The sequence below is a fragment of the Paracoccus liaowanqingii genome (genome assembly GCF_004683865.2).
Taxonomy (GTDB): domain Bacteria; phylum Pseudomonadota; class Alphaproteobacteria; order Rhodobacterales; family Rhodobacteraceae; genus Paracoccus; species Paracoccus liaowanqingii.
The window spans coordinates 107501-222843 of sequence record NZ_CP038439.1 but is presented as its reverse complement, the minus strand read 5'-3'; the positions used below and the strand labels follow the sequence as shown (position 1 = coordinate 222843).

The 115343-nt window shown below is 67.1% G+C and carries 91 protein-coding genes, 2 tRNA genes, 2 rRNA genes, 6 pseudogenes and 3 riboswitches (2 of these 104 running past the window's edge); of the genes and pseudogenes, 63 read left to right on the top strand and 38 right to left on the bottom strand.

The window, feature by feature from the left end; all coding sequences use genetic code 11:
- Positions 1–492, bottom strand: the start of a protein-coding gene (glgB, locus tag E4191_RS01005) for a 1,4-alpha-glucan branching protein GlgB (RefSeq protein WP_135311750.1). 1692 nt of this gene lie to the left of the window's left edge; 492 of the gene's 2184 nt are visible here — the first part of the coding sequence; its start codon is at positions 490–492; the stop codon falls past the left edge of the window.
- 123 nt (positions 493–615) lie between these two features.
- Between glgB and E4191_RS01000 the strand changes: the two genes are divergently transcribed.
- On the top strand, positions 616–2220 hold the full coding sequence (locus E4191_RS01000; RefSeq protein WP_135311749.1) for an alpha-glucosidase: 1605 nt from the start codon (positions 616–618) through the stop codon (positions 2218–2220).
- A 25-nt stretch (positions 2221–2245) separates the two neighbouring features.
- On the opposite strand, the gene E4191_RS00995 is transcribed toward E4191_RS01000, so the two are convergent.
- On the bottom strand, positions 2246–2431 hold the full coding sequence (locus E4191_RS00995; RefSeq protein ID WP_135311748.1) for a hypothetical protein: 186 nt from the start codon (positions 2429–2431) through the stop codon (positions 2246–2248).
- Positions 2432–2466: 35 nt separating this feature from the next.
- Complete coding sequence (locus E4191_RS00990; RefSeq protein WP_135311747.1) at positions 2467–3420, bottom strand: LysR family transcriptional regulator; 954 nt, start codon at positions 3418–3420, stop codon at positions 2467–2469.
- Between the two features lie 125 nt (positions 3421–3545).
- Here E4191_RS00990 and E4191_RS00985 point away from each other — a divergent pair, with 125 nt between their 5' ends.
- Both E4191_RS00985 and E4191_RS00980 read left to right on the top strand, forming a co-directional pair.
- Positions 3546–4478, top strand: coding sequence for a ring-cleaving dioxygenase (locus tag E4191_RS00985; RefSeq protein ID WP_135311746.1), 933 nt, complete (start codon positions 3546–3548; stop codon positions 4476–4478).
- 24 nt (positions 4479–4502) lie between these two features.
- On the top strand, positions 4503–5063 hold the full coding sequence (locus E4191_RS00980) for an NADPH-dependent FMN reductase (RefSeq protein WP_135311745.1): 561 nt from the start codon (positions 4503–4505) through the stop codon (positions 5061–5063).
- A 156-nt stretch (positions 5064–5219) separates the two neighbouring features.
- Here E4191_RS00980 and E4191_RS00975 read toward each other — a convergent pair whose 3' ends face one another.
- On the bottom strand, positions 5220–6722 hold the full coding sequence (locus E4191_RS00975) for a VOC family protein (RefSeq protein ID WP_135311744.1): 1503 nt from the start codon (positions 6720–6722) through the stop codon (positions 5220–5222).
- Positions 6723–6875: 153 nt separating this feature from the next.
- On the opposite strand from E4191_RS00975, the gene E4191_RS00970 reads away from it, so the two are divergent.
- From E4191_RS00970 to aroQ, 4 genes are all read left to right on the top strand, one after another.
- Entirely contained in the window at positions 6876–7808 is a 933-nt protein-coding gene (locus tag E4191_RS00970; RefSeq protein ID WP_135311743.1) for a pirin family protein, read from the top strand.
- Between the two features lie 12 nt (positions 7809–7820).
- Positions 7821–8378: a DUF924 family protein gene (locus tag E4191_RS00965; RefSeq protein WP_135311742.1), complete on the top strand. Its 558-nt coding sequence runs from the start codon at positions 7821–7823 to the stop codon at positions 8376–8378.
- Positions 8379–8446: 68 nt separating this feature from the next.
- A complete protein-coding gene (locus tag E4191_RS00960; RefSeq protein WP_135311741.1) occupies positions 8447–9925 on the top strand; it encodes an asparaginase domain-containing protein in 1479 nt (492 codons plus the stop codon).
- Between the two features lie 49 nt (positions 9926–9974).
- Entirely contained in the window at positions 9975–10403 is a 429-nt protein-coding gene (gene aroQ / locus E4191_RS00955; RefSeq protein ID WP_135311740.1) for a type II 3-dehydroquinate dehydratase, read from the top strand.
- 289 nt (positions 10404–10692) lie between these two features.
- On the opposite strand, the gene E4191_RS00950 is transcribed toward aroQ, so the two are convergent.
- The 3 genes from E4191_RS00950 to cobO all read right to left on the bottom strand — a co-directional run bounded on the left by E4191_RS00950 (position 10693) and on the right by cobO (position 13641).
- A complete protein-coding gene (locus E4191_RS00950; protein WP_228461427.1) occupies positions 10693–12021 on the bottom strand; it encodes an alpha,alpha-trehalose-phosphate synthase (UDP-forming) in 1329 nt (442 codons plus the stop codon).
- A 146-nt stretch (positions 12022–12167) separates the two neighbouring features.
- Positions 12168–12899: a trehalose-phosphatase gene (otsB, locus tag E4191_RS00945; protein WP_135311738.1), complete on the bottom strand. Its 732-nt coding sequence runs from the start codon at positions 12897–12899 to the stop codon at positions 12168–12170.
- A 100-nt stretch (positions 12900–12999) separates the two neighbouring features.
- On the bottom strand, positions 13000–13641 hold the full coding sequence (gene cobO, locus E4191_RS00940; RefSeq protein WP_135311737.1) for a cob(I)yrinic acid a,c-diamide adenosyltransferase: 642 nt from the start codon (positions 13639–13641) through the stop codon (positions 13000–13002).
- 41 nt (positions 13642–13682) lie between these two features.
- Positions 13683–13894: riboswitch (cobalamin riboswitch) on the top strand.
- 118 nt (positions 13895–14012) lie between these two features.
- Between cobO and E4191_RS00935 the strand changes: the two genes are divergently transcribed.
- From E4191_RS00935 to cobJ, 7 genes and pseudogenes are all read left to right on the top strand, one after another.
- The gene (locus E4191_RS00935; protein WP_135311736.1) at positions 14013–14366 is read left to right on the top strand and encodes a DUF1636 family protein; all 354 of its coding nucleotides are present in this window, start codon (positions 14013–14015) and stop codon (positions 14364–14366) included.
- Positions 14367–14371: 5 nt separating this feature from the next.
- Positions 14372–15430, top strand: a complete 1059-nt coding sequence (cobW, locus tag E4191_RS00930) for a cobalamin biosynthesis protein CobW (protein WP_135311735.1) — start codon at positions 14372–14374, stop codon at positions 15428–15430.
- Positions 15430–18626, top strand: a pseudogene (gene cobN / locus E4191_RS00925) (cobaltochelatase subunit CobN). Before cobW ends, cobN begins: the two are co-directional and overlap by 1 nt.
- A 28-nt stretch (positions 18627–18654) precedes the next feature.
- On the top strand, positions 18655–19740 hold the full coding sequence (locus E4191_RS00920; RefSeq protein ID WP_228461425.1) for a precorrin-3B synthase: 1086 nt from the start codon (positions 18655–18657) through the stop codon (positions 19738–19740).
- Positions 19740–20369: a precorrin-8X methylmutase gene (locus tag E4191_RS00915; protein ID WP_135311734.1), complete on the top strand. Its 630-nt coding sequence runs from the start codon at positions 19740–19742 to the stop codon at positions 20367–20369. Before E4191_RS00920 ends, E4191_RS00915 begins: the two co-directional genes overlap by 1 nt.
- Before the next feature lie 5 nt (positions 20370–20374).
- Positions 20375–21118, top strand: a complete 744-nt coding sequence (locus tag E4191_RS00910) for a precorrin-2 C(20)-methyltransferase (RefSeq protein WP_135311733.1) — start codon at positions 20375–20377, stop codon at positions 21116–21118.
- Positions 21115–21849 (top strand): precorrin-3B C(17)-methyltransferase, encoded by a 735-nt coding sequence (cobJ, locus tag E4191_RS00905; RefSeq protein ID WP_135311732.1) that lies wholly within the window; start codon positions 21115–21117, stop codon positions 21847–21849. Before E4191_RS00910 ends, cobJ begins: the two co-directional genes overlap by 4 nt.
- On the opposite strand, the gene E4191_RS00900 is transcribed toward cobJ, so the two are convergent.
- The gene (locus tag E4191_RS00900) at positions 21819–22565 is read right to left on the bottom strand and encodes a cobalt-precorrin-6A reductase (RefSeq protein WP_135314257.1); all 747 of its coding nucleotides are present in this window, start codon (positions 22563–22565) and stop codon (positions 21819–21821) included. The two genes, cobJ and E4191_RS00900, sit on opposite strands and share 31 nt — an antisense overlap.
- A 1-nt stretch (position 22566) precedes the next feature.
- On the opposite strand from E4191_RS00900, the gene cbiE reads away from it, so the two are divergent.
- The 8 genes from cbiE to E4191_RS00860 all read left to right on the top strand — a co-directional run bounded on the left by cbiE (position 22567) and on the right by E4191_RS00860 (position 30252).
- A complete protein-coding gene (gene cbiE, locus E4191_RS00895; protein WP_135311731.1) occupies positions 22567–23754 on the top strand; it encodes a precorrin-6y C5,15-methyltransferase (decarboxylating) subunit CbiE in 1188 nt (395 codons plus the stop codon).
- Positions 23751–24101 (top strand): cobalamin biosynthesis protein, encoded by a 351-nt coding sequence (locus E4191_RS00890; RefSeq protein ID WP_135311730.1) that lies wholly within the window; start codon positions 23751–23753, stop codon positions 24099–24101. The genes cbiE and E4191_RS00890 overlap by 4 nt, the downstream gene beginning before the upstream one ends.
- On the top strand, positions 24098–24871 hold the full coding sequence (gene cobM, locus E4191_RS00885) for a precorrin-4 C(11)-methyltransferase (protein WP_135311729.1): 774 nt from the start codon (positions 24098–24100) through the stop codon (positions 24869–24871). Before E4191_RS00890 ends, cobM begins: the two co-directional genes overlap by 4 nt.
- Entirely contained in the window at positions 24868–26232 is a 1365-nt protein-coding gene (locus E4191_RS00880) for a cobyrinate a,c-diamide synthase (protein WP_228461424.1), read from the top strand. The genes cobM and E4191_RS00880 overlap by 4 nt, the downstream gene beginning before the upstream one ends.
- Before the next feature lie 38 nt (positions 26233–26270).
- A riboswitch (cobalamin riboswitch) is annotated at positions 26271–26491 on the top strand.
- A 36-nt stretch (positions 26492–26527) separates the two neighbouring features.
- Complete coding sequence (locus tag E4191_RS00875) at positions 26528–27193, top strand: energy-coupling factor ABC transporter permease (protein WP_135311728.1); 666 nt, start codon at positions 26528–26530, stop codon at positions 27191–27193.
- A complete protein-coding gene (gene cobF, locus E4191_RS00870; RefSeq protein WP_135311727.1) occupies positions 27190–27927 on the top strand; it encodes a precorrin-6A synthase (deacetylating) in 738 nt (245 codons plus the stop codon). Before E4191_RS00875 ends, cobF begins: the two co-directional genes overlap by 4 nt.
- A gap of 131 nt (positions 27928–28058) precedes the next feature.
- Positions 28059–28592, top strand: a complete 534-nt coding sequence (locus tag E4191_RS00865; protein WP_135311726.1) for a BrnA antitoxin family protein — start codon at positions 28059–28061, stop codon at positions 28590–28592.
- 76 nt (positions 28593–28668) lie between these two features.
- The gene (locus tag E4191_RS00860; protein WP_176562608.1) at positions 28669–30252 is read left to right on the top strand and encodes a DUF4365 domain-containing protein; all 1584 of its coding nucleotides are present in this window, start codon (positions 28669–28671) and stop codon (positions 30250–30252) included.
- Here the strand turns inward: E4191_RS00860 and carB are convergent, their stop codons facing one another.
- The 7 genes from carB to E4191_RS00825 form a co-directional block, all read right to left on the bottom strand.
- Positions 30253–33591, bottom strand: coding sequence for a carbamoyl-phosphate synthase large subunit (gene carB, locus E4191_RS00855; RefSeq protein ID WP_135311724.1), 3339 nt, complete (start codon positions 33589–33591; stop codon positions 30253–30255).
- A gap of 217 nt (positions 33592–33808) precedes the next feature.
- A complete protein-coding gene (locus tag E4191_RS00850; protein WP_176562607.1) occupies positions 33809–34582 on the bottom strand; it encodes a DUF1217 domain-containing protein in 774 nt (257 codons plus the stop codon).
- A 7-nt stretch (positions 34583–34589) separates the two neighbouring features.
- Positions 34590–34994: a flagellar biosynthesis repressor FlbT gene (locus E4191_RS00845; RefSeq protein ID WP_135311722.1), complete on the bottom strand. Its 405-nt coding sequence runs from the start codon at positions 34992–34994 to the stop codon at positions 34590–34592.
- Complete coding sequence (flaF, locus tag E4191_RS00840; RefSeq protein WP_135311721.1) at positions 34991–35344, bottom strand: flagellar biosynthesis regulator FlaF; 354 nt, start codon at positions 35342–35344, stop codon at positions 34991–34993. The genes E4191_RS00845 and flaF overlap by 4 nt, the downstream gene beginning before the upstream one ends.
- Positions 35345–35418: 74 nt before the next feature.
- Complete coding sequence (locus E4191_RS00835) at positions 35419–36315, bottom strand: flagellin N-terminal helical domain-containing protein (protein ID WP_135311720.1); 897 nt, start codon at positions 36313–36315, stop codon at positions 35419–35421.
- 165 nt (positions 36316–36480) lie between these two features.
- On the bottom strand, positions 36481–36798 hold the full coding sequence (locus tag E4191_RS00830; protein ID WP_135311719.1) for a hypothetical protein: 318 nt from the start codon (positions 36796–36798) through the stop codon (positions 36481–36483).
- The gene (locus tag E4191_RS00825; protein ID WP_135311718.1) at positions 36795–37040 is read right to left on the bottom strand and encodes a rod-binding protein; all 246 of its coding nucleotides are present in this window, start codon (positions 37038–37040) and stop codon (positions 36795–36797) included. Before E4191_RS00825 ends, E4191_RS00830 begins: the two co-directional genes overlap by 4 nt.
- A 100-nt stretch (positions 37041–37140) precedes the next feature.
- On the opposite strand from E4191_RS00825, the gene fliK reads away from it, so the two are divergent.
- Together fliK and E4191_RS00815 are read left to right on the top strand one after the other, a co-directional pair.
- A complete protein-coding gene (gene fliK / locus E4191_RS00820; protein WP_135311717.1) occupies positions 37141–38613 on the top strand; it encodes a flagellar hook-length control protein FliK in 1473 nt (490 codons plus the stop codon).
- A 9-nt stretch (positions 38614–38622) separates the two neighbouring features.
- Positions 38623–39279 carry a flagellar hook capping FlgD N-terminal domain-containing protein gene (locus tag E4191_RS00815; RefSeq protein WP_135311716.1) on the top strand — a complete coding sequence of 219 codons (657 nt, stop codon included), beginning with the start codon at positions 38623–38625 and terminating at the stop codon, positions 39277–39279.
- Positions 39280–39603: 324 nt separating this feature from the next.
- Here the strand turns inward: E4191_RS00815 and cbbR are convergent, their stop codons facing one another.
- The gene (cbbR, locus tag E4191_RS00810) at positions 39604–40539 is read right to left on the bottom strand and encodes a LysR family regulator CbbR (RefSeq protein ID WP_135314255.1); all 936 of its coding nucleotides are present in this window, start codon (positions 40537–40539) and stop codon (positions 39604–39606) included.
- Positions 40540–40636: 97 nt separating this feature from the next.
- On the opposite strand from cbbR, the gene E4191_RS00805 reads away from it, so the two are divergent.
- The 9 genes from E4191_RS00805 (at position 40637) to E4191_RS00770 (ending at position 48377) form a co-directional block, all read left to right on the top strand.
- A complete protein-coding gene (locus tag E4191_RS00805; protein WP_135311715.1) occupies positions 40637–41620 on the top strand; it encodes an FIG domain-containing protein in 984 nt (327 codons plus the stop codon).
- A 7-nt stretch (positions 41621–41627) separates the two neighbouring features.
- The gene (locus E4191_RS00800) at positions 41628–42500 is read left to right on the top strand and encodes a phosphoribulokinase (RefSeq protein ID WP_135311714.1); all 873 of its coding nucleotides are present in this window, start codon (positions 41628–41630) and stop codon (positions 42498–42500) included.
- Between the two features lie 35 nt (positions 42501–42535).
- On the top strand, positions 42536–43990 hold the full coding sequence (locus E4191_RS00795) for a form I ribulose bisphosphate carboxylase large subunit (protein ID WP_135314254.1): 1455 nt from the start codon (positions 42536–42538) through the stop codon (positions 43988–43990).
- The gene (locus E4191_RS23595; RefSeq protein ID WP_176562605.1) at positions 43987–44136 is read left to right on the top strand and encodes a hypothetical protein; all 150 of its coding nucleotides are present in this window, start codon (positions 43987–43989) and stop codon (positions 44134–44136) included. Before E4191_RS00795 ends, E4191_RS23595 begins: the two co-directional genes overlap by 4 nt.
- 55 nt (positions 44137–44191) lie before the next feature.
- Positions 44192–44611 carry a ribulose bisphosphate carboxylase small subunit gene (locus tag E4191_RS00790; protein ID WP_135311713.1) on the top strand — a complete coding sequence of 140 codons (420 nt, stop codon included), beginning with the start codon at positions 44192–44194 and terminating at the stop codon, positions 44609–44611.
- Positions 44612–44676: 65 nt separating this feature from the next.
- On the top strand, positions 44677–45621 hold the full coding sequence (cbbX, locus tag E4191_RS00785) for a CbbX protein (protein ID WP_228461422.1): 945 nt from the start codon (positions 44677–44679) through the stop codon (positions 45619–45621).
- Between the two features lie 28 nt (positions 45622–45649).
- A complete protein-coding gene (gene rpe, locus E4191_RS00780) occupies positions 45650–46330 on the top strand; it encodes a ribulose-phosphate 3-epimerase (RefSeq protein ID WP_135314253.1) in 681 nt (226 codons plus the stop codon).
- Between the two features lie 108 nt (positions 46331–46438).
- Positions 46439–47218, top strand: a complete 780-nt coding sequence (locus E4191_RS00775; RefSeq protein ID WP_135311711.1) for an SDR family oxidoreductase — start codon at positions 46439–46441, stop codon at positions 47216–47218.
- Between the two features lie 85 nt (positions 47219–47303).
- On the top strand, positions 47304–48377 hold the full coding sequence (locus E4191_RS00770; RefSeq protein WP_135311710.1) for an ABC transporter ATP-binding protein: 1074 nt from the start codon (positions 47304–47306) through the stop codon (positions 48375–48377).
- 181 nt (positions 48378–48558) lie between these two features.
- Here the strand turns inward: E4191_RS00770 and E4191_RS00765 are convergent, their stop codons facing one another.
- Positions 48559–50280: a glycosyl transferase family 90 gene (locus E4191_RS00765; RefSeq protein ID WP_135311709.1), complete on the bottom strand. Its 1722-nt coding sequence runs from the start codon at positions 50278–50280 to the stop codon at positions 48559–48561.
- A gap of 159 nt (positions 50281–50439) precedes the next feature.
- Positions 50440–50529, top strand: a riboswitch (glycine riboswitch).
- Positions 50530–50679: 150 nt separating this feature from the next.
- Here E4191_RS00765 and gcvT point away from each other — a divergent pair.
- The 6 genes from gcvT (at position 50680) to E4191_RS00740 (ending at position 57676) form a co-directional block, all read left to right on the top strand.
- A complete protein-coding gene (gene gcvT / locus E4191_RS00760) occupies positions 50680–51801 on the top strand; it encodes a glycine cleavage system aminomethyltransferase GcvT (protein WP_135311708.1) in 1122 nt (373 codons plus the stop codon).
- Positions 51802–51816: 15 nt separating this feature from the next.
- Complete coding sequence (gcvH, locus tag E4191_RS00755) at positions 51817–52173, top strand: glycine cleavage system protein GcvH (RefSeq protein WP_228461648.1); 357 nt, start codon at positions 51817–51819, stop codon at positions 52171–52173.
- 126 nt (positions 52174–52299) lie between these two features.
- Complete coding sequence (gene gcvP / locus E4191_RS00750; protein ID WP_135311706.1) at positions 52300–55140, top strand: aminomethyl-transferring glycine dehydrogenase; 2841 nt, start codon at positions 52300–52302, stop codon at positions 55138–55140.
- A gap of 144 nt (positions 55141–55284) precedes the next feature.
- Positions 55285–55644: a hypothetical protein gene (locus E4191_RS23590; protein WP_176562604.1), complete on the top strand. Its 360-nt coding sequence runs from the start codon at positions 55285–55287 to the stop codon at positions 55642–55644.
- A gap of 4 nt (positions 55645–55648) precedes the next feature.
- Positions 55649–57532: a pyrroloquinoline quinone-dependent dehydrogenase gene (locus tag E4191_RS00745; protein WP_135311705.1), complete on the top strand. Its 1884-nt coding sequence runs from the start codon at positions 55649–55651 to the stop codon at positions 57530–57532.
- A 68-nt stretch (positions 57533–57600) separates the two neighbouring features.
- Positions 57601–57676: transfer RNA gene (locus tag E4191_RS00740), tRNA-Ala, on the top strand.
- A 233-nt stretch (positions 57677–57909) separates the two neighbouring features.
- Here the strand turns inward: E4191_RS00740 and E4191_RS00735 are convergent.
- Complete coding sequence (locus E4191_RS00735; protein WP_135311704.1) at positions 57910–58464, bottom strand: recombinase family protein; 555 nt, start codon at positions 58462–58464, stop codon at positions 57910–57912.
- 1694 nt (positions 58465–60158) lie between these two features.
- Between E4191_RS00735 and E4191_RS00730 the strand changes: the two genes are divergently transcribed.
- The 4 genes from E4191_RS00730 (at position 60159) to E4191_RS00715 (ending at position 66057) form a co-directional block, all read left to right on the top strand.
- The gene (locus E4191_RS00730) at positions 60159–61409 is read left to right on the top strand and encodes a DEAD/DEAH box helicase family protein (protein ID WP_135311703.1); all 1251 of its coding nucleotides are present in this window, start codon (positions 60159–60161) and stop codon (positions 61407–61409) included.
- Between the two features lie 711 nt (positions 61410–62120).
- Positions 62121–64895: a phage tail tape measure protein gene (locus tag E4191_RS00725; RefSeq protein ID WP_135311702.1), complete on the top strand. Its 2775-nt coding sequence runs from the start codon at positions 62121–62123 to the stop codon at positions 64893–64895.
- Between the two features lie 85 nt (positions 64896–64980).
- On the top strand, positions 64981–65436 hold the full coding sequence (locus E4191_RS00720) for a hypothetical protein (protein WP_135311701.1): 456 nt from the start codon (positions 64981–64983) through the stop codon (positions 65434–65436).
- 216 nt (positions 65437–65652) lie between these two features.
- Positions 65653–66057: a hypothetical protein gene (locus tag E4191_RS00715; protein ID WP_135311700.1), complete on the top strand. Its 405-nt coding sequence runs from the start codon at positions 65653–65655 to the stop codon at positions 66055–66057.
- Positions 66058–66109: 52 nt separating this feature from the next.
- On the opposite strand, the gene E4191_RS00710 is transcribed toward E4191_RS00715, so the two are convergent.
- Entirely contained in the window at positions 66110–67426 is a 1317-nt protein-coding gene (locus E4191_RS00710) for a tyrosine-type recombinase/integrase (protein WP_135311699.1), read from the bottom strand.
- A gap of 580 nt (positions 67427–68006) precedes the next feature.
- Between E4191_RS00710 and E4191_RS00705 the strand changes: the two genes are divergently transcribed.
- The 5 genes from E4191_RS00705 to E4191_RS00685 are packed head-to-tail and all read left to right on the top strand — an operon-like array spanning position 68007 to position 81714.
- Positions 68007–69824, top strand: a complete 1818-nt coding sequence (locus tag E4191_RS00705) for a phospholipase D-like domain-containing protein (protein WP_135311698.1) — start codon at positions 68007–68009, stop codon at positions 69822–69824.
- A gap of 53 nt (positions 69825–69877) precedes the next feature.
- The gene (locus E4191_RS00700) at positions 69878–73258 is read left to right on the top strand and encodes a DUF6603 domain-containing protein (protein WP_135311697.1); all 3381 of its coding nucleotides are present in this window, start codon (positions 69878–69880) and stop codon (positions 73256–73258) included.
- A complete protein-coding gene (locus tag E4191_RS00695; protein ID WP_135311696.1) occupies positions 73255–75918 on the top strand; it encodes a hypothetical protein in 2664 nt (887 codons plus the stop codon). Before E4191_RS00700 ends, E4191_RS00695 begins: the two co-directional genes overlap by 4 nt.
- Entirely contained in the window at positions 75915–80222 is a 4308-nt protein-coding gene (locus E4191_RS00690) for a hypothetical protein (RefSeq protein WP_135311695.1), read from the top strand. The genes E4191_RS00695 and E4191_RS00690 overlap by 4 nt, the downstream gene beginning before the upstream one ends.
- A 16-nt stretch (positions 80223–80238) precedes the next feature.
- Entirely contained in the window at positions 80239–81714 is a 1476-nt protein-coding gene (locus E4191_RS00685) for a hypothetical protein (RefSeq protein ID WP_135311694.1), read from the top strand.
- On the opposite strand, the gene E4191_RS00680 is transcribed toward E4191_RS00685, so the two are convergent.
- The 4 genes from E4191_RS00680 to E4191_RS00665 form a co-directional block, all read right to left on the bottom strand.
- The gene (locus E4191_RS00680; RefSeq protein ID WP_135311693.1) at positions 81715–82098 is read right to left on the bottom strand and encodes a response regulator; all 384 of its coding nucleotides are present in this window, start codon (positions 82096–82098) and stop codon (positions 81715–81717) included.
- Positions 82099–82117: 19 nt separating this feature from the next.
- Positions 82118–83110 carry an HWE histidine kinase domain-containing protein gene (locus E4191_RS00675; RefSeq protein WP_135311692.1) on the bottom strand — a complete coding sequence of 331 codons (993 nt, stop codon included), beginning with the start codon at positions 83108–83110 and terminating at the stop codon, positions 82118–82120.
- A 65-nt stretch (positions 83111–83175) separates the two neighbouring features.
- On the bottom strand, positions 83176–83577 hold the full coding sequence (locus E4191_RS00670) for a BLUF domain-containing protein (RefSeq protein WP_176562603.1): 402 nt from the start codon (positions 83575–83577) through the stop codon (positions 83176–83178).
- Positions 83578–83713: 136 nt separating this feature from the next.
- Positions 83714–84412 (bottom strand): Crp/Fnr family transcriptional regulator, encoded by a 699-nt coding sequence (locus tag E4191_RS00665; RefSeq protein ID WP_168217564.1) that lies wholly within the window; start codon positions 84410–84412, stop codon positions 83714–83716.
- A gap of 750 nt (positions 84413–85162) precedes the next feature.
- On the opposite strand from E4191_RS00665, the gene E4191_RS00660 reads away from it, so the two are divergent.
- Entirely contained in the window at positions 85163–86386 is a 1224-nt protein-coding gene (locus E4191_RS00660) for a sensor histidine kinase (RefSeq protein ID WP_135311689.1), read from the top strand.
- A gap of 20 nt (positions 86387–86406) precedes the next feature.
- Here E4191_RS00660 and E4191_RS00655 read toward each other — a convergent pair whose 3' ends face one another.
- Positions 86407–86742, bottom strand: a complete 336-nt coding sequence (locus E4191_RS00655) for an ArsR/SmtB family transcription factor (protein ID WP_135311688.1) — start codon at positions 86740–86742, stop codon at positions 86407–86409.
- A gap of 45 nt (positions 86743–86787) precedes the next feature.
- Here E4191_RS00655 and E4191_RS00650 point away from each other — a divergent pair, with 45 nt between their 5' ends.
- From E4191_RS00650 to E4191_RS00640, 3 genes are read left to right on the top strand one after another with little or no spacing between them, the layout of a single operon-like run.
- Positions 86788–87273: a YeeE/YedE family protein gene (locus E4191_RS00650; RefSeq protein ID WP_135311687.1), complete on the top strand. Its 486-nt coding sequence runs from the start codon at positions 86788–86790 to the stop codon at positions 87271–87273.
- Complete coding sequence (locus tag E4191_RS00645) at positions 87273–87710, top strand: DUF6691 family protein (RefSeq protein WP_135311686.1); 438 nt, start codon at positions 87273–87275, stop codon at positions 87708–87710. The genes E4191_RS00650 and E4191_RS00645 overlap by 1 nt, the downstream gene beginning before the upstream one ends.
- Positions 87707–88618, top strand: coding sequence for an MBL fold metallo-hydrolase (locus E4191_RS00640; RefSeq protein WP_135311685.1), 912 nt, complete (start codon positions 87707–87709; stop codon positions 88616–88618). Before E4191_RS00645 ends, E4191_RS00640 begins: the two co-directional genes overlap by 4 nt.
- 6 nt (positions 88619–88624) lie before the next feature.
- Here the strand turns inward: E4191_RS00640 and E4191_RS00635 are convergent, their stop codons facing one another.
- The gene (locus E4191_RS00635; protein ID WP_135311684.1) at positions 88625–90349 is read right to left on the bottom strand and encodes a SulP family inorganic anion transporter; all 1725 of its coding nucleotides are present in this window, start codon (positions 90347–90349) and stop codon (positions 88625–88627) included.
- A gap of 399 nt (positions 90350–90748) precedes the next feature.
- On the opposite strand from E4191_RS00635, the gene E4191_RS00630 reads away from it, so the two are divergent.
- From E4191_RS00630 to E4191_RS00610, 5 genes are all read left to right on the top strand, one after another.
- Entirely contained in the window at positions 90749–92275 is a 1527-nt protein-coding gene (locus E4191_RS00630) for a CHAD domain-containing protein (RefSeq protein WP_176562601.1), read from the top strand.
- Position 92276: 1 nt separating this feature from the next.
- Entirely contained in the window at positions 92277–92945 is a 669-nt protein-coding gene (locus E4191_RS00625) for a ParA family protein (protein ID WP_176562600.1), read from the top strand.
- Positions 92946–93048: 103 nt separating this feature from the next.
- A complete protein-coding gene (locus tag E4191_RS00620) occupies positions 93049–93540 on the top strand; it encodes a CYTH domain-containing protein (RefSeq protein WP_135311682.1) in 492 nt (163 codons plus the stop codon).
- Complete coding sequence (locus E4191_RS00615) at positions 93537–93935, top strand: NUDIX hydrolase (RefSeq protein WP_135311681.1); 399 nt, start codon at positions 93537–93539, stop codon at positions 93933–93935. Before E4191_RS00620 ends, E4191_RS00615 begins: the two co-directional genes overlap by 4 nt.
- Before the next feature lie 249 nt (positions 93936–94184).
- The gene (locus E4191_RS00610) at positions 94185–94682 is read left to right on the top strand and encodes a CYTH domain-containing protein (RefSeq protein WP_135311680.1); all 498 of its coding nucleotides are present in this window, start codon (positions 94185–94187) and stop codon (positions 94680–94682) included.
- Positions 94683–94716: 34 nt separating this feature from the next.
- On the opposite strand, the gene E4191_RS00605 is transcribed toward E4191_RS00610, so the two are convergent.
- Entirely contained in the window at positions 94717–96039 is a 1323-nt protein-coding gene (locus E4191_RS00605; RefSeq protein ID WP_135311679.1) for a cation:proton antiporter, read from the bottom strand.
- Positions 96040–96653: 614 nt separating this feature from the next.
- Entirely contained in the window at positions 96654–100706 is a 4053-nt protein-coding gene (locus tag E4191_RS00600; RefSeq protein WP_139615461.1) for a PA14 domain-containing protein, read from the bottom strand.
- 564 nt (positions 100707–101270) lie between these two features.
- Between E4191_RS00600 and E4191_RS00595 the strand changes: the two genes are divergently transcribed.
- Positions 101271–101468 carry a hypothetical protein gene (locus E4191_RS00595; RefSeq protein WP_135311677.1) on the top strand — a complete coding sequence of 66 codons (198 nt, stop codon included), beginning with the start codon at positions 101271–101273 and terminating at the stop codon, positions 101466–101468.
- A gap of 222 nt (positions 101469–101690) precedes the next feature.
- Here the strand turns inward: E4191_RS00595 and E4191_RS00590 are convergent, their stop codons facing one another.
- On the bottom strand, positions 101691–103517 hold the full coding sequence (locus E4191_RS00590; protein WP_228461420.1) for a calcium-binding protein: 1827 nt from the start codon (positions 103515–103517) through the stop codon (positions 101691–101693).
- Positions 103518–103975: 458 nt separating this feature from the next.
- On the opposite strand from E4191_RS00590, the gene cueR reads away from it, so the two are divergent.
- From cueR to E4191_RS00570, 4 genes are all read left to right on the top strand, one after another.
- The gene (gene cueR / locus E4191_RS00585; RefSeq protein ID WP_135311676.1) at positions 103976–104428 is read left to right on the top strand and encodes a Cu(I)-responsive transcriptional regulator; all 453 of its coding nucleotides are present in this window, start codon (positions 103976–103978) and stop codon (positions 104426–104428) included.
- Entirely contained in the window at positions 104428–104883 is a 456-nt protein-coding gene (locus tag E4191_RS00580; protein ID WP_135311675.1) for a DUF411 domain-containing protein, read from the top strand. The genes cueR and E4191_RS00580 overlap by 1 nt, the downstream gene beginning before the upstream one ends.
- Before the next feature lie 2 nt (positions 104884–104885).
- Positions 104886–105647: a MauE/DoxX family redox-associated membrane protein gene (locus E4191_RS00575; RefSeq protein ID WP_135311674.1), complete on the top strand. Its 762-nt coding sequence runs from the start codon at positions 104886–104888 to the stop codon at positions 105645–105647.
- A gap of 435 nt (positions 105648–106082) precedes the next feature.
- A complete protein-coding gene (locus tag E4191_RS00570; RefSeq protein WP_176562599.1) occupies positions 106083–106991 on the top strand; it encodes a CAP domain-containing protein in 909 nt (302 codons plus the stop codon).
- A 34-nt stretch (positions 106992–107025) separates the two neighbouring features.
- On the opposite strand, the pseudogene E4191_RS00565 reads toward E4191_RS00570, so the two are convergent.
- From E4191_RS00565 to E4191_RS00545, 5 genes and pseudogenes are all read right to left on the bottom strand, one after another.
- Positions 107026–107780: pseudogene (locus tag E4191_RS00565) on the bottom strand (MFS transporter); the annotation flags it as partial.
- A 145-nt stretch (positions 107781–107925) separates the two neighbouring features.
- On the bottom strand, positions 107926–108690 hold the full coding sequence (gene istB / locus E4191_RS00560; RefSeq protein WP_135311672.1) for an IS21-like element helper ATPase IstB: 765 nt from the start codon (positions 108688–108690) through the stop codon (positions 107926–107928).
- Complete coding sequence (istA, locus tag E4191_RS00555) at positions 108687–110174, bottom strand: IS21 family transposase (RefSeq protein ID WP_176562598.1); 1488 nt, start codon at positions 110172–110174, stop codon at positions 108687–108689. Before istA ends, istB begins: the two co-directional genes overlap by 4 nt.
- Before the next feature lie 119 nt (positions 110175–110293).
- A pseudogene (locus tag E4191_RS00550) lies at positions 110294–110809 on the bottom strand (MFS transporter); the annotation flags it as partial.
- Positions 110810–110953: 144 nt separating this feature from the next.
- Positions 110954–111840, bottom strand: a pseudogene (locus E4191_RS00545) (IS3 family transposase); the annotation flags it as partial.
- Between the two features lie 167 nt (positions 111841–112007).
- On the opposite strand from E4191_RS00545, the gene E4191_RS00540 reads away from it, so the two are divergent.
- Entirely contained in the window at positions 112008–113279 is a 1272-nt protein-coding gene (locus E4191_RS00540) for an IS256 family transposase (protein WP_135311670.1), read from the top strand.
- Between the two features lie 25 nt (positions 113280–113304).
- Here the strand turns inward: E4191_RS00540 and E4191_RS00535 are convergent.
- The 5 genes and pseudogenes from E4191_RS00535 to E4191_RS00515 form a co-directional block, all read right to left on the bottom strand.
- Positions 113305–113541, bottom strand: a pseudogene (locus tag E4191_RS00535) (transposase); the annotation flags it as partial.
- A 66-nt stretch (positions 113542–113607) separates the two neighbouring features.
- Positions 113608–113760 (bottom strand): annotated as a pseudogene (locus E4191_RS00530) (IS3 family transposase); the annotation flags it as partial.
- A gap of 274 nt (positions 113761–114034) precedes the next feature.
- Positions 114035–114111 (bottom strand) — tRNA-Met (locus E4191_RS00525).
- 59 nt (positions 114112–114170) lie between these two features.
- A 5S ribosomal RNA gene (rrf, locus tag E4191_RS00520) occupies positions 114171–114285 on the bottom strand.
- Between the two features lie 117 nt (positions 114286–114402).
- A 23S ribosomal RNA gene (locus E4191_RS00515) occupies positions 114403–115343 on the bottom strand; it runs 1896 nt beyond the window's last position.

Genomic DNA, 115343 nt, shown 5'->3' with positions numbered 1-115343 from the left:
CATCGGATGGCGCCGCCCGTCCCAGGCATTGAACTGCCCCACGACCGAGACGCGGCGCGCATTGGGCGCCCAGACCGCGAAATGCGTGCCGGCGGTGCCCTCGTGCCGGACCACATGCGCGCCAAGCGCCCGCCACAGGTGGCGATGCGTGCCCTCGGCCAGCAGGTGCAGATCGACCTCGCCCAGCACCGGGCCGAAGCGATAGGGGTCGTCGAACTGCCAGTCCGCCCCGTCGCGCGACCGGGCATGCAGCCGGTAGGGCCCGGGGGGGATGCGCCCGGCGAACAGATCGCCCTCCAGCCGGGGCAGGTCGGTCCGTCCCGCCCCGGTCTCGACCGACAGGGTGGCCAGGTCGGGATGATGGACCGTCAGCCACTGCCCGTCCGCCAAGGGACGGGGGCCCAGGATCGCGAAGGGCCGGTCGCACGTCCCCCGATCGAGGGCGCGCCGGTCCTCCGGGCTGATCGCTGGCGGCTGTGTCAAAATGTCCATGCCCCCACCTTAGCCCCGTCACGGCCGGGGGCAATCCGCTGCCTGATGCCGATCCCACCTTTTTCGTCCCGGCCAACTGGGGCACGATGCGCGCGACTTCGCAGGATCCAAGGAGATGACGGAATGGCGGAATGGTGGCGGGACGCGGTGATCTATCAGATCTATCCACGCAGCTTTCAGGACAGCGACGGCGACGGGATCGGCGACCTGCCGGGCATCACCCGGCGGCTGGACCACGTGGCCGGGCTGGGGGCGGATGCGATCTGGCTGTCGCCCATCTTCACCTCGCCGCAGAAGGACATGGGCTATGATGTCGCCGACTACACCGACATCGACCCGCTGTTCGGCACCCTCTCTGATTTCGACGCGCTGGTGGCGCGCGCGCATCAGCTGGGCCTGAAGGTCATCATCGATCAGGTCATCAGCCATTCCAGCGACAGGCACCCCTGGTTCGCCGAAAGCCGCGCCGACCGCACGAACCCGCGCGCCGACTGGTATGTCTGGGCCGATCCCAAGCCCGACGGCACGCCCCCCAACAACTGGCCCTCGGTCTTCGGGGGCCCCGCATGGGAATGGGAGCCGCGCCGGCGGCAGTACTTCCTGCACAACTTCCTGGCCGAGCAGCCCGACCTGAACATGTGGAACCCGGCGGTGCAGGACGCGCTGCTGGACACGATGCGCTTCTGGCTGGACCGCGGCGTCGACGGCTTCCGGCTGGACACGGTGAACTACTACTTCCACGACGACCGGCTGCGCGACAACCCGCCCAACCCCGACTATGACGGCCCCGAGACCTTCCCGCGCCAGCGCCACACCCATTCCAAGAACCGCCCCGAGAACATCGCCTTCCTCAAGCGGATGCGGGCGCTGACCGACGAATACGACGCCCGCATGATGGTCGGAGAGATCGGAGAGCTGGGCCAGCCCGCCATCGACCTGATGGCCGAATACACCGCCGGGGACGACCTGCTGCACATGTGCTACAGCTTCGGCCTGCTCAGCGAGGAGTTCACCGCCGCGCATTTCCGCCACACGATCCAGGGGGTGCATGACCACGCGCCCGACAGCCATGCCTGCTGGTCCTTCTCGAACCACGACGTGGTGCGCCACGTGTCCCGATGGGCGGATCATGCCACCGATCCCGACGCGCTGGCCCGGCAGTCGGCGGCGATGCTGCTGTCCTTCCCCGGCACCATCTGCCTCTATCAGGGCGAGGAGCTGGGCCAGACCGAAACGACGCTCGAATATCACGAGCTGACCGACCCGCCCGCCCTGCGCTTCTGGCCCGAGGTCCGCGGCCGCGACGGCTGCCGCACGCCGATGGTCTGGGACGCGACCGAACCCCATGCCGGGTTCTCGGACAGCGTGCCGTGGCTGCCGGTCAAGGACGAGCAGTCCCTGCGCGCCGTGGCCCATCAGCAGGGCCGCAACGACAGCGTGCTGGCGGCCTATCGCGCGACGCTGGCCTTCCGCAGGAACCAGCCGGAACTGCGGTGGGGACAGACCCGGTTCCTCGACCTGCCCGAGCCGGTCCTGGCCTTCCGCCGCAGCCAGGACGGCCGGTCGCTGACCGCCGTCTTCAACCTCTCGCCCGAGCCGCTGCAGATGCAGGTCACCGGCGAGACGGCCCTGACCGGCCCCTCGCAGGCCACGCTGGACGGCGATCGCCTGTCCCTGCCCGCCAACGGCTTCGCCTGGCTCATCGGCGCGCCCGACCTGGCGGCCTGAGCCCTCCGGGGCGGCGGCCGGGGCCTCAGGGCTCCGGCCGCCGCCAGACGAACAGGGCCAGCGCCAGATAGATGCCGGCCCCCCCGAACAGAACCGCCCAGAACGGATTGCCGGTCCAGATCTCGACCGCGGCCCAGATCAGCGGCATCACCACGCACAGCACCCGCACCCAGAGCGGTCTGAAGAACGGCGTGTTCGGATCCACCAGCATCCTGTCTCCTCCGGGCCTCGGCCCTACATTGGTCCTCAAATATCCCGGGGGGTCCGGGGGGCTGGCCCCCCGGCCGTCGCGGGACGCAACACTCCCGCCTGCCACGGAGGCGCCTCGGAAAACGCCCCCGCCACGTGATCGATCAGCGCGCGCGTCTTGCGGGGCATCGGCCGGATCGGCGGCCAGACCATGCTGATCGGCAGGGGCTCCTGCGGCAGGTCGGGCAGCACCCGTACCAGCCGCCCGTCGCGCAGCGCGTCATGCACGATGAACAGCGGCAGCAGCGCCAGTCCCAGCCCGCCCAGGGCCATGTCGCGCATCGCCTCGCCGTTGTTGGCGGTGATCCGGCCGGCGCGCGGCGTGCCCGTCTCGGCGCCGAAGGGCCAGATCTCGGCCAAGCGCGCGTTCAGATAGCCGATGACCTCGTGCCGCGCCAGGTCCGCAGGCTGGCGGATCTCGCCCTGCCGCGTCAGGTAGTCGGGGCTGGCCACCAGCGCGCGGGGATCCTCGCACAGGCGCCGCGCCATCAGGCTGCTGTCCTTCAGATGCCCGATGCGCAGGCCCAGATCGAACCCCGCCCGCGCCAGGTCGGTCTGGCGGTCGTCGTAATCCAGCACGATCTCCAGCCCCGGATGGGCACGGGCGAAATCCGCGATCACCGGGCCCAGGTGACGGATGCCGAAGCTCATCGGCGCCGCGATGGCCAAGCGCCCGCGCAGCGCCGTCTGCGGCGCGGCGGCGCTTTCGGTCGCCGCCACCAGCTCGGCCAGGGCGGGGCGCAGCCGCTCGGCCAGCGACAGCGCGCTGTCGGTGGGCGCGATCCGCCCCGCATGCCGCGTGAACAGCGCCACGCCAAGCGTCGCCTCGAAATCGCTGATGCGCTTGCTGACCACCGACTTGGACAGATCCGCCCGCGCCGCCGCGCCCGAGATGCTGCCCGCATCCAGGACCGCCAGAAAGGTCTCGATATCCGTGATCGACCATGCCATCGGCGCCACCATATCGCGCCGGGCCCCGTTCGCAAGAACCGAACGCGGGGTTGCCGCCCGCGCGGGTGCCGCGAACGCCCCACCCGCGCCATATTGGTCCCAAGCACCGATGAAAGGACCCTGCCATGCAGCTGACCGGACTTCACCACCTGACCGCCATCACCGCCGATGCGCCGGGCAACAACCGCTTCTACACCCAGACCTTGGGCCTGCGCCGGGTCAAGAAGACGGTGAATCAGGACGACACCTCGGCCTATCACCTGTTCTTCGCGGACGGGGCGGGCAGCCCCGGCACCGACATCACCTTCTTCGACTGGCCCACCGCCCCCGAGCGGCGCGGCACCAACGCGATCACCCGCACCGGGCTGCGCGTGACCGAAGACAGCCTCGACTTCTGGGCCGACCGCCTGAACGGGCTGGCGGGTCGGATCACCACGCAGGACGGCCGCGCGGGCCTCGATGTCGAGGATCCCGAGGGCCAGCGCCTGCGCCTGATCGCCGCCCCCGCGCCCGCAGGCCACCCCTGGGACGGCAGCGACATCCCGGCCGAGCACCAGATCCGCGGGCTGGGGCCGATCACCATCTCGGTCCCCGATCTGGCGCCCACCGCGGCCCTGCTGACCCAGGTCATGAACATGCGCCAAGTCCGCGACTATGCCAGCCCCGACGGGCAGGGCCAGGTCCATGTCTTCGAGATGGGCGAGGGTGGTGCGGCGGCCGAACTGCATGTCGCCGTGCAGCCCGGCCTGCCGCAGGCGCGCCAGGGGGCGGGCGGGGTCCATCACGTGGCCTTCCGCGTGCCCGACACCGCCGCCCTGACCGCCTGGACCGACCGCGTGGCGGGTTTCCGCGTGCCGTCCTCGGGCGAGGTCGAGCGGTTCTACTTCCGGTCCCTTTACTTCCGCGAGCCGGGGGGCAATCTGTTCGAACTGGCGACCGACGGGCCGGGCTTCGACGTGGACGAGCCGCGCGAGACGATGGGCGAGGGCCTGTCCCTGCCGCCCTTCCTGGAAGGCCGCCGCGCACAGATCGAGGCCGGGCTGAAACCCCTGGCCTGAACCCCATCGGAAAGAGAGGGCGTCATGACCACGATCCTGGGACTTGCGGGCAGCCTGCGCCGCGCCTCGTACAATGCGGGGCTGCTGCGGGCCGTCCAGGCGATCGCGCCGCAGGGCGTCACGCTGGAGATCGGCCAGATCCGCGACGTGCCGCTCTATGACGCCGATGCCGAGGCCGCCGGGGGCATCCCCCCGGCAGTCGCGGCGCTGACCGACCAGCTGGCCCGTGCCGACGGGCTGCTGCTGGTCAGCCCCGAATACAACAGCGGCATCCCGGGCGTGATGAAGAACGTCCTCGACTGGATGTCGCGCGGCCCGGGGCAGGCGCTGTTCCAAGGCAAGCCCGTTGCGGTGATCGGCGCCTCTCCGGGCCATTTCGGCACCACGCATGCGCAATCCCACTGGCTGCCGGTGCTGCGCAGCCTGAACACCCGGCCCTGGTTCGAGGGGCGGCTGACGGTGTCGAAGGCCGGCGGCCTCTTCGACGACGAGGGCAACCTGACCGACCCCGAGACGCGCGGCAAGCTGTCGGGCTTCGTCGCCGGCTTTGCCGCCAGCCTGACCCCGAAGCCCGCTGCGCCCTGATCACGGGGACGCGACTGCCGCGTTGGAATCACACGACAAAGTGTGGCCGTCCCTCACCGAACCGTGCAGGAACCGGAGGGGCGTTTCCCGGGTTCGGATTCCGTAACCAGTCCCCGAGTATGCCCCGCCTCCGGTCCTTCCGGGGGCGGGGTCTTTTCATGCCGACAGCCACGTCTTGGCGGCGCGCGGATCGTCCTGGGACAGCTGGTGCCCGGTGGGCATCACCCGGGCATCCAGATCGGCGCCCGAGGCCGCCAGCCAGTCGTTCAGCGCCGGCGCATGGGGGCCATAGGGATCCTGCGCCCCCTGCAGGGTCAGGACCCGCACCCCCGACAGATCGGCCTCTGGCACCGGATCGAGGACCAGCATGGGCCGCATCAGGATCGCCCGCGCGATCAGCCCCGGATGCAGCGCCATCACCGCCGCCGCGAAATTCGCGCCGTTGGAATAGCCCAGCACCGTCAGCCGGGCGGGGTCCAGGTCATAGGCTGCCAGGGCCCCTGTCCAGAAGGCGGCGAAGGCCGCGGCCTCGGACCGGATGTCGTCCTGGTCGAAGCGCGTCATCGACAGGCGGCGGAAGAACCGCGCCGATCCCTCCTCCGTCGACCGGCCGCGCAGGCCCAGCAACGTCGCGCGCGGCGCGATGCCATGCGCCAGCGGCATCAGGTCCGTCTCGGACCCGCCGGTACCGTGCAGCAGCAGCAGGGTCGATCCGTCGGCATCCGCCGGGGCATGGATGCGGTGGATGAAGGGCAGGTCGCGCATGGGTCGTCTTTCCTCTCCCGGTCGGGCGAATTGCGGCAGGTGCAGCCGAAGGTCGGTATCGTCGGTCACATGGGGCGGGATCTTCAGGGCCCGGCCCAAGGCTTCGGCGGGCTCATCCACGGCCATGCCGGGGCCGTCGGTCGCCAGTTCGATCAGGATGCCCGCCGGATCGCGGACATAGAGCGAGGTGAAGTACAGCCGGTCGTGGACCGTCACCTCGGTCGCGTCCGACAGCCGGGCGGCGTGGGCCCTGATCGCCGCCACGTCCGGGACGCGCAGGGCGACATGGTCGATCACCCCAGTGCCGGGAATGCCGGGCACGAAGCCCCGCGCATGGCGGATGTCGATTGCGTCGTGGTCCGAGACCAGCCGCGTCACGCCATCCTCGACCCCGCCGGGGCGGTAGCCGAAGGGCGCCAGGAAGGCCGCCGTCGCGGGCGCGTCCTCGGACCACAGGGTGACGCCCTGCATCCGGGCGGGGGCCGCGGGCCAGCCCGCGTCCGGCGCGTCGGTGCCCACCAGCTTGACGATGATCCCGTCGGGATCCTTCAGACGCAGCACCGGGGCGCCGAATTCGCGGCTTGGCCCCTCGACCGGCACGCCCTGCTGCATGGCGCGGGTCAGCCAGTCACCGATCCGGGCGCGCGGGATGGCCAGCGCGATCTCGGCCACCTGGCCGTGGCCGGTGCGGCCCGGCGCGCCGTCCTGCCAGACGAGGAAGCTGACCAGCGATCCGGGGTTGCCCTGCGGATCGCCATAGAACAGGTGCAGCTGGCGGGCATCCTCTAACCCCGCCGTCTGCTTGACCAGCGACAGGCCCAGAAAGCCCATCCAGAAATCGACATTGGCCTGCACGTCGCGCGTGATGGCCGTCACGTGATGAAGTCCCGTCATGGCGACCTCCTTTCCCGCGCCAAGATGCGCCCGGCCCGCCCGCGGCGCCACGGGCCCGCGCACCAACCCGGTGTTCGCCGCAGCCGAACGCCATCACCCTTGCCGGGGCGCGACTTCGGGCCCACCCTTTCCTCCAGACCCAAGGAGGACCCCATGAGCTGGAACCCCGCCCTGACCCCCGGCTGCCCCGACGCCACCGGGCTGGACGCCATCGAGACGCTGATCATCCCCCGCGCCCGCGACCTGGGCGGCTTCGAGGTGCGCCGCGCCCTGCCCGCGCCCAAGCGGCAGATGGTCGGCCCCTTCATCTTCTTCGACCAGATGGGCCCGGCGGAATTCCTGACCGACCAAGGCATCGACGTGCGCCCCCATCCCCATATCGGCCTCGGTACCGTCACCTATCTGTATCGCGGCAGCTTCCAGCACCGCGACAGCACCGGCGCGGACCAGATCATCACGCCCGGCGCGCTGAACTGGATGGTGGCCGGGCGCGGCGTGACCCATTCCGAACGCAGTCCGGACTCCGTGCGCGCCGGACCCAGCAGCCTCCTGGGCATCCAGACCTGGATCGCCCTGCCGGAAACGCACGAGGAGATTGCCCCCAGCTTCGAACACCACGCCGCCACCGCCCTGCCCGAGATCCGCGACCAAGGCATCCATGCCCGCCTGCTCCTGGGCCATGCCTATGGCGAGGCGGCGCCCGCCCGGATGTATTCCGACACCTTCTATCTGGACGTCACGCTGGACCCCCGCGCCCGCTTTCCCCTGCCCACCGATCACGAGGACCGGGGGATCTACATCACCCAAGGCAGCATCCGCGTCGCCGGGCAGGACTTCCAGGCGGGGCAGATGATGGTGTTCCGCCCAGGCGACGCGATCACCGTGCAGGCGGGCGATCAGGGCGCGCGGCTGATGGCGCTTGGCGGGGCGACGCTGAACGGGCCGCGCCACATCTGGTGGAATTTCGTCGCCTCCTCGCGCGAGCGGATCGAGCAGGCGAAACAGGATTGGCGCGAGGCACGTTGGGGGATGGGTCGCTTCGACCTGCCCGCAGGCGATCGCGACGATTTCATCCCCCTTCCCTGACCGGAGACCAACATGCCCAAGACCCCCGACCTCAAGACCCCCGGCGACGTGCTGGACTTCTGGTTCTCGGAGCAGATGCAGCCGCACTGGTTCGCCAAGTCCGATGTCGTCGACAAGGACATCGCCGCCCGCTTCTCGGACACCTACGAAGAGGCCCATGCCGGGCGCCTGGACCATTGGATGGACGACAGGGACAGCGCGCTGGCGCTGGTGATCGTGCTGGACCAGTTCCCGCGCAACATCCATCGCGGCGGCCCGCGCAGCTTCGAAAGCAATGACCTGGCCCTGCGCCATGCCCGCACCGCGCTGGACAAGGGCTATGACGCGGGCCAGCCCGCCGAGCGGCGGCAGTTCCTGTACCTGCCCTTCATGCACAGCGAGGATCTGGCCGATCAGGAGCGTTCGGTCACGCTCTACGAGGCGCTCGGCAATGACAGCTCGCTGCATTTCGCGCGCGAGCATCGCGACATCGTCGCCCGCTTCGGCCGCTTTCCACACAGGAACGCGATCCTCGACCGCGACAGCTCCGCGGATGAGGCCGAGTTCCTCAAGACCCATTCGGGCTTCTGACGCGCGGCTTGGGACTGGATGCGCGCCCCCGCCCCGGCCTATAGCGGGGCCAGGCCAAGGGGAGCATCATGCGGATCTGCATCATCAATACCGGGGGGACCATCACCTGCACCGGCAGCCCGCTGGCGCCGATGCCCCCGGACCGCTTCGCGCAGGCGGTGACCGGGCTGCTGGGACCGGCCTTGGCGGCGGCCCTGCCGGGCGACATCCTGCATCTGGATGACGGGCTGCGGTTTTCCGACCACGGCCCCGGGGTGCTGGACAGCACCGACCTGCGCCCCTCGGACTGGTGCCGGATGGCGCGGCGGGTGCTGGACCTCTACGACGACCACGACGCCTTCGTGATCCTGCACGGCACCGACACGATGGACTATAGCGGCGCCGCGCTGTCGCTGCTGCTGAATGTGGTGGACAGGTTGGGCCTTCCCGTCGCCGCCCTGTCCAAGCCGGTGATCCTGACCGGGGCGCAGCTGCCTTTGTTCACCGAGACGCCGCAGGGTCTGGCGCTGAACCCCGGCGGCGACGGGCTGGCCAACCTGACCGGGGCGCTGCGGGCGGCGCGGCTGCGCCTGCCCGAGGTGGCGGTCTTCTTCGGGGGTATGCTGCTGCGCGGCAACCGGGCGCTGAAGGTCTCGACCACCCGCTTTGCCGCCTTCGACAGCCCGCACCTGCCGCCCCTGGCCGAGGTGGGCATCGCGGTCCGGCGCGGCGCGGCCCCTGCCCTGCCGGGGCCCGCCTCCGGGTCCCATGCGCTGGACGCGAGCCCGGCTCGGGCGCGGGTGCGGGCGCAGCTGGAGGCCGTCGCCGCGCGCATCGATGACCAGCGCATCGTCCAGATTCCCGCCGTGCCCGCTGATCATCGCGCCGCCGACCCGCTTCTGGCGCAGATGATCCGCGCGGCGCTGGCGGCGGGTGCCACCGGCCTGCTGCTGGAGGGCTTCGGCGAGGGCAACATCCCCGCAGGCGATGGCGCGATCGAGGCCGCCCTGCGCGCGGCAGAGGTGCCCGTCGTCATCGCCAGCCGCGCCATCGGCGGGCAGGTCGGCGCGTTCCACTATGCCGCCGGGGCCTGGATCGCGGCGACCGGGGCGCTGTCTGCGGGCGACATGACCCCGGTCGCGGCGCTGGCCAAGCTGATGATCCTGAACGCGGCGGCGGATCATCACGGATGGGACCGCGCCACCCGCGACGCGCTGATGACCCGCAGCCTGGCGGGCGAGTGCACCCCGACCGACCGCCTGCAGGGGCCGCTGCTGCCGGGCGAGGGCCTGACCGCCGCGGACGGTCCGGTGGCGCTGCTCAACGATCCCGACCGCGGGCCGTGCCTGATGCAGCAGGGCCGCGTCCTGTGGCAGGCGCCCGGGCCGGGCCTGCTGCGGATGCGCGGCGACCGGCTGGTGCTGATCGCGCCCGACGGCCATGTGGCCTGGGCCAGCGCCGCAGGCCCCGCCCCCGATGCGGTGGCGATCCTGACCGCCCATCCGCCCGCCCTGCACCTGGTCGATCCGGCGGGCCAAGTGGCGCCTGTCACCGCGCTGCCCTGCTGACAGCCGCGCGCCCATGCGCTAGCAAGGGCCGTCCAACCGGGGAACCCTGATGCCGCTGATCCATGTCCTGAACGGTCCCAACCTGAACCTGCTGGGCAAGCGCCAGCCCGAGATCTACGGGTCCGAGACGCTGGCCGATCTGGAAGCGATGTGCCGCGCCGCCGCCGCGCCCCATGACATCCGCTTCCTGCAATCGAACTGGGAGGGCCAGATCGTCGACTGGATCCACGAGGCCCGGGACGAGGCGGCGGCCATCGTCATCAACCCCGCTGCGCTGACCCATACCTCGGTCGCGGTGCTGGATGCGCTGAACGCCTTCGACGGCCCGGTGATCGAGGTGCATATCAGCCAGGTCCACAAACGCGAGGCGTTCCGGCACCATTCCTATGTGTCGATGCGGGCGGACGGGGTGATCGCGGGGTTGGGCCTGCAGGGCTATGCCGCCGCGCTGCGCCATGTCGCGACGCTGATCGGCTGATCCCGACACATCAACGAAAAGACCGCCGGGTCTGACCGCAGGGAGGAGGATGCGGCAGACCCGGCGGCTTTCCGGAAGGTCCGTGGCCGGACCGGAGGAGGACGCCACGAAGCATGGGCTTCACTGCTTCATCATGCGCCATGCCCCCCGCCCTGTCATCGGTCGATGCCGCACTGCGGCACCGGCGCCCGCATCTGCCGATGCCGCAGGCGCAAATCAGGGGTCATGCCCAGGAATTGGGCACTCCGATCACGCATCCCGCGACCAGAGTGATTCGGCGGCCTCGGGATCAGTCGCCCAAGGCGGCCAGATAGGTCCGCGACCACCACGCGATGTCATGGGTCACCACGCCCTCCAGCAGGGCGGCATGGCGGTCCTGACGTTCCGAGCGCGACATGCGCATGGCCTGCGCCATGGCCACGGCCAGATCGTGCGGATCGTGGGGATTGATGATCAGCGCCTCGGTCATCGTCTCGGCGGCGCCCGCAAAGCGCGACAGGATCAGCACGCCGGGATCCTCGGCATTCTGGGCCGCGACATATTCCTTGGCGACCAGGTTCATGCCGTCGGCCAAGGGCGTGACCAGCCCGATCCGCGCCTGCCGGTAGAGACCCGCCAGCTCGTTGCGCGGGAAGGGCCGGTGGATGAAGCGGATGGGCGTCCAGTTCAGCGTGGCGAACTGCCCGTTGATCCGCCCGGCCAGATGCTCGGTTTCTTCGCGGATGTCCTGATAGGCGTCGACCTCGCCGCGCGTGGGCGGGGCGATCTGCAAAAACGAGATCTTCTCGTGCAGGTCCGGGATCTTCTCCAGCAGCAGCTGATAGGCGCGGAAGCGCTGCGGGATGCCCTTGGAATAGTCCAGCCGGTCCACGCCGATCATCATCTGCGCGCGGGTCAGGCTGCGCATGCGGTCGCTGTCGGGGGCCTCGGCGGCCTCGGCCATGAAGGCGGCGGTGTCGATGCCGATGGGAAAGACCTGCGTGCGCACCCGGCGGCCCGACAGCCGGAACAGCTGGTCCGAGATCTGGTCCCCGTCCGCCAGCTGCCGCGCGCTTTCGGCGAAGGCGCCCAGGTCACGCTCGGTCTGGAACCCGACCAGATCGTAATGGGACAGCCAGTCGAACAGCTCGGCCGGGTTGGGCAGCGCGCCGCAATCGGCGGGGCCGGGAAAGGGGATGTGCAGGAAATGCCCGATGGGCGCGGTGACGCCAAGCGCGCGCAGCTCCATCGCCAGCGGGAAGAGGTGATAGTCCTGCACCCAGATCCGGTCGCCGGGGCGCAGATGCGGCACCAGCATCCGGGCGATCCGTGCGTTCACCCGGGCATAGCCGTCCAGATATTCCGGCTTGATCCGCATCAGGTTGGGCCGCCCGTGGCACAGCGGCCAGAGGATCGAGTTGGAATAGCCCAGATAGTATTCCTCGTGATCCTGCGGGGTCAGATCGAAGGACAGGCGCTGGAAGGCCGCGCCGGGATGGTCCTGCAGGTCGTCCGACGGATCGTCCTCGGTCTGGCCCGAGAAGCCGACCCAGACCCCGCCCGAGCTGCGCAGCGCATCCTCCAGCGCGACGACCAGCCCGCCGGAGGGGCTGTCGCCCAAGGGCAGGCGGTTCGACACGACGATCAGGCGCGAGGCGGCCTGTCCGGAGGGCTGTGTCCCGAGGGGTCCTGGTCCGGCTGATCCTCTGCGATGGTGGGTTCCCCGGATGGGGGCTGCCGGGAGGGATCGGGCCGGGACTCGGGCGGACGGGACATGGGGTCTCCTCAGGTCAGGGATGCGTCGAGCCAGTCCGCCAAGGCGGCGGGGTCCGACAGGCGGTGGCGGGCGGCGGTGGGTCCGTCGCCGACCTTGATGGCGAAGCCGCCGCGCGACTGCGCCTCGGCCATGGCGGGCTCGTCGGTGGTGTCGTCGCCCGCGAAGACGGGCACGCGGCCCGCGAAGGGCACCAGCGTCATCAGATGCGCCAGCGCGCTGTCCTTGCCGACGCCGCCCGGACGCAGCTCCATCGCCATCTTGGCGGGCTGCAGCATCAGGTGCGGGTGGCGGGCGGCCATGTCCTGCATGGTCCGTTCGACGAAGCCCTGCAGGGACGGATCGTCGCGGTAATGCAGCGCGACGCCATGGGGCTTTTCCTCGACCAGGATCGCGGGATGGGGGGCGGCCAGTGCGTGCGCCTCGGCATGGAGGGCGGCGGCATCGACGCCGACGCTGTGCAGCGTGTCGATCAGGCCGGGCGCAGGCGACAGCTCGGACCCGTGACTGCCCGCGATCATGCCGGAAAACCCGTCCAGATGCCCGCGGAGATCGGCCACGTCACGCCCCGAGATCAGCGCCAGCGCCCCGTCCTGCCGGTCCCGCAGCGCGGCCAGCCGGTCGCGCAGGGCCTGCGTCACGACGACGGCATCGGGACGCGGCGCGATCTCGACCAGGCAGCCGTCGAAATCCAGGAACAGCGCCGCCTCGGCGGGCAGCAGGGGGGGCGGGGGCAGGGTCATGTGGCGCGGCACTCCGGACTAATGGTTGAACATAAACCCGCCAGCCCGCATGCGGGTTCACGGCAATGTGCATTATTTCTGCCCCGCCCGCGCGCGGGTGTCAAAACTCGACGCCGGCCTGCGCCTTGATGCCCGACTTGAAGGGATGCTTGACCTGCGTCATCTCGGTCACCAGATCGGCGGCCTCGACCAGCGCTTCGGGAGCGCCGCGCCCGGTCAGCACGACATGGGTCATGGGGGGCTTTTCGGCCTTGAGGAAGGCCAGCACCTCGGCCACGTCCAGATAGCCGTAGCGGAAGGCGATGTTGATCTCGTCCAGCAGGACCATGCGGATGGCGGGGTCGCGGATCATCTGTTGCGCCTTGGCCCAGCCCGCCTGCGCCATGGCGATGTCGCGGGCCTTGTCCTGGGTTTCCCAGGTGAAGCCCTCGCCCATGGCATGGAACTGGCAGATCTCGGCGAAATGCGTGGTCAGCAGCGTGCGTTCGCCCGTGTCCCACGCGCCCTTGATGAACTGCACCACGCCCGAGGGCATGCCATGCGCGATGCAGCGCATGATCATGCCGAAGCCCGAGGACGACTTGCCCTTGCCCGGCCCGGTATGGACGATGATCAGCCCCTTCTCGCCGGTCTTCGTCTCCATCATGCGGTCGCGGGCGGCCTTCTTCTTGGCCATCTTCTGCGCGTGGCGGGCCAGATCCTCGGCGGTCTGGGACGGGGTGGCGGGGTCGGGCTGGGTCATGGGGCGGCCTCTGGGCGGTTGACAAATCGGGGGCGCGGGGCTTTTGGTAGGCGCGTGTTGGTTCCTGCCTTATGGCAGGCGAAGAGGGAATGCGACAGGCCGGGATCCCCCGTCCAAGCGCAGCCGCCCCCGCGACCGTGACCGGAAAGGTCGCCCGATCCACTGGCCCCCGGGGCCGGGAAGGTGGGACGACCGTTGGGGCCAGGCCCCAGGATCCGCAAGCCGGGAGACCTGCCAGCACGCAGTGATGACGGGCGAACGGGGTGTTTCGCAACCGGCAGGGCGATGGCCGGATGACCCGTGCCATTCCCCTTTCGGCCTCCCCCTGTCCCGCCCCGTGACCGAAGGCCCGAGACCGAAGGAAAGCCGTGATGCGCGCCGTCTTGCATGTCTGCACCACCTGCCGCGGGACCGACGCGGCCCCGGATGCCGAAGGCCCGCGCCCCGGCGCCAGCCTGCTGGCAGCCCTGTCCGACGCGGCCCCCGAAGGGGTCGAGATCCGCGCCGTCGAATGCCTGTCGGCCTGTTCGCAGGGCTGCTCGGTGGCCCTGTCGGCACCCGGCAAATGGTCCTATGTCTATGGCCGCCTGATGCCCGGGGATGCCGACCAGATCCTGTCGGGCGCCCGCGCCTATGCCGCGACCGCCGACGGCATCGTGCCGTGGCGCGAACGCCCCGCCATCTTCCGCAAGCAGAGCCTTGCGCGCATCCCCCCACAGGAGTGACCCCGATGACCGATCTTCCCAAAGGCGACCTGACCAAGACCCCGGTGACCGTGATCACGGGCTTTCTGGGCTCGGGCAAGACCACGCTGATCCGCCACCTGATGCAGAACCCCCAGGGGCTGCGGCTGGCCGTGCTGGTCAACGAATTCGGCACGATGGGGGTCGATGGCGACATCCTGAAGGGCTGCGCCGACGACAACTGCCCGGCCGAGAACATCATGGAGCTGTCGAACGGCTGCATCTGCTGCACGGTGGCCGACGACTTCATCCCCACGCTGGAACGCCTGATGGCGCTGCCGCAAAAGCCCGACCACATCCTGATCGAGACCTCGGGTCTGGCGCTGCCGAAACCCCTGCTGAAGGCCTTCGACTGGCCCGCGATCCGCTCGCGCATCACCGTCGACGGCGTGATCGCGCTGGCCGATGCCGAGGCGGTGGCCGCGGGCCGCTTTGCCCCCGACGTGGCGGCAGTCGATGCGCAGCGCGCCGCCGATGACAGCCTGGACCACGAGACGCCCCTGTCCGAGGTCTTCGAGGATCAGATCAGCTGTGCCGACGTGATCCTGCTGACCAAGGCCGATCTGGCCGGTGAGGCGGGCATCGCCAAAGCCCGCGCGGTGATCGAGGCCGAACTGCCCCGCAAGCTGCCCATCCTGACGGTGACCGAGGGCCAGATCGACGCCCGCCTGATCCTGGGACTGGGGGCCGCCGCCGAGGACGACATCGCCGCCCGCCCCAGCCATCATGACGGCGCCGACGATCACGAGCACGAGGATTTCGACACCGTCGTGATCGAGCTGCCCGAGATCACCGATCCCGCCGATCTGGCCGCCCGCATCGCCCGTCTGGCCGCCGAGCAGAACATCCTGCGGGTCAAGGGCCATGTGGCCGTGCAGGGCAAGCCCATGCGCCTGCTGGTGCAGGCCGTGGGCGCGCGGGTGCGCCACCAGTACGACCGCCCGTGGGGGGATCAGCCCCGTGTCTCTCGCCTCGTGGTCATCGCGGAACATGACGACGTGAACCCGGAGGCGATCCGCGCCGTCCTCGAGGGCGTACCCGCCTGATGCATGTGGTCTTCCGCGAAAAGGTCGGTCTGGACCAGACCGACACCCCCTATGATCCCGGGCAGACGCCCGGCGATCTGGTCGTGCTGTCCTTCTCGGACAGCGACCTGGGGGCCTTCGCGGCAGGCTGGAAACGCGCGGAGGGAGGGCTGCCCTCCACGCGGCTGTGCAATCTGGTGGCTTTGCGCCATCCGGTCTCGGTCGATACCTATGTCGAACAGACTCTGTCGGGCGCTAAGGGCGTCCTGATCCGACTTATCGGGGGCGAGGCCTATTGGCCCTATGGTCTGGCCTCGGTCGCCGATCTGGCGCGCAGGCGGGGTATCGCGCTGGCCGTCCTGCCCGCCGACGGGCGCGACGATGCGCGGCTGGAGGCGGTCTCCACCGTGCCGCCCTCCGTGCTGCGCGTGCTGCGGCGCCATTGCGATCAGGGCGGCGCGGTGGCAGCACAAGCGGCGCTGGCGCAGATGGCCATCGCCTCGGGTCTTCAGGCGGCGCCGGTGCCCGGCATCAAGACGCTGCCGCAGATGGGGTTCTATGATCCCGACCTTGGGGTGATCGAGACGCCGGGCGAGGCGCGCGCCTTGGTCACCTTCTATCGCAGCTGGCTGGCGGCGGCCGATGTGGCCCCCATCGATGCGCTGATCCGGGCGCTGCGGGACCGGGGCTTCGCGGCCGTGGGGGCCTTCGCGCCCTCGCTGAAGGCGCCGGGGCTGGCGGACTGGCTGCGGGGCGCCCTGCCCGCCCCGCCCGCGCTGGTGGTGAATGCCACGGGCTTCTCGGCGGGGTCCGAGGCGCCCTTCGCCCCCTTCCCCGGCCCGGTCTTCCAAGTCGCGCTCTCCACCAACCGCCGTCGCGAATGGGCGGTGGCGGAACGCGGGCTGTCGCCCTCGGACCTGGCGATGAACGTCGTGCTGCCCGAGGTGGACGGGCGCATCTTCGCGGGGCTGATCAGCTTCAAGTCGCCCGGGCGGCGCGATCCCGACCTGCAATATTCCCGCTTTGCCCATCGCGTGGATGCGGCACTTCTAGGCGCGGCGGTGGACCGCATCGCAGCCTGGGCGCGGCTGGCCCGGACCCCCGTGCCGGATCGCCGGGTGGCGCTGGTCCTGTCCACCTATCCCGGGCGCGACTGGCAGATCGCCCATGCGGTGGGCCTGGACGCCCCCGCCTCGGCCCATGCGGTGGCCGGGATGCTGGCGGATGCCGGCCATGACGTGCCCCCCGGCCCCTCGATGCCCGAGGGCACGGTCGCCTGGCCGCTGACGGACTATCGTGCCGCCCTGGCCCGCCTGCCGCAGGCCCTGCAGGACGACCTGCATGCAGCCTGGGGCCCGCCCGAGACCGATCCCGACTGCCGCGACGGCGCCCTCCACCTGCGCGTCACCCAACGTGGCAAGCTGTGGCTGGCCCTGCAGCCGGAACGCAGCCACCGCGCGGGGCGCGAGGACAGCTATCACGACCTGACCCGCACCCCGCGCCATGCCTATGTCGCGTTCTATCTGTGGCTGGCGCAGCAGGACCCCCATGCGCTGATCCACATGGGCGCGCATGGCACGCTGGAATGGCTGCCGGGCAAGGCCGTCGCGCTGTCGGGCGACTGCTGGCCTTCTGCCCTGACCGGCGCGCTGCCGGTCATCTATCCCTTCATCGTCAACGATCCGGGCGAGGCCGCGCAGGCCAAGCGCCGCATCGGCGCCGTGACGCTTGGCCATATGCCCCCCCCATGCGGGCTAGCGCCCTGCCTCCCGGCATGGCGGGGCTGGAGCGGTCCCTGGACGAATACTCCACCGCCGACGGCATGGACCCGGCGCGGCGCGACCGCCTGATCGCCACCATCCGCGACGAGGCGCGGGCCTTGGGCGTCGAGGCCGATCTGGGCATCCCCCCCGACGCCAGCGCCGCCGAGGCGATCACCCGCATCGACCGCTTCGTCTGCGACATCAAGGAAAGCCAGTATGGCGAGGGGCTGCATGTCTGGGGCCAAGGGGCCTGCGGGGCGCAGGAACGTGCGGGGCTGATGGCCGCGCTGGACGGGCGCTTCGTGGCGCCGGGGCCCTCGGGCTCGCCCAACCGGGGGCGTGCGGATGTGATGCCCACCGGGCGCAACCTCTACAGCGTCGATCCGCGCGCGGTGCCCACGCCCTCGGCCCACGCGCAAGGCGTCAAGCTGGCCGAGGAGCTGCTGCGCCGCCACCTGCAGGACCACGGCGACTGGCCGCAGGGTCTGGTCGTCGATCTGTGGGGCAGCGCCACCATGCGCACGGCGGGCGAGGAATTCGCCATGGCCCTGCACCTGGCGGGGCTGAAGCCGGTGTGGGACGAGGGCTCGGGCCGCGTCTCGGGCGTCGAGGTGGTGCCGCTGGCGCTCTTGGACCGCCCGCGCATCGACGTGACGCTGCGGGTCTCAGGCCTCTTTCGCGACGTGTTTCCGGTGCTGGCGCAGCTGTTCCAGACCGGGGCCGCGACGCTGGCCGATCGCGACGAGGCGTCCGACATGAATCCCTATGCGGCGGGGGCGCGGGTCTTCGGCCCCCAGCCCGGCCAATATGGCCTGGGCATGGGCACCGCGCCCGACCAGTTCACCGAGGCTGCGCGGGCAGCGGCAGGCGAGGCGTGGATCGCGGCCTCCAGCTGGGCCATTGGCGCCGACGGTACCGCCCGCGAGGCGCGCGCCGAGCTGGAGACGCGCCTGACCCGCGCCGACAGCTTCGTCCACGCGCAGGACCTGCCGGAAAGCGACCTGCTGCTGGCCGCCGATTATGCCGCGCATGAGGCGGGCTTTGCCGCCGCGATGGCGCGGATCGGGGCGCAGGCGCCCGCCCTCTATCATCTGGACGCCACCCAGCCCGACCGCCCCCGCGCCCGCACCCTGACCGAGGAGATCGCCCGCACCGTCCGCGCCCGCGCCGCAGACCCCGCATGGGCCGATGCGATGACCGCCCATGGCTACCGGGGGGCGGCGGAGATCGCCGCCACGCTGGACCATCTGGCAGCCTTCGCGCATCTGGCAGGGGCAGTGCCCGCGCATCTCTTCGACCTCTATCACGACGCCACGCTCGGCCGCCCCGAGATCGCGGCCTTCCTGGCCGAGGCCAACCCGCAGGCGCTGGCCGCGATGCGCGACCTGTTCCGCCGTCTCGCCGAGGCCGGGCTGTGGGTGACGCGCCGCAATTCCATCGCGGCCGCGCTATGAGCGCGGTCGGGGGACAGGTCAGGGGCTGGTGCCCCGGCGCGCTGCAGCCGATGGAGTCCGGCGATGGCTGGGTGGTGCGCATCCGCCCCCCGGCGGGCGTCTGGACGCGGCGCAGGCGGGCGCCATTGCCGACGCGGCCCTGGCCCATGGCAACGGCACCATCGAGCTGACCTGCCGCGCCAATCTGCAGCTGCGCGGCGTGACCCCCGCCACCCATGCGCCGCTGATCGCGGCCCTGCGCGCGCAGGAGCTGATCGACGCGGATGCGGCGACCGAGGCGCGGCGCAACATCATGGTCACGCCCTTTGCCGACGCCGAAACCGACGCGGTAGCACAGGCCTTGGCCGAGGCACTGGCGGGCAGCGACCTGACCTTGCCCGCGAAATTCGGCTTCGCCGTCGATCCCGGCCCGGCCCCGGTCCTGACCCGCGACCCCGCCGATCTCCGCATCGAGCGGGGCGCCCACGGCCTGATCCTGCGCGCCGAGGGGATGGACCACGGCGCCCCCTACCACGGGCCCCAGCAGGCGCTGGACCTCGCCCGCTGGTTCCTGGAACAGAGCGGCGCGCCCCAGGGCCGGGGCCGCATGGCGGCGCTGATCGCGCGCGGCGCGCGGCCCCCCGGTGCCACCCTGCCCGCGCCTGCGCCCATGGCGCAGGCCGCCCCCGGCCCCACCCCGCAGGGGATGCTGGCCGCGCTGGAATTCGGGCAGATCCCCCCCGACACGCTGCGCCATCTGGCCCGCCTTGGCCCGCTGCGCCTGACGCCGTGGCGCATGGTGCTGGTGACGGGCACCCGCAGCCTGCCCGCTTTGCCGGGGCTGATCCTGAACCCCCGCGACCCCGCCCTGCGGCTGCGCGCCTGCCCCGGCGGGCCCGCCTGCCCGCAGGGCCATGCCGCGACCCGGCCCCTGGCCCGCAGCCTGGCCGCGCTGCTGCCCGAGGGTGCGGTGCTGCATGTGTCGGGCTGCGCCAAGGGCTGCGGCTGGCCGCGCGCCGCCGACGTCACCCTGACCGCGACGCCTGCCGGGTTCGACCTGATCCGCCATGGCTGCGCCTCCGATCCCGCAGCCCTGCGCGGGCTGCACCCCACCCAATTGCCGAAAGTTCTGTGATGCCCCATACCTACGAAAAGGACGGCGCCGCGATCTATCGCCAGTCCTTCGCCATGATCCGGGCCGAAGCCGACCTGGCGCGCTTCGACGCCGACGAGGAGCCCGTCGTCGTGCGCATGATCCATGCGGCGGGGCTGGTGGGGCTGGAACGCGACGTGGCCTTCACGCCCGGCATGGCCACCGCCGCCCGCGCGGCGCTGGCCGCCGGTGCGCCGATCCTCTGCGATGCGCGCATGGTCAGCGAGGGGATCACCAAGCCCCGCCTGCCCGTCGGCAACCCGGTGATCTGCACCCTGAACGACCCCCGCGTGGCCGAGATGGCGCGCGACATGGGCAACACCCGCAGCGCCACCGCGCTGGAGCTGTGGCGCCCGCATCTGGCCGGCGCCGTGGTGGCCATCGGCAATGCGCCGACCGCGCTGTTTCATCTGCTGAACATGCTGGAGGATCCCGACTGCCCCCGCCCCGCCGCGATCATCGGCTGCCCTGTGGGCTTCGTGGGGGCTGCCGAATCCAAGGATGCGCTGATGGCGGCGCCCCCCTGCCCGTCGGTCATCGTGCGCGGGCGCCTTGGCGGATCGGCGATCACCGTGGCCGCGATCAACGCGCTTGCCAGCCGGAAGGAATGAGGGCGATGGGCCAGATCATCTGCGCGGGCCTGGGGCCGGGCGATCCCGACCTGATCTCGGTCCGGGCCGACCGGGCGATCCGGGGGGCGCGGCACGTCGCCTATTTCCGCAAGCCCGGGCGGCAGGGACAGGCGCGGCGCATCGTCGAGGGGATGCTGGCCCCCGACGCCGTCGAATACCCGATGGAATACCCCGTCACGACCGAGATCCCCTTCGACAGCCCGGCCTATAACGACCTGCTCTCGGCCTTCTACGATGACTGGGCGGACCGGCTGGCAACGCTGGCCCAGGACGGCGACGTGGTGGTGCTGTGCGAAGGGGACCCGTTCCTCTATGGCTCGTTCATGCATCTGCATGTGCGGCTGCAGGGCCGGGCCGAGGTGCAGGTGATCCCCGGCATTCCCGGCATGGTCGGCTGCTGGAACGCCAGCGGCACGCCGATGACCTGGGGCGACGACGTGCTGACCGTGCTGATGGGCACCCTGCCCGAGGCCGATCTGGCGCGCCACATGGCGGGCAGCGACGCGCTGGTCATCATGAAGACCGGGCGCCATCTGCCCCGCGTGCGCAGGGCTCTGGCGGCGGCGGGGCGGCTGGAGGATGCGCTTCTGGTCGAACGCGGCACCATGCCCGGCCAGCGCATCGCCCGTCTGGCCGATGTCACCGCCGAGGATTGCCCCTATTTTGCCATCGTGCTGGTCCATGGCCGGGGCCGCCGCCCCGTGGCCCTGCCCAAGGTCGCGGAATGACCGGCTGGATCACCGTCGCGGGCCTTGGTCCGGGGTCCGAGGCCATGGTCACGCCCGAGGTCGGCGCTGCACTGGACCAGGCGACCGACATCGTGGGCTACATCCCCTATGTCGCGCGGATCGCCGCGCGCGACGGGCTGGTGATGCACCCGTCCGACAACCGGGTCGAGCTGGACCGGGCGCGGCTGGCGCTGGATCTGGCGGCCAGCGGTCGGCGGGTGGTCATCGTCTCCTCGGGCGATCCGGGGGTCTTCGCCATGGCCTCGGCCCTCTTCGAGGCGGTGGAGGCGGCAGGCGCGGATCCCGACATCCGCATCCTGCCCGGCATCACCGCGATGCTGGCGGCGGCGGCGCGGGCGGGCGCGCCCCTGGGCCATGATTTCTGTGCCATCAACCTGTCGGACAACCTCAAGCCCTTTTCGCTGATCGAGCATCGCCTGCGCCATGCCGCCCGGGGCGATTTCGCGATGGCCTTCTACAACCCCCGCTCGGCCAGCCGGCCTCAGGGCTTTGCGCGGGTGCTGGAGGTCCTGCGCGAGGAATGCGGCCCCGAGCGGCTGATCATCTTCGCCCGCGCGGTCAGCACCCCCGACGAGGCCCTGCGCACCGTCACGCTGGCCGAGGCGCGCCCCGAGATGGCCGACATGCGGACGGTCGTGATCGTGGGCAACGCCGCGACGCGGCGGGTGGGCCGGTGGATCTATGCGCCCCGCAGCGCCGGGGCGGCGTGATGCAGCCAGTCCAGCGCCTGTTCGGGAGTGGCGACGGTGGCGCGATCGGGCAGCACGGGGCGGTCGATCATCACGACATGGATTCGCAGGTCCCGTGCGGCGGCCAGCTTGGCCCGCGCCCCCGCGCCCCCGCTGTTCTTGGCGACCAGATGGGTGATGCGATGCGCCTGCATCAGGCGGCGATCCCCCTCCACGGTGAAGGGACCGCGCGCGATCACCACCTGGGCACGCGGCAGGGGCAAGGCCTCGGGCGGATCGACCAGCCGCAGCAGCCAGCCATGCGGCAGGGGGGCAAAGGGCGCCAAGGTCTGCTTGCCGATGGCCAGAAAGACGCGCGCCGGACTCGTGGGAAGGGCCGCGACCGCGCCCGGGATATCGGGCACGCGGGTCCACAGGTCATGCGGCCCCGCCTGCCATTCCGGGCGCTGAAGGGCCAGCAGCGGCACGCCCTGCGCGGCGCAGGCCGCCTGCGCATTGCGGCTGATCTGCACGGCGAAGGGATGGGTGGCGTCGATCAAATGGGTGATCCGCTGGTCGTCCAGATAGGCCGCCAGACCCGCAGGCCCGCCAAACCCGCCGATCCGCAGCGGCAAGGGCTGCGCCACTGGCGCCACCGTGCGCCCGGCATAGGAGAAGACCGCATCAACCCCTGCCCCCGCCAGCAGCTGCGCCAGACGGCTGGCCTCGGTCGTGCCTCCCAGCAGCAGGACGCGCATCATGTCTGACCCCTGGCTGTCGATCATCGGCATGGGCGAGGATGGACCGGCAGGCTTGCCGGATGCAAGCCGCCGCGCGCTGGCCGAGGCCAAGGTCGTCTTCGGCGCACCCCGGCACCTGGCGCTGGCCGATGTGGGCGCGCGGGGGCGGCCCTGGCCGGTGCCCTTCGACCTGGCGCCGCTGCTGGCGCTGCGGGGGCAGCGGGTGGCGGCGCTGGTCTCGGGCGATCCGTTCTGGTGCGGGGCGGGCGGGTCGATCGCCGCCGTGCTGGTGGCCGACGAATGGCGGGCCTATCCGGCGCCGGGGGTGATCTCGCTGGCAGCCGCGCGCCTTGGCTGGCGACTGGAAGATTGCGTGACGCTTGGCCTGCACGCGGCCCCCTTTGCCCGGCTGCGCCCGCATCTGGCGCGCGGCTGCCGGATCATCGCGACGCTGCGCGATGGCGATGCGCCCGGCGCGCTGGCTGCTTGGCTGGTCGCGCAGGGCGCCGGGGCCGCGCGGCTGACCGTGCTGGAGCGGTTGGGCGGTCCCCTGGAACGGGTGCGGCAGGCGCGGGCCGAGGGCTTTGCAATGACCTGCGCGGCGCCGGTCGCGGTGGCCATCGACGGGGCGGACCTGCTGCGCGGCGTCGGGCTGGCCTCGGTGCCGGGCCGCCCCGAGGCCCTGTTCGCCCATGACGGCCAGATCACCAAGTCGCCCGTCCGCGCGATCACGCTGGCGGCGCTGGAACCGCGTCCGGGCGCGCTGCTGTGGGACATCGGCGGCGGGTCGGGCTCGGTCTCGGTCGAGTGGGTGCTGGCCGGGGGGCGCGCCGTCACCGTCGAGCCCCGCGCCGACCGCATCGCCCAGATCGCCGCGAATATCGACGGCTTCGGGCTAGGTGCCCGGATGACGGCGGTCCATGGCACCGCGCCCGAGGCGCTGGAGGGCTTGCCCGACGCGGATGCGGTCTTCGTCGGCGGCGGCGCCTCGGGTCCGCTGCTGGACCTGCTGTGGGACCGCCTGCGCCCCGGCGCGCGGCTGGTCGCCAATGCCGTCACGCTGGAGACGGAATCGCTGCTGGCCCATCTGCACGCCCGCCACGGCGGCCGCCTCCTGCGGCTGGACATCGCCGAGGCGCAGCCCTTGGGCCGGATGCGCGGCTGGACCGCCGCCCGGCCCATCGTGCAATGGAGCGTCACGCGATGAGGATCGCACCCTTCCGCATCGCCGGCATCGGCTGCCGCCCCGGCACCTCCATGGACCTGCTGGCCACGGCGTTGCAGGCGGCGGGCGGCGCGCAGGCGCTGGCCACGATCCCCGAGCGTGCGCCCGAAATCCGTCCGCTGGCCGCAGCGCTGGACCTGCCCTTGCATCTGGTTGCCGTGGCGGGGATCGACACGCCCACGCAGTCGCCGCGCATCCTGGCGCGCTTCCGCACCGGGTCGGTGGCCGAGGCCGCCGCCCTCGCCGCATCCCGGACCCGAGGGGGGCGGCTGATCCAGCCCCGCCGCGCCTTCGGCCCCGTCACCATCGCCATCGCAGAGGTTCCATGACCGTCCATTTCATCGGCGCAGGCCCCGGCGCGCCCGACCTGATCACCCTGCGCGGGCGCGACCTGATCGCCGCCTGCCCGGTCTGCCTCTATGCGGGCAGCCTGGTGCCCACCGCCCTGCTGGACCATTGCCCGCCCGGCGCGCGGATCGTGAACACCGCCCCCCTCAGCCTGGATGCGATCATCGACGAGATGGCCACGGCCCATGCGGCGGGCCAGGACGTGGCGCGGCTGCATTCTGGCGACCTGTCCGTCTGGTCGGCCATGGGCGAGCAGCTGCGCCGCCTGCGCGCCCGGGGCATTCCCTTCGACGTGACGCCCGGCGTGCCCGCCTTTGCCGCCGCCGCCGCCGCGTTGCAGGCCGAGCTGACCCTGCCCGGCATCGCGCAATCGGTGGTGCTGACCCGCACGCCGGGCCGCGCCTCGACCATGCCCGAACGCGAGACGCTGGAACGGTTCGCCGCCACCGGCGCGACGCTGGCGATCCACCTGTCGATCCATGCGCTGGACCGGGTGGTCGCGGACCTGACCCCGCATTACGGCGCCGACTGCCCGGTGGCCGTGGTCTGGCGGGCCAGCTGGCCCGACCAGCGGATCATCCGCACGACCCTGGCCCGCGCCCAAGGTGACGCGCAGGGCATCGACCGCACCGCGCTGATCCTTGTGGGGCCCGCGCTGGCCGCCCAAGGGTTCGAGGACAGCCGTCTTTACGCCGCCGATTACGACCGTCGCTATCGCCCGGTGGGCGCCGATCCGAGGTTTCCCGAATGACCATGACCGCCCCGAACCCGATGACCCCGACCCCGATGACGCCGGGCCTGATGATCTCGGCCCCCGCTTCCGGGACAGGCAAGACCATGCTGATGCTGGGCCTGCTGACCGCGCTGCGCCGGCAGGGACTGGCGGTGCAGCCCTTCAAGTCGGGACCGGACTATATCGACCCGGGCTTTCACGGGGCGGCCTCGGGGCGGGCCAGCTTCAACCTGGATGCCTGGGCGATGGCGCCGGGGCGGATCGCGGCGCATGTCCTGGGCCAGCCCGCGGCGGATCTGGTGCTGGCCGAGGGCTCGATGGGCCTCTTCGACGGGGTGGCCCTGCCCGGCGAGACGGGCATCGGCTCCAGCGCCGAGATCGCGCAGATGATGGGCTGGCCCGTGGTGCTGATCCTGGACGTGGGCGGGCAGGCGCAATCGGCGGCGGCCACGGCGCGGGGCTTTGCCACGCTGCGCCCCGACCTGCCCTTTGCGGGCGTGGTGCTGAACCGCATCGCCTCGCCCCGCCACGAGGCGCTGATCCGCGAGGGCATGGCCGAGGCGGGGCTGCGCGTGCTGGGCGCCCTGCCCCGGCAGGGCAACATCACCCTGCCCGAGCGCCATCTGGGCCTGGTGCAGGCCGAAGAGACCCAAGGCCTGCAGGCGATCCTGGATCAGGCGGGCGATTTCGTCGCGGCACATTGCGATCTGGAGGCGATCGTGGCGGCGGCGGCCTGCCGCGCCCTGCCCGCATCCGCGCCCCCGCTGCCCCTGACCCCGCCCGGCGGCCGGATCGCGCTGGCCCGCGACGCGGCGTTCAGCTTCGTCTATCCGCATGTGATCGAGGCGTGGCGGCGGGCGGGGGCCACGATCCTGCCCTTCTCGCCGCTGGCCGACGACGGGCCCGACGACAGCGCCGACTGCTGCTGGCTGCCGGGCGGATACCCGGAACTGCACGCCCCCCGGTTGGCGGCGGCCACCGGCTTTCGGGACGCCATGCAGCGCTTTGCCGACGCACGCCCGGTGCATGGCGAATGCGGCGGCTACATGACGCTTGGGGCGGGTCTGGTGGATGCCCAAGGGGTGCGCCACCGGATGCTGGGGCTGCTGGGGCTGGAGACCAGCTATGCCAAGCGCCGCATGCATCTGGGCTATCGCCGGGCCACGCCGCTGGCCGCGGTGCCGGGCCTGGGGGCGCAGCCGATGCGCGGGCACGAGTTCCACTATGCCTCGATCCTGGCGCAGCCCGATGCGGCGCTGGCGCGGGTCACCGATGCCAATGGCGCCGAGGTGCCCGAGACCGGCAGCCACCGCGCCATGCCCGGCGGCGGGCAGGTCACCGGGACCTTCTTTCATCTGATCGCCCCGGCGACGGTCTGAGGGGCGGCAGCGGCTTGACGCAGGCCGCGACATCGCCTTTAGGTGAAGGCCTGACTGGTGCCCGTCAGACGCGATCCGCGTCGGGCTTCATCGGGAATGGGGAAGGGCGGACCCAATCGCGGCGCCCGAAGCCTCAGCCGCCCCCGCGACTGTATGCGGAGAGCGCGCGTCACCACATGCCACTGGGGCCCGCCCCGGGAAGGCCGACGCCGCGCTTTGACCCGCAAGCCAGGAAACCGGCCATCTCAGGCAACCCATCCTGCCGTCGGGTGTGACGGCCATCGGAGACTGGACCATGCATATCGAAGAGGGCGTCGTGACCGGCGCCAAGATCCTGCTCAGCTATGCCACCGCCGCGACGGCCGGTGTCTATACCCTGAAACTGGCCTATGGCGCCCTGCGCGACCGGGGGACGGCCTCGCTGGCCGCCCGGGCGGTGCTGGCGACGGCGGCGACCTTCGTCTTCTTCCAGGTGCTGCCGACATGGTCCGTGGGCGTGTCCGAGGTGCACCTGATCCTGGGCTCGACGCTGTTCCTGCTGTTCGGCGCGGCCCCGGCGGCGCTCGGGCTGGCGCTTGGCCTGCTGGCGCAGGGGCTGCTGGTCGCGCCCTTCGATCTGCCGCAATACGGGATGAACGTGACCACGCTGCTGGTGCCGCTGTTCGCGCTGCGCGCGCTGGCCGGGCGGATCATCGCGCCGGGCACGGCCTATGTCGACCTGCGCTATGGCCAGGCACTGGCGCTGTCGGCGGCCTATCAGGGCGGCATCGTGGCTTGGGTCGCGTTCTGGGCTTTCTACGGGCAGGGCGCCGAGGCCTGGGGCGGCGTCGCGGCCTTCGGCGCGGCCTACATGCTGGTCATCGCGCTGGAGCCGCTGGTCGATCTGGCCGTGCTGGCGGGGGCCAAGGCCGCGCGGGGCCTGCGGGGCAGCGGGCTGGTGACGCAGCGCCTCTACGCATGATCGAGCTGGTGCTGATCGGGATCGGCACGGGCCATCCCGATCACCTCACCCTGGAGGGCGTCCACGCCCTGCAAGAGGCTGATCTTGTCCTGATTCCCATGAAGGGCGAGGACAAGGAGGACCTGGCGGGGCTGCGCCAGCAGATGCTGGCGCGGCACGGGGTGCGGGCCGTCCCGGCGCCTTTCGACCTGCCCCAAAGGGAGGCGGGCGACCCCGACTATCTGGGCGCGGTCGAGCGTTGGCATGACGCGATATCAAGGGCTTGGGCGGATCGGATCGCGCGGCACCTGCCGGGCGGAGGGCGGGTCGCGCTGCTGGTCTGGGGGGACCCGATGCTCTATGACAGCAGCCTGCGGATCGCGGCGCGGCTGCCGGTGCGGGTGCGGGTCATTCCGGGGATCACGGCCATCCAGGCGCTGTGTGCGGCCCATGCCATCCCGTTGAATTCATTGGCCTCTCCGGTCACGATCACCACGGGGCGGCAATTGCGCGACCATGGCTGGCCCGAGGGGGCCCGGCGGGTCGTCGTGATGCTGGACGGGGCCTGCGCGTTCCGCACCCTTCCCGCCTCCAACCTGTTGATCTGGTGGGGGGCTTTCCTGGGAATGCCGCAGCAGATCCTGGACCACGGGCCGCTGGAGGAGGCAGGGCCGCGCATCGTCGCGGCGCGCGCCGAGGCCCGCGCGGCGCATGGCTGGATCATGGACTGCTACCTGCTGGCCCGGCCGGACTGACCCGCACCGGGCGTGCACCGCGGCGGCACCAAGGCGGCACCGCGCGTACACCGACAACGCGCGGCCCCTTAAGCCCCCGTTAACCCCCCTGCCCCATCCTTTCCCCCGCGACACCGGATCAGGGGGCGGGCATGACGGCAGGCAGACGCGCGGGCGGCAGGGCCGAGGAGGCCCGGCGGGCGAACTATCACTACATGGCCGATGCGATGCGGATGCTGGAATGGGACCTGCACAGCACGGTCCTGTCGCGCATGCGCATCCCCGACGAGTGGCACCGGATCGCGCAGGAGAAAGGCTCGGCGCCCAAGACGCGGGTCACGCTGCGGCTGGACTCGGACGTGGTGGCCTTCTTCCGGTCGATGGGGCCGGACTGGCAGGTGCGGGTCAACCGGCTGATGGCGGCGTGGATGCATGCGCGGCTGGCGGGGCTGATCGAGGGGGCCGAGACGATGGACTATCTGGCCAGGCGCGAGGAGGCCGCGCTGGACGGCCCCCGCCCCGAATTCGGCGACCTGCAGCGGGACGAAAATGCGGCCTGGGCCGAGATGGGCGAGACGCCCCCGCCCTTCGATGGGCCGGGGGTACCGATGGAGGGGCCTCGGCGGATGAGCGAGGCGGGGAAGCGGGCGTTGCTGGAGGAGATGAAGGGGCGGAGGGGGTTTTGAGAGAGTGGTATACTTGCCCCCTCCCACATGTCGTCATAGCCTAAGAGGACGCTTTACCAGGAGAATGCGAAGATCAATGAAAGATTCTGATCCCGCAGGCTTAGGCGCCCAAGGCGAAAGCTATTTTTTTTCCCGGCTTTCGGATTATTCGCCGTCCTTCCGCGCAACGGTGAACAGCCCGCAACGCGACATGAATGGCTGGGACTGCATCGTAGAGGTAGAGAAGGCGGACGTGCCTCATTTTCCAACCGATCTACAACCCGGCAAGCTCGATTTTTTTGTACAAGTGAAGTCAGCTGAGAAGAACCAGCGAACAGCTAAGATAACTCTTCGCAATGCCTTGCACGCATCAAAGTCGCCCCTTCCCCACTTTATCGCTTTCATTCACTACAAATCAGGGCGCGCAGAGAGTCCTGCCACCTATATCAAGCATATTGGCGAAAAAGAAATTGCTGCATGGTTGAGGATCGCTAGAGCGACAGATCTGTCGCGTAAAAGCAAAAGAACCATTACCATTCGCTTTGAAGACCATGAGGAGGTCAGAGAAGCTCCTTTGGAACATATTTGCCGCATGATTGCAGGGCACGGCGGCGACCGCTATGCTGAGAGGAAGATAACCTATGCGCGTGAGATAGGCTATGAGTTACATTATAGTGTAGTTCAAATAGAGGCCAATGCCACACCCCAAGAATTCGAAGAGCATCTGGTGGGAATGGTCAGCAGCATTTCGTACCGCAGCCTAAAGATCTACGATAATAGGTTTGGCATTCCATCGCTGCATCCGACCGCGACCGCGACCGAGGATTTCGGAGAAGTTGCAATCAGCGTCCCAGGCAAAGAGTGCACTGTTATCTTTCGCACCGATGGCGGGCAAACGATCAACTTTCCGGGCACCTTATGGAAGGCGCCGCTTGTTCTATCATCATCAGGACTCGTCAGATTAAAATCGGGACCATTAGAGTTAGTTTTAGATAAGGATGGGTTGGCACGAAGGTGCCGGTTGCGAAATGAGCCTGAAAAAGCAAAAATCTTACACGAACATTTACTACAGGCATGGTTGAAGTACTGGGGAAGTGTTGGAGTTGTAGAAGTCCAAGTAGACATAGATGGACACCGTCAATCGTTTGGGAGTATCGGCAACATCGAAGGTAATCGAGAGGAGGCGGCACGGTTCTATAGCGTAGTTAGTCTGATATACCGGTTGGCTGAAAGGGAGGCTCGCCTTGGTTTGACGTTGCCCCATGCCGAACTAGTCACAGAGATAAACAAGAAGTTTACTGCGCTTTTGGCGTTGAGTTCCTACACTAAAATACGCTCACGTGATGGGGTTAATCTCCAGGGCGCTGATATGGCCAGCTACCTTGGACTCAGCTTGAGTGGGTACTATCTAGGAGGCATTTTTACAAAATCAGCTGCCCTGAGTCAGCGCGGTTCAAAACCAAAAGCATACATGTTCCACAACAGCTGTGAGATTGCCGACTCATGCTCGGGCAGCGCATCCGACATGGCGTGCGAAGACGAGCTGAGAAACAGGTATGATTCTTACCTGAAAACTCAAAGACGGGAAATCGTCAGCATCGAGCGGGGAAACATCGCCGCGCTTGGAAAGAAAATCAGGGATAGAGAGGATTTTGAGATAACCCTCTACACGCCCGATTGATTACGCCTGCAGCGACCGCACCCCGACTTCCCCCTCCTCGCGCGACTTGATCGCCGCCACGGCGGCGATGCTGCCGGCCGCCGTGGTGAAGTAGGGGATCTTGTCGTAGAGGGCGACGGCGCGGATGTCGCGGCTGTCGGCGATGGCCTGGACGCCCTCGGTGGTGTTCAGCACCATCGCGATCTCGTCGTTCTTCAGGCGGTCGACGATGTTCGGGCGCCCCTCGTAGACCTTGTTCACGCGGGTCGAGGGCACGCCATGGGCGTCGAGGAAATCGGCCGTCCCCGCCGTCGCCACCAGATCGAAGCCCATCGTCACCAGGTCGCGCGCGGCCTGGGCCAGCGCGTCCGTCTTGTCGAAATCCTTGACGGACAGGAAGACGCGGCCCTCATGCGGCAGGTTGGTGCCCGCGCCCATCTGCGCCTTGAGGAAGGCGCGGGCGAAGTTGCGGTCCCAGCCCATCACCTCGCCGGTCGAGCGCATCTCGGGGCCCAAGAGCGTGTCGACGCCGGGGAAGCGGGCGAAGGGCAGCACCGCCTCCTTGACCGAGAACCAGGGCGTGATCGGGTCGGCCAGCGTCATCGGGTCGGCGAAGGGCAGGTCATCCTCGGGGCCGACGCCCTCGGGATAGGGCGCGCGGGCGGGGAAGTTCGACATCGGCTCTCCGGCCATCAGGCGGGCGGCGATGCTTGCGATGGCGCTGTCGGTGGCCTTGGCGACGAAGGGGACGGTGCGGCTGGCGCGGGGGTTGACCTCGAGTACGTAGATTTCGCCGTCCTTCAGCGCGAATTGGACGTTCATGAGGCCGCGGACCTTGAGCGCGCGGGCCATGGCGGTGGTCTGGACCTTGAGTTCCGCGATGGTGGCGGCGTTCAGCGTGTGGGGGGGCAGCGAGCAGGCGCTGTCGCCCGAATGGACGCCCGCCTCCTCGATATGCTCCATGATGCCGGCGACATGGACGGTCTCGCCGTCGCTGAGCGCGTCGACATCGACCTCGATCGCGCCCGAGAGGTAGCTGTCCAAGAGGACGGGGCTTTTTCCGCTGACGGTCACGGCCTCGGTGATGTAGCGGCGCAGGTGGTCCATGTCGCGCACGATCTCCATCGCGCGGCCGCCCAGCACGTAGGAGGGGCGGATGACCAGCGGGAAGCCGATGCGTTCGGCGATCTGGATGGCCTGCGCGTCGCTGCTGGCGATGCCGTTGACGGGCTGCTTGAGGCCCAGGTCCTGCAGCAGGTGCTGGAACCGCTCGCGGTCCTCGGCCAGGTCGATGGCGTCGGGGGTGGTGCCGAGGATCGGGATGCCCTCGTCCTGCAGCGCATTGGCCAGCTTCAAGGGCGTCTGGCCGCCGAACTGGACGATGACGCCGTGCAGTGTGCCGTTCTGCTGTTCGGTGTGCAGGATCTCGAGCACATGCTCGAAGGTCAGCGGTTCGAAATAGAGCCGGTCCGAGGTGTCGTAGTCGGTGCTGACCGTCTCGGGGTTGCAGTTGATCATGATGGTCTCATACCCCGCCTTGGTCAGGGCGTAGCAGGCATGGCAGCAGCAATAGTCGAACTCGATCCCCTGGCCGATGCGGTTGGGGCCGCCGCCGAGGATGACTACCTTTTTCGCGCCGGTGGGGCGGGATTCGCATTCCACGTCGCCCATCGCGGGGGTCTCGTAGGTCGAGTACATGTAGGGGGTCTGCGCCTCGAACTCGGCGGCGCAGGTGTCGATGCGCTTGAAGACGGGGCGGATGTCCAGGGCGCGGCGGGCGCGGCGGATGTCGGATTCGTCGCGCTTGGTCAGGCTGGCCAGGCGGGCATCGGTGAAGCCCATCATCTTGACGCGGCGCAGGCCGTCGGCGTCGGTGGGCAGGCCGTCCTGGCGGATGACATGCTCGGCATCGATGATCTCGCGGATGCGGGCCAGGAACCACGGGTCGAAGCGGGTGACGCGGTGGATCTCGTCGTCGCCGAGGCCGAAGCGCATCGCCTCGGCGATGACGCGGATGCGGTCGGGGGTGGCCTTGGACAGGGCGGCGATGACGGCGGGCTTGCCCTGTTCTGCAGCGCCCTCGATCGGGATCTCGTCCAGGCCGGAAAGGCCGGTCTCCATCGAGGCCAAGGCCTTCTGCAGCGATTCGTGGAAGCTGCGGCCGATGGCCATGACCTCGCCCACGGATTTCATCGCGGTGGTCAGTTCGGGCTTGGAGCCCGGGAACTTCTCGAAGGCGAAGCGCGGGATCTTGGTGACGACATAGTCGATCGATGGCTCGAAGCTGGCGGGCGTCACCTTCGTGATGTCGTTGTCCAGTTCGTCCAGCGTGTAGCCCACGGCCAGCTTCGCGGCGATCTTGGCGATCGGGAAGCCAGTGGCCTTGGAGGCCAGCGCCGACGAGCGGCTGACGCGGGGGTTCATCTCGATGACGACCATGCGGCCATCCTCGGGGTTCACGGCCCATTGCACGTTCGAGCCGCCGGTCTCGACGCCGATCTCGCGCAAGACCGCGATGCTGGCGGTGCGCATGATCTGGTATTCGCGGTCGGTCAGGGTCAGGGCCGGGGCGACCGTGATGCTGTCGCCGGTATGCACGCCCATCGGATCGACATTCTCGATGGCGCAGACGATGATGGCGTTGTCGTTGCGATCCCGCACGACCTCCATCTCGAATTCCTTCCAGCCCAGCAGGGATTCGTCGATCAGCACCTGCGCCATGGGCGAGGCGTCCAGACCCGAGCGCACGATGCGTTCGTAATCGTCGCGGTTATAGGCCACGCCGCCGCCGGTACCGCCCAACGTGAAGGCGGGGCGGATGATCGCGGGCAGGCCGATTTCCTCCAGCGCGTCCATGGCTTGCGCCACGCCGGTGTTGATGTCGTACTTGCCCGAGGCCAGCTTGGGCGCGGCGATGATCGTGGCCTTGGGGTTTTCCAGGCCGATCCGGTCCATCGCCTCGCGGAACAGCTTGCGGTCCTCGGCCATCTCGATGGCGCTGCGCTGCGCGCCGATCAGTTCGACCCCGTAGCGGTTCAGGGCACCGCTGTCGGCCAGGGCCAGCGCGGTGTTCAGCCCGGTCTGCCCGCCCATCGTGGGCAGCAGCGCGTCGGGGCGTTCCTTGGCGATGATCTTTTCGACGATCTCGGGGGTGATCGGCTCGATATAGGTCGCGTCGGCCATTTCCGGATCGGTCATGATCGTGGCGGGGTTCGAGTTCACCAGGATGACCCGGTAGCCTTCCTCGCGCAGGGCCTTGCAGGCCTGAGCGCCGGAATAGTCGAACTCGCAGGCCTGCCCGATGACGATCGGTCCCGCCCCGATGATCAGGATCGACTTGATATCGGTTCTTTTCGGCATGGTCTGGGCCCCCGGGCTGGACTTGGATCGGTCGCGGCAAATCGTCCGGGGTTATAGCCAGCCACACCTTGGGCGCAAGGTGCGGTCGGCATCGGGTCTTGGGAAAAAGCCGGGGGGGGGCGCGATGCCCTTGGGGGATCGGGTGCCGGGGGGCTTGCCTTGTGGCTCGGTTCGGCAGAACGCCTGACGGGCGCCGCCTTGAACGAGGCCGCAGCCGTCAGGCGTTCTGCAGCAGGGTCAGCGCGGCGCTGTAGCGGTTCGCGGCCGGAAAGACGGTCAGCTGCGACCGGGCCATGTAGGTCTGGACCAGCCGGTCGATCGCCTCGGGCGAGGAGATGTCCTTGAAGCTGGAGCTGCCCAGCAGGCGTTCCGAGGCCTTGGTATATTCCTCCAGCTGGCGGTCGACGGGCAGGCGGCCATAGTTCTCGCCGAAGCCGAAGGCGCCTTGGAAGACCTTGCGCAGGGGGGCGTTGCCGATCACCTCGAACCACAGGGTGCGGTCGGTGGAGTCGCGGCCGCCCAACTGCTGCAGCTCGCGCCGGGCGTTCAGTCCCAGGCGCAGGGTGTCATCGCCCTGGCCGATGCGGCGTTCGAACTCGCGCTGGACGAAGGCCGTGCTGACCGTCTCGCCCAGATCGGCCGGCACCGCCTTGGCGCCGAACCCGAAGGCCTCGGCCAGCCGCAGGTAGCGCTTGTCCGCCAGCCGGTTCACCAGCGAGGTCCTGTCCGCGACATCGCTTTCCAGGACCTTCTGGATGAAGGCCTTGTTGGGCAGGTCGGCTTCCAGCCCGAAGGCCGACAGGGCCAAGCTGAGCAGGCGGTAGTCCTTGACCAGATCGGCGGCCTGGGTGGTGCGGGAGATGGTGTCGCGGAAATAGGTGGTCGACCGCTGCACCACGGGATCGCGGGCCACGGCCTGGATCTGGCGGGCCTCGATCCGCTGGACGATCTTCCAGCCGACCAGCCCGGTGGCACCGACGGAGATGGTCATGACACCCTCATTCGTGGCTGGCGGCGAAGAGGCGTGCCTCGCGCGGCAGAAGGTCGCGCAGCTTGCGCATCGCCTGATAGGGGTTGGGCTCGAGCGCGGCGGCGGTCGCATCGGCCAGCAGGATGCGGCTGTCGCGATCCTCGAAGACCTGGCTCAGCTGTTCGATGGCGACGGCCAGCTGGGACATCCCGGCCAGGGGTTCGGTGTCGCCCGACAGGATCAGCTGCGCGATGTAGAGCGCGCGCGAGACGGGCGTGCGGGCGCTGTCGGGATGGATCGCATCGCGCAGGCGCAGGACATTCGCATTGGGGGTCTTGATGGCGATCCTGGTCCGGCGGTCGCCGTTCTCGATCACGGCGCCATTGATCAGCACCCGTTCGTTCGGGGCCAGCTTGAGGACCAGGCCGCTCATGCCGCCCCCTCGCCGCGCAGGCCGCGCATGACGGTCATGTTGATGTCGATCAGCGGATCGGTGGCAGCCTCGCCGGCCATCACCGCATGGCCGTGGCGGATCGCGAAGCCGGCCAGCGACATCAGGCCCGCCTTGGTCGTGTCGGGCAGGGCATTGCCGGGTTCGGCCAGGTCGAAGGCCAGGAGGGTCCAGAGCTCGGTATTCGTGTGGACGGCCAGGATCGTGTCCTGGTTGTCGGTCTGGCGCGGCGATTGCCGCAGCATGCGGGTGACGCGCGAGAAGGCGTCGTATTCGGCGTCCCGGGCCGTGCGCAGGCCGCTGGAGCGATAGCCATGGTCGTTCAGGGGCATGACCGCGTTCACGTTCTAACTTTCCATTCTGGATATCTGGGAAGGGAAAGGGCGCCCGAGGGCGCCCGTCCGTGTCAGCCGCGGAACAGGGCCATGATGGCCGCCGGCGCCTGGTTGGCGATCGACAACGACTGGATGCCCAGCTGCTGCTGCGTCTGCAGCGCCTGCAGGCGTGCCGAGGATTCCTCCATGTCGGCGTCCACGAGGGCGCCGATGCCCGACTTGAGCGAGTCGGCCAGCTTGCCCACGAACTCGGCCTGACCGGTCAGCTGCTTGCCGTAGGAGCCCAGTTGGGCGGTCTTTTCCAGAACGCCGCTGATCGAGGTTTCAATCGCGGTGATGAACGCACCAATATTGGTGAGGTCATCCGCGCTAACGTCCAGGCTGGTGGCGGTGAAGATGGTCGACACACCAAAGGTCGCCGGCACAGCCGGATCAAGGCCGAGCGCGCCGATCAGGGTGTCGAGACCCGTGGTCGCGACCGAGATGGAGTTGGTCTTGGTCGCCACGGTAGCGCCGCGGTCCAGCGAGGCCAGAACCTTCAGGTCGGCCGTGCCGGATTTCAGCAGGTTCACGCCGTTCATCTGCGTGCCGTTGATGACCGACGCGATCTCCTTGAACTTCAGGTTGATGTCGGTGGTGATCTTCGCCTTCTCGCTGGCCGTCGCGGTGTTGTAAGCGCCGGCTGCCAGATCCTTGATGGAGCGCAGGCTTTCGACGACCTTCTCCGCACCGGTGCGGGCCGTGGTCACCACGGCATCCGCCACGTTCAGGTTCGACTGGATGGTCTTGAACGCCGACTGGTCGGTTTCCATGACCTTGGAGATGGCCCAGACCGCCGCGCTGTCCTTGGCATTGGCGACGGACTTGCCGGTCGCGATGTCGGCCTGGGTCTTGCCCAGCTGGGCATTCACGGATTTCAGGGTCTGCAGCGCGACCATGGCGCTGTTGTTGGTCAGAATGCTGGTCATGTTATCCTCCGAAAGGTGCTTTGCACCTGGGGTTTCCTACGTGGCCTTCTGACCGATCGGGCACCTGCCCTGCGCCGTTTCTGGCACGACACCGTTCTAGCTGCCGGTGATTGAGAAGTAGTGAAGATCGCCCCGCCGCTCAAATGAAGCTTGCCGGGCATTTTACTAAAACCTCTGCGCCGCGGTGGCCCGCGTGGGCATGACATTGCGCCGCCCGAGGGAATCGTAGGTCTGCAGGCTGCGCGCCGCCTGCACGATCGCGCGGATCTGATCGGCCGCCTGCTGGGCGCCTGTCAGCGAGGCCTGCGCCAGCGCGCGCAGCTCGGCCAGGGCGGGTTCCAGGCGGGCGCGGGCCTCCTCGTCGAGGCCCGCCCGGGCGGCGACGCGGGTCAGGTCGTCGATGGCGGCCAGGGCGGCCTGCGCATCGCCCGAGATCAGCGCCGCCCGGATCTGCGCCATCTGGCGGGTGACCGCGCGGCTCATTCCCGCGCGCCCAGCATCGCCGCGAATCCCAGGTCCAGCCGCCGGGCCAGAAGCGCCGCATGTTCGCGCGTCAGGAAGCTGGCGAACTGATCCTCTCCGGCGCCGCCGGAAAAGGCGCCCTCGGCCGGGGAAGGGCCGCAATATTTCAGCATCTCCTCCAGAAATGCCTGTTCCAGCTGGTCCGCGACCGCATGGGGCCCGGCCTTGGGCCCGCGCGCCGGTACGAGGGGGTCGATCTGCATCCTGGTCTCGCCTCCGATGTGAATGGATCGAAAATATGGGGCGGCAGTAAATAATTGGTAAGGAATCCCGGCTATCCAGAAAAAAACCGCGAGGCTTGGCATGGCTGAGATCCAGATGACCCCGACCTGGCCGTCCCGTGCGGAGGCGGCGCCCGAGACCGTCATGCCCCTCGACGGGGACCCGGGCTTTGCGCTGCTGCCCGTGGCGGCCGGGACTTTTTGGCCTCTTGCAGGTGCGGCGATGCCGGGGGCGCCTGGACCCGGGGCGACGGCCTCCGATCCCCTGGCCCGCTGGCTGGAGGGGGTGCTGGGCATGACGGCGGAATTCGCCGCGCCGCCCGCGAAGAATCCGGTCCTGCCCACCCCCGGTGCGGTCACGGTGCAGGTTGAGGGGGAGTTGGCTGCGCCCCTCGAGGAGCCGATGCCCGCCGAGGCGCAGGCAATCGAGGTGGGAACGGTCGAGACATCGGTCACGGCTGAGGTGCCGGGCGAAGGCAAGAACCCCGAATCGCCGGCAGGGATCGCGGTGCCCGAGGCGGATGCACCGCCGGTGCCGAAGACGGTGCCCAAGACGGTGGAGGGGGCGATGCCGCCGACGGACGGCATGGTCTTGCGCCTGAAGGAAGCGGATGCGCGGGGGACGCCGCAGGCAGGATCCGCGCAGGTCGCACCCCCGCCCGCGGACGCCCGGCATCTCGGGCCACCCCCGACAGGGGAGGCGTCCGTGGCCGTGGCACCGCCCGCGCCGATCGCGGGGGGGAAAGAGACCGATCCAAGCCTGGCCTCCGATGCGGACCAGCCGGGTCAGAGGCCCTTGCAGTCGGATCAACCGACCGGCAATGCACGCCCCGGTGATGTGGCAGCGGACCCGAGTGCCACGGAAGGTCGCGAATCGCCGACCGGCGCAAGGGCAGCGGTGGCCGGGCCCGGACGCGACGCGACACCCGACGTGGCGATGGTTGGAACGGTCAGATCCGATCCCGATGGGCGCGGCGCTGGCCAGAGGGCCGAGCAGATGCCTGTTCTGAAGGACTCCGGTCCCTCGCCGCGCGCGGGCGCCGTGCCGCTTTCCGGTCAGGCCGAGGCAGCGATCAACCCGGACGCTCGGCCCGCGCCCGAGTTTCGCGTGGCGGACCTGTCACGGCCCTCCCTGTCCACCGGGATCGGCGGGCCGGAGGTCGCCCCGGATCCCCGGCCGGTCATCCGGCAGGTGACCGATGCCTTGGTCATCACGCGGGGCGATCGGACCGAAATCGCCCTGTCGCCCGAGGAGCTGGGTCGGATCCGGCTGGTCATGTCGGGCCCCGACCGCAGCCAGATCACGCTCTGGGCCGAGCGGCCCGAAACGCTGGAGCTGGTGCGGCGCAATGCCGACCTGCTGACTCAGCAACTGGCCGAGGCGGGGGTGACGGCCGACAGCCTCGACTTCCGGCGCGACGACCGGGGGGGCGGACCCGCGTTCCCGCCCCTCGAACCGACCGAGGAGGGCGAGAGCCAGGCCGTGCCCACCGCCCTGCGCGTGACCCTTGCGCCTGCGCCGCTGAGCGATCGGCGCGTCGACATCAGATTGTAGGAGAGCCCCATGGTCGACGCCATCACCTCGCCCGTCCTGCCCGCGACGGGCGCAGCCCCCGCCCAGACCGGGTTCTCGGCCGAGGGAACGGGCGCGGATTTCCAGACCTTCCTGACCATGCTGACCGCGCAGCTGAAGAACCAGGATCCGCTGAACCCCATGCAGGGCACCGATTTCGCCATCCAGCTGGCCACCTTTGCCGGGGTCGAGCAGCAGGCGCTGAGCAACCGCTTTCTGGAACGGATGGCCGGACAGGCGGGCGGCAGCGGCCTGGCCGCCTGGATCGGCAAGGAAGCGCGGACCACCGCCCCCGTCTGGTTCGGCGATGCGCCCCTCACCCTGGACATCGCGCCGCATGGTCAGGCCGACAGCGTCCAGCTGGTCACCCGCGATGCCGGGGGCCGCGAGGTGGCGCGCGAGGAGATCGGGCCCGGCCAGGGCCAGATCGACTGGCGGGGCCGGGGTCCGGACGGCACGAAGCTGCCCGACGGGCTGTACGCCTTCTCTCTGGAAAGCCGCCGGGGCGAGGAGTTGATCGCCGAGACCCGTGTCGGCGCCTATGCCCGGATCGTCGAGGCGCAGTTCGAGGACGGGGGACGTCTGGTCTTCGAGGGCGGCGGTTCAGCGCCGGCCGCGGAGGTCACGGCGCTGCGTGATCCGGCGTGAGGGTGACAAGCGGGCGGGGCTAGGTGGTCGATGCCTGATCGCAGCATGAGGGGTCCGGGGCGCGATCACTGCACATGTTCGTCCTTTGGGAGGGGTCATGTGCGCGGGACGGGTCCTGGATGCCCAGGGAGCGATCTCTTGGGTGAGCCATTGAGGGTCTCGCACGACAGCGGCGGCGATCCTTGAGAAAGGCGCGGGCCAACGGGGTCGTGCATCGAGGCGGCAGTGCTTTTGGTGTCTGTCGAACATGGTCCACCGCCCCGTCCAAAGCGGCGTCAGGACGGGACAAAACTTAAGGCGGCCCCGCCCGCAGAGGACGAACCCTTACGGCGATGAGGCCTCGATCCGGGGCAGGAAGGCCCCGCCGAGGCCCGCGATGGCGGCGCGGATGCGTTCGGTGGCGGGGCTGGGGGCGCGGTCGGCGCGGTGCAGCAGGTACCAGCTGCGCTGGATCGGCAGGCCGATGGCCGACAGGGCGGTCAGGCGGCCGGCGCGCAATTCCTCGGTGCAGGTGTGCTGGGAGATCAGCGCGATGCCCAGGCCCGCGATCACCGCCTGCTTGATCGTCTCGTTGGTGCCCATCTCGACCGCGCGCCAGGGGGCGCCCTCGCCGATGCGGTCGAGGAAGCGGGTCATCAGGATGCGGGTGCCGGACCCCTCCTCGCGCGAGAGGAAGGTCTGGGACAGAAGATCGCCCGGCATCACCGGGTCCTGGGTGGCCAGCGGATGGTCGGGGGCGGCGATGATAATGTGGGGATGGGGGCCGATGGGGTCGGCGATCACGGCGGGCTCACGGGGCGGGCGGCCCATGATCGCAAGGTCCAGCTCGTCCCCCGCCAGGGCTGCCAGGATCGCGTCGCGGTTGCCGATGCGCAGCGTCACCTCGATGCGCGGCAGGGCGCGCTGAAGGGTCGCGACCAGGAAGGGCGCAAAATACTTGCCGGTCGAGACCACCCCCAGGACCACGGTGCCGCTGTGACCCTGGCGCAGCGCCGCGATCTCTCGGCCCGCGCGGGAAAGGGCGGTGGCGATCTGCGCCTCGGCCAGAAGCAGCGCGCGCCCCTCGGCGGTGGGGCGGAAGACGCCATGCTCGGCGCGGTGCAGCAGCGCGGTCCCGGCCAGATCGTCCAGCGATTTCAGCTGGCTGTGGATGGCGGGCGGGGTCAGGCCCAGCTGGGCGGCGGCCAGCGTCAGGCTGCCGCTGTCGGCGACGGCGCGCAGGGCGCGCAGCTGGCGCAGGGTGATCGCGTCGGTCTTCATCTTCATTTTTCCTGAATCAGGCTTCCCGCTTATTAAATTTTCCAAAAGCACCGCGCCTGTCAACCTGCCTCCAAGGGCGAGTGACCCGGGGGAGGCGATGAGCATGACGCATCTTGAGACACGCCTGATCCCCGCCCGCTTCCAGCCGGTGCTGGAGGCGATCGCGCAGGCCTCGGTCGCGCTGTCGGACCGCATCCGGCGCGGCGGCGAGATGGCCCAGGGTGCGGCGACGGCCGATGCGGCGGCCGAGGCGCTGTTCACCGCGGCGCTGCGCGGGGCCGGGGTGCGCTGGCTGTCCACGCCCCGCCAGCCCGCGCCGCAGGTCCTGCAGCCCGACGGCGCGCTGGCCATGGCGCTGGACCCGCTGGAGGGCGCCCCGGGGATCGAGGCCGACATCCCGGCGGGCACGATCTTCGCGATCTTCGCCGCCGCCGATACGGGACAGGCCGCCGACACGGGCGCGGCCAGCTTCCTGCGCCCGGCGCGCGACATGCTGGCGGCGGGCTATGTGCTGCACGGGCCGCGCTGCTGCCTGGTGGTCAGCTGCGGACAGGGCACGCAGGTCCATGTGCTGGACCCCGAAAGCCGCCGCTTCGCGCTGGCCCATGCGCGGGTCGCGCTGCCGCCGACCGCGCCGGAATTCGCCATCGACGCGGCCAACTATCGCCACTGGGCGCGCCCGGTCCGGGCCTATGTCGACGACTGCATGGCCGGGACCGAGGGGCCGCGGGCGCGCGAGTTCAGCATGCGCTGGACCTCGTCGTTGGTGGCCGAGGCGCATCGCATCCTGATGCGCGGGGGCATCTTCCTGGATCCGGCCATCGCCCGCCCGGGCGGCGACCGGGGCCGGCTGCGGCTGCTGCATCAGGCCGCCCCCATCGCCTTCCTGATCGAGCAGGCGGGCGGGCGGGCCACCGACGGCGCCCTGCCGCTGCTGGACGCGCCGATCCCCGCGCTGGACGCCCGCAGCCCGCTGGTCTTCGGCAGCGCCGACAAGGTGGAGCGGGTCGCCGGTTACCATGATCTGCCCGAGGCCGAGGTCTCGGCCCTGTTCGGCCATCGCGGCCTTTTCCGAGCCTGAGGACATCATGAGCAAGAAGCACCCCATCATCTCGGTCACCGGCAGCTCGGGCGCGGGCACGACCACAGTCAAGTCGACCTTCGACCAGATCTTTCGCCGCGAGGGCATCACCGCCGTCAGCATCGAGGGCGACGCCTTCCACCGCTATGACCGCGCCGCGATGAAGGCCGAGCTGACTGACCGTCTGGCGGCGGGCGACGCGACCTTCAGCCATTTCAGCTATGACGCCAACGAGCTGGAGAAGCTGGAGGAGATCTTTCGCATCTATGGCGAGACGGGGCGCGGCCAGACCCGGCATTACGTCCATGACGAGGCCGAGGCCGCCCGGTGGGGCAGCCCGCCGGGCACCTTCACCGATTGGGCGCCCTTCGAGGATGGCAGCGACCTGCTGTTCTACGAGGGGCTGCACGGGGCGGTGGTCAATGACGGCGTCGATCTGGCCGCGCTGGCCGATCTGAAGATCGGCGTGGTGCCGGTGGTCAATCTGGAATGGACCCAGAAGATCCACCGCGACAAGGCGCAGCGCGGCTATTCGACCGAGGCCGTGACCGACACGATCCTGCGCCGGATGCACGCCTATGTGCACTGCATCTGCCCCCAGTTCACCCAGACCGACATCAATTTCCAGCGGGTGCCGGTGGTCGACACCTCGAACCCGTTCATCGCGCGGTGGATCCCCACCGCCGACGAAAGCCTGGTGGTGATCCGGTTCCGCAACCCCAAGGGGATCGATTTTCCCTACCTGACCCAGATGATCGACGGGTCCTGGATGAGCCGGGCCAATTCCATCGTCATTCCCGGTCCCAAGATGGACCTGGCGATGCAACTGATCCTGACCCCGATGATCCTGCGCCTGACGGGCGAGGCCCGCCGCGCCTGACCCCCTTTTCCACGGAGGACGACCCAATGAACGAGATGCCCAAGACCCAGATGGACGCCAAGAAGCGCTATACCGCGGGCGTGCTGAAATACGCGCAGATGGGCTATTGGGAGCCCGACTACACCCCCAAGGACACCGACATCATCGCGCTGTTCCGCATCACGCCCCAGGATGGCGTGGACGCGGTCGAGGCGGCGGCGGCGGTGGCGGGCGAAAGCAGCACCGCGACCTGGACGGTGGTCTGGACCGACCGGCTGACCGCCTGCGACAAGTACCGCGCCAAGGCCTATCGCGTCGATCCGGTCCCCAACGCGCCGGGCGAGTTCTTCGCCTACATCGCCTATGATCTGGACCTGTTCGAGGGCGGCTCCATCGCCAACCTGACCGCATCCATCATCGGCAATGTCTTCGGCTTCAAGCCGCTGAAGGCCCTGCGGCTGGAGGACATGCGCCTGCCCGTGGCCTATGTGAAGACCTTCCAGGGCCCCGCCACCGGCATCGTCGTCGAGCGCGAGCGCCTGAACTGCTATGGCCGCCCGCTGCTGGGCGCGACGGTGAAACCCAAGCTGGGCCTGTCGGGCCGCAACTATGGCCGGGTGGTCTATGAGGCGCTGAAGGGGGGCCTGGATTTCACCAAGGATGACGAGAACATCAACAGCCAGCCCTTCATGCATTGGCGCGACCGGTTCCTCTATTGCATGGAGGCGGTGAACCGCGCCTCGGCCGCCACGGGCGAGGTGAAGGGGACGTATCTGAACATCACCGCCGGCACGATGGAGGAGATGTATGCGCGCGCCGAGTTCGCGAAATCGCTCGGCTCGATCATCGTGATGATCGACCTGGTCATCGGATACACGGCGATCCAGTCGATGGCCAAATGGGCGCGGGACAACGACATGATCCTGCACCTGCACCGCGCCGGGCATTCCACCTATACCCGCCAGCGCAGCCATGGCGTCAGCTTCCGCGTGATCGCCAAGTGGATGCGCTTGGCGGGCGTCGATCACCTGCATGCGGGCACGGTCGTGGGCAAGCTGGAGGGCGATCCGGCCACCACCAAGGGTTACTATGACATCTTCCGCGAGGAGCGGAATCCCATGGCGCTGGAGAACGGGATCTTCTTCGACCAGGAATGGGCGTCCCTGAACAAGATGATGCCGGTCGCCTCGGGCGGCATCCATGCGGGCCAGATGCACCAGCTGCTGCATTACCTCGGCGAGGATGTCGTGCTGCAGTTCGGCGGCGGCACCATCGGCCACCCCCACGGGATCGCCGCGGGCGCGCAGGCCAACCGCGTGGCGCTGGAGGCGATGGTCTTCGCGCGCAACGCGGGCCGCGACATCTGGAATGAGGGCGAGGATATCCTGCGCGACGCCGCGCGCACCTGCACGCCGCTGAAGCAGGCGCTGGACGTGTGGAAGGATGTCAGCTTCAACTATGCCTCGACCGACGCGCCCGACTTCGCGCCCACCCCCGAGGTGACGGCGTGACCGGCTGGCCGGATGCAGGCGCGCATCCGACCAGCCACCCCGACGGGGCCTGCGAGATCGCGCCCTATCTGCCGGTGTTCCTGCAACGTCTGGGCCCGCGCCTGCACACCCCACCCTGGGCGCCGCGCCGCGACCCCCATCCCTGAGGGCGCATATCTGCCTGCGCCCTGCCCCGCCCTTCTGCCACAAAGGATCCATGCCATGAAAATGACGCAAGGCCAGTTCAGCTTCCTGCCCGACCTGTCGGATGACGACATCCGCCTGCAGGCCCAGTACGCCATCGACAAGGGCTGGGCCGTGTCGGTCGAACATACCGACGACCCCCATCCCCGCAACACCTACTGGGAGATGTGGGGCCATCCGATGTTCGACAATCCGGACGCGGCCGCCGTGGTCTTCGAGGTCAACGAATGCCGCAAGCAGTTCGGCGGCCAGTACATCCGGGTGATCGCCTTCGACGCCTCGCCGGGCTGGGAATCGATCCGCATGAGCATGATCGTGAACCGCCCCGCCGTCGAGCCGGGCTTCCGCCTGACCCGGCAGGAGGGCGAGGGCCGCGCGGTCCGCTACACGATCGAAAGCTATGCCACCCGCGAACCCGAGGGCGCGCGCTATCCCTGAGGGGATCTGTCCGGGCGGCGGCTCCTCCCCGCCGTCCGGACGTCTTGTTTTCGCAAAGGTGCATGATGACCGACGACCAACCCACCCCATCTGCAGATATTCCCACCCATGTCGATCTGGCGCAGGACTTCGCCGACAGCGGCGTGGCCGAGGTGCTGGCCGATCTGGACCGAAAGCTGGTGGGCCTCGCGCCCGTCAAGGCCCGCATCCGCGAGACCGCCGCCCTGCTGCTGGTCGACCGCGCCCGCAGGCGGATGGGTCTGGCGACCGAGACGCCGACCCTGCACATGAGCTTCACCGGCAATCCCGGCACCGGCAAGACGACCGTGGCGCTGAAGATGGCGGCGCTGCTGCACAGGCTTGGTTATGTGCGCAAGGGCCATCTGGTGACCGTCACCCGCGACGATCTGGTGGGCCAGTATATCGGCCATACCGCGCCCAAGACGAAGGAGGTGCTGAAGAAGGCCATGGGGGGCGTGCTGTTCATCGACGAGGCCTATTACCTCTACCGCGCCGAGAACGAGCGCGATTACGGGCAGGAGGCGATCGAGATCCTGCTGCAGGTGATGGAGAACAACCGCGACGATCTGGTGGTGATCCTGGCGGGGTACGGCGACCGGATGGACAGGTTCTTTGCCTCGAACCCCGGCTTCCGGTCCCGGATCGCCCATCACATCGAGTTTCCCGATTACGGGGACGGCGAACTTCTGCACATCTCGGAAGGGATGCTGGCGCGGCAGAACTATGTGCTGGACGACGCCGCCCGCGCCGCGATGGCCCAATACATCACCGCGCGCCGCACGCAGCCGCATTTCGCCAATGCCCGCTCGATCCGCAACGCCCTGGACCGGGCGCGCCTGCGACAGGCCAACCGCCTGTTCAGCGAGGCGACAGGCCCGCTGGACGCGGCGGCCCTCTCGACTTTGACCGAGCCCGACATCCGCGCCAGCCGCGTCTTCGCGGGCGGGCTTGACGTGGACCGCGCCAGCAGGCAGGCCGCAGCCGAATGAGCCCCGCCGCATGACCCAGGAGACGCCCATGGATTTCGACCGCAAGATCAGGATCGCGCCCTCGATCCTCTCCGCCGACTTCGCCAATTTCGGGGCCGAGATCCGCGCCATCGAGGATCAGGGCGCGGACTGGGTCCATGTCGACGTGATGGACGGGCATTTCGTCCCGAACCTGACCTTCGGCCCGCCCGCCGTGAAGGCCTTCCGCCCGCATGTGCGGACCTTCATGGACGTGCATCTGATGATCGCGCCGGTCGACGCCTATATCGAGGCCTATGCCGAGGCGGGCGCCGACATGATCACCGCCCATGTCGAGGCCGGTCCCCATCCTCACCGCACCCTGCAGGCGATCCGCGCGACCGGCAAGAAGGCGGGCATCGCGCTCAATCCCGGCACCCCGGCCGAGGCGGTGGACTATCTTCTGGACCTCTGCGACATGGTGCTGGTCATGACCGTGAACCCGGGCTTCGGCGGGCAGAAATTCATCCACAGCCAGCTGGACAAGATCGCCCGCATCCGCGCCCTGATCGGCGACCGCCCGATCCACATCCAGGTCGATGGCGGCGTCGATCCGACGACCGCGCCCCTGGTCGCCCGCGCCGGCGCCGACGTGCTGGTCGCGGGCTCGGCCGTCTTCAAGGGCGGCTCGGTCGACAGCCCCGAAACCTACGGGGCCAACATGCGGGCCATCCGCGACTCCCTCGCCTGATCCTGCTTCGGTCTGGAAATATCGCGGGGGGCGGGCCCCCCGCTTCCCGCATTTGACAATCCCGCGATCCCCGCGTCTTCTGCGCCCCTCAACGAACAGGAGGACGCGATGGATCTGGGCATCAAGGGCAAACGGGGGCTGGTCTGCGCCGCCTCCAAGGGGCTGGGCCGGGGCTGCGCCGAGGCGCTGGCCGCCGCGGGCGTGAACCTGGTCATCAACAGCCGCACCGAGGCCGAGATCACCCGCACCGCCCACGAGATCGCCCAAACCTACGGGGTCGAGGTCATCCCCGTCGCCGCCGACATCACCACGCCCGAGGGCCGCGCGCGGGTGCTGGAGGCCGTGGGCCATGCCGACATCCTGGTCACCAATGCGGGCGGCCCGCCCCCGGGCAACTGGCAGGACTGGAGCCGCGACGACTTCATCCGCGCCATCGACGCCAACATGCTGTCGGCGGTGGCGCTGATGCAGGCGCTGGTGCCGGGCATGATGGACCGGGGCTGGGGCCGGGTCGTCAACATCACCTCGGGCTCGGTGCGCGCGCCCATCTCGGTTCTGGGGCTGTCGAACACGGCGCGGACCGGGCTGACAGGCTTCGTGGCGGGCATGTCGCGGCAGGTGGCGGGCAAGGGCGTCTGCGTGAACAACCTGCTGCCGGGCATCCATGCGACCGACCGCGCCGACAGCCTGGACGGCGGCGTGGCGACGGCCAAGGGCATCACCGTGGACGAGGCCCGCACGCAGCGGCAGGCCACGATCCCCACCGGCACCTATGGCACGGCCGCCGATTTCGGTGCGACCTGCGCCTTCATGTGCAGCCAGCAGGCGCGCTTCATGGTGGGACAAAATGTCCTGCTGGACGGCGGGGCGCTGAACGTCACGATCTGACGGCCCGCCGCCCGGTTGCAGGGCCCGGGCGGCCCTGCTAGGCCAAGGGGGAACCCGACCGAAAGGCTTGGCCCGGATTGTGACGATGCCTCCCCGACTTCAGGTGGACCGCCTGACGCGCCGCTTCGACGGCGCGCCCGTGGTCGACGATGTCAGCTTCCAGGTCGAGCCGGGCCAGGTGGCCTGCCTGCTGGGCCCCTCGGGCTGCGGCAAGTCGACCACGCTGCGCATCATCGCGGGCGTGGACATGCAGGACAGCGGCCGCATCCTGGTGGACGGCCAGCTGATCTGCGACACCGACTTCCGCATCCCCCCCGAACGCCGCGCCATCGGGCTGATGTTCCAGGACTTCGCGCTGTTCCCGCATCTTCCGGTGCGCGACAACGTGGCCTTCGGCCTGCCCGGCGGCTTCAAGGCGAACCGCGACCGCGTGGGCGACCTGCTGGAGCGGGTGCAGATGACGCGCCATGTCGACAGCTATCCCCACCAGCTGTCGGGCGGAGAGCAGCAGCGCGTGGCCCTGGCCCGCGCGCTGGCCCCGCGCCCCCGCATCCTGCTGATGGACGAGCCCTTCTCGGGCCTCGACGAGCGCCTGCGCGACGGCATCCGCGACGAGACGCTGGCGCTGCTGAAGGACGAGGGCACCGCCGTCCTGCTGGTGACGCACGAGCCGCAGGAGGCCATGCGCATGGCCGACCAGATCCTGTTGATGCGCCGCGGCCGGATCGTGCAGCAGGGCGCGCCGTACAACCTCTACAACGCGCCGGTGGACCGGCAGGCGGCGGGGTTCTTCAGCGACATCAACGTGCTGACAGGCCGGGTGCAGGGCGCGCTGACCGACACGCCCTTCGGGCGCTTCCTGACGCCGGGCATCCCAGAAGGGGCCGAGGTCGACATCGTGATCCGCCCCCAGCATCTGCGGATCGACTTCGACCGCGCGGGCCAGGGCCCCGCCCCCACGGCGGAAAACGGCACAGCCGCCTTGGCCCGCGTGACCCGCGCCCGCTATCTGGGCCGCGATTCGCTGGTGGAATTCGCGACCGACGCGGGCGCCATCACGCTGAACGCCACCGTCCCCGGCGTCTTCCTGCCGCCCCCCGGCACGCCGATGTGGCTGATGCTGCGCCGCGACCGCGTCTTCGTCTTCCCCCGCGGCTGAGCCCCTGCCAAGGGCCGCAGGGGGGCTGCCCGCCCCCGTCCGCGGCAGGCCGCGGCCTCCCCCGGGGATATTTCCGGACCGAGGCGGGCCGGGCCGTCCCCCATGGTTCATCTTGGTCCAAATATCCTGCGGGGGGAGTCGCGGCCTGCCGCGACGGGGGGCGCAAGGCCCCCCTGCGACCTCAGTCCTGACCCGTCGCCTGGCGATAGGCGTCCAGCACCCGGGTCAGATGCAGCCGCCGCCCCTCGGGATCGGCCAGGCTGTCGCAGAGCCGCCGCGCCCGCATCGCGATCTGCCGGCAGGTCTCGGGATTGGCGCGGGCCCAGGCCAGGCGCTCGGGCAGGTCCGCGCCGCCGGGCGCCAAGGGGATGTAATGGGACCAGGCGCGAAAGACCGGGGTGACGAAGCTTTCCCAGCCATCCCTCTCCTTCAGCACCACCGCCTGGCCCTGTGCCAGGGACAGGAAATCCGCGTCGCCCTCGGACCCGCCGAGGCAGATCGCATAGCGGGGCAGCAGTGCCGGGGGGCCGGCCTGCGGGGCGGGGGCGGTCAGGCCCGCGCGATCCAGTGCCTTGGTCAGGCGCAGGTCGGGCGTCAGGGCCAGATCGGTGCCCGGCGTTCCCGCGTTCGCCGCCAGGAAGCGCCAGCGCGGGGTCAGGGGCAGGTCGCGGGCCGCATCCCGGAAGGCCTGCGAGTCGGGGGGATTGGACAGCAGGGCGGTGATCGCGGCCTCGGCGGTGGTCTTGCCATCCGGGGCATGGCCCGACAGCCCGCCCCGCCAGATGGCCAGATCGGCGCGATCGGCCCAGGCAGGGTCCTTGGGCAGGGGGGCGCCGGGAAAGCCGTCATTGCCGATCCGGTGCCGCCACGGCGCGGGCCAGAGGAACAGGTCGCGGGCGCGCCTGCGGCGCAGCCCCACGATCATCGGGCCCCGGATCGGATGGTCGGGGCCGCTGCCCGCGAAGCAGGCCGGGCGCATGTCCAGCCAGTACCGCCCGCGATGGGTCAGCGCCGCGATGTCATTGGCCACCGCCGCGACCCGCAGCAGGCCGGGCCGCAGCGCATCCAGATAGAACTGCCCGTCCGGCCCGCGCCGCAGGGGCATCCGCGACCCGTCGGCGGCAAGGACCTCGTTGCGGTCCATGTCCACGCAGAGCGCGTCGGGGGTCGGCGGCTCGACCCCGCCCTCCGGCTGGCTTTGCCGGAAGGGGGCGGCGTGGCGGACCAGGCGTTCGGCCAGGCGGGTGCGGCGCGCCTCCTTGATGGCGCCGCCCGGGCGGGGCGTGTCCAGCATGCGCATCACCCGGGGCAGGTTGTCCTCGCGCGCGCGGCGCACGGCATCGCCCGGCGCGGCGGGGACCTTGGCCAGGTCGTACCAGGGGGACAGCGCGGTGCGGTAATCCTCGGGCGCGGCCTCGTCGATGTCGATCTCGATGAACTCGCGGCGGCCCTTGAAATGCGCGCGCACGCCCTTGAGATGCGCGTCCCATTCCTCGGCCCAGATGTCCGCCAGATCGCCCAGGGCCACCCCCCGCGCCGCCGCGTAGCTGCGCGCATAGGCGCCGCCCCGATGCAGGTAGCGGCTGACGATCCAGTCCTCGACCCGCCGGGTGTTCAGCAGGAAGACCGCGCCGGGATAGTGCCGGTCCAGCAGCGCGTAGTCCTTGAACGCCTCGATCACCGGCATGTTGAGGAAGCGCACCGATTCCATGTCGGTGAAGGCCGTCACCTTGTCGGCCCAGCGCGCCAGGGGCTTGCGCCCGGCCAGCTTGGCATAGGCGATATCCTCGGCCAGGGCGCCCTCCAGCCAGTGGGCGGCGGGGATGCCGTTCATGTCGAAAAGCCGCGCGATGAAGGTCGTGCCGCATTTGTTGAAGCCGATCTGGAAGAACTTGGGCGGCATGGAGGGGTCTTTCACGGGGTCGTGGCCGACGATGCCGACGGACCCGGGGGCTGTCAACGCCCGCCTGCGGATCGGGCAGCCTCGGTCCGATCCGTGTCGCGGCGGCAGGTCCCCCGGACAAAGGTCTTGCCTTGGGCCGGGGCTGCCGATAGCAACTGTGGCAGGAATTCGGGAGACACCGGCGCTGCGCCGGGGCCGAAGGAGAAGCCGCCCCGGCAAGCTCTCAGGCAAAAGGACCGTCTTCCCCAAGAACTCTGGAGAGTGGCGCCACGCGCCCGCCGAAGGGATAACGATCTCAGGCGCCCAAGCTTCGGGCAGGGACAGAGGGGGCATCGACGCGCGGGGGGCCTTTCCCCGTCCAACCGATGCCGGCTGTCCGGCTGAACCGCAGGAGGCCAGATGGCCGACACGACACGCCGAACCGGACTTTACGATCTTCACGTCGAACGCGGCGCCCGGATGGTGCCCTTCGCGGGCTGGGACATGCCCGTGCAGTTCCCGATGGGCGTCATGGCCGAGCACCTGCACACGCGGGCGCAGGCCGGCCTTTTCGACGTCAGCCACATGGGGCAGGTGCTGGTCACCCCCGGGGACGGCCGGATCGAGACCGCCGCCGCCGCGCTGGAGACGCTGATCCCCGCCGACCTGGCCGGGCTGGCGCCGGGGCGGCAGCGCTATGGGCTGTTCACCAATGACCAGGGCGGGATCCTGGACGATCTGATGATCGCCAACCGGGGCGATCATTTCCTGCTGGTGGTGAACGCCGCCTGCGCCGAACAGGACATCGCGCATCTGCAGGGGCTGGCGGGGGTGGATGTCACGCCGGTCACCGATCGCGGCCTGCTGGCGCTGCAGGGGCCGATGGCGGCGACCGTGCTGGCGCGGCTGGTCCCCGAGGTGGGCGACATGCGCTTCATGGACAGCCGCATTCTGGGCTGGAAAGGCGCGGATCTGTGGATCTCGCGGTCCGGCTATACCGGCGAGGACGGGTTCGAGATCTCGGTGCCCGCGGCGCGGCTGGAGGAGTTTGCCCGGGCGCTGCTGGACCATCCCGAGGTGGCCCCCATCGGTCTGGGCGCGCGCGACAGCCTGCGGCTGGAGGCCGGGATGCCGCTTTACGGTCATGACATGGACGGCTCGGTGACGCCCGCGCAGGCGGCGCTGGGCTGGTCTATCCCCAAGGTGCGCCGCACGGGCGGGGCCCGGGCGGGCGGGTTTCCCGGCGCCGAGGTGATCCTGCCCGGACTGGGGGCGCCCGATGTGATCCGTCGCGGCCTGCGCCCCGAGGGCCGCGCGCCGATCCGCGAGGGCGTGGCGATCTTTGCCGCCCCCGAGGGCGGCGAGGCTCTGGGCCATGTGAGTTCGGGCGGGTTCGGACCCTCGGTCGGCGGGCCGGTCGCGATGGCGCGGCTGCCCGTGGACATCCCCGAGGGCGGGCAGGTCTGGGCGGAACTGCGCGGCAAGCGCATCCCCGTGACCCTGAGCGCCCTGCCCTTCGTTTCCCCCTCCTACAAACGCTGAAGGACCATCGTCATGCTGAAATATACCGAAGATCACGAATGGCTGCGGGCCGAGGGCGACGAGATCGTCGTGGGCATCACCCGGCACGCCAGCGAGCAGCTGGGCGACGTGGTGTTCATCGAGCTGCCCGAGGAGGGCCGCGAGGTCGCCGCGGGCGAGGAGATCGTCGTGATCGAGAGCGTCAAGGCGGCCTCCGACATCACCGCCCCGGTGGCGGGCGTCATCACGTCGGTGAATGCCGCGCTGGCGGATGCGCCGGGCGACGTGAACGGCGATCCGATGGCGGCGTGGTTCTTCCGGCTGAAGCCTGCGGATGCGGGCGCGATGGACGGGTTCATGGACGAGGCGGCCTACAAGGCGCTGGTCGAGTGAGATGCGGCCGGGCCTGACGGCCCGGCGACAGGCCGGGGGCGCTTCGCCCCCCGGACCCCCCGAGGATATTTTCGTGAAGAAGACGGGGCCGGGCTGCGGCGCCCGAGCGATGGAATGGAGACGCTGATGAGCCGCTGGATCCCGACGGATTACGACCCCGACGATTTTGCCAACCGGCGCCATATCGGGCCGTCTCCGGTCGAGATGGCCGAGATGCTGGCCGCCGTGGGGGCCGACAGTCTGGACCAGCTGATCGGGCAGACCGTGCCCGCGGCGATCCGGCAGGCGGACCGGCTGGACTGGCCGGCCCTGTCCGAGGCCGGGCTGCTGGCGCGGATGAAGGAGGTCGCGGCGAAGAACCGGGTGATGACCAGCCTGATCGGGCAGGGCTATTACGGCACCGTCACGCCGCCGGCGATCCAGCGCAACATCCTGGAGAACCCGGCGTGGTACACGGCCTATACGCCGTATCAGCCCGAGATCGCGCAGGGGCGGCTGGAGGCGCTGCTGAACTTCCAGACCATGGTGGCGGATCTGACCGGGCTGCCGGTGGCCAATGCGTCCCTGCTGGACGAGGCGACGGCGGCGGCCGAGGCGATGGCCATGGCGCGGCGGCAGTCGAAGTCGAAGGCGGATGCGTTCTTCGTGGCCCATGACCTGCATCCGCAGACCATCAGCGTGATCGCGACGCGGGCGGCGCCTTTGGGGATCCGCATCGTCACCGGCTCGGTCGACGATCTGGTGGCGGGGGACGTCTTCGGCGCGATCTTCCAGTATCCCGGCACCTATGGCCATGTCCGCGACCTGACGCCCGAGATCGAAGCGCTGCACGGCGCGGGCGCGCTGGCGGTGGTGGCGACCGACCTGCTGGCGCTGTGCGTCCTGCGCGAGCCGGGCGCGATGGGGGCCGACATCGCCGTGGGATCGGCGCAGCGCTTCGGGGTGCCGATGGGCTATGGCGGGCCGCATGCGGGCTTCATGTCCTGCCGCGACGCGCTGAAGCGGGCGATGCCGGGGCGGATCGTCGGCGTCTCGGTCGACGGCTCGGGCAACCCGGCGCTGCGGCTGGCGCTGCAGACGCGCGAGCAGCATATCCGGCGGGAGAAGGCGACCAGCAATGTCTGCACTGCGCAAGCCTTGCTGGCCGTAATGGCGGGGTTCTATGCAGTGTTTCACGGGCCGGTGGGTTTGCGGGCCATCGCGCAGCGGGTGCATCTGCATGCGGTGACCATTGCGGAGGCCTTGCGGGCGGCGGGGGCCGAGGTGGCGCCGGAGGCCTTCTTCGACACGATCACCGTCAAGGTGGGGGTGGGCCAGCAGGGCATCATGGCCGCCGCCCGGCACCGGGGCATCAACCTGCGCCGTGTGGGGCGCGATCGCGTCGGCATCAGCGTGGACGAGACGACCGATGCGGGGGTGATCACCCGGCTGCTGGATGCCTTCGGGATCTCGGAGCCCGCCGGGCAGGCCATGGCGCCCGCCATCCCCGAGGACCTGCTGCGCGAGAGCGACTATCTGACCCATCCGGTCTTTCACATGAACCGGGCGGAATCCGAGATGATGCGCTATATGCGGCGGCTGTCGGACCGGGATCTGGCGCTGGACCGGGCGATGATCCCGCTGGGGTCCTGCACGATGAAGCTGAATGCGGCCGCCGAGATGATGCCGATCACCTGGCCCGAATTCGGCGCGCTGCATCCCTTTGCGCCGCATGACCAGGCGGCGGGATACCATGAGGCGATCGCGGACCTGACCCAGAAGCTGTGCGTGATCACCGGCTACGAGGCGTTCTCGATGCAGCCGAACAGCGGCGCGCAGGGGGAATATGCGGGGCTGCTGACCATCCAGGCCTATCACCGCGCGCAGGGCGACGATCAGCGCGACATCTGCCTGATCCCCGTGTCGGCGCATGGCACCAACCCGGCCAGCGCCCAGATGTGCGGGATGCAGGTCGTGGTGGTGAAATCGGCGCCCAATGGCGACATCGATCTGGAGGATTTCGCGGACAAGGCCGCGAAGGCCGGCGACCGGCTGGCGGCGGTGATGATCACCTATCCCTCGACCCATGGCGTCTTCGAGGACACGGTGCGGCAGGTCTGCGACATCACCCACCAGCACGGGGGCCAGGTCTATATCGACGGGGCGAACATGAACGCGCTGGTCGGCCTGGTGAAGCCCGGAGAGATCGGCGGCGATGTCAGCCACCTGAACCTGCACAAGACCTTCGCCATCCCGCATGGCGGCGGCGGTCCCGGCATGGGGCCGATCGGGGTCAAGGCGCATCTGGCGCCCTACCTGCCCGGCGATCCGCGCGATGCGGACAGCGGCGCGGTCAGTGCCGCGCCCTATGGCAGCGCCTCGATCCTGCTGATCAGCTGGGCCTATTGCCTGATGATGGGCGGCGAGGGGCTGACGCAGGCCACGCGCGTGGCGATCCTGAACGCGAACTACATCGCGGCGCGGCTGGCCGGGGCCTATCCGATCCTGTTCATGGGCAATCGCGGAAGGGTCGCGCATGAATGCATCATCGACACGCGGCCCTTCGCGGAACATGGCGTCACCGTCGACGACATCGCCAAGCGGCTGATCGACAACGGCTTCCATGCGCCCACGATGAGCTGGCCGGTCAGCGGTACGCTGATGGTCGAACCCACGGAAAGCGAGACCAAGGCCGAGATCGACCGCTTCGTCACCGCCCTGCTGGCGATCCGGGCCGAGATCACCGAGGTGGCCGAGGGGCGGATCGAAGCCGACCAAAGCCCGCTGCGCCACGCCCCCCACACGGTCGAGGATCTGGTGCGGGACTGGGACCGCCCCTATAGCCGCGAGCAGGGCTGCTTCCCGCCGGGCGCCTTCCGGGTGGACAAGTACTGGCCCCCCGTGGGGCGGGTCGACAACGCCCATGGCGACCGCAACCTGATCTGCACCTGCCCGCCGCTGGAGGTCTATGCGCAGGCCGCCGAATAGGCTGCCGACCGGCTTTCCGCGACCCAGGCCGGGTTAATCGGGCCCCGGCGGGGAACTTGCACCCCGGCGAGGCATTCACCTTTATGTCAGAACCGGGCACGCGGATGTGAACCGCTTGCCCGGCGAACAACACATGAGGTGCCGATGCCTGCCCCCCTTCCCCCCGCCGCCCGCGCCCGCGAGGAACTGGTCGCCAACCTGATGGCCGTTCCCGCGGCCATCGGTCTGATCCTGGCCGTGATCGCCTTCTTTCACCGCGGATCGGGCATCACCGGGACGCCCGGGGCGGGACTGGCGATTCTGGGCATGGCCGCGCTGACGGTGGCCGCGGTCCTGGTCGGGCGGCTGGCGCCGGGCAAGCTGCGGACCTTCGCAACGGTGATGATCCTGATCGGCGGGCTGCTGACGCTTCTCTGCGCGTGGTTCCTCATGCAGGGCTGGATCATGCTGACCATCGCCCTGACGCTGGCCCTGTGGCTGGTCTTCATTCTGGTCGCGAGGTAAGCCCATGACCCTGTTCCGCATCCTTCCCGCCCTCGTGCTGTGCGCGCCCGCCGCCCATGCCCAGCAGACCGAATGGACCGGCTTTCACGGCAACGGCATGGCGCAGAAGTACAGCGCCTCGACCCAGATCACGCCCGAGAACGTGGGCGACCTGGAAAAGGCGTGGGAGATCCATACCGGCGACGTGTCCGACGGGTCGGGCGACATGGTGGGCACGGTCTGGTCGGCAACCCCGATCCTGGCCAACGACCTTCTGTACATCGGCACGCCCTTCTACCGCATCCTGGCCGTCCGGCCCGATACCGGCGAGATCGTCTGGACCTACGAGCCCGAGGACACCGCGCTGGAGCCCCTGACCCAGCCCGAGCTGAAGAACCGCGGCGTCACCTATTGGGAGGGCGAGGGCGACGGTCCCTGCGCGCGGCGCGTCTATATCGGCACGATGGATGCCGAACTTCATGCCGTCGATGCCGATACCGGTGCGCTCTGTGCCGATTTCGGCGAGGCGGGCATCCTGGACGTGAACCAGTGGAACAAGCCCGACGCGAACTTCCCTTTGTCGCAGCTGCAGCCGCCCACCGTGTTCCGCGACAAGCTGCTGCTGGGGTGGGCGGGCAAGGACTGGCATGACGTCGAGAACCCGCTCGGGTCCGTCTTCGCCGTCGATGCGCGCACGGGCGAGCTGGAATGGACCTTCCTGTCCATCCCCGAGGATTATCCCGGCGTGACCGGCACCTCGAACGTCTGGACCGCCATGTCGGTCGACGAGGAGAACGGCCTGGCCTACCTGCCCGTCTCCAGCCCCAGTGCCGACTATTACGGCGGCACCCGGCTGGAGGAGATCCCGCTGGCCACCTCGGTCACCGCCGTCGACGGCGATACCGGAGAGGTCGTCTGGTCCCGCCAGCTGGTCAAGCACGACATCTGGGACTACGACACCGTGTCCGCGCCGACCCTGATCGACATTCCGAACGAGGATGGTCCGATCCCGGCCTTGGTCCAGCCCACCAAGATGGGCTATGCCTTCGTGCTGAACCGCCTGACCGGAGAGCCGGTCTTCCCGATCGAGGACCGCCCCGTCCCCGCCTCGGATGTCGAGGGAGAGGTCGCCTCGCCCACCCAGCCCGTGCCCACCCTGCCCGCGCCCTCGATGGACGACGACTGGGGCGGGGTCTTCGGCCTGGCCGACCTGGCCTCGTTCGGCTACTGCTCGCGCACCTTCGACGAGCTGCGCTACGAGGGCCGCTTCACGCCCCCCAGCCTGGAGGGCACGCTGGCCTATCCGGCCACGGCGGGCGGATACCAGTGGGGCGGCGGCGCGGTCGATCCGGAAAGCGCGATCCTCTACATCAACAGCTCGCGCATCGCGCAGATCTACCAGCTGATCGAGCGCGAGGAATACGAGACCTTGGAGACCGGCGGCAGCGAGGCCGAGGGCGGGCTGTTCCCGATGACCGGCGCGCCCTACGGGTTCCGGCTGACGAACTTCCTCAACCCGGTGGGCATGCCCTGCTGGAAGCCGCCCTATGGCCTGATGTCGGCCATCGACCTGAAGACCGGCGAGACCCTGTGGGAGCGTCCTTTCGGCCAGATCCAGAAATGGGGCTTCTACATGCCCGAAAGCTGGGGCTCGCCCACCATCGGCGGCCCGGTCGTGACCGCCTCGGGGGTGATCTTCATCGGCGCCTCGATGGATGCCCGCGTCCGCGCGCTGGACGCCGCCACCGGCGACGTGCTGTGGAAGGCGCAGGTCGAGGCGCCCGCGGTGTCCAACCCCGCCGTCTACGACTATGACGGCCGGCAATACGTGGTCTTCGCGGTCGGCGGCAACTCGATCATCAAGCCGCAGGTGGCCGACCAGCTGGTGGCCTACGCCCTGCCCGAATAGCCCGATATCCCGGGCGGCGCGGTCCCACTTGACAAACCGCGCCGCCCGGGCCACCAAGCGAACCGGATGGGGTCGTAGCTCAGTTGGTAGAGCGCGTCGTTCGCAATGACGAGGTCAGGGGTTCGATTCCCCTCGGCTCCACCAATTACCTATGTCTTATAGAAATCAGTAGTTTAGCCATACCCTTTCCCACATGTCTTTCCCACCTGTCGGGGTCACTGGTTACGTTTTATTTTTTTTTTTTGTATTGGTGATATAGCGGCCTACCCGCGCGCCAGTGGGGGGCCTCGGTTATTTCCGGGGGGGACCCTAACGAATCATAAGCGGAGACTCCACCTAAGGAATCCCCACCTACACAATTCCAGGATCGTCAAGAATTAATATTCAGCGAGACAGCGATAGACAGAGGCGCGACTAATCCCGACAGCCTCAGCAATCTGCACAGCAGTCTTCCCATCAGCATGTAGCTGCTTCACCTTCTCAGACTGACTCATGGCAGTAGGGGCACGACCCTTGTACTTGCCTTCCGCCTTAGCCTTGGCAATCCCTTCCCTCTGACGCTCTAGCATGATGCTTCTTTCAAACTCAGCTACACCACCCATGATGTTCAGCATCAGCTTGCCAGTAGGGGTAGACGTATCAATCCCCATGTCCAAGATTTTGAGTGCTGCACCTTTGTTGGTGATGACTGTCAGTATCTCATGCAGGTGAGCCACAGAGCGGGCCAGACGGTCTAGCTTGGTCACTATCAGGGTATCACCCTCACGAATGAACTCTAGGGCCTCAGCAAGCTTCTGACGGGCTGTCACGTCTACTGATGATACTTGCTCAGTGAAGACCTTATCACAGCCTGCTTTGTGTAGGTCACGCTGTTGGGCCTCAAGTCCGGCGGTCTGGTCTAGGGTTGAAGTACGGGCATATCCAATCAGCATGACATTTACTCCGAATGATTCTCACATAAGTCTAAGACTTGATGCCATATCTGTCTCAGAAGGTAAACACCATTCTACTGCGACTCGATTCACGGGGATTCCGACCTATTGAGTCTCAGCCTCTCAACCTAACACGGCCCTGCTTTATTGAGATTCACTGAGGGGCCTATCTGCCTGGCGATTGTTACAACATAACATCGAATTACTTAATCTGTCGCCTGGATAATATTCATTCTGTCAAGGATTATCTGAGAATAGCAAATAAAAGAACGAATCAGGAATTATTCATGACCCACATTCCAGGATCAGAGTCTAATGACTTATTCGTGATTGACGTGTTTGTGATGATGATTAAATGAGACTGGGAAAGATTTAGGATTGACTCGGAGAGCGGTAGGATAGGCTTTCCTGACCAAGCAAACGCACTTATAAAATAGAACAAATAGGGAACAACTAGCTGATATAACTGCCTAATTAGTGGGCATCAAGGGTGTTCACAGGGGGTGTAAGACCCTCTAGGATTACAGGCTGGGGGAAATCTCTCCCAAGGGGGGGGTTAACCTATTGTTATTTATGGTACATTTAGACCTCCCCTAAGAATCAAAACACATTGACATGTGGATCAACATAAGAGGGACAAGATATACAAACGTCATTACTTGGGATGAAGAGTAACGAGCGCAGCGGATCAGCTATGACAACTACGTTGCCCTATCTGTCACTACTTCGTAGCGATCATCCTTGACTCATGTAGTGATTCATCTTTAAGACAATTCTACAAAATAGGATATCATTTATATTAAATATTACTATAGTAATAGCTTATTACCCTATCTCTTCTACTTTTCTAACGTCCTTCTTGCCCTTAGGGGCCGAAGAACTAAAAGTCTCGATCTAGGCTCAGGAGGATTAGACCTCCCTCGTTCCTTTCTTTCAGAAAGTAATGTTCATCAAGTAAGTCGTGCTATCGCACTTTGTTACTTTCTTCATGCTAATAGAACTAGCACTGCGCTATCGCTTGACTAGGCAACTTTGTAGGTATGAATCATAGATATGATATCTACTATAGTTATCTACTATCTGATTATTAATAACTGATAGATATTTATCATCATAAGCTACTACTATAGTATTGAGATAGGCTGGCTTTGTAGCTGTTCAAGAGGGGTGTAGTAAATAAAGTTGAGGCTGTTGCGCGACAACACCACCTTGCTTTGTAGGATCATGAACGATAGTGATTGCCGCATATGATTAAATATTAGGCAACGGCTAAATCATACCATAAATTGACGTAAGGTAATGGTACTATTATCACCTATTTTCAGGGTCAACTACTTGAAATTTTGAGATTAATGATTATATATATAAAACAAGAAAAGTAATTCCGCGCAGGTGTTCAGTCGCTCAACATTCCTACCTGCGCTAGGACCCTAGTAACTAGATGTTTGCTCTTTCATTCATCGTTTGTGTAGTTACCGGGGACTAATTCACTAAAGCTGGCGGGGGCCGGTAACATCATATCAGTTTGTTCCATGGTAGGAACTTAGGCTCCACGATAGAAGGTTTATCCCCCGGTAAGCTTTCCAATTGTGGGGCCTATTTTTATTTAGACTTACTGAAATAACTCATAAGTCGATTGTCTTTCCACACCCCTTAGCGGTCGTGGAAGTTTTCTACGTTCAAGGTAACATTTCATGGAAACAATTCAAGTTCTAGACTCCATCATGGGTTCAGGTAAGACCACCAAGATTATTGACTGGATGATTGCTAACCCAGATCAGAAGTATCTCTATGTAAGCCCACTACTCAGTGAAGTAGAAGAAAGAGTTCCAACAGCTTGTGCTGATGCCATTGGGTTTACATTCCCTACAGCAGAGAACGGTACTTCTAAGTCTCAGTCATTCCTGAATCTGCTAAAGTCTGCTGAAAATATCGCAACTACCCACAGCTTATTCAAGCTAATGACTAAAGAGCATCTACAACTAATCAAGGATAAGGGTTACGTCCTTATTGTAGATGAAGAAGTTAATATGATTGAAGACTACTCAACCGTGTGTGGGTACTTGGACGATCTTAAGGGATGGGACGTTGTAGATATTGATTACCAGAACAACGGTAAGGTAATTGTACTCAAGGAACCAACCAACAACAGCCGTTCATTCAAGACACTATTCGACTACGCGAAAGCAGACTCTCTGTTTGCATCTAAGAATAGCAACAATGCTCTAGTCACTCAACTACCCGTCAGTCTGCTACTTGCTGCTAAGAGGGTGATTATTCTTACCTACAAATTTGAAGGCTCTATCCTTTCTCAGTTCCTAAAGATGAACAATCTGACTTACAGTGACTTCAATGAATTTGATATGCCTGACGAAAAGGTACTGAAAGATCAGATCAGGAAGCTTGTCACCATAGGCTCTACACTGTCCACCAGAAGCCTTAACCAGCGCCAAGGGTACATGTCAGCTACATGGTACGAGACAGGGGCCACAGCAGCGGAATTGAACAGCCTACGCGGTGCATTGCGTTCGATCTACAGGCTTCACCCTAAGCAGTCTATCCTAATTACCTGTCCACTATCTGCTGTAGAGGAAAGGCATAAGCGATCAATCCATGATGGTAGAGACGTAAATCCAAAACTAGATGGTCCTAAACCAAAACGAGGTTGGCTAGCCTGTAACACTAGAGCAACTAACGATTTCAGCAATAAGACTGTGATGATCCACGCCTATAACAGATATCCTAACAGAAACGTAGAGTCCTATCTAAACTCTTGGGGCCGTCCTATTGATAGAGATACCTTTGCCCTGTCTGAGATGATCCAGTGGCTTTGGCGTGGCTGCATTAGGGACGGTAAGGAAATGACAGTCTATATTCTGTCTAAGAGGATGCTGGACCTATTCAATGAGTGGCTTAACGAAGAAGATTCACGACTACTAGACTAACTTACAGATAGAAGATTTCAACATGGAACATACAGAACTAAACAAACTAGGCCATTTCAAGACAAGCTTAAACCAAGTCAGATACGAATTTGCCAAGAACGCCGCAGGACAATTTCAGTCCAGAGACTATCCCCATCACGTCACCAAGTTCTCCGACATTAAGTCACACTACCAAACCTGTGCAGAGGACGAAAGCGATAGGCGCAACTGTCGTGTGAACAAGTGTCCATTCTGGCCTTACCGATTGGGTACAAACCCCTTCCACGGTGGCAACGGTCAAGCAGCACGAGGGGTAGCAGCATGATGTGTGTTTTCACTCCCAGAACGCCCCAAAATCGGGGGGTCCAGCCTGCGAGTCGGTCCTTACCCTTATCACCCTACCTGAACACCTGTGAGGGGCTAAAAACAGCCTTGTTTGGGGCAGTCCTATGACTGGTGCAGAGAACAAGCGGCAGGACAGTCAACACCCTTGGCATCTCAGGTATAGCCCAACTTGTATTTGTCCCGGCTGTAACAGTCAGACCTATTGGGATGGGAAGGTTTATTGGAGTCTCTGTCTGGGTTGCCTAAGAGAAAAGAAGCTAGGTCCTTTTGCACCTAAGGTTCACAAAGAAGATTATTCAACGCTAATATGGTTGACTGATTTTGAAAATGCTCAATCAAGAAAGGTAGCATTACAATGAGACTAAATAACAGAAACGAAACATCAAGATGGCCGATGTAGATATTGTCGTAGAGAGTGGTGATCTAAAAGCCGCTATCGCTCTACTTAATGAGTATGGTGTATCCTTTACCCAAATGGTCAATAAGGTCCAGACGGAGGGTAACAGATTAAACAGAGCCTCCAAAGCCACAACAGACCAACTCACTCGGGCATGGCAGAATGCAGAGAAAGCAATCGACAATAGGCGTCTTGAACAGGTTGCCTCTCAGGAAGCAGATATCCTAAAGCGTAGAGAGCAAAACTGGCGCCAGTTCTTTCAAAGCTACGGTAAGTCTACCTCTGCTGGTCAACTTGGTGCCCCTACCTCTGCTGCTGGTTCTGCCCTTCTCCAAAATGAAAAGGCACTATCTGATGCCATGTTGGAAACTGCTAAAGCCGCTAAGGAAAAAGCCAAAGAGGCAGAATATCTAACTCGTACACTTAATCCCTTACTAGCTGCTGAACAGACCTACTTGCGTATGCAGAGTGAGATTAGTCGGGCCACTGACTTAGGTATCCTAGACATTCAACAGCAAGCCGTTGCTTTAGACCAGCTACAAAAAGAGTACGATGCCTTAGGTAATGGCGTGTACATGACTGGTTCACGGTTCAATCGGTTCGGTGAAATGGCTGTACAGAATGGCAAGGGTATTCAGAAATTCGGTATGTATGCCCAACAGGCAGGTTATCAGATCGGTGACTTTGCAGTTCAGCTACAAGCAGGACAAAACGCAGGTGTAGCTTTCTCTCAACAGGCAGCACAGCTTGCTGGTCTTATTCCCGGTCTTGCCGGTGCTATGACTACATTCGCTGCAATTGGTGTAGGTCTTCTAATCCAGAATATGACCAAAGGTGAGAAGGCTGCGGAGGATACTTATCTACAACTATCCAAATTCCAGGATTTAGAGCAAGTCTTTAGCAGTGTGGGTAGTTCATTTGAAACAAGCATGGTCCAGAGTATCAGTCGTGTTCGTCAAAAATATGGTGACTTCATTGCAGACTTTGCTAAGTTCTCACTAAATGCTGAGAAGGAAAAGCTACAAGCCAACCTTAGTACTGTCATGGATAAGGCAAGTTCTGTCGATCCTACAGCGAGTGAAGGGTTTTGGGGTAGGTTTAAGAATACTCGAACTTTAATGAATCCCGGTGCTACATCGTTCATTGCTGATGCTCAAGCAGAAGCTGATGCCTATAATGAAATGCTTGCACAGGTACAGGCTGCACAAGAGAGACTGTTTAACGATAGCATTAATTCCAAGTCAGAGTTGGTTACTGCTTTTCAGGCTGTCTATGAGGAAATGAGAGAGATTCCCGGTGTTACTCAAGAAATCCTAGACAGGTTTCAACAGGTAGGTGAACAATCTGGTATTGCTGCTGAGGCGACAAAGACTGTCAGTGAGGCTTTTACTGCTGCCAACAATGCTGCTTCTCAGGGTTTTGAACTCTACAAGCAGATGAATGAGGAACTAAGACTAAGTAATGAACTAGCCTCTGTTCGTAATCGCTACGGTGAAGATTCTGTTCAGTACCTTGATGCACAGAAAAAACAAACTCTGGAAATCACTAGGACAGAACTAGAGCGGGCTGGCACTACAGATACCTTGATTGAAAAGATCATGGCACAGGTAGAACAACAGATTGAGTTTGAGCAAGCTGCACTGCGTTCTGAACTAGTTGTAGATCAGCTTCTAATAGACCTATCCGCTATGAGTGGGATTGATATCTCAGGGGTCTTCACAAAAGCCCAGGGTGCTGCAAACAGCCTTCTAGGTACTGTACAGTCCATCTACGCCAATATGGCTGCTGTTGCTGCTGAAACCAAGATCAGGGAACGGGCTGCTGTAGCCAAGGGTAATCCCCTAGACCCTCTTGGGGCTTTCTCAGGTGGACAGTCAGCTAGTGGTGCAGTTCAGATCGCTGCTGGTGGTGTTATCCGTTCCCCTGTGATGCCGGATTGGGAAGAGCCTAAGTCTGGTGGTGGAGGCGGTAAAGGTGGTGGCAGGTCCAAGCTATCGGATGCTGAAAAGCATGCACAAAAGGCTCAGGACCAACTGAAAGAGTTCTTTGAACAGTACAATCTGAATATCAAGCAACAGGAACGCTTAGCAGGTATTCATGGTGAACAGAGGGAAGAGTTAGAAAAGGTAATTGAGATTGAAAAACGTCTTGGTGAATCCCGAACTCTAGTCTCTCAGACGCAGATTGAAGCAATGGCTAGAGAAGAACTTGCTCTAGAGCGTAAACTTGATCGCCAAGAAGAAATCTACAACCTAGGAAATCAAGCTGTAGAAGACCTTCTTATGTCAATTGTTGCTGGTACAGGTGATATTGAAGATGCCTTTAAGGGAATGCTTTCAAGTATCGTAGCTGAGGTTTACCAGAACTATGTAGCCAAAGGTGCTGCTGACATGGCTGGTAATGCTCTTGTGTCACTCTTCTCTGCTAATGGTAATGCCTTTGGTGCTGGTGGTGTGAAGATGTTCATGGATGGTGGTGTTGTAGGTTCCCCAACTCTGTTTGGCTACGGTAGTGGCAAGACTGGAATGATGGGTGAGGCTGGCCCGGAAGCAATCATGCCCCTTAAGCGTAACTCACAAGGTCAACTTGGTGTTGCTGTCTCAGGTGGCGGTAGTGGTGCTGTCAATGTTTACCACAACATCAATATCAGCGCTAATGGTGATGAGTCTGTGAATAAGATTATCACTGCACAGATTCCTCGTATTACTGAGGCAAGTAAAAGAGCCGTAATGGATGCTAAACGTAGAGGTCAAAAAGGCTTCTGATAAATAATGTGAGTGGAGGGAGGCTGACAATAGTGTTTGCTTCTCTCTCTCACTACAAGGACTAAAATTAATAGGAACATAAATCATGATTAAACTATCTACAAAATTCAAACCAGCTAACTCATACACCTCAGACTTCATTAAAGAGCAGATCATTCCTAAGCTTGATAATAGGCTATCTGTTGTAGAAAATGCTACACAAGAGGATCTGATTATCGCTGTAAGTTCGTTCTTCGCACATGGAATGAATAGCTATGTTGTAGACTGTTCAGGTAATCATCTACTTGAGGAGATTCTTAAGAAGCTAGTGGGTTATGGCTGGCTGCGACCTGATGACACTGTAAAAGACGTATTCAGGGTAGACCTACCAAACTCAAGGCTGGAATTTGTCACAGTGAAGTATGATATCAATGCCCTGAAGGTGGAAACTAGCTACAATACCAAGTACCTTGATGGAAGTCATGAAGAAGTAAATAAGGCTGATATCCGATATGTAGATGGTTATCCTGTTGAATATTGGAACAGCCTACAAAGCGCATAATAATCTAGACACATATCACTACAAAAACTCCTACGGCGTTGAACAGCTGTAGGAGGATTTCTTTTATCTAGGAGAACAGCATGGTAATCACATTTTTCATTCTATCAATCTTCTTCCTGTAGGCAGCTACAGCACAAAGACTCATCTTGCTTTTCAGTACATCTTAGGGTAGCGATGATTCTATTGATTAACAAGTAACCTACAAAGGACTATGACATGGCTTTAGACTATGCTGAGATTCTTGCTCGTAAGGCTAAACGTAGGCAGGAAGATGAAGAGGACGACAGGCTACTTGCCGAGAATGCTGTAGCTGCTGCACAGGAACTCAAGAAGGGGCTAGAGGGCATCGCTCAATCTACAGGGCAACATGTCCTAGACCTTCTGAACTACGATGTAAGAATCGTCGCTGATTGGATGAAAGACCAGAAGACTCCTCTGTTTAATGATGACGAGGAAGCTAGGTTTAACGATGAAATAAAGAAAAAGTATAACGGCAAGACTGTCAAGTTTCAGAATGAGAAGGACATAGAGGAACAAGCCAAGGTCAGCACCAAGGGTAGACCGAAAGCTAGCCTAGTGATTGCATGGCGTAACGGTAAGAGCATTACCCCTGTCAAGTAATCATCATTGTGTAGAGACTGTCGGGGGGCCTTTATGGCCCTCTTTTTTATGTCTAATCCCACTTAATCTTATTGATAGCATCTTTCTTAGTTTCGAAAGTCACACCACCACTTGAGTACAGACCATAGGTCATAGTGCTAATCTCATGTCCGATGATCCTTGCAGAGACATTCTCAGGTATTCCTGCCGCCTCTAGTTGATCTGATACGCTCTTACGGAATGAATGAAACACGTAATGGTCAGTGTAGCCTAACTTCACCTTCAGTTTGGAGAACCTTTTACCAATAGCATCGGCCCTGTACTTGTATTTATTATTGGAGGATAGACCTGATATTAGGTATCCATCCGCCGATTTTTCTTTAAGTAATGCTACAAGGTCAGTGATCCTGTTGTGTAGGGGTACTTCCCGCCAACCTGAGGGAGTTTTAGCATCTTCAATGATTAGCCTATCATCTTGTACTTGTTCGGTCTTGATCTGACATAGTTCTTCAATCCTACAACCTGTATGCGCTGCAATACGGATAAGGTTACAGAGATTAGCGTCTTTCCGTTCTTCTGCTGCCTCCAGTAGCCTCTTGTAGTCACCGATCAAGAATTGCCTTCTTTTGTCAGCTACAATGCTCTTAGCGGTCTTCACCCTATTCTGTGGAGGTACTACACCATCAAAAGGATGAGGAAGAGTTAGAGACTTTCTGTCTTTCAGGAATGACCAAAAGCCACGACATGCAGTCATGAGACGCTTACAGGTGGACGTAGATAGACCTTTTTCTGCTATAAGATCTTGTTCTACCCATTCTCTGACAGCCTTGTTTGTAGCCGATTCAGCCGTAGGAAAGACTTTAGTGAACCTATGTAGATCGGAAACCCTCATATCCCTAGTCTTAGCTTCTACGTAAGTAAGGCTTTTCTCATAATCAGGTATATGAACAGATAAAGGATAGGATTCACCCACTACAACAGACAAGGCTTGTCCATGCTGAGGGGTAATTACGTCTAGGACAGGTTCCGATTTTGGGTCTTTCTGCACCCTATGAGTAAATGCGTCCATAGCTAATTGATCTACATCAATGTAAGGGTTAACTTCCTTCAATCTTTGTAGCTGGACTGCTGAGTTTATTAGATCACCGTTGTTCTTCAATGATTCAAATAGGGTTTTCCATTCTGCTACAACTGACATTACCCTTATTTTGGCTACTTTGATGCTGTCAGTCTGCAAGCTGAGGAACATGTTCGATTTACCCACAATGCCCCTAAGGCCTTTCGGCACCTTCAATGTGGCGTAATACGTGTTGTGGCGCTTCTCTAGGTAACTGCCGTGCTGTGCAGGCTTTGGCCCTTTGGACCGGATGACGACTACATACTTGCTCAAGTTAAAATCCTACAAGGATAGGGCAAAGCCCGGTTTAACTAACCGTTCACGTCCGCAGGACTGAACAGCATAGGGGTAGCACCCTCTTTCCCACATTGCTTTCCCACATATTTAGGTCACTAAGCACCTGTCAAGTAAGGATTTCATGGGGTTAAGGTCCTAATATGTAGCGTCCCCTCGGCTCCACCAAGCCAACCACCTTTCAGCTTTCTTTGGACCCGTTCCATCGGTTGAGTTGGCGCTTGCCCTTTGATCGGGCACCGTCGCCCTCGACGATCCGCCGTTGGCTGCGAACATGATCCCACCTCCGTTCCAGTAGACAGGTCCCTTGACCGGCCTGGTCGTCACTCCCCGTCGGCCGATCCGTGTTACGGTTCGCACACCGCGTCCCGAGATCAAAACGGACAGGTTCGTGTTGCGGCCATCGGGCCGTGGGCATCGTTCAGACGGCGCTTTCCGAAAGGTTCAGTTTACAAAAACCGGGGAATTTCCCCCGCAACCCCCGACATATTAACGATAATTTTATTTACAAAGCGCCTTTTCTCGCGGACCCTGAGCTTCAGCAAGCCCGGATCCGCAGATGTCGACCCTCCTCGCCACCCTCCGCAACCTCGTTGCCGCGTTCGACCGGATCCATGGGGACTATGCGACGTCGCTGGACGGGGTCGTGGGCACCCTGGGCGGGTTCGCCTTCAACGCGCCCTTCGGCGACCTGGTGAGCCTGGCCTTCGCAATCAACGACACCCGGGACGGCCTGACCGCCGACAGTACGCCCACCCGGGCGCAGTTCGACGCCGCGCTGGACCTGACGCGGCTTCAGAGCCTCGAGGATGAGCGCGTCCGTCGGACCAGGCCGGTCGCGACGGCCGCCACCCGGCTGATCGGCGCCTTGCGGGGGGCAGAGGTCATCGCCGCCTTCGACGCGGCCCCCGCGCTGGAGCGGCTGGAGATCCTGAGCGGGCTGGCCCGCATCCTGCCATGGCTGGACCTGCACGATCCGCGCAAGGTCGGCGGCGCCGTCACCGGCAGCACCGAGGCGCGCTTCCTGATGGATGTGGCGCGGGGTCGCCCATCGATCCTGATGCCGGGCCGCCTCTCGGCGATGATCCGGGACCTGCCCGAGATCACCGTGACGGGGTCCGTGGCGACGCTCGAGATGGATGACACGGCCCGGGCCTTCTTCCGCCGTCAGCAGGGGGGCGACACCCCGGACGATGCCCTGAAATGGACCACCTTCGCGCTGGCGCAATCGGCGGGGCTCGTCACGGCGATCCTCAGCGTTCCCCATCTGCGCGAGCCGGCCTCGCAGGTTCTGGTCGATCACTATCTCAAGCTGCAGATCGGCATCGACCGGGCGGCCGACGGCGCGGGTCCCGTCAATCCCGTCGTCAGGCTGGGCCAGATCGGAGACGATCTGACGGAGCTCGGCTTGCGGCCCGCCACCCCGGGGGGAAGGCTGTTCAGGGCCAAGGTCGTGCTGGACACGGCAGGGCTGCCGTTCAGCTTTTTCGACGGGCTGGTCAAGACCCAGCTTGCGCTGATCGGGGCCCTGAACGCCACCGACCCCAGGCAGGCGGGGCTGCTTGCGGCCCAGGGGGTGGGCGAGGGCATCAAGCTGATGGCCGCCGCCGTCGAGCTGCGGGGCGCCACCTCGGCCCTGCGCAGCACGGCGGGACGCGTGGGCGCGGTGATCGCCGTGCCGCTTCTGGCCGTCGAGCTGCAGACCGCCGCCAAGGGCCTTCAGGACGCGCGCCAGGCGGGCGATCTGTCGGTGGCCATCGGGAATGGCCTGATGGGGATCAGCGCGACGGGCGCGGTCCTGTTCGGCCTTTACGCGAAATTCGCGGTCGCGGCGGCGGCGGCGGGTCCGGTCGGGCTGGGGGCGGCGCTGGCGGGCGGGCTGCTGGTCACGATCACGGTGCTGGGGATCTATCTGGTCGAGTTTACCAAGGATCCCAAGCTGGAGACCTTCGCCCATCAGTGCATCTTCGGCCGGGGCTTTGCCGATTTCACCGCCCTGAACCCCGACCAGGTCGCCTTCGGCTTCGGCACGCCGGCCGCCCCCCGGGTCGCCCTGATGCTGGAGCGGCTGCGCAGCCTGCAGGCCCCGATCGGGTTCGCGACCGAGGCGCCGACCCTTCCCGGTGTCTACTCCCTGACCCATGCTCTGACCGAGGGCGGGCCCGCCGCCGCTGCGGGCCGATCGTTCCGCAGCACGGCCCGCACGGCCGTCCAGCATCTGGGATCTGCGCCGCGGGAGGGGGGCGCCCCGCCGCCCCTGCCCAACTTCGACGATCCGATCTTCCGCAGGACCGGGCAGACGCTGATCTATGGCCCCGGGGCCAGCGATACGCCCCCCAGTTGGGAGCGCGGCTGGCTGCGGCTGCAGATCACCTAGTCGCCCGACCCCCGCATTCCGAAAACCGTCGAATATGCAAGGTTGCCCGCCTCATGACCGACACGGCCCAGACCGTCCTGCGCGAGGTCGTCCTGCTGTTCGCGCCCCTGGCCCACGCAACCCAAGCGACGGTGCAGCCGGTCCAGCGCCGGTTCGATTACGCCACCGGGGCGGTGGGGGACGTGCCCCATGACGCGGGGGCCGAAATCCTCGCCCTGCTGGGCGATGCGGGCATCGACCTGCAGGCGCAGGCGGCGGCCCTTGGCGCACAGATCGACGCGCTGGTGGCGGCGGGTCAGGTGCTGTGGCCGGTGATTGCCGCCCTCGAGGAGGGGCAGACCCCCGGGCTGGCCGACCTGTCCGCCGCCGCAGGGGGCATCCAGGCGGCGATCCGCGCCTTTCGCGACGGTCTGCCGCCCGGCCTGCCCGACGTCCCGCCGCCCGCTCAGATCACCGCCGCCCAGATCATCGCCGCGCTGATGGAGCATCTGGTCGCGCGCCATCTGCGCGACCGCCGCCCGGCCTTGTGGCACGCGGCCGCGCTGCTGGGGATCGTGGACCCGGCGGCCGTCGCGGCCCGGGCGCGCGGCCAGCTGCAGGCCGACCGGATCGGCCCGGCGCTGGCCGGACCCGCCGCGGCCTTCCACGCCGCGACGGGCTGGGGCGGCGATCTGGACCATGACCTGCTGTTCGCGCATCTGGACGGGCTGGGCCGCGCCTGCGGGTTGGAGGTGCGCCGGATCGACGCGCCACGCCACCCCTTCGCGCCGCCCCCGCCCGACGACCTAGACCTGCCCGCGCTGTCGCTGGCCCTGCCGGGTTTCGACATCCCGGACGGGGGCCCGCAGGTCGATCTGGTGGCCGTGCTGGCCGCCCTGGCCGCCGATGGCGCGGCGGGCGAAGGGCTGATCGCGATGCTGCTGGCCAGCGGCGCGGCAGAGTTCACCCGCGCCCTTGCGGGCGGGTGGCAGGTGCGGTTCGCCTCGACCTTCGCGGCGACCGCGCCCGTGGCCCTGGTGGCCCGACCGACCGGCGCGGATCTGCGCAGCACGGACCCGGTCCCCTCGCTCGATGCCCGGGCCGTGATCGAGGTGACCGAAGGCACCCCCGCCGCGCGCACCTGGCTGGCGCTTGGCCCCGTCTCGATGTCATCCACGATGCCGCGCCTGCGCGTGACGGCGACGGGCGGCGGGCAGGGCGATCCGCTGTCGGTCGAGGCGGTCCTGTCGCCCGTCACCCTGTCGCTGTCGCCGGAGCAGGCGGACGGGTTCGTGGCGAAGCTGGTCCCCAAGCCGCTGCAGACGCAGGTCGACCTGACCCTGGGATGGGGCGTGCGGGACGGGTTCTATCTGCAGCGCGGTGGCGGGCTGTCGGTGGACATTCCGGTGGCCCTGTCCCTGGGCGGGGTGGTGACGATCCTGTCGGTGGGCGCGGCCTTGGGGGCGGCGGGCGCCGCGGGGCGGCAGGTCCTGTCCCTGGCCACGACCGGGACGGCGCAGCTGGGACCGCTTGGCGTCACGGTCGAGGGGCTGGGCGTCGATCTGGAGGGCGGCCTGCCGCTGTCGCCCGACGCGGTCGAGGCCGTGGTCGCCTCGTTCCGTGCGCCCACCGGGCTGGGACTGACGCTTCAGGCGGGTCCGGTGCAGGGCGGCGGCTTCATCTCGCATGACCGGGCGGCCGGGCGCTATGCCGGGGCGCTGGTGCTGCAGGTGCCGCCCCTGGGGCTGCAGGCCTTCGGCATCCTCGACACGCGGATGCCCGATGGCGTGGACGGATTCTCGCTGCTGGTGACCATCGCGGGGCGGTTCGCGCCGATCCCCCTGGGCTTCGGCTTCACGCTGTCGGGGGTGGGCGGGCTTCTGGGCCTGCACCGCGATGTCGACGTGGAGGCGCTGCGTGCGGCGGTGCGCGCGGGCACGGCGGGCGACGTGCTGGCCCCCCAAGATCCGATCCGCGACGCGCCCCTGATCGCGCGGCGGGCGGGCGCGCTGTTCCCCGTCACGCGCGGCCAGCATGTCTTCGGACCCACCGTCAAGCTGGGCTGGGGCCAGCCCCGCGAGCTGGTCACCCTGGATCTGGCGCTGGCCCTGACGCTGCCCGACCCGCTGCGGCTGATCATGATGGGGCGGGTGCGCGTGGCGGTGCCCGATCCGGCGCTGCCCCTCGTGCGGCTGAACATGGACATGTTCGGCGTGCTGGACATGACCGCCTCGACGCTGGAGGCCGAGGGGCGGCTGTTCGACAGCGCGATCCAGGGCCTGCCGGTGACGGGGGGATTCGCGGTGATGACCCGGTGGGGTGACGCGCCCGCGCTGGCCTTTTCGGTGGGCGGGCTGCATCCCGCCTTCGAGGGACCGCCGGGCTTTCCCGACGTGCCCCGGCTGGGGGTCGATCTGTCCAAGGGCGGCGTCTCGTTCGTGCTGGAGGGGTATTTCGCGATCACCTCGAACTCGGTCCAGCTGGGCGCGCGGGCGGCGCTGAAGGCCGGGGCGGCGGGATTCACGCTGACGGGCGAGTTGGGCTTCGACGCGCTGGTGATCTTCGATCCGTTCGGCATCGACCTGGCCATCCGCGCCAGCGCCGCCGTCCGGCGCGGCAGCCGGTCGATCTGTTCGGTCGCGGTGCGGGGGCGGCTGACCGGGCCCGGCCCCTGGCACATCACCGGCACCGCCCGGATCGAGATCCTGTTCTTCGACGTGGGCGTCGATTTCGCGGTCACCATCGGCCGTGCGGCCCGGGTGCCGCTGCAGCCGGTCGATGCCTTCCAGGCGCTGGCCGCCGCGCTGTCGGAGGCGCGCGCCTGGTCGGGCGAGGCGCCCGAGGCCGGGCCTTTCGTGCTGGACCACATGACCGGAAAACTGCCGCCCGGCGCCCGGCTGTCGGTCAGCCAGACCCGGATCCCGCTGGAGCTGGCGCTGGACAGCGTGGGGGCCAACCCGATCCGGGGGCCGCGGCGCTTCTCGATCGCGGGGCTGCGGTCGGGATCCGACCCGATCGCCGTGGCCGCCCCCCGGCGCGCGCCCTTCGCCGCCGCGCAGTTCGTCTCGATGACCGATGCCGAAAAGCTGGCCGCGCCGGGCTTTCAGGCCCTGCCCTCGGGCGCGGTCTTCGCGGATGCGGACCGGATCGACCGGGGCCCGGTCCTGGCGGTCGGCACGGCGCGGCACTGCCTGGTCATCGACGGGCCGGACGGCGATCCGGGCGCCCCGCGCACGGTCCGCCCCGCGCCGCATCTGCCGCGACGGCCCGACCGCGACCGGGCGCGGGTCACCCTGCCGCCCCAAGGCGCGATCACCGTCACCGAGGAGACCTGGCAGGCCGCGGGCGAGGGCCTTGCCCCCGACGGCACCGGCGGCACCAGCCATGCCGAGGCGCGCGCCCGCGCCCGCCGCGACGGCACCACCTTGGCCCGCAGCGCGGAGATCGCCGCATGACCCAGTTCCTGGACATCTCATCGCGACTGCGTCGCGGGCTGCGCGACCGGGTCGACCCGGCGGGACAGATCAAGCTGGTCGTGGACCTGGACACCGATCAGGGCGCCCGGCAGGTAAGCGTCGATCTGGCGCTGGCCGGGCCGGGCCAGATGGTCGCGCTGGCCCCCGGCGCGGTGCGACAGCGCGTGCCCGCCGACGGGTCGGGCGATCACCGCGCGGGCGAATTGCCCTATGTCGAGTTCCACGACCCCGGCCTGCCTTGGGCGCTGTCCTTCGGCACGGCCCCGACCCTGGGGCTGATCTGCCTGCCCGAGGGCGAGGGCGTGACCCTGCAGGCCGGGGCCATGCCGAACGCCATCCTTTCGGTCAGCGGCCTGGGGCACCTGCTGCCCCATCCAAGCCTGTTCGCGCTGATGGCGCATGTGCAGGGCGCGGGCCCCGGCGCGGTCTCGCGGATCCTCTGCCCGCAGGAGCTGCGCCCGCATGTCAGCTATCTTGCCGCCCTCGTTCCGCTGACCGCCGCCGGGCGGGATGCGGGGCTGGGCTTGGCCCCGCCGGAGGGGATGACGGGCGATGGCGGCGCGGCCTGGGATCCGGGCGACGCGCAGATCACCCTGCCCGCGCTGGACTGGTGGCGCTTCTCGACCGGATCGGGGCGCTCGGTGCAGGACATCCTGCGCGACCTGAGGCCCCACGGCCTTCGGGCGGGCGTGCAAACGCTGCCCCTGGACGATGCCTCGGCGGATCTGCTGGGCCTGCCCCGGGGCACGCGCCTGCCGCGCGCGACGCTGCTGACCGATGCGCCCCGGACCTTCCCGGAGCTGGACGCGCTGGTGCCCGCGCTGACGCCCAAATCCCCCGACGGGGCACCGCGCCTGCCGCTGCCCAGCTACGGCGGCCTGCATGCGGAGGCGCGCGATGCCGGAGAGGGCTTCGCTCCGGGCCGGGATCCGGTGTGGTTCCGGCAGCTGAACCGCACGCCCAGCCTGCGGATCATGGCGGGCCACGGGGCCGAGCTGGTGCGCCGCCATCAGGACGAGATGGTGGGCTTCGTGCGCCGCGCGGCCGGGCAGATCGCGGATGCCAACATGCTGCTGGGCCGGGCCTTCGCGGGCCTGCGGGTGGGCGCGCAGCTGCATGCCCAGCTGTCGCGCCTGCCCGACGAGGCGCTGCTGCGCCTGGCGGGTCCCGCCGCCGCGCGCACCCGTCTGGCGGATGCGGACGGCGGCACGCTGGCCGGCCGCGTCGCGGGCAGCGCGCTTGGGGCGACGCTGCATCCCGCCCTGCGCCGCCGTGCGGGCCCCGGCGGCACCCCCGGCGCCCGGTCGCGCGATGTCAGCGGCGCCTCGCTGGCCGAGGCGGTGCATCTGGTCGCGACCGCCACCCGCCGCGCCGACGACCTGGCCGGGGCCGCGCCCTTGGGCAACTGGTTCCCGGCTGTCTCGCGCAGCGGCCCCTACCTGCCGGACAAGACCCGCGACGCCCTGCGCGGCGGGCCGGACGGCAAGGGCCGGGGCTGGCTGGCGGTCCTCAGCCTGCTGCGCGATCCGGGCAACCGGACCCTGGGCAGCGACCCGGGCCGCGACGCCGCCATGGCCGAGGCCGTCACCCTGGCCCGCGACCGGAGCCTGCGCCCCGCCGGACCCCGCCTGAGGCCCGTGGCCATCGCCCCGCTTGCCACCGCCCTGCGCGCGGCGCTGGATCCTGCGGTGACGGTGCCCGCGCGCCTCTGCCTGCGGATCGGGGGCGCGGAGCGCCTGGCGCAGTCCCCGCCGCCCGCGCGGCTGCTGCACGATCCCGTCTGGCCCGAACCGATCCTCGAACGGCTGTTCGACCTGGACCCCGCGGCGCTTGCGCCCGGCCTGTCGGACCTGCCGCCCGACAGCGTGACGGCCCTGGCGCTGGACGGCGCCGCGCTGGAGGCGGTGGTCGCGGGCGCCAACCACGAGCTGCTGCGCGAGCTGATCTGGCGCGGCCTGCCCGTCGCGCGCCGCCCCAGCCCCGTGCGCCGCGCCTTTCCCGCCCCCGATGCGCAGCCCGCCGACCCCGCCGCCGCGCAGGCCTTCGACACCGCGCCGATGGCCGCCTGGAGCAGGACCGGTCAGCTGGGCACCGGCTGGAAGGGCCGCGTGGGCACCGTCGCGATCCTGCGCTCGGACCTGTTCCGCCTGCATCCGCAGATCCTGCTGTACCTGTGCCCGGCGCTGTGGATCGACGGCGCGCGGGTGCCCGATCCCAATGGCGCGCTGTCCTATCCGGTGGCGATGGGGCAGATCGGACGGGACATGGTCTATGTGGGCTTTCGCGAGGATCCGGCCGCGATGACCGGCAGGCCGCCCCCGCCGCGGGGGGCCCCGTCGCGGCCCCGGTCCGCCGGGCTGTTCCTAGTCTTCGAGGAGCCGCAGGGGGCGCTGTCCTTCGGTCTGGGCGGTCGCAATGGCAGCCCGGCCCGCACGCCCGCCAGCATCGCGGCCGAGGGCTGGCCGTCGCTGGACTGGGACGATTTCCCGGGGCCGGTCCTGGAGCGTCCCGATCTGGCCGGGCTGCAGGCGGGCCCCTTTGCCTGGGGCCGGTCCTCGGCCGACATGGCCGGCATCCTGCTCCAGCGCCCGGTGGTGCTGGCCCTGCACGGCACCGACCTGCTGGGAACGACACCATGAGCTTTGCGCTGACCGTCGAGGACGTGTTCACCATCAGCGGCCGGGGCACCGTCCTGACCGGCGTCGTGCGCGGCGGCCCGGTCCGCGTGGGCATGGAGGTGGTGGTCAGGTCGCAAGCGGGCTCGACCCGCGCGACCGTCGCCGCGATCGAGGCGTTCCGCCGCTCCCACCCCGAGGCGGCGCCGGGCGCGCAGGTCGGCCTGATGCTGCGGGGCCTGCCGCCGACGCTGCGCCTGGCACGCGGCGACGGGATCCTGGAGGCCGGTGCGGATCCGGGCCCGGATCCCGGCAGGGACACGGACACGAATTCCGGTAGGGACCGGGACGTCGATCCCGACCCCGACCCCGACTCGCAGACCGACCGCCCCACCCATGAGGAGGCCCGCAGGTTCCTGGACCAGCTTGGCTTCAAGGCGCCGCCCGGCCCCGCTTTGCTGCTCCCGCTGCGGATCGAGACGGCGCGCCGGGGGGCGATCCTGCAGCTGCGCGCCTATCCCGACACGATCCATGTCGCGCCGACCGACGACACCCCCTCGCAGGCCGAGCGGGAGCTTGTCGCCGCCTATCGGGCAGCGGTGGCGCGGGGCGAGGACGACCGGCTGCTGCGCGACCGGCTGGACCGGATGCTGGGCGCGGCCCGGGTGGCGCGGCTGCTGGACCTGACCTTGCAGGGCGCGCGGCCCTCGGGCCCCGAGGGGCTGCGCCCCGACCGTCCCGTCGCGCGCGGGTTGCCGCGCCAGCTGCTGGCCGTCGCCCTGCGCGACGGCCGGGTCATCGCCGCCGCCCAAGGCCGCGAGATCCCGCGCGCCCTGCCCGTCGCCCCCGTGGCGACCGACCCCGAGGATGTCCTGGCCCCGGGGCAGTCCGAGCTGGCCTGGATCGCCGATTTCGCGGCGGCGCTGGACATCGGCATGGCGCTGGAACTGCCCTTGCCCGCCGACGGGGACCGCTTCGACCGGCTGGTGGTCCTGGGCCTGGACGATGGCCGCGAGGCCGGGCGGGACGTGCTGGACCGGCTGCTGGCCGACCACGCCCACCGGGGCGCGGGGATCGGGGCGCCCGTGCCGGGCCGCGCCACCAAGGGCGCCGTCGCTGCGGTCCCGACCGCCCGCAGCCCCGAAGGCGGGCGGCGCCTGGCCCGCGCCCTGGGCCTGTCCGCCGATCCCCTCTCGGAACCGGCGCCGGACACGGACGGGGTCCGCGCGATCCTGTCCGAGCTGGTCTGGGAAAGCGCCGTGCGCCCGGCGCTGGTCACGCTGTTCGATCCGGGCCCCGAGGCGGCGGCGGGCCATGACAGCCGCCCGCTGGACGACCTGAAGGCCCGGTTCCTCGACCTGCGCCCCGAGGGGCAGCTGCCGCTGCTGCGCCTCGGCGACGATCCCTACGGGATCCATGTTGCCCGGCCCCACGGCGCACCGCCGGGAGAGGCAAGCCCGCTGGCGGGCATCCTGGCGACGCGCCCCGACCTGGCCCGGCACGCCCGCACCGTCCGCGATGCCGAGCGCGCGCAGGAGGGCTACCGACCGATGGTGGCGGCCTTGGGGCGCCATGACCTGGGGCGGGTCTGGCGCACGCGCGGGTTTCTGCCGCCCGATCTGGTGATCGACGTCCTGACCTCCTCGGCGCAGGGGCCCGCTCTGGCCGAGGCCGCCTATCGCGTCGCGCTGGATCAGGAGGCGCTGCTGGCCCAGGCAAAGACCCGCCCCGGCCCCGAGGCCGCCCTGCCCGGCGGCAGCTTTGCCCGCGCCGCGCTTCAGCTGTGCGGATCGCTGGTGGCGCCGGGGGCCGAGACCTCGCCCGATCCGGGGTTCTCGGACCCCGACCTGGAGGGGCTGGCCAAGGGCGCGCGGCTGCGGGACCGCCTGGCCCGTCGGCTGATGTCGCCGGGAAAGGAGCCCTTGCCCGAGCGCCCCGTCAGCCTGCTGGCGCTGCTGGTCGAGCATCTGATCCTGCGCGCGCTGGCCGAGATCGAGGCCGCGCATCGCCATCCCCGCGACATCGCGGCCCAAGCCGCGGCCCTGGGCCATCCGCGCTGGCGGCTGGAGGCCAAGGAACCCGACCCGGTGCCCGCGCTGGCCCTGGCGGCGCTGGATCGCCTCGGGGCCGACAGCCTCGAACGCGCCGCGGCCAAGGCGCGGCAGGCGGGCACCGGGCCGGACCGCGCCGTGGCCCTGCTGGCGGCGATCCCCCGCATGATCGCCAAGCTGACCGCGACGCCGCCCGCGCAGGTTCACCGGACCCTGGCCGGGCTGCTGGACGCCATGTCCCACCGGCCGGATGTCTGGGAGGAGGCCGCCGCCATGGCCGCGCTGGAGGATCAGCGCCGTGCCGATCCGACAGGGCTGATCCTGGGGGCCTATGGCCTGATCGACGCGGTGGCCCCGGCCGCCCCGACGCCCGAGCCGCAATGGATCGCCGCCCCCTCGGCGGTCACGGCGACCGTGCTGGCGGCACTGTGGCGGGCGCAGACCGGGCTGGCGTGGCACGATCCGGGCGGCGACGCGATCCTGCCCGCCGACCTGTCCGCCGGTCCCATGGCCGAGGCGCGTCCGCTGATCGCCGCCCTGCGGCAGGGCGCGGACATGGCCGCCGCGATGGCCGCGCTGGTCGTGGACAGCCTGCAGCGCGCGGGCGCCGCCGAAATCGAGGAGGATCTGGCGCGGCTCTTTCCGCCGGATCCGCGCGAGGCGGCGGCGAACGGGCCGTCCTTCGATGCGGGCGCGCTGATCGACACGCCGCGTCCGGACCGCCTGCCCGGCCCGGCGGCCGCCGCGCGGGACCGGCTGATCGGCGCGCTGCGGGCGCTGCGGATGGTGCTGGTGGCCGAGGGCGCCGCCGCCCTGGCCGAGGGTCGGGGCGAGGCCGCGCAGGCGGTGCTGGCGGGCCTGTCGATCGGCGCGGCGCCGCCCGCCGACCTGTCGGTGACCGAGGCCCGCCCGCCGGGCGAGACGGTCGATCTGTCCGTCGTGCTGGCGACCGGCTGGCGGACCAGACCGATCGGCACGGATGGCAGCCTGCGCGCCCTGCTGGCCCCCGAACTGGCCGTCCTTGCAGCCCAGCTTCTGGGCGAGATCGCGGGCCATGTCCGGGGCCCGAAGAACCGCCAGACCCCGTTGCGCACGCTGGAGCCCTCGGTACTGGACCTTGTCTGGATGATGGCGCCGGGCCGCGACGGGCGCGCGCAGCTGCTGAACCGGGCGCGGGCGCGAATGAAGCTCGAGGATCTGGCCTTCGACGCGACGGCCGAGACGACGCTGTGGATGGCCGCGCGCGTGCATGCGGCCCTGGCGGGCGCGCGGACGCTGACGGCGGCGGATCTGGGCGGTGCGGACCCGGACGGATGGCGCGAGGCGGCGTCGGAGCAGGCGCGCACCCGCGCCCGCGCCCAACTTCGCACCTGGCGCGACCGGCTTCGGGGCCTGGCCGAAACGGCAGGCGTGGACCCCTCCGACCCGCGCCGCTTCGGGACCAGCATCCCCCAGCTGGGGCGGATGCTGGAGCGCATGGGCGGCACGCCGGATCCCGACGGCCTTGCCCGGGTCGGCGCCGACCTGGCCGGCCGGATGACCGCCGCCGACGCCGCCGCCACGCCCGAGGCGGCGCTGCAGGCGCTGCTGGGGGATCTGCCCCTCCTGCTGCCCTTCGCCCTGCCCGGTGCCGATGCCTACGGCGCCCCGGACGCGCTGAGACATGCGGGCCCCGCGGCGCTGCTGCACTGGATCGAGGAAACGGCCACCGTGCGCACGCGGATCGAGCCTGTGGCCGACCTTGCCTTGGCGCGCGACGGCGCGCTGCCCCTGCGCGCGGTGCAATGGGGCGACGATCCGCCCTTGCCCGCCGACCCCGGCACCGACTGGCTGGGCGGCCCGAGGACCCGGGGCGACGCCTATCCCGCCCGCCGCTCGGCGGTGGTGATCGGCGATCCGGGGCCCCGCGGCGGGGCCGTCGCGGGTCTGCTGATCGACAGCTGGTCCGAGACGATCCCCCCGGCGACCGGCGAGGTGGGCTTGGTCATGGATGCCGAGGCGCCCCGCGCCCGCGCGCCGCAGACGGCCATCCTGGCCGTGCCCGCCGATCCCGCCACGCCCTGGCACCCGCAGGGGCTGATCGAGCTTGTCGCGCAGGTGGCCGATGCGGCACAGGCGCGGATGCTGGCCCCCGCCGACTGGCCGGGCGGCGCCGACATGCCCGCCGGGCCCGGCCGCCATCTGGGCGCGACCCTGCCGCTGCTGCTGCTGGACGCGGTCGCCGTGCCGGTCGCGGCGGGATGGTGCGCCCCCCTGCGCGAACCCGATCACATCTGACCCGGCAGGAGATCCCATGGAACCCACGCGCTGGCGCCTCTTCGACCGGATCGAGCCCGATCCCCGCGACCCCGATCCCGTCCCCGGCGCCGCCGTGCCGCTCGGCGACCCGCTCTGGCTGCTGGGCCGGCAATGGTGGATGGGCGAGATGGACCATTTCGACGGCGGCACCCCCGTCGAGGCCAGCATCACCCATGTCGTGGCCCGGGTGACCGCGCTGGACGGCGCCCCGGTCGACCCGCTGGACGTGGTGCCCTCGGCTGCCTTGGCCGCCCCTCCCGGCAATCACTGGCGCGACCGGCTGAGGCTGGGCCTGTCGCTGGTCGCCGAGGCCGAACCCGCGGGCCGCGCGGCGGCGATGGCCGATGCGCTGGCGGCGCAGGTGCCGCTGGTCGGGGATCACCCGATGCTGTCGCGCATGTCGCCTGCGCGCAGGATCGACGGCGCCCGTGCCCTGGACCTGATCCGGCGCGGGCGGCTGGACCTGCCCGAGGATCTGGCCGCCCTCGCGCGCCGGTGGGCGGCGCGCCAGCCGGGCGGGCTGGGCGAGGGGTTCGACCCCGACCGCCGCGCCCATGTCATCCGCCTCGATGGCACCGGCGGGAACGGCTTTGGCCTGCGCACCGACCGCGCCGCCGGGCCGGACCTTCACTGGTCCGATCTGGAGGGCGGGATGCGGGCGGCACCCGACGACCAGACCGTCACCCGCGTCCTGTCGCGCGCGTCTCTGCCCGGCCAGCAGCCGCCGCGCTGGTGGCGCATCGAGGACGAGGCGCTGGACTTTGCGGCCGTCCCCGCCGGCCCCTCGGATCTGGGCCAGCTGCTGATCGCCGCCGCCTTCGCGGAACAGGGCCAGGTGCAGTGGCGCTGCGAGATCGACGTGCCGATCAATGCGCTGGTCGCGATCCGCGCGGTCACGATCCGCGACACCTTCGGACGCCGCCGCACCGCCTCGGACGGGCGCGGCACGGACCTGCGCGGCTGGTGCCATGACGACGGCAGCCTGCCGATCCTGGCCCGTGCGCCGATCCTGTCGGGCGACGTGCTGGAAGAGGCGGTGCTGCGGATCGACCCGGTCGACAACCTCGCCTGGCTCGAGGAGACGGTCCTGCGCGATCCCCACGGGCGCGGCACGCCCTGGCGGCCCCGCCCCATCCCGCCCGAGGTGGAGGAGCCGGTCCTGTGCCTGCGCCGCGCACCGCCCGACAACTGGATCCCCTATGCGCTGACCGGCCCGGGTCGCCTGGAGGCCCGCCCGCTGTCGCTGGCCGGGGGGCGGGCCGAGGGGCGGACGCGGTTCTTCCGCGACGCCTATGCCCTGTCGCCCGGCCAGATCGGGGCGCGCGGGCTGCGCTACGAGCATCGCGCGATGCTGGCCCGCGCGCCCTCGGGGGCCCGCGTCGCCTGGCGCGTGGATCATGCCCGTCCCGCCCCGCTGCCCGGATCCTCCAGCGGCCTTCGGCACGACGTGGTGCAGCGACCCGAGCTGTGACTAGGGCGTCGCGCGGTCCAGCGCCGCCATCAGCAGGTTCTCGTCGATCGGCTTCGCGATCCATTCGGCATGATCGGCGAAGATCGTCTCGCCATGCGTCACCGACGCATCCGCCGAGGCGATGATGAAGGGCGTGTCGAGCGCGCGCAGGCGTTCGACGATCGGGGTCGCCAGCTGGCCGTGCAGGTTCAGATCGAGGATGGCCACATCCGGCCGCGCGTCCTGCAGCAGCCGAAGCGCGCTCTCCAGCACCCCCACGGGGCCCAGCACCCGATAGCCGCGCTGGTCCAGCATCATCTCCAGCTCCATCGCGATCAGCGGTTCGTCCTCGACCACGAGGACCGAGCGGCCGCCTGCGGGCCGGGGGGTGATGTCTTGGGGCATGATGTCTCCGGATCGGGGTCTAGACGCGGGGGAAGGTCAGCTCGGCCGTCAGGCCGTCGGGGCCGTAATCCAGCCTGGCCGTCCCGCCAAGCTCTTGGCGGACCGAATAGGCGATCAGGCTGGTCCCGAAGCCCGGGACGGAGGGGGGCGTCGCGGCGGGGCCGTTGCGCTCCTGCCAGCCCAGCTGCACGACGGAGGTGCCCTCGTCGTCCTGACCGGAGGTCCAGGCGATCGTCACCTCTCCGCCGGACGCGGACAGGGCGCCATGTTTCAGCGCGTTCGTGGACAGCTCGTGCAGGATCATCCCCAGGGAGACGGTCTCGGTCGCCTTCAGGGTGATCGGCGGCCCGCCCAGGATCCTGACGCGGCTGGTGCCGTTCAGATGGGGTTCCATGATGCGCGCGGTCAGGTCCGCCAGCTGCCGCGCATCGCCTCGGGTCGAGATCTCCTGCGCGCGGGCCAGCGCGTCGAAGCGCTGCAGCAGCGCGTCGCGATAGGCCTCGGCCGACTGTCCCTGGGTGCGGGTCTGGCGGGCCAGCGCGCGCATGACCGACAGCATGTTCCTGATCCGGTGATCGTATTCGCCGATCAGCATGTCCTGATCGTTCTCCCGCTCGCGCCGGGCCGTGGCATCGACGATCGACAGCAGCAGGATGCGCTGGCGGCTGTCGGGATGTTCGACCCGCTGCGCGCTGATCAGCATCGTGCGGCATCCCATGTCGGGAAAGTCCGCCCGGACCTCGTAGTCGAAGACCGAGGCGCTTTTCGGGATGACGTTCCTCAGCAGGGCCTGCAGTTCTTCGATGTTCCACTGCCCGTGGCCCAGGTCGGTGAAGGGAAGGCCCACGGTCTCCTCGGAATGGGTGGCGAAGGTCCGGTAGAAGGCCGGGTTGGCGCTGATCACGCAGAGGTCCGAATCCAGCACCAGCAGGGGGTCGCGGATCGTGTCGACGATGTTTCGGGCGCGGATGTGAGAGCCGCGCAGCACGCGGTAAAGTTCGTCAAGATCCAAACCCGTCTCCCCCTGCGCCGGCAGGGCGCGATCCGGACGATTGCCGGAAACATCGGAACATGTCCTTACTTGCAGGCCGCAAGGGTCTGGAACAGTTCTTCGAGCGCATCCTGCGACATCCGCGAGGGGTCGAAAACCCCGTCAATATAATATCTCGAGATGATCGCGCGCTTTGCGCCGGACGTCTTGACGCAATGCATGCTCCATTTTGAAAATGACCGGCTCGACTTCTTGCCGGCCAGCATGATCCGAATATCCTTGTGGCGATCGTCCTGCATGATCCGCATGAAACATTCCGCGACCGCGGACCGTTCGCCCTCGAGGATCTGCAAGAAATCCTCCTCGCCGACGACCAGAACGCCGGTGATATCCTCGCGATCGTTATTTGACCGCGAACTGTGCAGGATACTGTCAAGAGCACCAGAACTGAGCCCACCGTGATTGGACGAATAGATCAGCTTGGTCAAAGTCTCGCCCATACTGCCCCGGCCCTCATTATGTTTTTTTCTTGAAGCCCAGACATAACAAGGCTGGTCGGCACCGCGTAGTATTTGTACGCTGGCGTACATTTATGGGTCGCGGTCCCGACACCCCGGCCGACGGCTATCTTGCCTTGAAGACGGCCCGGTATTCGCTTTCGGGCGATCCGTAGTAATCCCCGGCCACGGCCTCCAGGCCGTCCCGGTCGGTGATCTGGATTTCCCCCCGCGTCGCGCGGATCAACCCCTTCCCCTCCAGCACCTGCGTGGCCACCGTCACGCCCGGGCGGCGCACCGCGAGCATGACCGAGATGGCCTGATGCGTCAGGCTCAGCTTGTCCGCATGCACGCGGTCGTGGCACATCAGAAGCCAGCGCGCGAGCCGCTCCTCCAGCGTCCCGTACCGGCTGGCGAAGGCGGTGTGCGCCGTCTGCGTCATCAGGACATGGGCAAAGCGCAGGAAATGCTGCTGCAGGCCAAGGCTCTGCTTCAGAAGCGTCTTCAGCTTTGCGGCGCTGATCTGCAGGGCATGGCCCGGGATCTGGACGTACAAGTTCTGGGACGGCACGGCGGCATTCAGCAGGGTCGAGGTTCCGGACATCCCCTCGGAGCCGACGATTCCCGTCTCGATGGTCTGCATCCTGCGCGCAGAGGAGACGGTCACCGAGATCGTGCCCGACAGCGGAAAGACGATGGTCTCGACCGGCAGGCCGGACTGTTCCAGGATCATCCCCTGCGGCAGGGGCACGTCCTCGAGCGAGGGGGTGATGAGGGACTGATCTTCCGGGGAAAGCGTCGAAAGAAGACTGTTTCGCCCCATCATCCGGGGCAATCTTTTTGGCATGGCGATCTCTTATCTGGGGCAAGAGCTCGTCGTGCGTCGTCTCTCCATCGGCCCCGCCCTTGGAATGGGGACCGTTCAGACCTGTCTATCATGGGGGGAACATTATTCTATAACATATGTTAGTACGCTGACGTACCCAATCCGCTGATCCCGGTGCCCGCGATTGACAGAAACTTCAAGGCAGACATTATGGTTTAGTATCCAGTGTCGAGCTGTTCCAAACCACCGGACATTCGGCGATGTTTCTCGGTTGTATCGGGGATGTGTCTTGAATGTTTCGACCAAATCCCCGCCGCGATCGCGGGCATCAAAAAAACCAAATAAATTCAGAAGCAGAAAAGACATAGAGCGACGGAAACTGGAATTGGAAACCCGGCTGCGCGATTTTCAGATCGAGCGGATGATCAATGCCAAGGTTTCCCAAGCGCTTCGCATTCTTGATTGCTGAAGGATATCACCGGCCGCGGTCTTTGAAAGGGCGATGCCCCCGATTTTCGCGCTCCGGACCCACCCTGCCCCTGTCCGGACGCCCTCGGGGCACATGGTCCGCCGACATCCGCAAGGCCGGGACGGGCGCGCATGGCGGATCCCGAAAACGACCTCCTTCCCGATGCCCGCAATCCAAACTCCTCCCTCGCGGCGGCGGCGGTCTTTCTTTATGACATGGCATGATCAGCAACAGGACGTCGCCCCTCGGGCGGCGCCTTCGGACGCAGAAGAAGCAAGGCCATGGACAAGGATCATGTGGACGCCCCCGCCGTCGCGCCGGAAACGGGCGGCAGCCCGGCGGAGGAACTGGAATACCGGCTGCGCCAGCAGCGGCTTGCGGCCGAATACGGCGCCTTTGCGCTGCGGACCCACGACCTTGGCGCGCTGCTGCACGAGGCGACGCGGGTCTGCGCCCTGGGCCTGCACAGCCGCTTCTGCAAGGTGATGGAATACCTGCCCGACGAGGGGCAGTTCATCCTGCGCGCCGGGGTCGGCTGGCGGCCCGGCGTGGTCGGCCGGGCGCGCATCGGCGCCGATCTGGACAGCCCCACCGGCTATGCCTTCCAGACGGGCGAGCCGGTCATCTCGAACCACCTGGAGGGCGAGACGCGGTTCCGGACCCCGACCCTGCTGCGGGACCACGGCATCCGGCGCGCGATCAACGTGCCCGTGCAGGGCGAGGCCAGCCGCTATGGCATCCTCGAGGTGGACAGCCCGACCGAGGGGCGCTTCACCACGGCCGACCTGGCCTTCCTGCAGGGCTTCGCCAACCTGCTGGGCGTGGCGATCGAGCGCCATCACGTCGAGGAGGCGCTGCGGGCCAGCGAGGCGCGCCTGCGCGCGGCGGTCGCCCATCAGGAGGTGCTGACGCGCGAGATCAGCCACCGGGTCAAGAACAGCCTGGCGATGGTGGCGGGGCTTCTGAGCATGCAGCGGCGCGAGTCGTCGGACCCCGCCCTGGCCAAGGCGCTGGAGGATGCCGAGGCCCGCGTGACGACCATCGCGCAGGTCCACGACCGGCTGTGGCGCGCCGACGAGGTGCACAGCGTCCAGCTGGCCGCGTTCCTGGGCGAGCTGTGCGACCAGCTCCGCACCACCGCCCGTCCCGGCCAGACGCTGAGCTGCACCCTTGCCCCGGTGTCGATCGCGACCGATCAGGCCGTGCCGCTGGCGCTCCTGGTGAACGAGCTGGTGACCAACGCCTTCAAATACGCCTATCCGGCGGGTGCGGGCGATGTGCAGATGACGGTGGAGGAAGCCGGACCCGGGCGGTTGCGGCTGACCGTCTCGGACCAGGGACCGGGCCTGCCGCCCGACTTTGACGCCGAAACCTCCGGCAGCCTGGGGATGACGCTGATCGCCGGGCTCAGTTCCCAGCTGCGCGGGCAGGTCGAATGGCAGGACGGCGGACCGGGAACGCGCTTCGTGCTGGACTTCGCGATGCAGGAGGCGACCGGGGCCTGAGGCCCGGCGTCCTTCGGCCCCTATGTCGCCTGCGGATCCTTCGGCTGGCAGAAGGCCGCGTAGAGGGCCTGCATCAGCACCTCCAGCTGCGGGTCGACGATGCGGTAATGGATGGTCTGCCCCTCGCGGCGGGTGGCGACCATGTCCGCCTCGCGCAGCCGCGCCAGATGCTGGCTGAGCGCCGACTGCCCCAGACCCACCGCCGCCTGCAGGGCGCCGACCGGGCGTTCGCCCTTGGCCAGTTCGCACAGGATCAACAGCCGCTTGGCATTGGCCACCAGCGCCAGCCGGGCGGCGACGTGATCGGCCATGTCCTGCAGGGCCGCGACGGAGGGATCGGGAAGCTCGTCCGACATATTACCTTTGACTTAATTAGAGATAACGAATATATACTGTATCAGATGCGCCGCCCGGTGCAATCCCCGCGCAGAGGACCACGAATGGACATGGTGACCCCGACGGCCTTCACCCCTTGGGCCTCGCTTGGCGGCGGGGTCCTGATCGGGATCAGCGCGGTGATGGTGATGGGCATCTTCGGCCGCATCGCCGGGATCGCGGGCATCAGCCAGGGGGCGCTGGCCCTGCCCGGCGCGGCGCGGGACCGCGACTGGCGGATCTGGTTCGTGCTGGGCCTGCTGGCGGCGCCGCTGCTGATGCTGGCCTTGGGCGGCGCGATCCCGCAGACCGTCCCGCAGAACCTGCCGGCGATGGCCGTGGCGGGGCTGCTGGTCGGCACGGGCACGGCGCTTGGATCGGGCTGCACCTCGGGGCACGGGGTCTGCGGGCTGGCGCGGCTGTCGGTGCGGTCCCTGGCGGCGGTCGTGGTCTTCATGGCGGCGGGCTTCGTCACCGTCTTCGTGCTGCGTCACGTGATCGGAGGTCTGTGATGCGCGGGATCTGGGGCTTTCTCAGCGGGCTGGTCTTCGGGTTGGGGCTGATCCTGTCGGGCATGGCCGACCCGGCCAAGGTGCAGAACTTCCTGGATCTGGCGGGTGCGTGGGATCCCAGCCTGGCCTTCGTGATGGGCGGCGCGGCGCTGACCACCTTCCTGGGCTATCGGCTGGTCTGGCGGCGGGCGGCGCCGGTGCTGAACCCCGCCTTCGACCTGCCTACCAGCCGTGCCATCGACCGGCCGCTGCTGACCGGCGCGGTGCTGTTCGGCACCGGATGGGGCATCGGCGGGTTCTGCCCGGGCCCCGCCCTGACCGCCCTGCCGCTGCTGGCGCCGGGCACGCTGGTCTTCGTGCCCATGATGATCCTGGGCCTGTGGATCGGCGCCAGGCTGAAATCCTCGCCCGCTTTCATCCAAGGGACAGCCGCATGAGCCTGCTGCACCAGCCCGTCATCCGCCATTCGCCCTCAACCGGCGCGGGCAGCCCCGATGTCTGGGGCGTCTACGAGCCCGACACCGGGTCGATCCAGTATGTCTGCGCCGATCCCGCCACGAAGCAGGCGGCGCTGATCGACGTGGTCTGGAACCTGGACCCGAAGCATTACCGCTTCTCGACCGGCAGCATGGATCAGGTGCTGGCGCTGGTCGCGGATCAGGGCCTGAGCGTGGCCTGGGTGCTGGACACCCATCCCCATGCCGATCACGTCATGGCCTCGGCCCAGCTGGGCCGGCTGACCGGGGCGCCCACCGCCATCGGCGACCGGGTGGGCGACATCGCCCGGATCTGGGCCGGGATCTACAACCTGCCCGGCGCCTTCGATCCGGCCCGCGATTTCGACCGCCTGCTGGCCGATGGCGAGACGATCGCGCTTGGCGATCTGGGCCTGCGGGTCATGCTGTCGCCGGGCCATACGCTTGGATCGGTCACCTATGTCTGCGGCGATGCGGCCTTCACCCATGACACGCTGATGCAGCCCGATGCGGGCACGTCCCGCGCCGATTTCCCGGGCGGCGACAGCGGCCAGCTGTGGCAGTCGATCCAAGCGATCCTGGCCCTGCCCGGGGACACGCGCCTGTTCGTGGGCCATGACTACGGCACCAGGGACCGCGGCGCACCGCAATGGGAGGCGACGGTCGACCAGCACCGCGCCACGAACCGCCATGTTCGGGACGGCACCCGGCGCGAGGACTGGATCGCGACCCGCGACGCCCGCGACGCGACGCTGCCCTTGCCCGACCGGATCATGGCGGCGCTGCAGATCAACCTGCGCGGCGGGCGCCTGCCCCCGGCCGAGGACGACGGGCACCATTACCTGAAGGTGCCGGTCGACCGCTTCTGAGACGGATCACGCCACGGGCGGGCGGCTGCGCAGCGCATCCCAGGCATCGTATTGCGACAGGAAGACCCGCCCCGTCAGGTGGTCCAGGAAATCGCAGCATTTCAGGCGGTCCATGACCGGACCCTTGACCTCGGACAGGTGCAGTTTGACGCCCATCGTGTCCAGCCGATGGGCGATCGCCTCGAGGCTTTCCAAGGCGCTCAGGTCGATGTCGCTGATGGCCGAACACATCAGGATCACATGCCGGATGTCGCAATCGGGGGTGACGCGGTCGGCGACGTGATCCTCGAGGAAGCGGGCATTGGCGAAGTAGAGGCTCTCGTCGATGCGCAGGGTGACGATGGCGGGATCGGTCTGCACGTCATGGCGCAGGATGTTGCGGAAATGCTGGGTGCCCGGCACCAGCCCGACCTCGGCCACATGCGGGCGCGAGGATTTGTACAGATGCAGCGCGATGGACAGGATCACGCCGGTCGACACCCCCGCCTCGACCCCCAGCCCCAGCGTGACCAGGATGGTCGCGGCGACGGCGATGAAATCGGCGCGGGAATAGGACCAGGCGCGGCGCAGGATCGACAGGTCGACCAGCGACAGCACCGCCACGATGATCGTCGCGGCCAGGGTGGCGATGGGCAGGTGGTAGATCAGCGGCGTCAGCGCGACGGCGGCGACGGCCAGCCCGATGGCGGTGAAGGCGCCCGCCGCCGCCGTGGCCGCGCCCGCGTCGAAGTTCACGACCGACCGCGCAAAGCCCCCCGTCACCGGCATGCCGCCGGTGAAGGCCGCGCCCAGATTGGCGGAGCCCAGGCCGATCAGCTCCTGGTCCGGGTCGATGCGCTGGCGCCTTTTCGCGGCCAGGGTCTGCGCGACCGACACGGATTCCACGAAGCCGATGACCGAGATGAGAAGCGCCGGCACCAGCAGCATCCCGATCAGGTCGGGCGAGACGGAGGGCAGCGTCAGCGGCGGCAGGCCCTGCGGGACGATGCCCACGATGCGCACGCCCTGCGCCTGCAGGTCCAGCCCCCGGACCGCGAGGGTGCTGGCCACCACGGCCAGCACCGGCCCCGCCTTGGTCAGGATGTCGGCGGCGCGGGCGCCCATCCCCGCGCGGCGCAGCAGGGGCTTCAGCCCCCGCCGGACCCAGAACAGGAAGCCCGTCGCGACGACCCCGATCGCCAGCGTCACCGGGTTCGTCTGCGGCACGGCGCGGATCAGCGAGACGACCATCTCGGGCAGGGTATGGCCGCCGGCGCCGACCCCCAGGACATGGCCCAGCTGGCTGGTGGCGATCAGGATGCCCGAGGCGGTGATGAAGCCCGCGATCACCGGATGGGACAGGAAATTGGCCAGAAAGCCCAGCTTCAGCACGCCCATGACCAGCAGGATCGCCCCCGACAGCCCCGCCAGCGTCAGCGCCGCCGCGCCGTATCCCATCGTGCCCTGCTGGGCGATCTGCCCGATGGCGGCGGCGGTCATCAGCGAGACCACCGCCACCGGCCCCACCGCCAGCGCCCGGCTGGTTCCGAAGACCGCGTAAAGCAGGATCGGCGCGATCGAGGCATAGAGCCCGGCCTGCGCCGGCAGCCCCGCCAGCAGCGCATAGGCCAGCGATTGCGCGATCAGCATGATCGTGACGATCACCGCGGCCAGCAGATCGTCGGACAGGGTCTGGCGGCCGTACTGGCGACCCCAGGTCAGGATCGGGAAATAGTCGCGGAAGGGCTTCAAGGGTCGGCCCGTCCTGATCTTCGCATCGGCACTCGTGCCGGGCCTGCCCATCCGCCCCGGCGTCCTGGCCCTCGCATGCCAAGGACCGAAGCCCCGGGACGGCCGGGCCGCCGGAACCGAGCTTGGCCCGACCCGATCTTGCCGCGATCCCCCGTCCCTGGGCAAGAGCCATAACCGCTCGAATGCCCCGCATCCGGGCGGCGGGGGCGGTCGGGCGCGGATCGGCGGGCGGGGCCCCTGCCACCACGGCGGCCGGCGATGGCCGGGGGATCGGTCGTTCCAGGGGGACGAGGGAACCGGCCGTCTCGCTCGGGCGTCGACAATGGCTTTGGCCGAAGTATAAGGGTCGACGCGGTCGATGCGTCGACGGCGATCTCAACTGGCGGGAACGAGGGCATCATGAGCCGATCCGAAGACACGATCCTGGTTCTGGCGGGGGCGCTGGCGGACGACGTCCTGGGGCCGCAGGTCGGCGCGCTGGACCTTGGCGTGACCGATCTGGCGGCCGAGGCCCCGTTCGAGCTGCTGGACGATTTCAACGGATCGGTCCGCGGCGCCGGCCAGCTGCTGATCGAGACCGGGCGCTGCCTGATCCTGCACCAGACGGATGGCGTCATGGCCCAGAAGGCCGGACGCCCCGGCAATTTCGTGGCCGATCTGGCCGAGGGGCCGGTCAGGGCGGCGCTGCAGCGCGTCTCTCCGCTGCGCAGCCTGCTGAGCGTGGGCTCGGGGACGATCAGCAGCCGCCAGCTGTCCCTGACCGATGACGAGGGCAAGACGCAGGTGCGCGCCCGGCTGACGACGCTGCAGCCCAAGGGCGACGGCGCGCCGGTGACCTTCGCCGCCCTGCAGGGGCTGCGCGGCTACGACCGCGCGCTGGACGCCCTGCGCGGGCATCTGGAGGCCGCCGCCGCCCCCGGGGCGGACAGCGTCGCCGCCGTGGCGCCGCTGCTGTTTCCCGCCCATGTCCCCTATGTCGCCAAGCCCGATGTCCCGGTCGCCGGCGACGACACCGCATGGCGCGCGGCCAATGACATCATCACCGCCTATCTGCGCGTGGCCCGCAGCAACGAGGTGGGAATCATCGCCGATCACGACACCGAATTCCTGCACGACTACCGCGTCGCGCTGCGCAAGGTCCGGTCGGTCATCAGCCTGTTCAAGGGCGTGTATTCGGACGACCAGACGGCGGCGCTGAAGCAGGCGGCCTCGGACCTGATGGCCCCCACCGGGCGGCTGCGGGATCTGGACGTCTACCTGCTGGCCCGCGACGACTATTTCGCCATGCTGCCCGCGTCCCTGCACCAGGGGCTGGAACTGATGTTCGCGATGTTCGCCAAGGAACGGCGCCGCGCGCACAAGGCGGTCGCGGCCAATTTGCGCAGCGCGGCGCATGACCGCGCCATGTCCGACCTGCAGGCGCTGTTCGACGCGCCCGACCGCCCGGTCAAGGGCCCCGAGGCCGACCATCAGGTCCAGGACTATGCCCGCCAACTGATCTGGAAACGCTATCGCAAGGTCTGCAGGATCGCCCGCGAGATCACCGCCCAGACCCCCGACACGCAGGTCCACGAGCTGCGGATCCTGTGCAAGAAGTTGCGTTATCTGATGGAGTTCTTCGCCCCGCTGTTTCCCGCCGACGCGGTCAAGCCGCTCTTGAAGCCCCTCAAGGCGCTGCAGGACAATCTGGGCCTGTTCAACGACTACTCGGTCCAGCAGGTCGCGCTGCGCGACTTCATGGAGGCCCATGAGCCGATCGGGCAGAAGCAGGACCTGGTCCTGGCGCAGAGCATCGGCGCCCTGATCGCGGTGCTGCACGAGCGCCAGAAGGAAGAGCGGGCCCGGATCATGTCCAGCTTCGCGCTGTTCGACAGCGCCGAGGTCCGCGCCGAATTCCGCACCCTGTTCCATGGCAAGGAAACCTGAGATGAAGATCGTGGCCTGCTACAGCAACAAGGGCGGTGTCGGAAAGACCGCCGCCTCGGTCAACCTGGCCTATGCCTTCGCCAAGGCCGGCAAGCGCGTGCTGCTGTGCGATCTGGACCCGCAGGGGGCCTCGGGGTTCTATTTCCGCGTCAAGCCTTCGGAAAAGCTGGAGAACGAGGCGTTCTTCGAGGACGTCAAGCAGTTCACCAAGGCGATCCGCGGCAGCGACTACGACAATCTGGACATCCTGCCCGCGAATATGACCTTTCGCGATTTCGACGTCTTCCTGTCGCGGATGAAGAACAGCCGCTCGCGGCTCAAGAAGTCGCTGAAGGCCGTCGGCGGGGATTACGACGTCATCGTGCTGGACTGCCCGCCCAACATCTCGATGCTGTCCGAGAACGTGCTGCAGGCCTCGGACCTGATCGTGGTGCCGGTCATTCCGACGACGCTGTCCGAACGGACCTTCGAGCAGCTTCTGGACTTCGTGGGGGGCAGGACGGGTCGAAGGACACCTCCGGCAAGAAGCGGATCGTGGCCTTCTTCTCGATGGTGCAGCGCCAGAAGCTGCTGCATGGCGAGACGATGGAGCGGATGCGGGACGCCTATCCCAGGCAGATGCTGCAGGCCGTGCTGCCCTTTTCCACCGATGTCGAACGGATGGGCGTGAATCGGGCGCCTGTAATGGCCTTCGCCCCCGACCGCCCCTCGTCCCAGGCCTATGGACAGATCTTCGACGAGATCCGCGACCGGCTGTGGAAGAGCTGACGCGGATGGCCACGCCCCAGGAGATCGAGCGCAAGTTCCTGGTTCCCGCGCTGCCGGATCTGTCCGCGGCCCGGCCCTCGGCCCTGCGGCAGGGCTATGTGACGCTGCCGCAGGATTCGGTCGAGGTCCGGCTGCGCCAGTCGGACGACACGCATGTGCTGTGCCTGAAATCCGGCGAAGGGATCGTGCGGACCGAGCGCGAGATCACGATCGAGGCCGCGCAGTTCGACCTCCTTTGGCCCCAGACCGAGGGGCGCCGGATCGAGAAGACGCGCTGGACCGGCCGTCTGGACGACGGGCACACCTTCGAGTTGGACGTCTTCGACGGCGATCTGGCCCCGCTGGTGACCGTCGAGGTCGAGTTCGGGTCCGAGGCGGAGGCCACGGCCTTCGCGCCCCCCGCCTGGTTTGGCCGCGATGTCAGCGCGGACGGCCGCTTTCGCAACAAGTCCCTGGCGCTGTCCGGCGCGACCCTGATCCGCGAGCTGTTTGCATGACCGAAAAGCGCTATGGCGTCCTCTGCCGCCTGCCCGGGAAGGGCAAGGACCAGATCGTCCTGGTCACCCGCCAGAGCCGGAAGGAATGGATCCATCCGAAAGGGCGCCGCATCCCCGGCATGTCCGGCCCCGCCTCGGCCCGCCGCGAGGCCTATGAGGAGGGCGGCCTGAAGGGCCGCGTCTTCGCGCGCCGGAAGGCCGTCGTGATCTGCGCGGAGGGCAGCAAGAAGATCCTGCTGACGCTTTACGACATGCGCGTCGACAAGCTGCTCAAGCGCTGGCCCGAAAGCCGCAAGCGCGAGCGCATCGTCGTGTCCGTCGCCAAGGCCGGGCGGATGCTGAGTTGCCCCGGCATGCGGCGGGGATTGCGGCTGCTGCAGAAGCACCAGAGATAGCGCGACGAAAGGCCTCATCGGCAGGATCCCGGCCTTCGGGCCCTGTCCCGCCGATGACGGGGGACGTCCCGTGGCCCGCCATCGCAGGGCCATCGGACCGCCGCGGCTGTCCGGTCGCCCCGGCATGGCCGCCCCGTCCGCCCGTCCGTGCATCGGCATTTCGTCGTCCCCCGGGCCGACAGTCGTTGCCGTCGAGGTCTTTCCCGGCTAAGCCCCGCACCAAGACGGCAACACACCGGCGAGGCGCCCTTGAGCATTGAAATCGAACGCAAGTTCCTTGTGATAGACCGGGCCTGGCGCCGCGCAACCAGCGGTAGTTGCCACATCCGGGATCACCTCATCGCCCGGTTCGACATGGGCAAGGCGCGGATCCGGATCTGCGACGGCGCGGCCACCCTGACGCTGAAGGGAAACCGCACGGGCGTGTCGCGCAGCGAGTTTCATTTCGAGATGGACCCTGGGGATGCCGACGCCATCATCGCGGAATTCTCGATCGCGCCGCCGATCGAGAAGCGTCGCCACGACGTGCCCTTTGCGGGCCTCATCTGGCAGGTCGACGAATATCTGGGGGCCCTGGCCGGGCTGGTGACCTGCGATGTCGAGCTGCCGCACGAGGACCACGACTTCCTGCGCCCCACATGGGCCGGGCGCGACATCACCCATGATAGCCGCTACAGCTCGGGCCCGCTGGCCCGGATGATCGAGGCCGAGACCGCCGGGCTGAACGACCTTCTGGCGGCAAGCTGATCAAAGGCTGCCGCTTTTCCCGCGCCGACCGCCCTCATCTCCGCGCCTCGGCGCCCGGCCCCTGGAAGCCCGGGGGCGGCACGGCGTCGTCGGCATCGGGGTCGCGGCCCTGCAGGCGGTCCAGCTTGCGCATGATCGGGGTGACCGACAGGCCGTGCATGATGATCGACAGCAGCACCACCAGGCCGACGATGGCCCAGAGCCGCGCGGCATGGCCCGGATCCTCGATATGGTTCAGGCCATAGGCGAGATAATAGAACGACCCGATGCCGCGGATCCCGAAGAAGGCGATCGTCAGACGCTCGTGCCAGGACGCCGTGACCCCGGACAGCCCCAGAAGGCCGGTCACGGGACGGATGACCAGCAGGATCACCACCGCCGCCGCGATGTCGGCAGGGGTCAGCGGGGACAGCAGGCCATGGACCAGCGCGCCCCCGAACAGCAGCAGCAGGATCATCATCGAGATCCGCTCGATCTGTTCGGTCAGGTCGTGCATCGACGTGTGGAAGTCGTGATCCCGATGCGCCTGCCGGAAGGTCAGCGCGGTGACGAAGACCGACAGGAAGCCATAGGAGTGGATCGTCTCGGTGAAGCCATAGGACACGAAAGTGGCCGCCAGGGCGATCAGCCCGTCGCCGGTCTTGGCCAGCTTGGTTTCGGCCGGGATGCGGAAGGTGATCCAGCCGAACAGCCGACCGACCAGATAGCCGCCCAGGATGCCCACGCCGATCTCCCACAGGACATTGTAGGTCAGCCATTCCAAGGCCCAGGGTTCCTGCGTGACCGAGGCGGCCGCCAGCGCGATGGCCAGGTGCACGAAGGGAAAGGCCGCCCCGTCATTCACCCCGGCCTCGGAGGTGAGCGCGAAGCGGACCTCGTCCTCCTCGCCGGTCTTGGGCGGGCCCACCTGCACGTCCGAGGCCAGCACGGGATCGGTCGGCGCCAGGACCGCGCCCAGAAGCAGCGCCAAGGCCCAAGGCAGACCCAGCCAGGTGCCCGCCAGCAGCGTGATCAGCGCGATCCCCAAGGGCAGCGTCAGGAAGATCAGCCGCCAGGTGATCATCCAGGATCGCAGGCCCAGCACTCGGTCGATCTTGAGCCCGGCCCCCATCAGCGCGATGATGACCACGAACTCGGCGAACCGCTCGGTGATCTCGGGATGCTCCAGCGGCGAGGGCGCGAAGCGGAACCAGGGGATGGCACCCAGTCCCATGCCCAGGCCGATGCAGACGATCGGCAGCGACAGCGGAAGGCGCCGCAGCGCCAAGGGCAGCCACGCCACCAGCGCGATCAGCACGCCGATGCCCATCAGGACGAGGATGTAGGGATCGGGAGGCTGGCTCAATGTCTCGAACATGGGACGACTTTCGATGCCGCACCCCCCCCTGCCCCTGCGGCGGGCAGGACGGGCGGTCGGGGCTTTGCGGAGGAAGACGGGGCGGGCAGAGGCTCTGCCGGGATGAGGGCGCCGGGCCCTCTAACCGTGCGGCCCCCCAAAGGTTCCTGAGGGCTGACCCGCGATCCGTCGGTGCGACAGGCGTTGTGGCGTGGATCGGCCTACTCGGAAGGCCCCGCCGGTTCCGTTGTCGGAACGCATCGGGGGCAAGGCGGGGAAAGTCGACCTGCCAGGACGAACTAGCACAGCGCTGCCCAAGCGTCACTGTCCTGGCCCGAGGACTGCTGCTAGGCGCGCATCTGCTGCACCGACAGGGCACGGTCGGCCATGTCAAGACCACGCGCCCGTCCGGATGGAGCGAGGCGACGGCGGTGCCGGTCTCTTCCAGCGCCTGCGGTGCGCCCGACAATCTGGCAGCATTGACAAGGAGCACCCCAATGCGGGCGATCAGTGCATCGGGGTGCAGGGGCAATCCATCAGGCATCGCCCGTCACGCAGGCTATCAACTCGCATCCGGCGTCAGGCCACCCGGTTCTCGGGCATCTCGATTGGCCTGACGCCTCAGAAGTCAAAGATCAGAAGATGAAGCTGACATCCTCCATGTCCAGGCCCTCGAAGGTGACCGTGCCCTGGTCGTGCCTCATGACAAGGCCCTGGTTGCTGTTCTGCCAGGTCATCCTTCCGTCGCCGATCAGCTCGGCGGTGTCAAAGCCGACCTGGAAGTCCTTCACGACATCCCTGCCCGACAGGAAGATGAAGACGTCCCGTCCCGCACCGCCGGTATAGACATCGTTCCCGGCGCCGCCATCCAGGGTGTCCTGGCCGCTGTCGCCCGAAAGCGTGTCGTTTCCGGTTCCGCCGATCAGGCGATCGTTGCCGCCGCCTCCCCGCAGGACGTCGTTCCCGGCCATCCCGGACAGGGTGTTCGCTCCGTTGTTGCCGACCAGCCGGTTTCCCAGCGCGTTCCCGATCCCGTCGAGATCGGCCGTTCCCCGCAGGAACAACGCCTCGGTATGCGCGGACAGGGTCCAGTCGATCGTCGACCTGACCTCGTCATACCCCTCGTTCGCCCTCTCGATCGTCCGGTCGCCCCGATCGTTCACGAAGTAGAGGTCGTTGCCCAGGCCGCCATGCATCTCGTCGGCGCCGCCCTTGCCATAGATCGTGTCATTGCCGCCGAACCCGTAGATCCGGTCGTTCCTGCCACTGCCTTCAAGGATGTTGTCGAGATCGTTCCCCAGGATGGCACCCGGGGGCGTCGGCGGGACAGGCGTCGGGGCCGGGGTCGGGTCCGAGGGTTCGGGATCGGGCGGGGTCGTCCCGACCGGGGCCGTCTCTCCGCTGCCGATGAAGTCGCCCGGGTCCCGAGCCTCCCACCATCCGGGATTTGCCTTGTTGAAGGCGACGATGGCATCCCACCGTTCGGACTGGTCGTCCAGATGCTGCAGGGCGCCCCAGGATCCGTGGATTCCATGCCGCCCCACATCGACGAAGGCGTTGAACAGCGTCCCGCCCGCATCCTTCCAGCCCTGCATCAGTTCCTGGTACAGCCCGCCCATGTCATCGGACTGGTTCAGGGCGTTGAAGAAGTCGGCCAGCACCTTGTTGTTGCTCCACTGGCCGGTGCCCACGACATGGGTGCCGCCCTCATACATCACCAGGTCCATCTTGTAGGCGTCGGCGACCTTCTTGTGATAGGCGAAGCTCTTGATCAGGTTGGCGATCGAGCCGTCGGGATTGCCCGTGACCGAGCCGTCGCGAAGCTCCCTCACGGCCAGGTCGATGGCGCGGTCGTACTTGTGTTCCCGGACATGGGCGGTCAGCTGGCTGCCCGACAGGCCCTGGGCACGGCCCTGGGCCAGGGCGCTTGCCTCGGAGCTTGCGATCCAGTCCAGCACGGTCGCGCCCTTCTCGCGCCCCAGGCTGCCGTCGAAATATCCGGTGATGGCATAGTCGTTGAACAGGGATGCGGGGCGTGCCGAACCGTTGGCGACCGCGTTCGGCGCATCGAGGATGCTCTCCTCGAGGCCCTGCCAGGCGGTGTGGGTGGCGATGACCTTGTTCACCAGGTCATTGACGTTCGCGCCATAGACCTGATCGACGATCCGCGCCATCTCGGCGGATTTCATGCCGTAGAACTGGACCCATGCGTCGCTCTGGCCGGGCCACAGCCTCTGGCCCTGCTGGTGGGCCCATTGCGCCTGTTCGAACTGGAAGTTCCAGACCTCGTTGGAATACTCGAACGAGGGCTTCAGGTCGGGATCGAGGTTCTCCTTCACATAGGCCACGAATTTCCGGATGTAGTCCGGGCTGGCCAGATGCGGGATGTTGAACCAGGGATCCGTCCCGGTCTCGTTGGCCAGCTGGACCATGATCTCCAGCGGGACGCCGGCCTCGGTGGCCCAAGTCGCATCCGACATCTGCGCCCGGTCGGCCCAGCTGGAGACGTCCGAGTTGTTCGTGCCCTGCCAGTCCATGAAGCGCAGCGAGCGCATGTCGTCGATCATCTCGATCCACTGCGGATTGAAGACCTTGCCGGCCTCGAAGGCCGGGATGTTCTTCTCGTGGACGACCGAGATGTTGCGGATATGGTCGGTGGCTGTGATCCTGTGGATGTCGATGCTGACCAGGTTGCTGTTGCGGGGCGTGTAGTCGAACCAGATCTCTCCGTCGCCGTAGCGGACATTGGTGCCGCCGGTGACCCGGATGTCGCCCTGTCCGTCATAAGTGACCCGGTAGGTTCCAGCGACCGAGGTCATCTGGGACGGCATCTCGGTCAGGAAGAGCGAGCTGACATGGGACACGCCGGCGGGCAGCTTGGTCAGGTATCCGTTCGCGTCCGAGACGGCCTCGATCTGCTGCGACGTGGCCCCGCCCCACCGGCCTTCCAGGTGCCCCGTCCAGGGGCGTGAGGTCTTGAAGACGTCGAGGAAGGGCATCTGGGTCGACCAGTCCGTGACCCCGCCCAGACCGACACCCATCGACGGGTTGGTCAGCGTCGATCCGTCCGCAGGGACCGGGGGGGCGGGCGGCGGAGCTGTCGGCGGCTCGGGTGCGGGCTCGGGATCCGCAGGCTTCGGATCGACGGGCTTCGGGTCGACGGGCTTGGGCACGACGGGTTCGGGATCGGCGGGGGCCGGGTCGACAGCGGCTGGCTGACCCCCATGAGAGACGACCTTCTCGGTGATGTAGGCCCGTTTGCCCATCGTGTCCGGGCCGCTGTACTGCAGTTCGGCGGCAGAGGTTCCATTCACCTCAAGGTACCGGAACTCGATCGTATGGGATCCCGTGCCAAGCTTGAGCGTGACCTCGCTGGTCTTGAAGGCCCCGTTGTCGCTGCGGTCCAGGACCAGCTTTCCGTCCACATAGATCAGCGCCGCGTCATCGACCCCGACCGTGAAGCGATAGTCGCCGGCCTTCTTGATCTCGAGATCGCCCTCGAACTTGGCCGCGAAATGGTTGGCCGGTCCGCCCCTCCACAGGCTGCCCTCGGTCCAGAACTGGACCTTGTCCAACGTGGTCGACGCAGTGGGCGGCGCCGTGAAGTCCACGGTCCTGATGTTGGTGGCGCTGGACGGAAGGGCCCAATAGGTCGCCTTCCACCCCGCCACCTCGGAGCCGGGCTCGACCGGGGACGGATCCACCGGCTTGGGGTCCACCGGCTTCGGATCGACGGGCTTGGGGTCTACCGGCTTGGGCTCCACCGGCTTCGGATCGACGGGCTTCGGATCCACCGGCTTGGGGTCGACGGGCTTGGGGTCGACCGGCCTGGGGTCCACCGGAGCAGGTTCGGGCTCTGCCGGGGAGGGATCGACAGGCGCGGGGTCGACGGGCGCGGGTCCCGCACCATTGTCGTTGACGCCATCGCGGTCGTATTCGTTCACCGTCTCCCACGCGACCTTCTGAAGGGCGTCCGCCAGCGCGGGGTTCACCGCCGGGTAGGATCCCCAGGGGCTGAAGGTCCGTTCCGGCAGGCCGTCGGGATTCTCGCCGTACAAGGTGGCCTGATGAACCGTCGTGACGAAGTAATTGCCGTTGATGTTCAGGTGGATGTCATCGACGAAGAACTGCCGGATCGACGTCACGCCCGGGATCTGGCCCGCCTCGATCGCGTCATAGAGGTTCGCCATCGCCTGGCCGGCGGGGATCAGCAGCATGGGCTTTGCGCCATCCGGCAGCCCGGCATTCACGCCGTCAACGATGCTTTCCCATTTCGGCCCGAAGCTGTCGAGCCCCGCACGCCACGCCCTCAGGTTGCCGTTGTGGAAGTCGAAGCCGTGCCATGTCTCGTAGATATAGGTCTGCACGTCGGGATTGGCCGAATAGGCCAGATTGGCGAACCGCAGGGCATTCTGGACCGTCCCGGACCATTTCAGATGACTGTCCAGCGGAATCGCTTCCGTCATGATCACGGCATCATAGTCACCGGTCGCCAGCGCCTTGCGCGAGTCCTTGCCCTGCGCAAAGCTGGCGCCCGAACTTTCCCAGCTGACCCGCAACGGGGCACCGATGATCACCTGATAGTCGGTGACACCCCCGCGCCCCATGCTGTTCATCATGTGGGGCATTTCCAGGCCCACGAGGCTGTGGCCAATGGTGAAGATGTTTGATGAGGCCGAAAGGGTCACTTTGTTCTCCGTCTGCTCCTCGGATCGCATGCCGCGACCGCAAGAATCCAAAACCGTTGTCGCCATCGACAGTCCACGAACGGGAAGCGGAACGCGCAAACAGAAGGCGACTGGTGAGAACTTTACCCGAACATGTGTTGAGGATGTCTGAAGGGAGAACACAACTCAAGGTAGAATTTATAATTTCTTTTCGCCTTGCCTCGCCGAGACGCATTGACGCTGAAAGCTTGTGAACAACAGCCGAATAGCGGGCCTGCCTGCCGGTCCCGAATGGGCATCTTCGCGCTCGTGGTCCAAGGACCGGGACAGCCTGTCGGCCTCATCGGGGCGCTGACGATCAACAGCCCGTTCATGACTGGCACACCGCGCTGCGGCAAACCGCCATGCTGCCTCCTCCCAGTGGTGCAGGACATGCGGAACCATGCGGGAAGGGACGCAGCCTGCTTCGGATCCGAACTTCCAGTTGCCGCATCTGGCCCATCTGGTCCTTGGGCATTCCGAAGGCCCCCGGATGACAGCGACAGGCGGCATGTCGCAGGTGTGGGGGGCCTGACGGCGGGCGACATGCTCTATCACGGCGTGATGCTGGCAGAGGGCGCCATCACACCCGGCCATGATCTGATCGTCGATGGCGTTCCAGTAAAGCTCAGATGCGGCACAAGCTGCTCTCTGCCGCAGAACCACTTCGCAGCATATCCCGATATTCCGGTCATCGCCGACACCGCCTTGGCCGCCCAAGGCCGTGCCTCGGGCAAACCTTGAGCGCATCAGGCCACGGCGAACGGCGGCTTCGACCTGTATCACGTGCAGGCCCTTGTCGATCACGCGCTGCAGGCCGCGATGGAGGTGTTGGTGCAGACCTCCGCGCCGGACATCGTCGATCCTAATGTCCGCCCCTCCGGGCGTCCCTTGACAGGCAAAATTACCGTCGGGAATGCGGCGGGGCGGCATCACGCCCCGCCACGGATCAGACCAAGAAACGGATCAGACCAGGAACAGGTCGTCGACCAGCGCGATGTTGCCCAGGATGATCGGCCCGGCATTCTGCACGAAGATGGTGTCGCCATCGCCGTCGAGCGTGATCAGCAGGCCGCCATCCCGCACCGCGGAGGACCGGATGGTCGCACCGGCTTCCAGCACGATGGTGTCCAGAACCGCGTTGTAGTCGGTCACCACGTCGCGGTCCCGGTTGCCGTCGCGCGCATCGGCGCCGAAGACGAAGGTGTCCTCGCCCAGCCCGCCCGTCAGCCGATCGTTGCCGTTGCCACCGAGGATCACGTCGTCGCCTCGGCCGCCGATCAGCCGGTCGTTCCCCTCGCCGCCGAGGATCAGCTCGTCGTCCCGGGTGCCGCGCAGGGTGTCGTTGCCGGCGGTGCCCTCCAGCAGGGTCAGGTTCCGCTCCGGCTCGGGCAGGGTGACGCCGTCCTGGGTGAAGCCGACGTCGAACCAGGTCAGGTCGTGGTCCGTCATCGTGAAGCTGTTCACCCGCGCCACGTCGAGGACGGACTTGCCCGCAGCGGCCAAGGCAACCGTGTCAAACAGGAAGGTGCTGGTGCCGAGGCCGAAGGAGGCGGGCGAGCCGCCCCCGAACATCACCGCCTCGGCCCCGGTCAGGGTGGTGCCGTCGGCAAAGGTGATGTTGGTCAGAACCTCGATGTCCTGGGTCGCGACGGGTTGCGGACCGCCCCCGAGGATCCGCAGCCCGAGCGTGACCCCCTCGCCCGCATCGTCCCCGCGGATCAGGTCGTCGTCGACCAGTGTCGCGATCCCCAGTTCGGTGTCCAGCGTCACGTTGAATGTCGGGTTGACGATGAAGCTCTGGCTGTTCTGCAAGAACCAGATGGCGGTCGCGGGGATTCCCTCGACCAGGTCCGGCACCGGCGGCGGCCCCGGTTCGGGCAGATCGCCCCCGGAAAAGCCCAGATCGGCCCAGGTCAGGTCGTGGTCCGTGGACGTGAAGCTGAGGACTCGCGCCACGTCGACGACCGATTTGCCCGCGGCGGCCAGCGCATCGGCGTCGAAGAGGAAGGTGCTGCTGCCGAGGCCGAAGGATGCGGACGAGCCGCCGCCGAACAGCACGCCCTCCACCCCGGTCAGGGTCGTGCCGTCGGCGAAGGCGATGCTAGTCAGGACCTCGGTCGGCTGCGTGGCAATCACCGGGGCGCCAGTGAAGCCGACCCCGATCACGGCCCCCTCGCCCGCATCGTTGCCACGGATCAGGTCGTCGTCGACCAGTGTCGCGACCCCGATCCGGGCGTCGAGGAAGACGTTGAACGTGGGATTCGCGATGAAGCTTTGGTTGTTCTGCGAAAAGAACATCGCCGTGGCCTCGGTGCTTTCCTCCGGCTCGGGCTGAGGCTCGGGTGCGGGCAGGTTGCCGCCGGAAAAGCCCAAGTCGGACCAGTTCAGGTCGTGGTCGAACAGGGCAAAGCTGTTGACCTTGGCCACATCGCTGATCGACTTGCCGACCGCGGCCAGCGCATCGCTGTCGAACAGGAAGTAGAAGTTGCCGCCGATGCTGAAGTTGTTGCCGTCCACCAGCCCCCTGACCCCGGTCAGGATGGTGCCGTCGTCGAAGGTGAGGCTGGTCAGCACCTCCCTGTCCTGGTCGAAGAAGCGTCGGAAACCGCCGCCCGTCCCGCGGCCGAACCCGAGGGTGACCGCCTCACCGGGATCGTCGCCGCGCACGAGGTCGCTGTCGACCAGCGTCGCGGTGCCCAGATCGGTGATGATCCGGGGAGTGGACGGCGGGTTGACGAGAAAGCTCTTGCCGTTCTGAAGGAAGAAAGGTGTCGTGGCCGATACGGGCATGTTGACCTCCGTGTTACCATGTCAGGCGTAGGTCCATTCGGGCATGCAGGGGTGAATGTTACACGGCCGCGCTCACGTTTCCGTGCCCAGCCTTGCCGCCAGTTAGTCTCGGCCAAGGCGCCAGCTTGGGATCCGATCCGCGCTCGGGACCGATGCGGGCCATGTCGGTCCTCGCCTCGTCATTGGGTGTCGGCGACGGCGTATCGTCGGGCTGCGCCCCGGACATGGGCATGTCGCCGTGGCCGTGCCCTGTCAGGCAAGGCCCGGTGTCGCAAAAGCGAGGGCCGTCGACAGGACGGGACCGACTGTCGTCATGGCAGCGCCCCTCTTCTTCCGGCGATCAGATGGTCCTTCCCATCCTCGCAGGGTCGCAGATGCATAAATCCGTGACCCGTCCCTTGACCTTCCCACCATGGGAAGCCCCATATTTGGTCCAGAAGGAGCACGGAGCCCATCTGATGAACATCGGAGACGCCGCAACCCGCTCGGGTGTGTCGGCCAAGATGATCCGCTATTACGAACAGATCGGTCTGATCCCGACCGCTGCGCGCACGGCCTCGGGCTATCGGGACTACGCGCCCGGCGATGTGCATGTGCTGCGCTTCATCGCCCGTGCGCGCGATCTGGGCTTCTCCATCGCCGAGATCACCGAGCTGCTGGACCTGTGGCGCAACAAGGACCGGCGCAGTGCCGACGTGAAGGCGCAGGCGCAGGCCAGGGTTCAGGATCTGCGCCACAAGATCGCCCACCTGCAGGAGATGGCCGACACGCTGGAGGATCTGGCGAATGCCTGCGCGGGCAACGAGCGTCCCAGTTGCCCCATCCTGCACCAACTCGAAATGCCCGAGGCCGGCGACGGACAAGGGACCCGCCGCGCCAGGGACAACGGATTAAAGGAAAGGATTGCCTGATGATCAATCGACGGATGTTCGCGGCCACGATGGCCGCCTGCCTGATGACGGCGCCGGCCCTTGCGGCTGCGCGTCAGACGCCCGTCCGGGCCCAGGTGTTCCGCTCGCCCGATTGCGGATGCTGCGGGGCCTGGATCGCGCATCTGGAAGCGCATGGCTTCGTCGTGGACGTGGTCATGACCGAGGACATGGAGGCCGTGAAGGATCGCCATGGCGTCCCGGCGTCCTTGCGGTCCTGCCATACGGGCCTGATCGAGGGCTATGTGATCGAGGGTCATGTGCCCGCCGCCGATATCCACAGCCTGCTGGAACAGCATCCGCAGGCAGGCGGCATCGCAGTGCCCGGCATGCCGGTCGGATCGCCGGGCATGGAGATGGGCGATCACCGCGATCCCTTCGACGTCATCCTCTGGACCGGGTCCCAGACCCGCGTCTTCTCCAGCCATCAAGGGTGATCATGTCCCGTTCAAACGCCAGAACCGCCACCGTCCACCGGATGGTGATGACCAAGCACATGTGCCCCTACGGGTTGAAGTCGCTCGATCTGCTCAGGCGGCAGGGCTTCAGCGTCGAGGACCATCACCTGACCACCCGCGCCGAGGTCGATGCCTTCAAGGAGGAGCACGACGTCCAGACCACCCCGCAGACCTTCATCGGCGGCCAGCGCATCGGCGGCTATGACGACCTGCGGCGGCATTTCGGCAAGACCGTCCGCGACACGAGCGCGACGACTTATCGTCCGGTGATCGCACTGTTCGCGATGGCCGCCGCGATGGCGCTGGCCACCAACTGGGCCGCGATCGGCGCGGTGTTCACGATCGCTGCGGCGGAGTGGTTCGTGGCCTTCGCCATGTGTCTGCTGGCGCTGCAGAAGCTGAAGGACGTGGACAGTTTCGCCACGATGTTCCTGAACTACGATCTGCTGGCGCAGAGATGGGTGCGCTACGGCTATGTCTATCCCTTCGCCGAGGGGCTGGCGGGGGTGCTGATGGTCGCGGGCGCGCTGATGTGGCTGTCGATCCCGGTGGCGCTGTTCATCGGCACGATCGGCGCGGTGTCGGTCTGGAAGGCGGTCTATGTCGACAAGCGGGACATCAAATGCGCCTGCGTCGGCGGCGACAGCAACGTGCCCCTGGGCTTCGTCTCGCTGACCGAGAACCTGATGATGGTCGCGATGGCTATCTGGATGCTGGTGAAGGTCACCATGCTGGGACACTAGCCTGATGGCGCTGGCCCCGGTTCGGCCTTACGGACCAACCTGCCAGCGCCGAGGCGGTCCCGGCACTGCCCCGCCGGATTCCGGGCCTGCAGGCCCGGGGCCACCGTCATCAGCCCCCTGCCCGGCAGCGACGACCTGCGCGGCGAACAGGTCCCGGCAGGTGCGGTCGCGCCGGATGGCCGGCCCGGGACATCGCAGCAGCAGCTTCGTCACCCCTGCCTCCGCCACCGACGGCACGAGAGGGTATGTCCCGACGACACCGGGCGCAGATCGCGGAGGCGTTCGGAAGGGCCAGGACCGACAGCTCGAACGTGTCGGTCCAATCACGGGGACGCGGTCAGCGAGACGGACCCGACGCATGTCCCGTGCAACCCTGCCTGCCCTGCGCAGTTGATTTCCCGGAAACCGGGAGGGACCACCGTGCAAGCCCATTCCGTGCTGACATCCGTCATCCTCGTCAATGTCCTGAGCGGGCCATTCGCCCCACCCGCGTCCGCTCAGGACCTGGCGGACTTGCGCGAGGCTGCGTTGGAACGGACCAATGCCTCCCGCAGCGAGGCCAACCTGGCGTCACTTGCACAAAGCGATGTGCTTGACGCGGCGGCGCAGAGCCATGCCGCGGACATGCTGACGCGCGGATATCACAGCCATGTCTCGCCGGATGGTAAAACGCCGTTCGACCGCTTCCTCGCCGCCGGGGGCAACAGCTGGGCGGTCAGCGGCGAGAACATCGCGACCTGCACCGGATGCACGGCGCCACCGGACCTTGACCGGATCCAGGCCTTCCACGACGGCTGGATGCAGAGCCCCGGGCATCGCAGGAACATCCTGTCCGCGGGCTTTGACAGCTTCGGCTTCGGCATCGCCGGCTCGGGCAGTACGGTCTATGCCGTTCAGACGTTTTCCGGCCCCGGCGAGGATGAGGGGGGTGCCGGTTCGGCGCTCAGCCCGGAGGAGGTTGCCGGGACGGCGCTTCAGCAGATCAACGATGCCCGAGCCGACGCCGGACTTGGTCCGCTCGCGGCCGATGCGGATCTGGATGAGGCCGCAGATCGCGTTCTGGATCGGTTGGCAGAAGACCGCGACGATCTGCCCGAGAACATCTTCGAGCTTCTGCCCGAGGGATCGACGGGGTGGACCAGCCTTGCCGTGCAGACCGCGACGCTCGGCGGATCAGGCGCCTCGATCGGACGGGCGGACCTTTCTGCGATCATCTCGGATTGGGAGCAGGCGGCGACCCCGCGCGAGATCCTGGGCGGCCCGACCGCGTCGCATGTCGGCTTTGCTGCAGAGGCTGCGGGCGACGGTCGGCTCTCGGCTGTCGCGCTGTTCGGAGGAAGATAGGCACCGCGCCCCCTTCGGCATCCGGCGAGCATGATCACATGGGCGAGGCCGGGTCCCGCTCGATCACGGCCTGTTCGGCAGCCCAGACACTGGCCGCTTCGACGGCGACGGGCGAGGTGGTCGGCAGGACGCTCAGATAGCTGTCCGTCTGGTCGACCGGCAGGGTCGTCGTCTGTGTCATCCGAAACAGCGCATAGGACGCGATCGCGGCGAAAAGCGCCCCCAGCACCGGCCAGAACGCGAAGGGACCGAACCCCTTCATCGCCCAGCCCGTCACCATCGGGCCTGCAATCGCGCCCAGGCCGAAGGTGAAGACCAGACCGCCCGACGCGGCGGGCATGTCCTCGGGCGGCAGGGCGTCGTTGGTATAGGCCAGAAACAGCGCATAGAGCGGCGTGGTCACGCTCCGGCGAAGAAGGCCGCCGCCATCAGCGGCGCCAGCGCGCCTCCCGTGGCCCAGCCCGCCGCGCAGGAGGCCGACCCCAGGGCGGCCGCGCCGAAGATCAGCTTGCGACGGTCCATCCGGTCCGACAGCCAGCCGACCGGGTTCTGCATCACCAATGCGCCCGCGAACAGCATAGCCACGAACAGCGCGATCTGACCGGTGGTCATGCCGATCTGCGTGCCGAAGACCGCGCCCATGCCAGACTGGGTCGCATAGACGCTGCCCAGCAGGAAGATCCCCACTGTCCCGAGGGGCGATGCCCCCAGCAGCCCGCGCAGCGACATCGGCCGCGCGACATCGGCCACGGGCGCGGGCGTCACCGACAGCAGGATCGGCGCGAAGGTGTCAACGGCGGCGTAAAAACCGGCCACGCGGCGGCGCAAAACCAGGCCAGTGGCGAGGCGCCAAGCGCCATGGCGCGCGCGCTTCCCAAATAGCTGGCGCGTGCCATGGCGCTTTGGCCCGCAGGGCCAATCTCGCAAGGTGCGATTATGTGGTTGCTTCGGCCTTTCGGGCGCGGCTTTGTCCGAGCCGATAACTGTCGCCGTTCATCTCGAGGATATTGACGTGGTGGGTCAGTCGATCGAGCAATGCGCCGGTCAGGCGTTCGGTGCCGAAGGTTTCAGTCCATTCGTCGAATGGCAGGTTGCTGGTGATCATCTTGGAACCGCGCTCATAGCGCTGAGAGATGAGCTCGAACAAGAGCTCGGCACCGGTCTTGGACAGCGGCACAAAGCCTGGTTCATCGATGATGAGCAACTTGACGCCATCCAGCTGCTTTTGCAGGCGGAGCAGGCGGCGTTCGTCGCGGGCCTCCATCAGCTCGTTGACCAACGTCGCGGCGGTGGTGAAGCTGACCGCCATGCCCTTCTGACAGGCGGCCAGCCCCAGTCCGAGGGCAACATGGGTCTTGCCCGTGCCGCTCGGCCCGAGGGCGATGACGTTCTCGCGCCGTAGGATCCATTCACAGCGGGCCAATTCCAGCACCTGCATCTTGTTGAGCTTGGGGATCGCCTTGAAGTCGAAGCTGTCGAGGCTCTTGGTCGTCGGGAACTTCGCGGCCTTGATGCGTCGCTCGACCATCCGCCGCTCGCGGTCGATCAGTTCCAATTCGACCAGGCGCGACAGGAACTGGACATGGTCCAGCCCTTCAGCGGCGCATTGGCGCGCAACCTTCTCATACTCCCGCAGGAACGTCGGCAGCTTCAGCGTTTTCAGATGGTGGGTGAGCAGGATCCTCGGGGCTTCAGTCATGCTACATCTCCCGACAGCAGGGACATGTAGCTCGCCACGGATGTGGTCGCGACGTTGGCGCGCGGCAGGTAGGGGTAGACATCAAGGTCCAGCTTCGGCGGACGCCTTTCGACCTGACAGAGCACAAGGTGCTTAACGGCATCGAAGCTGACGGCACCCAGTTGCAGCGCCTTCTTCACGGCGGCGTGCAGGTCGTCGAGGCAGAAGGTCTCGAGCAGGCGTAAAACCTGAACATACTCGCGGCGTCCGACTTTGTTCATCCGCGCCTCCATCAGTCGGCGTAGGATCGCGAACTCTGGTGGTAGATCCCACTCGGCCAGGGGCGCCGCCTGGTCCAGGGCGTTGATCTTGCGCTCGATGAGCGGAAGATAGTGCACCGGATCGAAGACCATGTCCTCGCGGTCATAGCAGCGGAGATGACGTGCGATGACCTCGCCACCGCAGCCGATCACGACCTCGGCGACATAGCCCCTGATCCAGACATCGCGGTGTCCGTAAGCGACCGGCACCGAATAGTCGTTGGTCCTGTAACGCACCAGCGCCTGCGAGCTGACCCGGCCAGTGGCCTGATCGCAGGCTTCGAACGGTGCGGCCGGCTGGTCGGACATCGCAGCCAGATCCCGCCCAAGGCGCTGGCCGATCGTCTCGGACTGGCCGCGCAGGACATCCCCCTGACGCCTGCGGCATTGCGCCTCCAGATGGGCGTTGAACGCGTCCCAAGTCGCAAACTGCGGGATCGGCACCATGAAGTTGCGGCGAGAGTAGCCAACCAAGCCCTCAGCGTTACCTTTGTCATTCCCCTTGCCCGGGCGGCCGTAGCGGTCGCGGAACAGGTAATGCGACAGGAACCCGTTGAAGAGCGTGGCTCGCTGGCGCGCCCCGTCCGGCAGGATCTTCGCAACCAGGCAGCGGTCGTTGTCGTAGAGGACCGATGCGGGCACCTTGCCGAAGAATGCGAAGGCCTGGACGTGACCGTCAACCCAGGCTTCCGCGGTCGCCGCTGGATAGGCCCTGACATAACAGGCATCGCCGTGCGGAAGGTCCATGACGAAGAAATGCGCCTTCTGCTCGACACTGTCGATGATGGCCACCGCCTCGCCGAAGTCGGCCTGGGCATGTCCGGGCGGGTGTGCCAGCGGCACGAACATCTCGCGGCCGCGCCGTTCGCGCTCCCGCATGTAGTCCTTCACGATCGTGTAGCCGCCGGCGAACCCGTGCTCATCGCGAAGCCGCTCGAACACCCGCTTCGCCGTATGCCTCTGCTTGCGATGGACCTCCCGATCGCCCTCCAGCCAGCCGTCGATGATCCCGGTGTAGGCATCCAGCTTCGGCCGCTTCACAGGGGCCGTCCGCCGATATCCGGGCGGAACCGAGAACGTCATCATCTTGGCTACGCTGTCGCGCGCGATGTTGAAATGACGCGCTGCCTCGCGCTGGCTCATCCCCTCGGCACAGGCCAATCGCACTCTACGATACAAGTCCACGGTGAAAATCCTCCCGCCCTCCCTGTCGCCAGAAAGGGTAAAGGTGGACGACTTTTACGCCGCCCGCAGCAGGGTCATCCCGCCGCTACCGTGGCCGATTTTTGCACCGCCGTTCTCACGAAGGACACCGAGACCAGGATCGACGCGCCGATGAACAGCACCGATGTGCCCGCATCGCCCAGGGTCAGCAGCCCCTGCGCCCCGATGATGCCCAGGGTCTGCGCGATCATGTAGGCCGACAGCACCTTGCCGCGCGTCTGGTTGGTCGAGGCCGCGTTCAACCAGCTTTCGGCCGCGACATAGACGCCCGACATGCAGAACCCGACCAGCAGACGCAGGAGGGTCCAGGCCCAAGGCTCGGTCAGCAGGGGAAAGGCGATCAGCGCCGCCGACATCAGGCTGCCAAGCGCCGCGAAGACGCGCACATGACCGACGCGGCGGATCATCACCGGCGTGGCGCGCGCCCCCGACAGGAAGCCCATGAAATAGCCCGAGGTGACGATCGCCAGCTCGACCGACGAGAACCCCTCCAGGCCGCCGCGCAGGCCGATCAGCGTGAAATGCATGCCGTTGCCCAGCATGATCAGCACGATCCCCAGCAGCAGGGCCCAGACACTCGACAACACGGTCATCATTGTGGGCTGTCCTATCCGCTGCCTGTCTCGCCTATCTGGTCACGATACGGTCGGTCCGCGTCACGGTCAGGACGGTTTGCGACAGCATCTCCGTGCGCTGCTCCCCAACCTTGGACCGCCGGATGCTGGAGTTTTCCGGCTCGGTCATGGCGACGGGCTGGCTGCGCCGCCGGGATAATGCAGGGCGATCGGGACGTTATATCCGATCGCACTATGAGGTCGGTCCTCGTTGTAGTGCCTACGCCAAGTCTCCAGTTTTTCCTGCGCGTCCACAAAGCTCATGAAGTTGCCATTGTCGCGCCATTGGTCCGAGCGGCAATGGCGACGCGCGTTCAGGCATTCGGACCGAAGCTTGCTGTTGAACGCCTCGATGAAGCCATTGTCAGTAGGCTTTCCAGGGCGTGAGAAGTCCAAGGTAACGTCGTTGGCATAAGCCCACAGGTCGAGATCGCGAGAGATAAATTCGGCTCGCCATCGTCGACCCGGATCGTCCTGGGATAGCCGACCTCGGCACAGACCCGTTCCAGTGTCCGGACCACATCCTCACCGCGGTAAGCGAAGCGCGGGTCGACTGCTGGACAAAAACGGGAATGCGTATCCACGATCGTCAGAATCCGCAGCTTGTTGCCGAGGGCGAGTTGGTCATGAACAAAATCCATGGCCCAGACATCGTTCGGTCCGACTGCCTCCTGGCGATCATCGCGCAGCTTCGCCTTCACCCGACGTCTTGGATTCTTGTTCCTCAGCTGCAGACCCAACTCATTGTAGATCCTGCGCGTCTTCTTGATGTTCACCTGCCAGCCCTCCCGTCGCAGCAAGACATGGACACGCCGATATCCGTAGCGCACCCGTGTTTCGCAAATCTCCCGGATCCTCAGTTCCAATGCGGCCTGCCCGGTTCGGCGGGACTTGTAGTGGTAGCTCGACGGGTCAAAGCGCAGGGCCTCACATGCCCGGCGGATCGATATGCCCCAGCCCACCAACATCCCGTCAACCAGTTCCCGTGTCCGGGCAGGGTGAGCCAGCAGGCGCCACCGGTTCAAGCCGGCTGGCGAACGAGCTTTCGGCGGATGACGTGCCTCGCAACATCTCCCGGTCGAGGGGAGCTATGGCCGATTTTGGGTGATGGGGTCTGAGAAGGCGGCGTATCGTGGTGGGTGTCAAAGCCTGCCAGAACCTCCCGAAGGAGCGATACGCCTTGGAAGATGATATCACGATCACCCCGCTTCACCAGCCCGGATCTGTCGTTGATCCACTCACCGAGATTGCACGCGACGGCGCCCGGCAGATGCTGGCAGCGGCACTCAGGGCTGAGGCCGCGAGTTTTGTCGCGCAGTTTGCTGAGGAGCGCCTGCCCGATGGCAGGCAGCGCGTTGTCCACCACGGCACCGGCCCTGAGCGGAACATCCAGACCGGGATCGGCCCTATCCCGGTGCAGAGACAGAAGGTGCGCGACCGGGCAGCTGATGCGCCGCCGGAGGACAAGATCCGGTTCAATTCGCGCATTCTTCCGAAGTGGGCGCGCCGTTCGCCTAGCCTTGATGCTCTGCTTCCGGTCCTCTACTTGCGCGGCGTCTCGACTGGAGACTTCCAGGAGGCTCTGAGCGCGCTGGTCGGTCCGGATGCGCCCAACCTGTCGCCAGGAGCGATCTCGCGGCTCACGGGCGAGTGGCAAGCAGAACATGACCGCTGGCAACGCCGAAACCTCTCGGCCCGGCGCTACGTCTATGTCTGGGCCGACGGCGTGTATCTGCAGGCCCGGATGGAGCCGCAGGCCGAGTGCATGCTGGTGATCATCGGGGCGACGCCGGAAGGGAAGAAGGAGCTGCTGGGGTTCCAGGTTGGGGTCCGCGAGAGCGCGCAGAGCTGGCATGAACTGCTGGTCGACCTCAGGGCCCGCGGCCTCTCGGCGCCACCGGACCTCGCGGTCGGAGATGGTGCCCTTGGCTTCTGGAAGGCGCTGGATGAGATCTTCCCCGACACGCGCCACCAACGCTGTTGGACCCACAAGGTGTCCAACGTCCTGAACAAGCTTCCGAAGTCGATGCACCCGGCGGTGAAGACTGACCTGCGGGAGATCTGGCAAGCCGCGACCCGCGCGGCGGCAGAGACCGCCGTCAATACCTTCGTCGAGAAGTATGGCGTGAAATACGAGAAAGCCGTCGCCTGCCTGACCAAGGATCGAGAGGCACTGCTGGCCTTCTACGACTTCCCGGCCGCTCACTGGGACCACCTGCGCACGTCCAACCCGATCGAGAACGTCTTCGCGACCGTCCGCCATCGCACCGTCCGAACCAAAGGCGCGTTGTCTCAGAAGACAGCGAAGCTGATGGTGTTCAAGCTGGTTCAGGCCGCAGCGAAGAAATGGCGACGACTGAAGGGCGCAAACCAGTTGCCTCTCGTCGTCGAAGGCGTCAAGTTCACTGACGGTGTCGCCGAGCAGGACGCCAACGAAAGCCGCGCCGCTTGATCAGGCCGCGTCACCCAAAATCCCGCATAGCTCGGTCGAGGGTCAGGTCGGCCACAATCTTCTTCAACCGGCTGTTCTCGTCTTCCAGTGCCTTCAGCCGGCGCATCTCGTCCGGCAGCAAACCGCCATACCGCTTCTTCCAATTGAAGTAGGTCGCCTGGCTGATCCCCGCCTTGCGGCAGACCTCGGCCACCGGCGTGCCTTCCTCACCCTGCTTCAGGACAAACGCCTTCTGCGCCTCCGTGAACCTCGATGCCTTCATCGTTCTCAGCTCCTCTCCCAGCCAGGGAAGGTTAGCCGAAAACTCCAGTTTCAAACGGTCCAGTTTTTAGGGGGCAGAGCATTGAGATTGGTAGTTGGCAGGTGGTTTTATGGCAAGCGCGCCGGGCGCGGAGCCCTCGGGTAGCGCAAGCGTCCGGCGCGCTTCAAGCGGCGTCAGGTTGCCGAGCGAGGAGTGCGGCCTGACGGCATTGTAATCATGGCCCCTGCCCCCTCGCCTGTTCGGCTGCATCCGAACCTGTCGGAGATGTATCGCCGCAAGGTGGCGGCGCTGGCCGCGACCCTTGCCGATCCCGAGATCCGCACGCCCGCCTTGGAGACCATCCGCGGGCTGATCGAGGTGGTGACGGTGCAGGTCACCCCGGAGGGCACCAAGCTGGAGCTGGAAGGCGCGCTGGCCGCCATGGTGGGACTGGCTGAGGGCCGAACAGCAAAAAGCCCGCTGGAAAGCGGGCTGAATGGGTATTCGGTTGAGGTGGTTGCGGGGATAGGATTTGAACCTATGACCTTCAGGTTATGAGCCTGACGAGCTACCGGGCTGCTCTACCCCGCGCCATTTTTGTCCTGTTGGGGTGTTTGCGTCGTTCGGAGAGATGTTGCGTTTCTTACCAGGTCTGGCGGTGACCTACTCTCCCACGTCTTAAGACGCAGTACCATCGGCGCAGCGGCACTTAACGGCCGAGTTCGGGATGGGATCGGGTGTTTTGCTCGCGCTAGGGCCACCAGACCAGGAAAGAAACGCTCAGCGTCGCCCTGCTTGCGCAGGGTGAAGTTGTCCAAGGATGCCTTTTGGAGAAGGGGTCTGCGTCGTCTTTCGAGGACGCGGATCTTGCTTCTACCGGATCAAATCAAGCCTATCGAGCCATTAGTACCGGTCAACTGAATGCATTGCTGCACTTACATCTCCGGCCTATCGACGTGGTGGTCTTCCACGGCTCTCAAGGGAGACCTTGTTTTGAGGGGGGCTTCACGCTTAGATGCCTTCAGCGTTTATCCTGTCCGGACATAGCTACCCTGCACTGCCGTTGGCACGACAACAGGTCCACCAGTGGTCCGTCCACCCCGGTCCTCTCGTACTAGGGGCAGCTCCTCTCAAGTCTCCAACACCCACGGCAGATAGGGACCGAACTGTCTCACGACGTTCTAAACCCAGCTCACGTACCTCTTTAAATGGCGAACAGCCATACCCTTGGGACCTGCTCCAGCCCCAGGATGAGATGAGCCGACATCGAGGTGCCAAACGATGCCGTCGATATGGACTCTTGGGCATCATCAGCCTGTTATCCCCAGCGTACCTTTTATCCGTTGAGCGATGGCCCTTCCACTCGGGACCACCGGATCACTATGGCCGACTTTCGTCTCTGCTCGACTTGTCAGTCTTGCAGTCAGGCTGGCTTCTGCCATTGCACTCAACGACCGATTTCCGACCGGTCTGAGCCAACCTTCGCGCGCCTCCGTTACTGTTTGGGAGGCGACCGCCCCAGTCAAACTACCCACCACGCAGGGTCCCGGACCCGGATAACGGGCCGCGGTTAGACATCAAGAGTGCGAAGGGCGGTATCTCAAGGATGGCTCCACGAGGACTAGCGTCCCCGCTTCAAAGCCTACCGCCTATCCTGCACATCGCAATCCTGATGCCAGTGCGAAGTTGTAGTAAAGGTGCATGGGGTCTTTCCGTCTAACCGCGGGAAGTCTGCATCTTCACAGACAATTCAATTTCGCTGAGTCCACATTTGAGACAGCGGGGAAGTCGTTACGCCATTCGTGCAGGTCGGAACTTACCCG

What these genes read in the sequence shown, in the direction of transcription:
- E4191_RS01000 (WP_135311749.1), top strand. Translation starts at nt 616, where the DNA reads ATGGCGGAATGGTGGCGGGACGCGGTGATCTATCAGATCTATCCACGC.
- E4191_RS00845 (WP_135311722.1), bottom strand. Translation starts at nt 34,994, where the DNA reads ATGAGCGGCCTGGTCCTCAAGCTGGCCCCGAACGAACGGGTGCTGATC.
- E4191_RS00685 (WP_135311694.1), top strand. Translation starts at nt 80,239, where the DNA reads ATGGAACCCACGCGCTGGCGCCTCTTCGACCGGATCGAGCCCGATCCC.
- E4191_RS00790 (WP_135311713.1), top strand. Translation starts at nt 44,192, where the DNA reads ATGAAAATGACGCAAGGCCAGTTCAGCTTCCTGCCCGACCTGTCGGAT.
- E4191_RS00865 (WP_135311726.1), top strand. Translation starts at nt 28,059, where the DNA reads ATGACGGCAGGCAGACGCGCGGGCGGCAGGGCCGAGGAGGCCCGGCGG.
- E4191_RS00875 (WP_135311728.1), top strand. Translation starts at nt 26,528, where the DNA reads ATGCATATCGAAGAGGGCGTCGTGACCGGCGCCAAGATCCTGCTCAGC.
- gcvP (WP_135311706.1), top strand. Translation starts at nt 52,300, where the DNA reads ATGAGCCGCTGGATCCCGACGGATTACGACCCCGACGATTTTGCCAAC.
- E4191_RS00975 (WP_135311744.1), bottom strand. Translation starts at nt 6,722, where the DNA reads ATGACGGGACTTCATCACGTGACGGCCATCACGCGCGACGTGCAGGCC.
- cobF (WP_135311727.1), top strand. Translation starts at nt 27,190, where the DNA reads ATGATCGAGCTGGTGCTGATCGGGATCGGCACGGGCCATCCCGATCAC.
- E4191_RS00815 (WP_135311716.1), top strand. Translation starts at nt 38,623, where the DNA reads ATGGTCGACGCCATCACCTCGCCCGTCCTGCCCGCGACGGGCGCAGCC.
- E4191_RS00625 (WP_176562600.1), top strand. Translation starts at nt 92,277, where the DNA reads ATGAAGATCGTGGCCTGCTACAGCAACAAGGGCGGTGTCGGAAAGACC.
- E4191_RS00730 (WP_135311703.1), top strand. Translation starts at nt 60,159, where the DNA reads ATGGAAACAATTCAAGTTCTAGACTCCATCATGGGTTCAGGTAAGACC.
- E4191_RS00970 (WP_135311743.1), top strand. Translation starts at nt 6,876, where the DNA reads ATGAGCTGGAACCCCGCCCTGACCCCCGGCTGCCCCGACGCCACCGGG.
- E4191_RS00795 (WP_135314254.1), top strand. Translation starts at nt 42,536, where the DNA reads ATGCCCAAGACCCAGATGGACGCCAAGAAGCGCTATACCGCGGGCGTG.
- E4191_RS00620 (WP_135311682.1), top strand. Translation starts at nt 93,049, where the DNA reads ATGGCCACGCCCCAGGAGATCGAGCGCAAGTTCCTGGTTCCCGCGCTG.
- E4191_RS00580 (WP_135311675.1), top strand. Translation starts at nt 104,428, where the DNA reads ATGATCAATCGACGGATGTTCGCGGCCACGATGGCCGCCTGCCTGATG.
- E4191_RS00900 (WP_135314257.1), bottom strand. Translation starts at nt 22,565, where the DNA reads ATGCGCGTCCTGCTGCTGGGAGGCACGACCGAGGCCAGCCGTCTGGCG.
- E4191_RS00690 (WP_135311695.1), top strand. Translation starts at nt 75,915, where the DNA reads ATGAGCTTTGCGCTGACCGTCGAGGACGTGTTCACCATCAGCGGCCGG.
- E4191_RS00575 (WP_135311674.1), top strand. Translation starts at nt 104,886, where the DNA reads ATGTCCCGTTCAAACGCCAGAACCGCCACCGTCCACCGGATGGTGATG.
- flaF (WP_135311721.1), bottom strand. Translation starts at nt 35,344, where the DNA reads ATGCCCCTGAACGACCATGGCTATCGCTCCAGCGGCCTGCGCACGGCC.
- fliK (WP_135311717.1), top strand. Translation starts at nt 37,141, where the DNA reads ATGGCTGAGATCCAGATGACCCCGACCTGGCCGTCCCGTGCGGAGGCG.
- cbbX (WP_228461422.1), top strand. Translation starts at nt 44,677, where the DNA reads ATGACCGACGACCAACCCACCCCATCTGCAGATATTCCCACCCATGTC.
- E4191_RS00775 (WP_135311711.1), top strand. Translation starts at nt 46,439, where the DNA reads ATGGATCTGGGCATCAAGGGCAAACGGGGGCTGGTCTGCGCCGCCTCC.
- E4191_RS00770 (WP_135311710.1), top strand. Translation starts at nt 47,304, where the DNA reads ATGCCTCCCCGACTTCAGGTGGACCGCCTGACGCGCCGCTTCGACGGC.
- E4191_RS00965 (WP_135311742.1), top strand. Translation starts at nt 7,821, where the DNA reads ATGCCCAAGACCCCCGACCTCAAGACCCCCGGCGACGTGCTGGACTTC.
- E4191_RS00935 (WP_135311736.1), top strand. Translation starts at nt 14,013, where the DNA reads ATGCGCGCCGTCTTGCATGTCTGCACCACCTGCCGCGGGACCGACGCG.
- otsB (WP_135311738.1), bottom strand. Translation starts at nt 12,899, where the DNA reads ATGACCCTGCCCCCGCCCCCCCTGCTGCCCGCCGAGGCGGCGCTGTTC.
- E4191_RS00630 (WP_176562601.1), top strand. Translation starts at nt 90,749, where the DNA reads ATGAGCCGATCCGAAGACACGATCCTGGTTCTGGCGGGGGCGCTGGCG.
- cobJ (WP_135311732.1), top strand. Translation starts at nt 21,115, where the DNA reads ATGACCGGCTGGATCACCGTCGCGGGCCTTGGTCCGGGGTCCGAGGCC.
- E4191_RS00725 (WP_135311702.1), top strand. Translation starts at nt 62,121, where the DNA reads ATGGCCGATGTAGATATTGTCGTAGAGAGTGGTGATCTAAAAGCCGCT.
- E4191_RS00665 (WP_168217564.1), bottom strand. Translation starts at nt 84,412, where the DNA reads ATGATGGGGCGAAACAGTCTTCTTTCGACGCTTTCCCCGGAAGATCAG.
- E4191_RS00655 (WP_135311688.1), bottom strand. Translation starts at nt 86,742, where the DNA reads ATGTCGGACGAGCTTCCCGATCCCTCCGTCGCGGCCCTGCAGGACATG.
- E4191_RS00605 (WP_135311679.1), bottom strand. Translation starts at nt 96,039, where the DNA reads ATGTTCGAGACATTGAGCCAGCCTCCCGATCCCTACATCCTCGTCCTG.
- E4191_RS00745 (WP_135311705.1), top strand. Translation starts at nt 55,649, where the DNA reads ATGACCCTGTTCCGCATCCTTCCCGCCCTCGTGCTGTGCGCGCCCGCC.
- E4191_RS00985 (WP_135311746.1), top strand. Translation starts at nt 3,546, where the DNA reads ATGCAGCTGACCGGACTTCACCACCTGACCGCCATCACCGCCGATGCG.
- E4191_RS00715 (WP_135311700.1), top strand. Translation starts at nt 65,653, where the DNA reads ATGGCTTTAGACTATGCTGAGATTCTTGCTCGTAAGGCTAAACGTAGG.
- E4191_RS00830 (WP_135311719.1), bottom strand. Translation starts at nt 36,798, where the DNA reads ATGAGCCGCGCGGTCACCCGCCAGATGGCGCAGATCCGGGCGGCGCTG.
- E4191_RS00805 (WP_135311715.1), top strand. Translation starts at nt 40,637, where the DNA reads ATGAGCATGACGCATCTTGAGACACGCCTGATCCCCGCCCGCTTCCAG.
- E4191_RS00695 (WP_135311696.1), top strand. Translation starts at nt 73,255, where the DNA reads ATGACCCAGTTCCTGGACATCTCATCGCGACTGCGTCGCGGGCTGCGC.
- E4191_RS00645 (WP_135311686.1), top strand. Translation starts at nt 87,273, where the DNA reads ATGCGCGGGATCTGGGGCTTTCTCAGCGGGCTGGTCTTCGGGTTGGGG.
- E4191_RS00960 (WP_135311741.1), top strand. Translation starts at nt 8,447, where the DNA reads ATGCGGATCTGCATCATCAATACCGGGGGGACCATCACCTGCACCGGC.
- E4191_RS00850 (WP_176562607.1), bottom strand. Translation starts at nt 34,582, where the DNA reads ATGACCATCTCCGTCGGTGCCACCGGGCTGGTCGGCTGGAAGATCGTC.
- E4191_RS00700 (WP_135311697.1), top strand. Translation starts at nt 69,878, where the DNA reads ATGACCGACACGGCCCAGACCGTCCTGCGCGAGGTCGTCCTGCTGTTC.
- E4191_RS00595 (WP_135311677.1), top strand. Translation starts at nt 101,271, where the DNA reads ATGCTCTATCACGGCGTGATGCTGGCAGAGGGCGCCATCACACCCGGC.
- E4191_RS00650 (WP_135311687.1), top strand. Translation starts at nt 86,788, where the DNA reads ATGCGCCGCCCGGTGCAATCCCCGCGCAGAGGACCACGAATGGACATG.
- E4191_RS00590 (WP_228461420.1), bottom strand. Translation starts at nt 103,517, where the DNA reads ATGCCCGTATCGGCCACGACACCTTTCTTCCTTCAGAACGGCAAGAGC.
- E4191_RS00880 (WP_228461424.1), top strand. Translation starts at nt 24,868, where the DNA reads ATGACCATGACCGCCCCGAACCCGATGACCCCGACCCCGATGACGCCG.
- E4191_RS00835 (WP_135311720.1), bottom strand. Translation starts at nt 36,315, where the DNA reads ATGACCAGCATTCTGACCAACAACAGCGCCATGGTCGCGCTGCAGACC.
- E4191_RS00890 (WP_135311730.1), top strand. Translation starts at nt 23,751, where the DNA reads ATGAGGATCGCACCCTTCCGCATCGCCGGCATCGGCTGCCGCCCCGGC.
- E4191_RS00720 (WP_135311701.1), top strand. Translation starts at nt 64,981, where the DNA reads ATGATTAAACTATCTACAAAATTCAAACCAGCTAACTCATACACCTCA.
- E4191_RS00640 (WP_135311685.1), top strand. Translation starts at nt 87,707, where the DNA reads ATGAGCCTGCTGCACCAGCCCGTCATCCGCCATTCGCCCTCAACCGGC.
- E4191_RS00660 (WP_135311689.1), top strand. Translation starts at nt 85,163, where the DNA reads ATGGACAAGGATCATGTGGACGCCCCCGCCGTCGCGCCGGAAACGGGC.
- E4191_RS00910 (WP_135311733.1), top strand. Translation starts at nt 20,375, where the DNA reads ATGGGCCAGATCATCTGCGCGGGCCTGGGGCCGGGCGATCCCGACCTG.
- E4191_RS00615 (WP_135311681.1), top strand. Translation starts at nt 93,537, where the DNA reads ATGACCGAAAAGCGCTATGGCGTCCTCTGCCGCCTGCCCGGGAAGGGC.
- gcvT (WP_135311708.1), top strand. Translation starts at nt 50,680, where the DNA reads ATGGCCGACACGACACGCCGAACCGGACTTTACGATCTTCACGTCGAA.
- cbiE (WP_135311731.1), top strand. Translation starts at nt 22,567, where the DNA reads ATGTCTGACCCCTGGCTGTCGATCATCGGCATGGGCGAGGATGGACCG.
- cobM (WP_135311729.1), top strand. Translation starts at nt 24,098, where the DNA reads ATGACCGTCCATTTCATCGGCGCAGGCCCCGGCGCGCCCGACCTGATC.
- E4191_RS00825 (WP_135311718.1), bottom strand. Translation starts at nt 37,040, where the DNA reads ATGCAGATCGACCCCCTCGTACCGGCGCGCGGGCCCAAGGCCGGGCCC.
- aroQ (WP_135311740.1), top strand. Translation starts at nt 9,975, where the DNA reads ATGCCGCTGATCCATGTCCTGAACGGTCCCAACCTGAACCTGCTGGGC.
- istB (WP_135311672.1), bottom strand. Translation starts at nt 108,690, where the DNA reads ATGACTGAAGCCCCGAGGATCCTGCTCACCCACCATCTGAAAACGCTG.
- E4191_RS00915 (WP_135311734.1), top strand. Translation starts at nt 19,740, where the DNA reads ATGCCCCATACCTACGAAAAGGACGGCGCCGCGATCTATCGCCAGTCC.
- rpe (WP_135314253.1), top strand. Translation starts at nt 45,650, where the DNA reads ATGGATTTCGACCGCAAGATCAGGATCGCGCCCTCGATCCTCTCCGCC.
- cobO (WP_135311737.1), bottom strand. Translation starts at nt 13,641, where the DNA reads ATGACCCAGCCCGACCCCGCCACCCCGTCCCAGACCGCCGAGGATCTG.
- E4191_RS00800 (WP_135311714.1), top strand. Translation starts at nt 41,628, where the DNA reads ATGAGCAAGAAGCACCCCATCATCTCGGTCACCGGCAGCTCGGGCGCG.
- E4191_RS00680 (WP_135311693.1), bottom strand. Translation starts at nt 82,098, where the DNA reads ATGCCCCAAGACATCACCCCCCGGCCCGCAGGCGGCCGCTCGGTCCTC.
- cobW (WP_135311735.1), top strand. Translation starts at nt 14,372, where the DNA reads ATGACCGATCTTCCCAAAGGCGACCTGACCAAGACCCCGGTGACCGTG.
- E4191_RS00995 (WP_135311748.1), bottom strand. Translation starts at nt 2,431, where the DNA reads ATGCTGGTGGATCCGAACACGCCGTTCTTCAGACCGCTCTGGGTGCGG.
- cueR (WP_135311676.1), top strand. Translation starts at nt 103,976, where the DNA reads ATGAACATCGGAGACGCCGCAACCCGCTCGGGTGTGTCGGCCAAGATG.
- cbbR (WP_135314255.1), bottom strand. Translation starts at nt 40,539, where the DNA reads ATGAAGACCGACGCGATCACCCTGCGCCAGCTGCGCGCCCTGCGCGCC.
- E4191_RS23590 (WP_176562604.1), top strand. Translation starts at nt 55,285, where the DNA reads ATGCCTGCCCCCCTTCCCCCCGCCGCCCGCGCCCGCGAGGAACTGGTC.
- E4191_RS00990 (WP_135311747.1), bottom strand. Translation starts at nt 3,420, where the DNA reads ATGGCATGGTCGATCACGGATATCGAGACCTTTCTGGCGGTCCTGGAT.
- E4191_RS00705 (WP_135311698.1), top strand. Translation starts at nt 68,007, where the DNA reads ATGTCGACCCTCCTCGCCACCCTCCGCAACCTCGTTGCCGCGTTCGAC.
- carB (WP_135311724.1), bottom strand. Translation starts at nt 33,591, where the DNA reads ATGCCGAAAAGAACCGATATCAAGTCGATCCTGATCATCGGGGCGGGA.
- E4191_RS00980 (WP_135311745.1), top strand. Translation starts at nt 4,503, where the DNA reads ATGACCACGATCCTGGGACTTGCGGGCAGCCTGCGCCGCGCCTCGTAC.
- E4191_RS00860 (WP_176562608.1), top strand. Translation starts at nt 28,669, where the DNA reads ATGAAAGATTCTGATCCCGCAGGCTTAGGCGCCCAAGGCGAAAGCTAT.
- E4191_RS00735 (WP_135311704.1), bottom strand. Translation starts at nt 58,464, where the DNA reads ATGCTGATTGGATATGCCCGTACTTCAACCCTAGACCAGACCGCCGGA.
- E4191_RS00765 (WP_135311709.1), bottom strand. Translation starts at nt 50,280, where the DNA reads ATGCCGCCCAAGTTCTTCCAGATCGGCTTCAACAAATGCGGCACGACC.